The following is a 115,343-nucleotide window of genomic DNA, read 5'->3' as shown; positions in this document are numbered from 1 at the left end:
CTGCAACGCCAGCTCCGCCAGGAGGTACGCCAGGTGGTGGCCGCCGCCGCGCCGGAGCTGGCCCGGACCGGGCTGACCGGGTGGACCATCGGCACCCTGCCGCGCACCGTCGAGCAGGTCCGGGCCGGCTACGCGGTGACCGCCTACCCGGCGCTGGTGGACGAGGGCACGACGGTCGGGGTGAAGGTCTTCGACTCCGAGGCCGAGCAGGCCGCCGCACACTGGGCGGGCACGAGGCGGCTGCTGCGGCTGACCGTGCCGTCACCGGCGCAGTTCCTGCAGGGGCGGCTGAGCAACGAGGCGAAGCTGGCGTTGAGCCGCAACCCGCACGGCGGGGTGCAGCAGCTCATCGCCGACGCCGCCGGGGCCGCCATCGACAAGCTGATCGCCGACGCGGGTGGGCCGGCCTGGGACGCCGACGGCTTCGCCGCGCTGCGCGACCGGGTCCGCGCCGACCTGGTCGACACGGTCGTGGAGGTGATGGGCCGGGTCCGTCAGGTGCTCGCCGCCGCGTACGCGGTGGAACAGCGCCTCGGCGCGACCCGCAACCTGGCGGTGGTGGCCGCCCTGGCCGACCTGCGCCAGCAGCTCACCGGCCTGGTGCACGACGGTTTCATCACCGAGACCGGGTACGCCCGGCTGCCCGACCTGCTGCGCTACCTGACCGCGATGGAACGCCGGCTGGACCGGCTGCCCGCCAACCCGCAGCGGGACAAGTCCCAGCAGGACCGGATCGCCACGGTGCAGCAGGAGTACCGGGACATGGTGGCCGCGCTGCCCCCGGCGCGCCGCGACTCGGCCCCGGTACGGCAGATCCGCTGGATGATCGAGGAGCTGCGGGTGAACGTCTTCGCGCAGGCCCTCGGCACCCCGTATCCGGTGTCCGAGCAGCGCATCTACCGCGCGATGGACGACGCCGAGGGGCGCTGATCAGGGCAGCGGCTCCACGCCCGGCGGCAGGTCGCTGGTGCTGGTGGCCGCGTGCACGTAGTCGAGCAGGATGCGCCGCAGTTCCCGCCCGGCGTGGGTGGGCACGACGTCGCGACGGCGGGCCACCGCGATGGTCCGGCGCACCCCGGGCGGGGCGAGCCGGGTGACCCGGATGCCGGGGCGCCGGCTGACCACGATGCCCGGCACCAGGGCGATGCCCAGTCCGGCCTCGACGAAGCTGAGCACGGCGTCCATCTCGCCGCCGTCGACCGAGAAGGTGGGCTCGAAGCCGGCCTCCCGGCACGCCTGGATGGTGGCGTCGCGCAGGTCGTAGCCCTCGCGGAACATCACCAGCGGTTGGTCGCGCAGGTCGGTGATCCGCAGTTCGCCACTGACCAGGGCGGCGGGCAGCGGCTCCACCGAGGCGACCACCAGGCTCTCCCGCAGGATCGGGTCGACCCGCAGCCCGGGGTCGGCCCCCTGCGCGGGCATGATGATCAGGGCGAGGTCGAGGTCGCCGCGCAGCAGGTCGCGGACGAGGTCCTGCGAGCCGCCCTCCTCGACCCGCAGGTCAACGGCGGGGTGGGCGTCGCGGAACCGGCGCAGCACCGGCGGGGCGAGCGAGGTGGCCAGGCTGGGGGTGGCCCCGAGCCGGACCCGGCCCCGGCGCAGGCCGACCAGTTCCTGCACCTCCCGGGTGGCGGTGTCGACGTCGGCGAGGATGCGTTTGGCCAGCGGCAGCAGCACCTCACCGGCGGCGGTGAGGGCGATGTTGCCGCGTACCCGCTCGAACAGGGGGGCGCCGAGGGTGGTCTCCAGAGCGTGAACTTGCTTACTCAACGACGGCTGGGTTATGCCGACGATGTCGGCGGCTTGGGTGAAATGTCGTACTTCAGCCACCGCGACGAAGTACCTCAGCTGATGGAGCTGCATCTTCATAGCTTACGGCTATCGAGACTGCGAGTTCGATGCATTGGACGACTGATTGCCGGGCTCCTAGCGTCGGTCAGGTGGTAATCACGAAAACTCGGTCGCCCATCCGCTCCAACGTCGGCCTCAAGGCCGTCATGGCGGTGACGGGCATCATGCTCGTGCTGTTCCTCGTCGCCCACATGCTCGGCAACCTCAAGGTGTTCACCGGCGAGACCTCGTTCGACCACTACGCGCACTGGCTGCGCGACATCGGCAAGCCGCTGCTGCCCGGGGTCTGGTTCCTGTGGATCCTGCGCACCGCGCTGGTGGTGGCCGTGATCGGGCACATCTGGGCGGCGACCGTGCTGGCCGTACGGGCGCGCGCCGCCCGCCCGGTGCGCTACGCCCACCGCAAGAAGGTCCAGGGCAGCTACGCCGCGCGCACCATGCGCTGGGGCGGCGTGATCATCCTGCTCTTCGTGATCTACCACATCCTGGACCTGACCACCGGCACCCTCAACCCGGTCGGCGACGCCAGCAACCCGTACGGCAACGTGGTCGCCGACTTCGCCCCGGACCGCTGGTACGTCACGCTGTTCTACACGCTGGCGATCGTCACCGTCGGCTTCCACCTGCGGCACGGGCTGTTCTCCGCGTTGCGCAGCCTCGGCCAGCAGACCCCCCGGGGCGAGCGCCGGGCCCGCACCGCCGCGCTGGTCTTCGCCGTCGTGCTCTGCGCCGGCTACCTGGTGGTCCCGTTCGCCGTACTCACCGGATTGGTGTCCTGACATGGAACTCTTCACCGAGGGCGAGCCGATCGCCGACACGAAGGCTCCCGACGGCCCGGTCGAGAAGCGCTGGGAGACCCGCCGCTTCGAGGCCAAGCTGGTCAACCCGGCGAACCGGCGCAAGCTGACGGTGATCGTGGTGGGCACCGGCCTGGCCGGTGGCTCCGCCGCCGCCACCCTCGCCGAGCAGGGCTACCGGGTGCGCAGCTACTGCTACCAGGACAGCCCGCGCCGCGCCCACTCGATCGCCGCACAGGGCGGCATCAACGCCGCCAAGAACTACCGCAACGACGGCGACTCGGTGCACCGGCTCTTCTACGACACGGTCAAGGGCGGTGACTTCCGCTCCCGCGAGTCGAACGTGCACCGGCTCGCCGAGGTGTCGGTCAACATCATCGACCAGTGCGTCGCCCAGGGTGTCCCGTTCGCCCGCGAGTACGGCGGGCTGCTGGACACCCGCTCCTTCGGCGGCGCGCAGGTGCAGCGCACCTTCTACGCCCGGGGCCAGACGGGCCAGCAGCTGCTGCTCGGCGCGTACCAGGCGCTGGAGCGGCAGATCGGCCTGGGCAACGTGGAGATGCACACCCGGCACGAGATGCTGGAACTGGTCGTCGTGGACGGCCGGGCCCGGGGCATCGTGGTCCGCGACATGGTCACCGGTGAGATCAGCACCGAGATGGCCGACGCGGTGGTGCTCGCCTCCGGCGGCTACGGCAACGTCTTCTACCTCTCCACCAACGCCAAGGGCTGCAACGTCACCGCCTCCTGGCGGGCGCACCGCAAGGGCGCGTACTTCGCCAACCCCTGCTACACCCAGATCCACCCGACCTGCATCCCGGTCTCCGGCGACCACCAGTCGAAGCTGACCCTGATGAGCGAGTCGCTGCGCAACGACGGCCGGGTCTGGGTGCCGAAGGCCAAGGGCGACGACCGCGACCCCCGGCAGATCCCGGAGGACGAGCGGGACTACTACCTGGAGCGGATCTACCCGTCGTTCGGCAACCTGGTCCCCCGGGACATCGCCTCCCGGGCCGCCAAGAACGTCTGCGACGAGGGCCGGGGCGTCGGGCCGACCAAGCTCGGGGTCTACCTCGACTTCGCCGACGCGATCGAACGGCTCGGCCGCAAGGCCATCGAGGCCAAGTACGGCAACCTGTTCGAGATGTACGAGCGGATCACCGGCGAGGACCCGTACCGGGTGCCGATGCGGATCTACCCGGCCGTGCACTACACGATGGGCGGGCTGTGGGTCGACTACGACCTCCAGTCGACCATCCCCGGCCTGTTCGTCATCGGTGAGGCCAACTTCTCCGACCACGGCGCGAACCGGCTCGGCGCGTCGGCCCTGATGCAGGGCCTGGCCGACGGGTACTTCGTGCTGCCCACCACCATCGCCCACTACCTGGCCTCCGGTCCGCTGGACAGGGTCGACGCCAGCCACCCGGCGGCGGTGCAGGCCCGGCGCGAGGTGGAGGACCGGATCGCCCGGCTGTTGGCCGTCAACGGCGACCGGACGGTGGACTCGTTCCACCGGGAGCTGGGCCAGATCATGTGGGAGCACTGCGGGATGGAGCGCTCCGAGGCCGGGCTGCGCAAGGCCATCGACGAGATCCGGGCGCTGCGGGAGCAGTTCTGGCAGCGGGTCCGGGTGCCTGGTGACGGCGAGGGGCTCAACCAGTCGCTGGAGAAGGCCGGCCGGGTGGCCGACTTCTTCGAGCTGGCCGAGCTGATGTGCATCGACGCCCTGCACCGCGAGGAGTCCTGCGGCGGCCACTTCCGGGCCGAGCACCAGACCCCCGACGGTGAGGCGCAGCGCGACGACGACCGGTTCGCCTACGTGGCGGCCTGGGAGTTCACCGCGACCGGTGAGCCGGCCGTGCTGCACAAGGAAGACCTGAAGTTCGAGTACGTCCACCCCACGCAGCGGAGCTACAAGTGAACCTGACCCTGCGCATCTGGCGTCAGTCCGGCCCCCAGGACAAGGGGCGGATGGTGACCTACCCGGTCGACGACGTCTCCCCCGACATGTCGTTCCTGGAGATGCTCGACGTGCTCAACGAACGGCTGATCCTCGCCGGGGAGGAGCCGGTCGCGTTCGACCACGACTGCCGCGAGGGCATCTGCGGTATGTGCGGTCTGATGATCAACGGGGACGCGCACGGCCCGCAGCGCGGCACCACCGCCTGCCAGCTGCACATGCGGCAGTTCTCCGACGGCGAGACGATCGACATCGAGCCGTGGCGGGCCCGGGCCTTCCCGGTGATCAAGGACCTGGTGGTCAACCGGAGCGCCTTCGACAAGATCATCGCGGCCGGGGGCTACATCACCGCGCCGACCGGCAGCGCCCCCGAGGCGCACGCCGCGCCGGTGGCCAAGGCCAACGCCGACGCCGCCTTCGAATCCGCCGCCTGCATCGGCTGCGGGGCGTGCGTCGCGGCCTGCCCCAACGGCTCCGGCATGCTCTTCACCGCCGCCAAGGTCACCCAACTCTCGCTGCTGCCGCAGGGCCAGCCGGAGCGCTACACCCGGGTGATCGGCATGGTCGACGCGCACGACGAGGCCGGCTTCGGCGGCTGCACCAACGCCGGCGAGTGCACCGCGGTCTGCCCCAAGGGCATCCCGCTGAACACCATCGGCCGGCTCAACCGGGACTACCTCACCGCCACCGCCAAGCGCGGCGACACCCCCGGCTCCTGAACACCTGCTCCACCACGACCGCCGCACCCCCGGCTCCGGGGATGCGGCGGTCGCCGTCTCTCCTGCGCCGTCGCCGCCGTCCACCGGGATGCGCGGCGGCGGATCGCCGGGCGGCCCGGCGCGGGTAGGCAGGCACGCCGCCGGTTCAAGCGCCCCTGCCGGGGTAGCAGACCCCTCGACGGCAGCGAGAGGGGACAGCAGCGATGAAGGCACTGACCTGGCACGGCACGCGCGACGTCCGGGTGGACGAGGTCCCGGACCCCCGGATCGAGGCACCGACGGACGCGATCGTCCGGATCACCTCGACCGCGATCTGCGGCTCCGACCTGCACCTGTACGAGGTGCTCGGGCCGTACCTGAAGCCGGGTGACATCCTCGGGCACGAACCGATGGGCATCGTCGAGGAAGTCGGCTCCGGGGTGACCCGGCTCAAGCCCGGCGACCGGGTGGTCGTCCCGTTCAACATCGCCTGCGGACACTGCTGGATGTGCGAGCGGCAGCTCTTCGCCCAGTGCGAGACGACCCAGGTGACCGCCGAGGGCAAGGGCGCGTCGCTGTTCGGCTACACCTCCCTCTACGGCTCCGTCCCCGGCGGGCAGGCCGAGTACCTGCGGGTCCCGCAGGCCCAGTTCGGCCCGATCACCATCCCGCAGACCGGGGCCGACGAGCGCTACCTGTACCTCAGCGACATCCTGCCCACCGCCTGGCAGGCGGTGAAGTACGCCGACACCCCGCCCGGCGGCACCCTGGCCGTGTTCGGGCTCGGCCCGGTCGGGCAGTTCTGCGCCCGGATCGGCCGGCACCTCGGCGCGGGCCGGGTGATCGGGCTGGACCTGGTGCCGGAGCGGCTGGAGATGGCCCGCCGGCACGGCATCGAGACGCTCGACGTCAGCCAGCTCGACGACGTGCCCGGCGCGCTGATCGACCTGGTCGACGGGCGCGGCCCGGACGCGGTGATCGACGCGGTCGGCATGGAGGCGCACGGCTCGACCAGTGGCAAGCTGGCCCAGCACGCCGCCGGGCTGCTGCCGGACAAGCTGGCCGACAAGATGATCGACAAGGTCGGTGTGGACCGGTTGACCGTGCTCAAGGCCGCGCTCAAGGCGGTGCGGCGCGGCGGCACCGTCTCGATCTCCGGGGTTTACGGCGGCGAGGTGGACCCGATGCCGCTGATGGAGATGTTCGACCGGGGCATCCAGCTGCGGATGGGCCAGTGCCACGTACGCCGGTGGACCGACGAGATCCTGCCGCTGCTGTCCGGCGACGACGACCCGTTGGGCGTGGAGGACCTGCGGACCCACCGGATGCCGCTGGTGGACGCGCCGAAGGCGTACGAGATGTTCCAGAAGAAGGAGGACGGCTGCGTCAAGGTCGTACTCGCTCCGTGAGCCGGGTGGTGGTGGTCACCGGGGCCACCAGCGGCATCGGCCGCGCGGCGGCCCTGGAGTTCGCCGGGCGCGGGGACCTGCTGGTCCTCGCCGCCCGCTCCCCCGAAAGCCTGGCCGAGGTACGCCGGGAGTGCCACGACGCCGGCGCCGGGCGGGTACGCACGGTGCCCACCGACGTCACCGACCCCGACGCGCTCGACGCCCTGGCCGACACGGCGGAACGCGAGTTCGGCCGGATCGACGTGTGGGTGCACACCGCGGCGGTGATGGCCTACGGCCGGTTCGAGGAACTGCCGGCGGCGGTCTTCGACCGGGTGGTCCGCACCGACCTGCTCGGCGCGGCCGGCGTCGTCCGGGTGGCGCTGCGCCGGTTCCGGGCGGCCGGCGGGGGCACCCTGATCCTCACCGGCTCGGTCCTCGGGCACGTCACCGCCCCCTACATGAGCGGCTACGTGACCAGCAAGTGGGGCCTTCAGGGACTGGTCCGCACCGTGCAGCAGGAGGCCCGGGAGCTGCCCGGGGTGCACGTCTGCCTGGTCACCCCGGGCAGTGTGGACACCCCGGTCTACCAGCGGGCGGCGAACTACCTGGGCCGGGCCGGCCGGCCCCCGCTGCCGGTCACCACCCCGCAGCGGGTGGCGAGGGCCATCGCGCGTTGCGCCGACCGGCCCCGCCGGGAGGTGTCGGTGGGCCGGGTCAACCTGCTCATGCGGGGTGGCTTCACCCTCCTGCCGGGCGTCTACGACGCGCTCGTCGGGCCGCTGATGCGGCGCGGCGGGCTGACCGGGCAGGCCGTCGCGCCGCACGACGGTGTCGTGTTCGCCCCGGACCCGGCCGGCGCGGCGGTGCGCGGCGGCTGGCTGCCGGAGCTGTCCGCCCTGCTGCGCCGGTCCGCCGTACCGGCGCGCAGGACGGCCGCCGCGCTCGGGACGGGGGTGGCGGTCGCGGCCGGGACGGCGCTGGCGGTCGGGACGGCGCTCGCGGCGGGTGGCGCGGCCCGGCGTCGACGACGCTGAGCGGCACCCCCACCGCCCCCGACCGGTCACCTAGAGTGGTGGCCCGGAGACAAATCCGGGCCACCACTCGACGGGAGAGACGTGACGGTGAACCGCAGGACGGCGCTGGGTCTCGGCACGGCAGCCACGGCGGGAGCGGTGCTCGTCGGCACTGCGGCGTCGGCCGCCGCCCGCCCCGGTAAGTCCGCCACCGCCGGGGCGAGCCCGGAACTCGTCGCCCCACGGATCGCCGCGGCCTTCCAGCGGGAGAAGTCGCTGACCGGCGGCAACTGGCAGGTCCACCTCAGTCTGGAGAACGGCGCCACCCCACTGGTCGCGGTCTCCGAGTCCGCCGACCGGCGGGTCGAGGCGTACAGCGTCAACAAGATCGCGGTGGCCGTCGCGGTGCTCGACCGGATCGACCGGGGGCTGCTCACCCTCGACCAGCGGGTCGAGGTGGCCGCCTCGACCGTGGTGCCCGGCGGCGACGGCATCTTCGTCCTGGACACCGCCTACCCCAGTTCGGTGACCGTCGGGCACGTGCTGGCCAACCTGCTCACCGTCTCCGACGACACCGCGTCGCGGCTGTGCGGCCTGGTCTGCCCGGCCACCGAGATCAACCGCACCCTCGCTGCGAAGGGCTTCCCCAACACCCAGGTGCAGCCGCTGTCCGACCCCCACCGGTTCTATCTCGGCACCAGCACCGCCCGGGAGACGCACGCGCTGCTGCGCGCCCTGGTCGCCGGCACGTTGCTGTCGCCGTCGTCGACCGCCCTCGTGCTCAAACTGCTGCGCTCCCCGGTCGCCTTCACCGACGGCATCCGGCGCACCATGTCCTCGGAGGAGCGGGCCCGGGTGGCCACCAAGGCGGGCTGGTTCGTCGACGCCCGGCACGAGGCCGGTGTGGTCTTCGACACCACCGGGGCGGCCGTGCTGACCTACGTGCTCTTCGCCGACGGCCAGGCCGACCGGGACAACTTCGGTGCCACCCACCCGGTGGTGCAGGCCCGGGCCCGGCTCGGCCGCTTCCTCCTGGACGCCACCACGCAGCTGAGGGGCACCGCCGACGCGCCCCGGCACCGGGTGGCCCGGCAGCGCCCCAGCAACGGCGGCTGACCACCTGGGCCCGCTCCCCCGGGCCCGGGTCGTCCGCCGGCCCGCCGGCCGGCCACCCGAAGCGGGACGGACCGTGGCTCGACGTGGGCGGGAGCCGTCGGCGGTGACTACCGTGTACTGCGGGACACCGGCGAGGGGGACGACACATGGGGAAAGCGGCGGAGCGCACGACCGGGCGGACGATCGGCGGGCAACTGTGGCGGGTGGCGGGGCTGGCCGCGCTCGCGGGCCTGGCATGGACGGCCCGGGACGTGCCGGCGGCCCTGGGCGGCCGGCTGACCGGGGCACGCGCGGAACGGGCCGCCCGCTCCGCGCAGTTCCGCGACGGCACCTTCCACAACCGGGTCGCCACCCGCACCATGCCCGGCGGTGATCCCGACCGTAACCTGCTGCGGGAACTGCTCTTCGGTCCGCAGCGTCGCCGCCCGACCGCACCGGTGCCGTTGCTGCGGCCCACCCCCGCTCCGACCACCGACGTCGCGCGGGAGCTCAACGTCGTCTGGTACGGCCACGCCTCGACCCTGATCGAGATCGAGGGGCACCGGGTGCTGATCGACCCGGTGTGGAGCGACAGGTGCTCGCCGTCGGCGGTGGTGGGGCCGAAGCGGCTGCACGAGCCCCCGGTACGCCTCGACGAACTGCCCACTGTCGACGCGATCCTCATCTCCCACGACCACTACGACCACCTCGACATGGCCACCGTCCGGGAGCTGGTCCGCCGGCAGTCGGCGCCGTTCCTGGTGCCGCTGGGCGTCGGCGCCCACCTCGACCGGTGGGGGGTGCCCGACGACCGGATCATCGAGCTGGACTGGTCGCAGGGGCACCGGGTCGGCGGCCTGGAGATCACCGCGACCGCCGCCCAGCACTTCTCCGGCCGGGGGCTGCGCCGCGACGGCACGCTTTGGAGTTCCTGGGTGGTCGCCGGGGCGCACCGCAAGGTCTTCTACACCGGCGACTCCGGCTACTTCGACGGGTACGCCGAGATCGGCGCGGAGCACGGGCCGTTCGACGTGACGCTGATGCAGATCGGCGCGTACGACCGGGCCTGGCCGGGCATCCACATGTTCCCCGAGGAGGCCGTCGCCGCCCACCTCGACCTGCGTGGCGACCTGCTCGTCCCGGTGCACTGGGCCACCTTCAACCTGGCCCTGCACGACTGGTCCGAGCCGGTCGACCGGCTCTGGGCCGAGGCCAAGGCGCGGGGCGTACGGCTGGCGGTGCCCCGCCCCGGCGAGCGGGTGGTGGTCGACGACCCGTCGGCGGTCGACGGCTGGTGGCAGACGATCGCCTGACCGCAGGCGTCCACCGCCGCCGCTCAGAGCACGAAGGCGTCGGTCCACAGCGCGCCGGAGCGGCCGGACAGCACGTCCAGCATCGCCGCCGCCTGCCCGTCGGTGAGCTGGGCGACGAAGTCGACGATGGCCCGGCCCCGGGCCCGGGAGATCCGGTCCGGGGTACGCGGGTGCAGCTCGGCCTCGGCCAGCTCCACCAGGTCGGGCAGGCGGCGGGGCAGCCGGGACTCCTCCTCGGGGTCGAGCAGCCACTCCCACAGCGACTCGACCAGGGTGCCCAGCAGCCGGGCCTGACCCCGCTGGTGCAGGGCCAGGTCGGGGCGGGCCAGCACGAAGCGGTGGTGGACGAACTTGAGCACCTGCACCTCGTGCCACTGGGCGCGGGCCAGCAGCACGTGGCCGGAGCGTACGTCCGGGGTGGCGGTCACCGTGATCGCGTCGACCAGCCGGGTGGTCCACCGGGCCGAGAACCGGGCCACGTACTGCTCCGCCTCGATCGAGCCGTCGAAGGGCAGCGCCAGCAGCCCGTCCACCAGTTCCTCGCGGACGTGCTCGACGGCGGCGGCGAACGCGTCGTCGTCGGCGATCCAGGCGTCCTTGCGGTGCAGCTGCCGGCGCAGCGCCTCGATCGCCGAGCCGGGTCGGCGGGCCGCGCCGGCCAACGCGGCGTCGGTGACCGCCCGCAGGTGTCCGCCCTCGCGCTGCCAGGCCATCAGCTCGGCGGCCACGGTGCCCTGCTGGAGCACCCCCACCCGGTAGAAGTCCTCCACGTCGTGGATGGCGTACGCGATGTCGTCGGCGGTGTCCATCACCGACGCCTCGACGGTCTGCTGCCACTGCGCGATCCGCCCGGCGAACGGCGCGCGGGCCTGCCGCAGGTCGGCGAGTTCCGTGCCGTACGCGCCGAACTTCAGCGAGCCGCTGTCCGGGTCGTCGGGTGGGGCGGCGGCACCCCGGGGCGCGGGACGCAGGTGCCGGGGGTGCGGGTCGGGGTGGTCCAGCCGGGTCCACGGGTACTTCAGCATCGCCGCCCGCACGGCGGCGGTCAGGTCGAGGCCGGTGGTGGCCGCGCCGCGGATCTCGGTGCTGGTGACGATCCGGTACGACTGGGCGTTGCCCTCGAAGCCGTCGGCCAGCCCGAGCCGCTGCCGGGCCAGCCGGTCGAGCACCCGTTCCCCCAGGTGCCCGAACGGCGGGTGGCCGAGGTCGTGGGCGAGGGCGGCGGCCTCCACCACGTCCGGGTCGCAGCCGCCCAGCTTGTCCAGCAGGTCCCGATGCGCCGGGTCGGCGGTCAGCCGTTCGGCGATCGCGCGGGCCACCTGGGCGACCTTGAGACTGTGGGTGAGCCGGTTGTGCACCAGCAGCCCGGAGCCGACCGGGCTGATCACCTGGGTCACCCCGCCGAGCCGGGCGAAGAACGGTGAGGCGACGATCCGGTCCCGGTCGGCCCGGAACGGGCTCACGGCCAGGTCGCCGAGGGCTCGGGCGCTGCCACCGAAGAGCCGACGGGCACGCGGGTCCGCAGGTTGGTCCATGATCGCCACGCTAGCGCAGCCGACCGCCCGGCCGCGCCGGCTCGCACCGGGCCGCCCGCGGGCCGGGGCCCGGGGGCCGGCAGACGGTGCCCGGCGGTCGGGCAGGTCGCGGCCGGGCAGGCGGCTGCCGGACAGATGGCGACCGGCGACCGGGCAGGCGGCTGCCGGGCGGGCGGCGGTCGCCGGCACGGTCCCGGCGGGGGTGGCGCGGGGCGTCGGGGGTGGGCGGCACAATGCAGCAGGGAACCCGAAACGAAGGCGGATCAACATCGTGACCCAGTCAGTCCATCAGCGGATCGCCGACGAGCTCGGCGTCGCCGAGCGCCAGGTGCGGGCGGCCGTGGAGCTGCTCGACGGCGGCGCGACCGTGCCGTTCATCGCCCGTTACCGCAAGGAGGCCACCGGCCTGCTCGACGACGCCCAGCTGCGCACCCTGGAGGAGCGGCTGCGCTACCTGCGGGAGCTGGACGAGCGGCGGGCCGCGGTGCTGGAGTCGATCCGCAGCCAGGGCAAGCTGGACGAGGCGTTGGAAGCGCAGATCATGGCGGCCGACTCGAAGTCCCGGCTGGAGGACATCTACCTGCCCTACAAGCCCAAGCGGCGGACCCGGGCGCAGATCGCCCGGGAGGCCGGGCTGGAGCCGCTGGCCGACACGCTGCTCGGCGACCCGACCCGGGACCCGAAGGAGACGGCCGCCGGGTTCGTCGACGCCGACCGCGGGGTGGCCGACGCCGCCGCCGCGCTGGAGGGCGCGCGGGCCATCCTGATCGAGCGGTTCGCCGAGGACGCCGACCTGATCGGCGCCCTGCGTGAGCAGATGTGGTCGCGGGGCCGGTTGGTCGCCCGGGTACGCGACGGGCAGCAGGACGCCGGCGCGAAGTTCGCCGACTACTTCGACTTCGCCGAGCCGTACCCGAAGCTGCCCTCGCACCGCATCCTGGCGATGTTCCGGGGCGAGAAGGAGGGCGTGCTCGACCTCACCATGGCCCCCGACGCCGAGGAGGACCCGGACGCCCCGCCCACCGGTCCGACCCGCTACGAGGCGGCCATCGCCGGCCGGTTCGGCATCAGCGACGCGGGCCGGCCCGCCGACCGGTGGCTGGCCGACACGGTGCGCTGGGCGTGGCGGACCCGGATCCTGATCCACCTCGGTGCCGACCTGCGGATGCGGTTGTGGCAGGCGGCCGAGGAGGAGGCGGTCCGGGTCTTCGCCACCAACCTGCGCGACCTGCTGCTCGCCGCCCCGGCCGGCAGCCGCGCCACGATGGGTCTCGACCCGGGTCTGCGGACGGGGGTGAAGGTGGCGGTGGTCGACGCCACCGGCAAGGTGGTCGCCACCGACACGATCTACCCGCACGAGCCGCGTCGGCAGTGGGACGCCTCGGTCGAGACGCTGGCGAAGCTGGCCGGGGCGCACCGGGTGGAGCTGGTCGCGATCGGCAACGGCACCGCCAGCCGGGAGACCGACAAGCTCGCCGCCGACCTGATCAAGCGGTATCCGCAGCTCGGTCTGACCAAGGTGATGGTCTCCGAGGCCGGCGCGTCGGTCTACTCCGCCTCCGCGTACGCCTCGCAGGAACTACCCACGTTGGACGTGTCGCTGCGCGGGGCGGTCTCCATCGCCCGCCGGCTCCAGGACCCGCTGGCCGAGCTGGTCAAGATCGACCCGCGCTCGATCGGCGTCGGGCAGTACCAGCACGACCTGTCCGAGGTGAAGCTGTCCCGCTCGTTGGACGCGGTGGTGGAGGACTGCGTCAACGGCGTCGGGGTGGACGTCAACACCGCCTCCGCCCCGCTGCTGACCCGGGTCTCCGGCATCGGTGCCGGGCTCGCCGAGAACATCGTGCTGCACCGGGACGCCAACGGGCCGTTCCGCACCCGCGCCGAGCTGAAGAAGGTGGCCCGGCTCGGCCCGAAGGCGTTCGAGCAGTGCGCCGGCTTCCTGCGCATCCCCGGCGGTGACGACCCGCTCGACTCGTCCAGCGTGCACCCGGAGGCATACCCGGTGGTGCGTCGCATCCTGGCCAGCACCGGGCAGGACCTGCGCTCGCTGATCGGGAAGTCGGCCCTCCTGCGCGGGCTGCGGGCCACCGACTTCGTCGACGACACCTTCGGCCTGCCCACCGTCACCGACATCCTCGCCGAGCTGGAGAAGCCCGGCCGGGACCCGCGACCGGAGTTCCGCACCGCCACCTTCGTCGAGGGGGTGGAGAAGATCGGCGACCTCACCCCCGGGATGCTGCTGGAGGGCGTGGTCACCAACGTGGCGGCGTTCGGCGCGTTCGTCGACGTGGGCGTGCACCAGGACGGCCTGGTGCACGTCTCGGCGATGTCGCACACCTTCGTCAAGGACCCGCGCGACGTGGTGAAGTCCGGTGACGTGGTCCGGGTCAAGGTGCTCGACGTCGACGTGCCGCGCAAGCGGATCTCGTTGACCCTGCGGCTGGACGACGAGGTGCCGGCGGGCGGTGGCCGGCCGGCCGGCGACGGGCAGCGGCGCGAGCGCGGCACCCCCCAGGGCGGGCGCGGCGACACCCCGGGCGGCCGGCGCGGCGGCGCGGGCGGGTCCGGTGGCGCGGGGAGGTCCGGTGGCGCGGGGAGGTCCGGTGGCGCGGGCGGGTCCGGCGGCCAGCGGGAGCAGCGGGGCGGTTCGCGGGGCGGGCCGCAGCAACGGCAGGGTCGGGGCGGCTCCGCGCCGGCACCCGCCAACGACGCGATGGCCGAGGCGTTGCGCCGGGCCGGCCTGGCCTGACCCGGCCGGCCCCGCCCCGCCCGGGACCGACCGGGCGGGGCGGCAGCCCGCCCGGCACCGCGTCCCGGGCGGGGCGGGTGCGCGCTCGCTGGACCGGTTCGACGGGCGGCGGACCGTGCACCGGGGCCGGGGCCGGGGACGACGGGTGGCGGGCGGCGGGGCGTGCACCAGGGCCGTGGCCGGCGGGTGGCGGGCGGCGGGGCGTCGCCGGGTCGCCGACGGTGGGCGTACCGTCGCGGCATGGACGGTGACGGCGATCCGCAGTGGCGGGAGCGGCGGCAGCGGGCGGTCCGGGCGCACGCGGCGGCCGACGCCCGTCGGCGCGACGGCGAGCACGCGCAGGCCGAGGAGCTGGTGGCCCGGTTCACGGCCGAGGCGGCCCGGCGCGGGCTGCGCACCACCCGCCTGGTGGCCCAGGGCTACGACGGGCGGGGCCGGTACCGGACCGGGCTGACCGGCTGGTACGTCGACCGGGCCGGCCTGCGCGCGGTCGCCGTCGACGGCCGTTTCTACCTGCTCACCGTGCCGTCGGGCGTACGCGCACTGCTGTTCGGCGTCGACGTGCCGCCGGCCCGGCCGCCCCTGGTCGTCGGCCGCGGCGGACGCGACGGCGAGTCGATCCCGCTGGCCGACCTGCTCACCCGCCGGCTCACCGCCGGCGACGACTGGCCCTGAACCCCGGGTCCGCCACCATCTCGTGCAGGGTCCGCTCGACCCGGTCGGCACCCACGGCCACGGAGAACATCCGGTCGTAGTAGGCCCGGCCGGCCTGCCCGAGCAGTTCCAGCTTCTCCCGGCCCAGGTCGCAGACCTCACGCAGGGCGTCGGCGATCGAGTCGGGGTCACCGGGCCGGGCGGTGATCCCCGCGCCGCTGTCCCGGGCCACCGCGGCGGCGTCGCCCTCCGCGGCGACCAGCAGCGCCCGTCCGGCGGCCAGGGTCGCCTGCACCTTGCTCGGCATCGTGTACGCGGACATGCCGCCCCGGCGCAGGCTCACGTAGTGGACGTCCCCGGTGGCCATCAGCGCGGGCATCCGTTCCCGGGGCAACTGTCCGAGGAACCGGACGTTGGACGCACCGACCTCCGTGGCGCGGCGACGTAGCCGATCCTGCGTGGTGCCGGAGCCGGCGATCAGGCACACCAGCCGGGGCTCGTCGGTACGGGCGCAGGCGTCGACCAGCGAGTCGAGCCCCTGCGCCTCGCCGAGCGCGCCCGCGTACACCAGCACCACCTGGTCGGGCCGGAGCCCGAGTTCGGCACGCAGGTCGGCGGCGCGGACACCCAACGTCTCGTCCGCCCACACCGGGACGTGCACGAGCTTGTCCCGGGGCACGCCCCGGTCGGCGAGCAGGTCGGCGGCACCGGGTGCGACGTGGGCGACCCGGGAGGCGCTGCGGTACATCGCCCCGCACCAGGCGGCCATCCCCCGCTCGACGGTCCGCGACACCGGGCCGGTGCCGAGGAAGCCGCTCGCGACCACGCTGTCCGGCCACAGGTCCAGCACGTGCAGCAGCACCGGCACCCGGTGCACGTAGCGGGTGAACCACATCGGCAGGGCGACGCTGATCGGCGAGTTGCCCACCCAGAGGGCGTCCAGTCCGCGCAGCGCCGGGGTGCCGGAGACCAGCGCGGACACCGCGAACGACCCGTAGTTCGCCACCCGGCGCAGCGCGGAACGGTCGTGGCTGGGATAGAGGGCCACCCGGCGGACCCGGGTCGCCCCGACGACCTCGTCGTGGCGGCGGGCCAGCCGGTAGCCGGGGGCCAGCCGGCCGGTCGGGTAGTTCGGGAACCCGGTGAGCACCCGGACCTCGTGGCCCCGTTCGGCGAGGGCGCGGGCGAGCATCCCGGGCAGGGCCGCCGGGCCGGGCTCCGGGTCGTACCACTGGGTGAGCAGACCGATCCGCATCCGCCTCACCCCGCCGCCACACCGGCCACCGGCCGGTCCGACCGTTCGCCGTCGGCCCGCCACAGGGCGCGCAGCGATGCGGCCAGGTCGTACGCCGGGGTCCAGTCGAGCACCCGGCGGGCGCGGTCGACATCGGCGCACATCCAGGGCACGGCGGCCGAGCGGGTGGCGTCGGGCGGGAAGCCGCCGGGGCGGATCTGACCGGTGAACCCGGCCACGTCGGCCAGCAGCCGGACGACGTCGCGGGTGGCCGTCGCCCGTCCGCTGCCCACGTTGACGACCCGTTGCGCGCCGACGGGGGCGCACCGCGTCGCGGCCAGCACCGCCGCCGCCACGTCCCGCACGTCGACCAGGTCCCGGTACGTGTCGTGCAGGCCGAGGGCGATGTCGTCCGCGCCGTCGGCCATCGCGGTACGGATCATCGCGGTCGCCCGGGCCAGCATGTTGCCCGCCGGCATCCCCGGCCCGACCGGGTTGAAGACCCGTAGCACGACCGTGTCGACCCGACCGGCGTCGCCCGCCAGCTCGGCCAGCCTGGTGGCCGCCAGGTGGCTGAGCCCGTACTCGCTCACCGGTACGGCCGGATGGTCCTCCCCGACGGCCAGACCGTGCGGCACGACGCCGTACTCCGCCGCCGAGCCGATCCGGACCAGCCGTGCACCGGGCGCGGCGACGGCCACCGCCTCGATGAGCTTCGCGGTCGCCACGACGTGTGCCTGGACGAAGTCGGGTCCGGAGCCGACGATGCGGCCCGCCGCGCTCACCACCACGTCGGGTCGTTCCCGGGCGACCAGCGCGGTCAGCTCGGGCAGCTCCATCCGGGCCGGGTCGCATCGGGTGCGGGAGGGGGCCCGGACGGTGGTGTGGCCGGCCAGCGTGGCGTGGATGTGCCGGCCGAGGAATCCACCCGCGCCCAGCAGCAGCACCCGGTTCATCGGGGCCGCACGACGTCCCGGTCGTCGGCCGACGACGTGGACGGGTGGCCGGCGGCCGACGACGTGGACGGGTGGCCGGCGGCCGACGACGTGGACGGGTGGCCGGCGGCCGACGACGTGGACGGGTGGCCGGCGGCCGACGCCGTGGACGGGTGGCCGGCGGCGGTCGGCGCGGCGGGCCGGTCGTCGGCGGCCGACGGGGCGTTGCCGGTGAACTCGTGCCAGGTGGCCGCGCCGGGGGCGGAGATGCCCTCCCGGGTGAGCACCACCCTGACGGTGGCCAGCAGGATCCTCAGGTCCAGCAGGAAGGACCGCCTGTCGACGTACTCGATGTCGGAGGCGAACTTCGCCTCCCAGCTCAGAGCGTTGCGTCCACGTACCTGGGCGAGCCCGGTGATGCCCGGCCGCACGTCGTGCCGGCGGGCCTGCTCGGGGGTGTAGAGGGTCAGGTACCGCACCAGGTGCGGGCGGGGGCCGACCACGCTCATCTCGCCGCGCAGCACGTTCCAGAACTCGGGCAGCTCATCGAGGCTGCTCGCCCGCAGCCACCGGCCGACCCGGGTGAGGCGTTGCGCGTCGGTGACCAGCCCGCGCTGCGGGTCGGGGTGGCGCATGGTGCGGAACTTCACCACGTCGAACAGTTCGCCGTGCAGGCCGGGCCGGGTGTGCCGGAACAGCACCGGCCGGCCGTGGGTGACCAGCACCAGCAGGGCCACCAGGGCCAGCAGGGGCGCACCGAGGGTCAGCACGACCAGCGCGCCGAGCACGTCGAGCAGCCGCTTGCATCTGTCGTACGGGCGGCGGGTCGACGGGTCGGTCTCCCGTCCGGTCACCGGGCCGGCGTCACCGGCGCGCGGCTGTGCCGCGGGGGCAGCAACTTTGGACATGGAACAGACCTACCACCTTCCCGGCGACCGTTCCGCAGTTTCACATTTGCCGCACCGGTGGGCCGGCAATGGTGGCCGCGCAGCACCGCGCGAAACGTGAAACGTGATTGTTCCTCCCTTTCCCGGAAGCGCGCACGGTCTCGTTATCGCAACAGTATGGTCACCATTGACGAGATCGTGATCCCCGAGGATGGTCCGACGGGAAAAGGCAGGAGGAGATATGCTTTCCTCGCTTGCGGACAGGCGTTTCCTGGTCACCGGGGGCACTGGTTCGTTCGGCCAGACAATGGTTTCCCGACTGCTCGACGCCGGCGCCGCCGAGGTGCGGGTCCTCAGCCGGGACGAGTCGAAGCAGGACGCGATGCGCCACCGCCTCGGCAACGACCGGGTCCGCTACTACATCGGTGACGTGCGCGATTACGACAGCGTGCTCAAGGCCGCCCGGGGCATGGAGTTCGTCTTCCACGCCGCGGCGCTGAAGCAGGTGCCCTCCTGCGAGTTCTTCCCGCTGGAGGCGGTCCGCACGAACGTGCTCGGCAGCGCCAACGTGGTCGACGCCTGCGAACGCGTCGGGGTGGAGACGCTGGTCCTGCTGAGCACCGACAAGGCCGTCTACCCGGTCAACGCGATGGGCATGACCAAGGCGTTGATGGAAAAGGTGGCGCAGGCGCACTCCCGTAACAACGCGACGGCCCGCACCAGGGTCTGCTGCGTGCGTTACGGCAATGTCATGTACTCGCGCGGATCGGTGATTCCGTTGTTCATCGACCAGATCCTGCGCGGCGGTCTGCCGACGGTCACCGACCCGTCGATGACCCGTTTCCTGATGTCGTTGCCCGAATCGGTGGAACTGGTGGAGCACGCGTTCACCTACGGCCAGCCGGGGGACGTGTTCATCCGCAAGGCCGACGCCTGCACCATCGGCGACCTGGCCACGGCGCTGTGCAACCTGTTCGGGGTGCCGGCGAAGTTCACCGTGCTCGGCATCCGGCACGGCGAGAAGCTCTACGAGACCCTGGCCAGCCGGGAGGAACTCGCGTTCGCCGAGGACCTCGGCGACTTCCTGCGGGTGCCGGTGGACAGCCGCGACCTCAACTACTCCCTCTACTTCGAGGAGGGCGACGTCGAGCACGGCGGGCTGGCCGACTTCCACTCGCACAACGCCCGCCGGCTGTCCGTACCGGAGATCGAGTCGTTGCTGATGACGCTGCCCGAGGTACGCGCGCAGGTCGCCGCGGCCACGGCGGCCGTGGTGACGAGTTGAGCGCGGGCACCGACGCCGCCCGCCCGGACCGGGTGCCCCGCCGCCGCACCGACCACCGGCCGGACCAGCGGGCCGCCGCCCCGGTGCGACGGGTCCTCGTCGTCGGGGTCACCGGCATGCTCGGGCACACCGTGCTGCGCGAGCTCGCCGACGATCCGACGCTCGACGTGCACGGCCTCGCCCGCAGCATCGACGACCGGGCCGGCCACTACCCCCCGCACCTGCTGACCCGCATCGTCCCGGCCGTCGACGTGACCCGGTTCGACGACGTCCGGCGGCTCGTCGACGAGCTGCGGCCCGACGTCGTCGTCAACTGCGTCGGCGTCATCAAGCAGCGGCCGGACGTGCAGGACGCGGTGCCGACGGTCACCCTCAACGCGCTCCTGCCCCACCTGCTGGCCGACGCCTGCGCACAGGTCGGCGGCCGGCTCGTCCACGTCAGCACCGACTGCGTGTTCTCCGGCCGGCGGGGCGGCTACCTCGAGGACGACCTGCCCGACCCGCCCGACCTCTACGGCCGGTCCAAGCTGCTGGGCGAGGCCACCGGCGCGTCGGCGCTCACCCTGCGTACGTCGATCGTCGGGCACGAGCTGACCACCCGCCGCTCCCTGGTCGACTGGTTCCTGTCCCAACAGGGTCAGGTGCGCGGCTTCACCCGGGCGGTCTACAGCGGGGTGACGACCGTGGAGTTCGCCCGGCTGCTGCGCACGGTGGTCCTGCCCCGGACGGAGCTGACCGGCCTCTACCACGTCGCCGCCGAACCGATCACGAAGTACGACCTGCTCCGGCTGGTCGCCGAGGTCTACGGGTGGCCCGGTGAGCTGGTGCCGGACGACGCGTTCGTCTGCGACCGGTCGATGCGCGCGGACGCCCTCGCCCGCGCCACCGGTTACCGTCCGCCGAGCTGGCCGGACATGATCACCGCGCTGCACGCCGCCCGGGAACGCTGGACGTCCGACCCGGCCCGGCCGGGCCTGGCGGGCGTACCGCGCTGACGCAGCAAACGACCATCGCCGGCGCTGCCGGCCCGTCGGAGTCGAAGGACATCACGTGGGGAACCGAGTGGGTCAACTGTGCCTGGTCGTCGGGGCGGTCCTGGCCGTGGTGGTCACCACCGTCGCCAGCGTCACCGTCCCGCTGGTCGCGGTCGGCGCGGTGGCGCTGCTGCTGCTCGCGCTGTTCGCGCTCGCGCAGCAGATGGACGGCTGGCGCTGGCTGCTGGGCCTGACCATGGCGCTGCTGGTCTGCGCCTCGTCCAAGCTGCCGGGCCTGGTGGAGGCCAGCTTCTATCCCCGGTACGCGGCGGTGGCCGCCCTGGTCGTCTGGGCGCTGGGCGCACCGGGCCGGACGGTGGCGCGGGTCGACCCGTGGACCCGGCTGCTCGTCGGCGCGCTCTGGGCGATGGCCGGCCTGGCCACGGTGAGCTTCACCTGGTCGGTGGTGCCGTTGGAGACCCTGCAACGGGGGGTGGCGCTGCTCCTGCTGGCCGCACTCGTGCACGTCCTGGTCCGCCGCCGGTGGCCCGACCGGGCGGTCATGCTGGCCGACCTGCGCATGGTCTACCTGGTGCTCAGCGGGTCCGCCCTGATCAGCCTCGGCGTCGGGCTCACCGACGGCACGCTCGTCGCCGCGCTGTCGCGGACCGACCGGTTCGAGGGCCTCTACAACAACCCCAACATGCTCAGCATCGTCTGCGCCCTGACCACGCCGCTGGGCTGGGCGGTCTACCGGCAGTCCCGCCGTCGGGTGGAACTGCTCGGCATGGTGCCGGCCGTCGCCTGCCTGCTGCTGTCGCAGTCCCGCACCGGCCTGATCGCCGTGCTCGCCGGGGCCTGCTGGGTCGTGCTGCGCAACGGGCTGGGCCGGGTGGTCCGGCTGGGCGCCGGACTGGCCGTGGGGCTACTGGTGGCGTACCTGTTCAATCTGCTGCCGGTCCTGTTCGCCGGCCCCTGGGTACGCCAGCTCGTGCTGCGCTTCACCGACCCCACCGGCGGTGACCTGTCCAACGGCCGCACCGAGATGTGGCAGGCCACGGTGGACCTGTGGTGGCAGAACCGACCCACCCTGGGCTTCGGGTACGCCTCCCGCAACCACCTGTTCGCCCTCGCCAGCCTCGACGAGTCCTTCGGGACCGGGGTGAGCGTGGTGCACAACAGCTACCTGCAACTGCTGCTGGAGTTGGGGCTCGCCGCCGTGGCGCCGCTGGTGCTGCTGCTGCTGGCCGTCGGACGGGTCGCCCTGCGCTCCCCGGTGCGCCGGGCCGACTCCGGGCTGGTCTGGCTCGTCGTCACCGGCCTGCTGATCCAGATCACCGAGTCGGCCATCTTCGGCACCGGGCAGACGTACCCGTACGTGTTCTGGTGCGTGGTCGCCGGGGTGCTGCTGCACCTGCCCGGTGGACGCGCCGACGCCGACGCGGCGCAGGCGGACCCGACGGCGGACCCGACGACGGCGACCCCGCCGTGGGTCGGTGCCCCGGCCGGCGACCTGACCCGCCTGCCGGTCCCGGCCCTGCGCTGAGGTCACGACGGTGGGCGTCCCGACCGGGGACGCCCACCGCGTCGTGTCCACCCGGCTCAGCGCCGGTCGTCGGCCACCAGGAAGGCGCTGACCTCGGCCCGCCAGGCGCGGTGGTCGAACGACCCACGGGCCCGGGAGCGGGCGGCCCGGCTCATCGCCGTCCACTCCTCGTCGCGCAGCCGCAGCGCCCGCTCGATCCCCCACCGCACGTCGTCCGGCCCGTTGCCGTCGAGCACCAGCCCCTCGACGCCGTCGTGCACGTGGGCGGCCAGGTCGCTGGTGTGGTTGAGCAGCACCGGACAGCCGGCGGCGAGGCTCTCCGGCACCTTGGACGGGAAACCGTTGGCCGCGTACCCGCCGGTGGGGCGGACCAGCATCGAGAAGTGCGACTCCGCGAGCAGCGTCAGCACGGTGTCGCGGGGCACCCGACCGAGGAACCGCACCTCGGCGACGATCCCGTCGAGGACCGTGACGTCCAGGTCGGAGTGGGTGGCGGCGGCCTCGCGGGTCACCCCGGCGATGGTGAGGCTGACCCGGCGCTGCTGCTGCGGGGTGAGCCGGGCGATCCCACGCAGGATCACGTCCAGCATGTCCTTGCGGCCGGGGGTGCCGGCGTAGAGCAGCCGCAGCCCGGTGGAGAGCGCGGGTGGCCGGGCCGTCGGGAAGTCGTCGCAGTCCACCTGCGGCGGCACCACCAGCACCGACATCCCGTGCCCGGTGAGGTAACCGGCCAACGTGGTGGAGACCGCGGTGGCCCGGTCGACCAGCCGGGTGGCCAGGAACGTCGACCACCGGTGCCGGACGTAGTACGGGGTGAGCCAGCCGTGGCGGAACTGCCGCCGGTCGTGGCGTTCGCTGGCGTCGACCACCACCGGGCAGCGCAGCGCCAGCCGCAGGACCGCCCAGTTGCCCAGCGTCATCAGTGCCATCGGGAGCAGCACCACGCTCACGTCGCCCCGGCGTACCCCCTGCCGGCGGGCGGCCCGCAGCACGCGGACCGGACGGGCCAGCCGGGCCGGCAGCCGGGTGAGCCGGTGCCGGCCCCGCACCCGCAGGGTGACCAGGTCGACGCCGGCCGGCTCGGGCGGTCGGGCGGGGAAGGCCAGTTCGCAGGGCCAGTCGTTGACGACGAGCGTGCGGGTGCCCTCGGGCGCGGCGGACCGGGCGAGCTGCAACAGCCGGTTGGAGGTGGCGTCGCCGTACGGGAAGGCGTAGGCGCCGACGAGCAGCGGACGTGGTGGGCCGGTCCGCCCGGTCGGTCCGCCGTCGGGCAGGGGTCGCCGACCCGCGACCAGGGTCTGTTCGTTCATCTCTGTCACCGTCCCGAGCCGACCGGTGGCCGGCTGCTCTGTCGTGGCGTGCGGTCCCGCCCGGGGCGGGCCGCCGCCCACCGGTGGTAGATCTCCAGGTGGGTGGTGGCCGCCGTGTCGATGGCGAAGGCGCTCTGGAAGAACCGTTCGGCGGCCACCGCGGGGGCGGTCGACGCGGTGTACGCCGCCGCCCGGCCCACCGCCCGTGCCCACACCTGCGGCGGGGCGTCGACCCCGACGACGGTCACGCCGGGCAGCCGCTCGTCGATGAAACGCACGCCGGGCAGGTCGGCGGCGACCGTGCCGACGCCCAACGCGACGGGCTCCAGCACTCCCCCGGGCAGCCCCTCCAGGCAGGACGGGTGGACGACGACGTCGGCCTGCCGCAGCAGCCCGCCCACGTCGTCGCGGGGGCCCAGCAGGTGCACCCGGTCGCCCAGCCCGACGGCGTCCGCCGCCGCGCGGACCCGCTCGTCGTCGGCCGGGTCACCCGGCCCGACGAGCACCGCGTGCGCGGACACGCCCCGGTCGCGCAGCGCGGCCAGGATCGGCGGGAGCAGCCAGCGGCGTTTCTCGGGTGAGGCCCGGCCCACGGTCACGCAGACCAGGTCGGCCGGTCCCGCGCCGATCAGGGCCCGCAGGTCGTCGGGGCTGGGGCGACGGAGCCGGTCGAGGTCGAGCCCGTTGAGCACCACCCGGCACCGGTGGTCGGCACGCCAGCCCGGGTGGTAACCGAACGTCAGCGAGCTGGGCGAGACACCGAGGATGTCGGTGGCGCAGACCCGCAGCAGCCGCCCGCAGACCCACCGGTAGACCCGGCGGCGCAGGGTGCGAGTCGCGTTGTCGTCGCCCCGGAAGTGCGCGACCCGTCCGGGTACGCCGCGCAGCGCGGCCAGCGCGAGCGGCACCCCCGAGAAGTTGGCGCAGTCGGCGTGCACCACGTCCGGGCGCAGCCGCCCGAGCAGCCGCAGGAACCGCAGCGGGAAGCGCGGGTCGAGGGGGATCGCGGTGACGCTGCCGCCGTGCCGGGCGACCACGTCGGCCAGCGGCCCCGGGCCGACCCGGTCGCTGAGCGTCACCACGTGCAGGTCGACGCCGCCGGCCGCGAGCCGGGGCAGCAGTTCGGCGGTACGCATCTCGGTGCCGCCGAAGTTCAGCTCACCGACGACCCGCAGCACCCGCAGCCGGCCGGTCACGACGGACCGCACCGGGCCAGCGCCCGCCGGTAGCCCACCAGCGCGGCCGGCACCATGGTCGACAGGTACGCGACGCAGGCCGCCGCCGGCAGCCCGGCCAGGCCGAACTGGCGCAGCCCCCAGACCTTGAGCACGGTGGCCAGCACCAGGAACGCCGCCCATCCGACGAACTGCGGCCGGAGCAGGCCGATGCTGTTCTGCACCATGATCAGCGGGGAGGTGACCGCGACCAGCAGCGACCAGCCGGCCAGTCCGACGAGGACGGGTAGCCGGATCGTCGACCGGTCGACGGACCCGAGCCAGAGCGCGATCAACCGGTGGCCGGTCACGACCAGCGTCAACCCGACCGAGCCCACCACCACCCCGTAGAGCAGCACCATGCGCCGGGTGTTGCGGCGCACCCAGTCCACCTCGCCCCGGGCGAGGGCGGCGCCGTTGACCGGCCAGACCGTCATGCCCACCAGCCCGACGAAGACCCACAGCACGCCGAACAGCTTTCCCACGACCGCGTAGTGCGCCGCCGCCGCGAGCCCCAGCACGTTGGCGACCAGCGGGTTGTCCACGTTCAGCGCGATCGACGACATCGTGGTGAGCACGAAGAACCGCACGCCCAGCCGGAGCAGGCCGGCGACGGTGTCGCGGTGCACGAGTCGCGGCCCCGGCCGGTGCGCCTGAGGGCAGGACCAGAAGTAGGTGACGGTGTTGAGCAGGTTGGTCACCGGCACCGCCAGCACCGCACCGGCGACGACCACCAGCGGTGGCCAGCCGGCGGTGATGGCGACGAGCACCACGGCCAGGGCGGCCAGGGCTCCGGCCGACTGCCAGGCGTTGCTCTGCACCATCTGGCCACGGGCGTACTGCACCCGCTGGACCAGCGAGAGCGGGATGTTGACCACGAAGGCGCCGAAGCAGATCAGGACCAGGGTGGGGGTCTGCGCGGCGACGCCCGGGTCACCGACGGCGAACAGCTCCACCCAGGGCACCACCGGCGTCACCACCAGCAGGGCGGTCAGCAGCAGCACCGCGACCACGCCCAGGGTGGCGATCGCGCCGGAGATCTCCCGGGCCTGTTGGCGGGGGTCGTCGGCCAGTTGGCCGAGCCGGGTGAGCAGCCCGTTGCCCAGCCCCAGGTCGGCGAACCAGGCCATTCCGGTGAGCGCGGTGATCGCCATCCACAGGCCGTACCGCTGCTCACCGAGGTACCGGAAGCAGGCGGGGGTCAGCACCAGCGGCGCGGCCAGGCCGATCCCCTTGGCCACCATCGCGGTGGCGATGCCCACCGTGACGGTACGGTCCCGGCCCGGCCCCGACGCCGGGAAACCGACCGGCAGCGCGGCGGTGGCCGTCGTGGCGGTGGCCGTCGTGGCGGTCGCCGTCGTGGCGGTGTCGACGGTCGTGGCGGTCGCCGTCGTGGCTTCGGCCTTGGCGGCTCCGGTCGTCGTGGCGGTGGGGGCCGTGCCGGCGGTGGCCCGGCCCACGGCCCGGGTCACCGGTGGGTGGCGGGGGCGACGGCCAGCCGCTCGGCCAGCCACTCGGCCGTGGCCCGCAGCCCCTGCCGGCGGGCCACCGGGGTGACGTCCGGGAACAACTCCCGCAGGGCGGTGTTGTCGGCGAGCGAGTGCGGAACGTCCCCGGTACGCGGTGCCACGTGCTCCCGGGCGATCGGCCGGCCGAACAGCTCCTCCAACTCGTCGAGGACCTGGAGCAGGCTGGCCCGCGCGCCGAAGGCGAGGTTGACCGGATGCGGGTGGTGCACCCGGCGGCGCAGCGCGTCGAGGATCACCTCGCAGACCGTGCCCACGTAGGTGAAGTCGCGGGACTGGGTGCCGTCGCCGTGCACCTCGACCGGCTCGCCGCGCAGGGCGGCGTGGGTGAACCGGGGGATGACTGCCGCGTACGGGTGGTCGTGGCGCTGCCCGGGGCCGAACACGTTGAAGAACCGGAACGCCAGCGTGGGCAGCCCGAACGACGCCTGGTGGGCCAGCGCGTACGCCTCGGTGGCGAGCTTGCTGGCCGCGTACGGGCTCATGGGCCGGGTCCAGGTCAGCTCCGCCTTGGGCAGTGCCGGGTTCATCCCGTACACCGACGAGGAGGAGGCGACCAGCACGTGCCCCACGTCGTGCCGGCGGGCCGCCTCCAGCACCATCAGCGTGCCGGTGGCGTTCGCGTGGTGGGAGGCGAGCGGGTCGCGCAGCGACCGGGGCACGCTGGGCAGCGCGGCCAGGTGGACCACCGCCTCCCGGCCCGCCATCGCCGCGTCCAGGGCCGCCGGGTCCAGGATCGACCCCTCGACGAGGTCGACGTCCAGCCCGGCGAGGTTGCCGCGCAACCCCACCGAGAAGTCGTCGAGGACGCTGACCTCCTTGACGGCCGGCTCGCCGAGCGCGGCGCGGGCCAGGTTGGCGCCGATGAAACCGGCCCCGCCCGTGATCAGAATGCGCATGAACCACCCCCATGTACGCACATCACCTGTACATCGAGCCGGGACGCGGCACGTTACGGCGGCGGCGCGAAATTCACCCTGCCCACGGCGGGGACGTCGGCCTCCGGGCGGGCCGGCATCCGCCGAACGGCCGACGGTGCTGTCCGGGAGCCGACCGAAAAACGCCGTGAGCTGCGCAAACGCGCACAGTGACTGCATCGTCGTGCGTCGTGGAGGTGGGGGATGCCCGAGCTGATCGTCTACCGGTCCAACGCCCTGATGTCGGTCAGGTCGCGGTTCGACGCCACCCGGGACGTGGTGATGCCGGCCAACCTCGCGTACCCCGAGGGGATGGTCGGCCTGTGGCACTCCGGCCTGCCGCAGGTGAGCCTCGTGCCCTCGACCGCGACCGACGCCCAGGTGTGGCCGGTGATGTCCGCCGTCGGCACCCGCGTCCACGACACCTCCGACGACAACTGCCCGATCAACACCGGCTGGTCCTACGTCGGCGGCAACCACGGCTACAACGTCGGCAACCAGATCGTGGTGGCCAACCACGGCAAGACGACCGCCGACGTGGGGTCGCAGTGGAGCGACGGGACCCGCATCTTCACCCTGCTGGCCGTCACCAACGCCAGCAGCCTGCTGTTCGGCAACCCGTACACCGTGGTGGACGGCATCGCGCAGGGTGCCCGGGTGAAGCCGGCCGGGCCGCTCACCCACGTCTCGGGGGCGACCAACCGGACCACCGTGCCGATCACCGGTCTCACCCCGGACGTGCAGATCCGCCCCGCCACCCACTCGCACACGGTCGCCGTCGAACTCGACGGGCGGCCGGTGCCCGACGGTCGGTCGACGGGCCTGGAACTGGTGATCCGGGAGTCCTACCTCATCCCGTCCTACCAGGGGATGATCGACACGGCGCGGGCGAACGTCGGCACCCCGATCGCCACGATCATGCCCAGGATCCCGTCGCTGTGCCGGATCGCCAACGTCTACCGCTGGTCGCCCGGCGGCGGCCTGCTCGTCACCCAGACGGTGACCGCCCTGACCCGGTTCGCCCTCAACGCGGGCGTCACCCAGTGCGCGCCGCTGACGCCGGTGACGGGCGGGTCCCGCCGGCAGTTCATGCCGAACGTGGGAGTGGCCGGCGGCCTGAACTGGTCGGTCTGGGCCAACATCGACACCCTCGCCGCGCTCACCGACGTCACCCCGGCGGCCCTCGTCGACCGGACGATGCCGGCGGCCGGCATGACCCAGTGGGTGGTCAGCGGCGGCGGCGTGCAGCAGTGGGGTATCGCCGTCGGATTGCTGCCGGTCGCGGACGGGGTGCCGCAGGTCCGCGCCCGCTACACCACCGCCAAGAGCTGGTTCATCAGCTCCAGTCTGAAGAAGAACTACCCGCAACTGGTGTGGGGGCGCACCATGGCCGCCGGGGAGTCGGTGACCGGGACCGCCTACCGCCGCTACCTGGCCCCGCCGTCGACCGCCACCGAACTCGTCGTCTCCACCGGCGACGACGACTTCGTGGTGATCGAACGGGTCGGCACGGTCGCCCAGGCCGAGCTGGCCGCGCCGCAGCTGTTCCACCGGCTGCTGGTCCCGGTGGGCGCGACGAACCTCACCGTGCCCGACCGGGTCACCGTCGCCGGGGTGCCGTACGCCGTGCCGGTCTCCCCCGGGTACGGGACGTGGCGCGCGGACCCCGACGAGGCCCTGCCGCAGCCGCTGCCGGGGGCGTCCGGGGCCCGGGGCGGCTACTTCCTCGTCCGGTCCGGCCCGACGGTGGAGAGCACCTGTACCGGCGCCTACCAGCGGCTGCTGCTGCACCCGTTCTTCCTGGCCGAGCCGACCCCGGTCGACCGGGCGTGCGTGGAGGTGACCCGGGTCGGCACCGGTGTGCTGCGCCACGGCGTGTACGCCCACGACCCGGCCACCGGTCGGCCCGCCCTGCTCGGCCCGGTCGCCGACTTCGGCACCGTGGCCGTCACCACCGTCGGGGTGAAGGAGTCGGTGCTGGGCGCACCCGTCCTGCTGCCGGCCGGCTGGCACTGGTACGGGCAGGTGTGGCAGGTCAGTGGCGGCACCGCGCCCACGGTGCGGGCCGGTGGTGGCGGCTGCGCCACCGTGCTGAACCTGGGTTCGACGGCGGCGGCGATGACCGGCGACCGGTTCGGCTACGAGGTGAGCGCGGTGACCGGCGCGCTGGGGGCGATCACCATCGGTGGGGTGCACGGGTTCCCCCCGCCGCAGGTCGCCTACCGGCGGGCCTGACCCGACGGCCGAGCAGGCGGTCGGGTGATCGGGGCGGGGCGTCGTCGGCGTCAGCCGGTGGGGACGCCGTAGATCCGCTTCATCGCCTCGTGCTTGGCCGGGACGGGCAGGTGCCCGATGCCCAGCGACTTGGCCCGCAGCCGTTCCAGGTACTCGTCGGTGGTGCGCACCGGCCGGGCCGGGACGCCGGCCGCCACGGTGTTGTCCGGGACGTCCCGGGTGACCACCGAACCGGCCCCGATGACGCACCGGTTGCCGATGGTGACACCCGCCAGGATCATCGCGCGCATGCCGATGTAGACGTCGTCGCCGATCGTGATCGGTGCGGTCCAGTCGAGGTCGGGATAGTCCTTGCGGAGGATCAGCGTGCCACCGTCGTGGGTGATGAACTGCACCTCGGAGGTGACGTAGACGTTGTCGCCGATGGTGATCAGCCAGGGTTCCGAGCCGAACATCGCCCGGTTCACCCCGTAGAACCTGACCCGGCCGGTGAGGTTGACCCCCAGGGACCTGACGAACGCCTCGGGGTCGCGGGACGCGGCCAGATGGTCCCGTACGCGCCGGGCCATCGTACGAACACGACTGGGCACTGGCTGTCCTCGATCGCAGGTCAGGTACGGTCACGGGCTGCCGGCACCCGCCAGGTCCGGTCACTGGCACAACGAGCGGGGTACGGCCCCGGTGACGGGTGGCCCCGCCCTCGGCGGTCAGCGGCAGAACTGGCGGGCGTGTTCCAGCACGTTCAGTTCCCGGTGCCGCTGCCGCCAGTGCCGGTAGCGCCGCCCGGCGGTGTGCTTGGCCTCGGCGCGTTCGACGGGTGTCCGGTCGGCGAGCAGGTCGAGGGCCCGGCTGAGGCCGGCCGCCGTCGCCGGCCGGACCACCATCCCGCCGGTGTCGGCGATCAGGTCGCTGAACGGCGTGTTGTCCGAGCAGACGACCGGGCAGCCCGAGGCCAGGCTCTCCAGGATCACGTGGCCGAAGTTCTCGCCGAGGGTGGGGAAGAGGAAGGCGTCGTACCGGCTGAACGTCGGCATGACGTCCGCCGCCACGAGTTCGCCGAGGTAGCGGACCCGGACGTGCCCCGGCATGGCCGCGATGAGCCGTCGGCAGCGCGACCAGTAGTGCGGGTCCTCCACCGGGCCGAAGATGTCGAACTCCACCGGCCGGGTCGTGCCGGCCACCGCCTCCAGGGCGGTGGACAGGTTCTTCATCGGCGAGATCCGGCCGACGAAGACCAACCGCAGCGGGCCGTCGTGCGCGACGACCGGTGGGGGCGGGTCCGCCGGGATGGGGCTCTCGTTGCCGTTCACCATCACCTGCGCCCACGGCAGGTTGGCCCGGATCTGCCGCTCCTCCAGCACGCTGCACGCCTGCCAGCGCACCCGCAGCCTGCGCAGCAGCGGTGCCCACAGCGCCAGGAAGATCCGCTTCTTGGCCGACCTGATCGCCAGGGCGCCGGGCGACAGCTCGCCGCGCGGGGCGACCAGGACGGCCCCGACCCGGACCAGGCGCAACGCCACCGCCAGGATCGCCAGCACCGAGAACAACGACCAGATGCTGTTGACGTAGAGCAGGTCGACCGGACGGGCCCGGACGTGGCGGACCAGCCGGACCCAGTGCCGGGGCGCCCACGGGTTCAGGTAGAAGACGGCGGACCGCCCGTCGCGTCGCAGCAGCGTTCCGGACAGACCGGGGTACGGTGCTGACGAGCCGAGATCCCGGTCCCGGGTGATCAGGGTGACGTCGAGATCCCCCGGCAGGGTGTCCAGGATGAACCGCAGCGAGCGGATCGGGCCGCCGCCCCGGAAGCCCGGCTCGAACACCCCCGCGGTCGCGACCACCCGGTAGGTGCCCACGGACCGTCGTGGCGTGCCGGCGACGTCCAGGGAGGGCAGCCTTGTCAACTTGTTCACCATCGGTCCACCTTCACCGTGCCGCCCGAGAGGCGGCGTCCCGTAGGGATGTCGACACCGCACGGACCGTGGCCGCAGGGCCCGGTCCGAACGGGAGGTCGCAGTCGAGGGGAAGGGTGCGTCCACGGGCCGTGGACTCGACCCGTACCGCCGTTCACGCCGGACACGCACCGGCGGTGCGGTGCGGGCGTGGCGGGCGGAGCGCGACCGGCGCTCCCCGTGGCCGAGGGGGCAACGGTTGACGACCGACGTAGTGATCGTAGGCGCGGGCGGGATGGGCAGGGAGATGTTCGGGGTAATTCGGCTGCTCAACGCCCGCGCGGCAGGCACGCGGCCGTGGCGGGTCCTCGGCTTCGTCGACGACTACCCGACCGGGGAGAACGTGGCCCGGGTACGCCGGCTCGGTGTCCCCTTCCTCGGCCCCACCCGCTGGCTCGCCGGTGGCCCGGCGGGCCTGACGGTGGCGCTGGGCGTCGGGCACCCCCGGCTGCGCCGCGAGACCGACCGGGCCCTCGCCCGGTACGGCCTGCCCGCCGCCACGGTGGTGCACCCGGCTGCCGAGATCGGGCCGGACTGCGTCGTCGGGGAGGGGCTGTTCGCGGCCGGCGGGGCCCGGGTGACGACGAACGTGGTGCTGGGCCGCCAGGTGCACCTCAACCAGAACTGCACCGTGGGGCACGACAGCGTGCTCGGCGACCACGTCTCGGTCAATCCGCTCGCCGCGGTTTCCGGCTACTGCCGGCTGGACGAGGGCGTCATGGTGGGCACCACCGCCGCCGTCCTGCCGGGACTGCGGGTCGGTCGGGACGCCGTGGTGGGCGCGGGCGCGTGCGTCACCCGGGACGTCCCGGCGGGCACGGTGGTCACCGGGGTGCCCGCCCGGCCGGTGCCGGGGTCAGCGGCGGATGCCCGCCCAGTCGTGGTGCCGGCGCACGGTCGACAGGATGAAGTCGACCACCCGGCGTGAGGTGTCCGGGACCCGGTAGTCCGGCGGGCAGTCGACCGGACCGGCCGCCACCTGGTCGACCACCACCCGTACCCCCTCCACCACGCCGGCCGGGTCGAGGCCGGTCATCACGATCGCCCCGGTGTCCAGCGCCTCGGGGCGCTCGATGGACTCCCGCAGGGTCACCGCCGGGAAGCCCAGGATCGCCGCCTCCTCGCTGACGGTGCCGCTGTCGGACAGCGTGCACCGGGCGTGCCGTTGCAGGGTCACGTAGTCGAAGAAGCCGAACGGTTCGTGGAAGGTGATGCCGTCCAGGAGCGTGCCGTCGACGGCGAGCACCTCCAGCCGCTTGCGGGTACGCGGGTGGGTGGAGACCAGCAGCGGCAGCCGCCACTCGTCGCGTACCGCGCACAGGCAGTCGAGCAGCCGGCGGAGCCGGTCCGGGTGGTCGACGTTCTCCTCGCGGTGGGCGCTGACGACGAAGTAGCCGCCCGGTTCGAGGGCGAGCTGCGCCAGGATGGTGGACCGTTCGATCTGTGGCCGGTAGTGGTCGAGCACCTCCCGCATGGGTGAGCCGGTGTGCAGGATGCGGCGGGGGTGCAGGCCCTCGGCGAGCAGGTTGCGCCGGGCGTGCTCGGAGTAGACCAGGTTGAAGTCGGCGACGTGGTCGACCAGCCGCCGGTTGGTCTCCTCCGGCACGTTCAGGTCGAAGCAGCGGTTGCCCGCCTCCATGTGGTAGACGGGCACCTTCATCCGCCGGGCCATCAGCGCCGCGATGGCGCTGTTGGTGTCACCGAGCACCAGCAGCGCGTCCGGCCGCAGCTCGCCGATCGCCTTCTCGGTGCCGACCAGCACCGCGCCGAGCAGGCTGCCGAGCGACCGGGTGTCGGCCCGCAGGAAGCGGTCGGGCGGGCGTACGCCCAGCTCGGTGAAGAAGATGTCGGACAGCGCCGGGTCCCAGTTCTGTCCCGTGTGCACCAACGTGTGCTCCACGGTGCGGTCCAGCGTGTCGATCACCCGGGCCAGGCGGATGATCTCCGGCCTGGTCCCGACGACGGTCATCACCCGGGTCACGGACGCCTCCTCGTGGTTGGTCTCGGTGGTTGCGGGCACCGCCGGCCGGACGGGTCGGCGGTGGTCACGACGTCCGGCCCTGCGGGGGCACCCGGTGCGGCGGTTCGTCGACCGCCTGCCACGCCTGGTCGAGCACGCTGACCCGGGGCCGGCTGAGCCGCCACCGGCGGTAGGCCTCCCCCGCGCTGAGCCGTGCCGCGCGCCGCTGGGCGGGCGGGGCGGTGGCGACCCGGGTGAGCAGTTCGCCCAGCGCCGCCGGGGTCAGCTCGGTGAGCACCTGCCCGCCGCCGTCGTGCAGCACGGACGTCCACGGCGTCCGGTCCGAACAGATCACCGGGCAGTACGCCGCGAGGCTCTCCGCGATGGCGTTGCCGAAGTTCTCGCCCCGGGTCGGCAGGACGGACGCGTCGTACCGGGCGAACGTCGGGCCGACCTGCCCGGGGGGCAGCTCACCCCGGTAGTTGACCACCGACGGGTCCGGCAGGGCCGCCCACAGTTCCTGGCACCGTTGCCAGTACCTCGGGTCCTCGACCGGGCCGTAGACGTCCAGCCGGACCGGGGCCCGGACGTGGGCGAGCGCGGCGAGCACCAGGTCGAGGTTCTTCATCGGGGAGATCCGGCTGATGAAGACCAGCCGGGTGTGGTCGGCGGGCGGCAGTTCGGCCGGGGCGGGGTACGGCTCGGGGCCGGGGGCGATCGCCACCACCCCGATGCGGGCCCGGGGCAGCACCCGGAGGATGTCGGCGACCTCCTGCGGCCCGGTGGCGTGCCACAGCACCCGGGGTCCCCGCAGCATCCACCGCCAGCCGGCCAGGAACACCCGTTTGCGCAGCCGGTGCAGGCCGAGGGCGGCCGCGCCGAACTCGCCCCGGGGGGCCACCAGGATGCGCTCGGCCCGCAGCAGGCCGAGCCGGGCCGCGACGATGGGCAGGATCGAGAAGACCGACCAGACGCTGTTGACGTAGAGCAGGTCGAACCGGGCCGAGCGCAGCGAGCGCCAGAGCGTCCGCCAGTGCGCCGGGTGCCGTGGGCCGAGATAGAAGATGTCCGTGCGGCCCCGGCGTACCCAGGTGCCGGACAGGCCGGGATAGGCAGCGGGGCAGCCGAGGTCGCGGTCGCGGGTCAGCAGGACGGTGGAGACCCCGGCGCTCGCCGTGTCGAGCACGTCGGAGAGGGAACGGACGGGTCCTCCGGCGCGCCAGCCGGGGCTGAAGTAGCCGGCCGTGACGAGGACCCGGAAACTGTTCCCGCCGGCTTCGGCCAACCGTTCGTCGACTTCCGTCGCGGGGCTGGTGTCGCCGGCCATCCTCGCTCCTCGCTGAAGACACGAAACTGAGTGGCTCAACGAGCGGAGACGCTTTTCGTGACTGCGTTGCGCAATTATCGCGAAGCTGTCGAACATTAGCCGTGAAACCCGCAGGCAGCAGGGTGCGAGCCGGTATAAGGAAGTCGACGGAAACACATCTGACCCGCCCCGAGAGGACCCCCATGTCGCGAGTGGCACTCATATCCGGCACCACCGGTCAGGACGGTAGTTATCTGTCCGAGTTCCTCCTCGACAAGGGCTACACGGTGCACGGGATAAAGCGAAGGTCGTCCTCGTTCAACACCGAACGGATCGACCGGGTCGACGTCCATCCCCGCGACGGCGAGGCCCGGCTGTTCCTCCACTACAGCGACCTGTCCGACCCGGCGTCGTTGACCGCGCTGATCCGCGACATCCGGCCGGACGAGATCTACAACCTCGGCGCGCAGAGCCACGTCCGCGTCTCCTTCGACATCCCCGGCTACACCGCCGACGTCACCGGGCTCGGCGCCCTGCGGATGTTGGAGGCGGCCCGGGCGGCCGACGTCGACTGCCGCTTCTACCAGGCGTCCTCGTCGGAGATGTTCGGTTCCGCCCCGCCCCCGCAACGCGAGCAGACCCCGTTCCACCCCCGCAGCCCGTACGCGTGCGCCAAGGTCTACGCCTACTGGACGGCGGTCAACTACCGCGAGTCGTGGGACATGTTCTGCGTCAACGGCATCCTGTTCAACCACGAGAGCCCCCGGCGGGGCGAGAACTTCGTCACCCGCAAGATCACCCGTGCGGTCGCCCGGATCGAGGCCGGCATCCAGGACAAGCTCTACCTGGGCAACCTCGACGCCGTCCGGGACTGGGGCTACGCCCCGGAGTACGTCGAGGCCATGTGGCTGTCCCTGCAACAGGACACCCCCGACGACTACGTGGTGGCCACCGGCGAGGGGCACTCGGTGCGGGAGTTCGTCGAGGCCGCCTTCGACCGGGTCGGGCTCGACTGGCAACGGTACGTCGAGATCGACCCCCGCTACTTCCGCCCGGCCGAGGTCGACGCGCTCATCGGCGACTACACCAAGGCCCGCAGGCGGCTGGGCTGGGCGCCCAAGACCCTCTTCGGTGACCTGGTACGGATCATGGTGGACGCCGACCGGCAACTGTTGGAGGACGAGCGGATGGGGCGCCTGGTGCGGGTGGACCGATGAGGATCACCGTCGAGGCCACCCCCATCCGGCCGGGCCACGCCGCCGGCGTCGAGGCGTTCACCTACGGCCTGCTCACCGGCATGGCCGCCGACACGTCCTGCGAGCTGCGGGTGAACGTCCTGCGGGGCACCCTCGACCGGTGGCGCGGCCGGGTGCCCGCCGACCGGCTCGGCTGGGCCGAGGTCACCCAGCCGCTGCGCTCGGACACCGCCGGCGGGCAGCTGCTGCGCCGGTGGACACCGACCCGGGTCCGCGACTCGGTCGCCGTACGCCGGGCGGTCAACGCGGTCCGGCAGCGTTCGGTGCCCCGGCAGCGCGGCGCGGACGTCACGCTCCACCCGTTCCACAGCGCCCCGATCGGCCCCGGCCCGTCCGTCGTCGTCGTGCACGACCTGCGGCACCTGCGGGCCGCCTTCCACTCCCCCGGCTTCGCCGCGGTGGTCCGGGAGAACGTGGCCCGCGCCGACGCCGTGGTGGTCACCTGGCCGCACCCGTACCGGGAGGCGCTGCGGCTGTTCCCCGAGGCGGCGGAGCGGACCGCGCTCATCCCCACCCCGACGTTCCAACCCGCGCCCGACCGCGCCACCGCGCACCCCGAACCGGGTCTGCTGCTCTACCCGTCGTCCACCGCGACCCACAAGAACCACGCGACGCTGCTGGAGGCGATGGCGCTGCTCCCGCAGTGCCGGCTGGTCTGCCCCGGGCCGCTGGTCGAGCCGGACGCCAGTCGGCTGCTCGCCCGCGCCGCACAGCCCGACCTGCGCGGTCGGGTCTCCTTCCCCGGGTTCGTCACCCTCGACGAGCTGAACGCCCTCTACGCCCGCGCCGACGCGGTGGTGATCCCGTCGCTGTGGGAGGCGGCGAGCGGTGCCATGCTGGAGGCGTTCAGCTGGGGCCTGCCCGTCGCCTGCGCGGACGCCGAACCGCTGCTGGCACAGTTGGAGTTCACCGGGGCCGAGGCGGCCGTCTTCCGGGCCACCGACCCCGCCTCGCTGGCCGAGGCGGTCTACCGGCTGCTGGCCGACCGGGCGCACTACGCCGCCGCCGCCCGGCACGCCGACGGCCGGCTGGCCACCCGCACCTGGACGGCGACCGGCGGCGACTACCTCGACGTGCTGCGCTGGGTGGCCGACGGCCGGCCCGGACCGATGCCGCGCTCGGCGTTCGCCGCCGAGCTGACCGGGGAGGAACCCTCGTGAGCCTGACCGACGACCGCTATCCGGTGGCCCGTCCGAGCCTGACCGACCTGGAGGAACGGTACGTCGTCGAGGCCGTGCGCAGCGGCTGGGTCTCCTCCCAGGGCCCCTTCCTCACCGACTTCGAGGACCGCTTCGCCCGCCGGTGCGCCACCGGCACGGCGGTCGCCACCGCCAACGGCACGGTCGCCCTGCACCTCGTCCTCGCCGCCGCCGGGATCGGTCCGGGTGACGAGGTCATCGTGCCCGCGCTGACCTACGTGGCGACCGCGAACGCCGTCGCGTACTGCGGGGCGCGGGCGGTCTGCGTGGACGTCCTGCCGCAGAGCTGGTGCGTCGACCCGGCCGCGGTCGCCGCGGCGATCGGGCCACGGACCCGGGCGGTCGTCGCCGTCGACCTGTACGGCCACCCCGCCGACTACCCGGCCCTGCGTGCGCTGTGCCACCGGCACGGCCTGCTCCTGGTCGCCGACGCCGCCGAGTCCTTCGGGGCCACGCTCGACGGGGAGCCGACCGGTTCCCTGGCCGACGCCACGACCTTCTCGTTCTTCGGCAACAAGGTGATCACCGCCGGCGAGGGCGGCTGTGTGACCACCTCCGACGCCGCGCTGGCCGAGCGGATGCGGCTGCTGCGCAACCAGGGCATGGACCCGCGGCGGCGGTACTACTTCCCGGTGCTGGGCTACAACTACCGGATGACGAACCTGTCCGCCGCGCTGCTCTGCGCCCAGCTCGACCGGGCCGACGAGATCGTCGCCCGGCGGGACGCGGTGGTCGCCGGCTACGAGGCGCAGCTCGCCGACGAGCCGGCGCTGTCGGCCCAGCCGGTGCTGGCCGGCGTCCGCCGCGCGCCGTGGATGGCCTGTTTCCTGGTCGGGCCCGCCGGGGACGCCACCTCCCGGGACGCGCTGGCGCTGGCGCTGGACCGGCTCGGCGTGGAGACCCGGCCCTTCTTCGTGCCGATCCCCGAGCTGCCCGCCCACCACGATCCGGCGGCGCACTGCCCGGTGACCGCCGACCTGAGCCGGCGGGGCATCAACCTGCCCACGTATCCGGAGCTGACCGAGCCGGGGGTCAAGACGGTGGTGGAACGCGTCCGCGCCGCGCTGGCGGCCGTCGGCTGAGCGGTCGTCCCGGCCGACGCCATCCGGTCCCGCCCCCGATCAGCCCATGGGCGGGACCGGATGGCGTCGACGGTGTGCCGGCGGGTAGGACCGGGCATCCCACCGGTGGGCCGGCGTGTGCCCGGCCACCCGCCGCAGCAGCAGCAGGTAGCTGCCCGCCCAGGCGACCGCGCTGACCAGGGCCAACGCCGCGAGAGCGCCCGCCGCGCCGACCGCCCCACCCAGGACCGCCGCACCGACGACCACCGGCACCCGCAGCCCGCCCAGCAGGACACCGAGCAGGATCGCCCGGCGACTCGCCTGCTCCACCCGCAGCCCGGCGAAGCCGACGGCGGCCGGCACCGCGAACAGGCTCTCCAGCGCCAGCAGCACCAGCAGGCTACGGGCCGGTTCCCAGTTGCCGCCGAGCAGCATCCTGCCCAGCGGGTCGGGCAGCAGGGCGACCGCCGCCGTCATCGGCAGGACACCGACGGCCACCAGCAGCGAGACCCGCACGGCCGCCCGGGACCGGACCGAGCGGGACGCGGTACGGGTGCGGGCCAGGTAGGGCAGGGTCAGCGTGGCCGCGGTGGACAGGAGCAGATTCACCGGCCCCAGCAGGGTCCGCCCGGCGCTCAACGCGCCGACCACCGGGGTGCCCGCGAAGGCGGCCACCGCGCTGAGAGACACCTGCGCCGACCCGGTGGTGAGCAGGAACTGCGTACCGAATCCCAGCGCGACCCGGCGCTGCGCCCGGTCGACGTACCAGCCGGGCCGCAGGACGTAGCCGCGCCGGACCGCGACGACCACGCCCACCACGCCGCCGCCGACCGCCCAGCCGGCCACCACCCACGGCGCGTCGACCAGGCCGAGCAGGCCGGCCAGCGCGGCGCAGCCGGTGACCGCCCCCCAGGTCGCCTCCTGCCACAGCGCGCCCGACGGGACGCCGAGCCCGACGGCGACCGCCTTCGCGTGGTCGTAGAGCACCAGGCCCGGCAGGGCGAGGCCCACCCCGACCAGATAGGGCGACCCGTAGGCCACCCCGGCGGCACCGACCGGGCCACCGCAGAGCACGCCGAGCAGGACGACCCGGCGGGTGGCCGAGGGGACGCCCGTCCCCGCCGCCAGCGTCGCCTCGGTCACCATGCTGCGCGCCAGCCCGGAGCCGAGCACGTAACACGAGAAGGCCAGCGCGAACTCGCCCACCCCGCCGATCGACTCCAGCCGGGTGACGGTGACCGCCACCAACAGGTTGCCCCCGCTGGACAGCCCCCCGACGACCAGCGCGAGCAGGGCGCGGCGGCCGGACCGGGGGCGGTCCGCGGCGGCACCGCGTCCGGTCACCGGAGCCCCGGCCCGGACGCTCACCGGACCCGCCCACCGGCGAGGTCGGCCGGTCGCCCCCGGATCACTCCGGACTGCCCGCCGGGCGGGGGATGCGGCGGGTGGACCGGGCGGCGATGGTGCGGGTCAGCCACAGCAGGAAGAAGACCGTCATCGCCGACACCACGTGTTGCAGGAAACCGATGGTCGAGTCGGGGTAGGTCCCGGACCAGAGCAGCACGTCGGAGCAGACCAGGCAGAACAGGCTCAACCTGGCCGGGCCGGGGCGGCCCCGCCAGCGCAGCAGCAACGCCACGAACCCGGCCCAGAAGGCGTGTACGGCCACCACCCCGACGGGACCGTCGAAGAACCAGATGTTGCCCAGCAGCAGGAAGTTGGAGGCGGACGTCGGCCCGCCGCCGAGGAACTGGTTGATCTGCTGTCCCGTCGACAGGGCCGGCCGGTCCGGGTCGAGAATCCGGGGCACCAGGCCGTAGCGGAGGTGGTCGGTCAGGTCGGGCTGACCCAGGTCGACCGGAACCTCGATGCCGGCGGCGGCCGTCAACTGCCGGTCCAGCCGCAGCCGGTCCGTCGACGTGACCGCGCTGTCCACCGCGATTCCCTGGTCCTCCCGGATGCCGTTGCGGTACTCGAACATCGACGGCCACAACAGCACCAGCACCACCGTGCCGAGCAGGAGGTGCCGCACCCGGAACACGCCGCACACCACCCCGGCGGCAGCCACGAAGAAACCGAAGGCGATCAGGGGGGCGGTGAGGGCGGTCAGCAGGGTGACGACCACCTGGGTCGCGACGAGCGCGCCGAGCCAGCCGTACAGCTTCGGCCGGGACAACCGCCCGCCCAGGTGGCTGGCGACCAGCAGCGCGAAGCCCAGCGCGCCCCAGCCGGAGAAGAGCTTGGTCAGCGCCGCCATCGGCGCGTCCGGCAGCTCACCGTAGATCTGCGCGACGATGCTGCCCCGGCCGAGGTAGGCACCCAGCAGGTCGGCGGCGATGCTGGTCAGCGTCACCAGCCGGGCCACCGGATAGATGTACGGATACCGGGCGGTCGCCTGCCGCATGCCCTGCCGCCACTGCGGATCGGGCCGCCCGAAGAGCAGGCCGACCGTCTCGACGGTGACGCTGCCCAGCAACGCCAGCCCCAGCAGGGACACGATGAAGCCGGTCTGCGGGTTGCCGTAGAACACCGCCATCGGCAGGATCAGCAGCACGTACGGCGCGAGCAGCAGGAACGTGACCGGATAGCAGCGCAGCAGCCCACCGACGAGTTCCCGCCGGCGTGCCGTCCGGTCACCACCGACCGGACGGGTCACGTGGGGGGCGGGCTGGCCGATCGTCGATCCAGGGTCGGGGGCCACCCTGGACCAGGTCATCAGCTGCTTCCCCCTCGTTTTCGGCCGCCCCCTGCGCAACGAGCCAGCGGGGGTGGCGACACGCTCCCGGGGAGAAAACCCCGGGAACGGGCGCGGACGACTGCGCCCCGCCGGTCACCGTGCGGTGACCGGCGGGGCGCGACGACGTCGTCCGGCTGCTAGCCCAGCACCTCGTCGACCAGGGACTTCGCCTCGTCCTGGATGCGGGCCAGGTGCTCCGGACCCTGGAACGACTCGGCATAGATCTTGTAGACGTCCTCGGTGCCCGAGGGGCGGGCGGCGAACCAGCCCGACTCGGTGGTCACCTTGAGCCCGCCGATCGACGCGCCGTTGCCGGGGGCGCTGGTCAGGGTGGCGGTGATCGGCTCGCCGGCCAGCTCGGTGGCGGTGACCTGCTCCGGGGAGAGCCGACCGAGCACCGCCTTCTGCTCCCGGCTGGCCGGGGCGTCGATCCGGGCGTACGCGGGCGCGCCGAAGCGCTCGGTCAGCGCGGCGTAGTGCTCGCTCGGGGTCCGGCCGGTGGTGGCGATGATCTCGGCAGCGAGCAGGCAGAGCAGGATGCCGTCCTTGTCGGTGGTCCAGGTGCTGCCGTCGCGGCGCAGGAACGACGCCCCGGCGCTCTCCTCGCCGCCGAAGCCGACCGTGCCGTCGAGCAGCCCGGGGACGAACCATTTGAAGCCGACCGGCACCTCCAGCAGTGGCCGGCCCAGGTCGGCGGCGATCCGGTCGATCATCGAGGAGGAGACCAGGGTCTTGCCGACGGCCGCCGCCGGACCCCACTGCGACCGGGTACGGAACAGGTGCCCGATCGCCACCGCCAGGTAGTGGTTGGGGTTCATCAGGCCCCCGTCGGGGGTGACGATGCCGTGCCGGTCGGCGTCGGCGTCGTTGCCGGTGGAGACCTGGAACCGGTCCCGGGCGGCGATCAGCGACGCCATCGCGTTGGGCGACGAGCAGTCCATCCTGATCTTGCCGTCGCCGTCGAGGGTCATGAACCGCCAGGTCGGGTCGACCAGCGGGTTGATCACGGTGAGGTCGAGGCGGTGCCGCTGCGCGATCTCGCCCCAGTAGGCGACGCTGGCCCCGCCGAGCGGGTCGGCACCGATCCGCACCCCGGCGTCGCGGATCGCGTCGATGTCGAGCACCGACGGCAGGTCGTCGACGTAGCCGGCGAGGAAGTCGTAGGTGCCGGTGGTGTCGGCGGCGCGCGCCCGCGCGTACGGGATGCGTCTGACCTCCTTGAGCCCGGCGGCCAGGATCGCGTTCGCCCGGTCCTGGATCCACCTCGTGACGTCGGTGTCGGCGGGCCCGCCGTTGGTCGGGTTGTACTTGAAGCCACCGTCGTCGGGCGGGTTGTGCGAGGGGGTGATCACGATGCCGTCGGCGAGCCCGTCGGTGCGCCCCCGGTTGTGGGTGAGCACGGCGTGCGACAGCGCCGGGGTGGGGGTGTAGCCGTCACGGCTGTCCCGCAGCACGGTCACCCCGTTGCCGGCGAGCACCTCCAGCGCGTCGGCCTCGGCGGGGGCGGACAGCGCGTGGGTGTCCCGGGCCAGGAAGAGCGGCCCGGTCAGACCCTGCTTGCGGCGGTAGTCGCAGAGCGCCTGGGTGACGGCGAGGATGTGGTCGGAGTTGAACGCGTTGCGCAGGCTGGACCCCCGGTGGCCGGAGGTGCCGAAGGAGACCTGCTGCGCCGGGTCGTCCGGGTCCGGGTGCTCCGCGTAGTAGGCGGTCACCAGCTGGGGCACGTCGACCAGGTCGGCGGGCTCGGCGGGCTGTCCGGCACGGGGGTGGGCCACTGCGGAAACCTCCTCGGGTGGTACGGGGCGGGTGCGCTGTCTTCCCCGGTGGTGGCCGGGTCACACACCCGGGCTCAGGGCTCGACGCGCTGCCCCTTGCCGATGACGACGACGCCGTTGTCGGAGACCGTGTAGCGCTGCCGGTCCTTCTCCAGGTCGACCCCGATCTCGGCGCCCTCGGGCACGAAGACGTTCTTGTCGAGGATGGCCCGGCGGACCACCGCGTGCCGGCCGATCTCGACGCCCTCCATCAGCACCGCGCCGTCGACCTGCGCCCAGGAGTGCACCTTGACCTTGGGCGAGACCACCGAGTTCTCCACCAGCGAGCCGGAGATCACCGCGCCGGGCGAGATCATCGAGCCGACCGCCCGACCGACCCGCTCGCCCCACTGGTGGACGAACTTCGCCGGCGGGTACGGCGGCTGGTCGGTGTAGATGGGCCAGTCGAAGTTGTAGAGGTTGAACACCGGGTGCACGTTGATCAGATCCATGTGCGCGTCGTAGAACGAGTCGAGCGTCCCCACGTCCCGCCAGTAGCCCCGGTCCCGGTCGGTGCTGCCGGGCACCTCGTTGTCCTTGAAGTCGTAGACGTTGGCCTCGCCCCGCTCGACGAGCATCGGGATGATGCTGCCGCCCATGTCGTGCTTGCTGGTCTTGTCGGCCGCGTCCCGCTCGACGACCTCGCAGAGCGCCCGGGTGGAGAAGACGTAGTTGCCCATCGAGGCGTAGATCTCGTCGGGGGCGTCGGGCAGGCCGACCGCGTCGGTGGGCTTCTCCCGGAACGCCCGGATCCGCTTGCCGTCCTCGCCGACCTCGATCACGCCGAACTGGTCGGCCATCGACAGCGGCTGGCGGATGCCGGCGACGGTGACCGCCGCGCCGGAGGCGATGTGGTCGTCGACCATCTGCCTGGGGTCCATCCGGTAGATGTGGTCGGCGCCGAAGACGATCACGTAATCCGGCTGCTCGTCGTTGATCAGGTTGAAGCTCTGGTAGATCGCGTCGGCGGAGCCGGCGAACCACCACGGGCCCCGGCGCTGCTGGGCCGGCACCGGCGTGACGTAGTTGCCGAGCAGCGTCGACATCCGCCACGTCTTGGTGATGTGCCGGTCCAGCGAGTGGGACTTGTACTGGGTCAGCACGACGATCTTGAGAAAGCCGGCGTTCGCCAGATTGGACAGGACGAAATCGACCATGCGGTACATCCCGCCGAACGGGACGGCCGGCTTGGCCCTATCCGCGGTGAGCGGCATGAGGCGCTTGCCCTCTCCGCCGGCCAGGACGATCGCGAGCACCTTGGCAGCCATGACCCGACGCTATCCATACCGCTGCGACTTCACCACTCGTACGGGCACAGTTCCGCGACCGGTGCGCGGCCGGATTCTGCACTAGGGTGCCGGGCATGACCGACTCCGCCCCGCTGCGCGTGGACCTGCTGACCCGCGAGTACCCGCCGGAGGTGTACGGCGGGGCCGGGGTGCACGTCGAGTACCTGGCCCGGGAGCTGCGCCGGCTCGCCGACGTCCGGGTGCACTGCTTCGGCGCGGCCCGCGACGAGCCGGGCGTCACCGCGTACCCCGAGCCCGCCAGCCTGACCGGCGCGAACGCCGCGCTGCGCACCATGGGCGTCGACCTGGCGATGGCCGCCGGGTGCGCCGGCACCGACGTGGTGCACAGCCACACCTGGTACGCCAACCTGGCCGGGCACACCGCCAAGCTGCTGTACGGGGTGCCGCACGTGGTGACCGCGCACAGCCTGGAGCCGTTGCGCCCGTGGAAGGCCGAGCAGCTCGGCGGCGGCTACGCGCTCTCCTCCTGGTGCGAGCGGACGGCGATGGAGTCCGCCGACGCGATCGTCGCGGTCAGCGCCGGGATGCGCCGGGACGTGCTGACCGCCTACCCGGCGGTGAACCCCGACCGGGTGCGGGTGGTCTACAACGGCATCGACACCGCCCAGTACGCCCCCGACCACGGCACCGACGTGCTGGACCGGCTCGGCATCGACCCGGCCCGCCCCAGCGTGGTCTACGTCGGGCGGATCACCAGGCAGAAGGGCCTGCCGTACCTGCTGCGGGCGGCCCGGGAGCTGCCCACCGACACCCAGCTCGTGCTGCTCGCCGGTGCCCCGGACACCCCGGAGATCGCCGCCGAGGTCCAGGAGCTGGTCACCGAGTTGCGGGCCAACCGGTCCGGGGTGGTCTGGGTGGCCGAGATGCTGCCCAAGCCCGAGGTGATCCAGGTGCTCACCCACGCCACGATCTTCGTCTGCCCCTCGGTCTACGAGCCGATGGGCATCGTCAACCTGGAGGCGATGGCCTGCGAGACGGCGGTGGTGGCGACCGCCACCGGCGGCATCCCGGAGGTGGTCGCCGACGGCGAGACCGGGCTGCTGGTGCCGATCGAGCAGGCCGGCGACGGTTCCGGCAACCCGCTGGACCCGGACCGCTTCGTCGCCGACCTCGGCGCGACGATCAACGGGTTGCTGGCCGACCCGAAGCGCACCGAGGCGTTCGGTCTCGCCGGTCGGCAGCGGGCCGTCGAGCACTTCTCCTGGGACGCCATCGCCATCCAGACCCTGGAGCTGTACCGCTCGCTGCGGGCATAGAAGGGGCAGGTCCGCGGCCGGTGCTCAGGGGGCAGCCGCCGCCACTCGTCGCCGGCCACCAGCCGCTCATGGCGTACCGACGCCGCCGTGACCTCGCCGAGGGCGGCCCCGGTGACCACAGCACCACCGGTCGAGCGCCTGGCCGGTCCGCTACGCCCTCCCCATCCTGGAGCGCGGCTGGATCGTCACCCGACGGCTACCACCCCCAAGAGACCTGTATGCCTGTCAGGCATATTTATGCCTGACAGGCATACAGGTCTCCGACGACAGTGTCGCCAAACGCGGACAGGTTCCATGACCGTCGACGCGCCCTCAGGATCGTCGTCGGAGACGGCACCCCTGCCCGCCGCTCGCACCTACGACGTGCCCGGCTGGCAGAAGGATGCCAGCCGACGCGGCGGCACCGCCGGAGAACGACGGCCAGGACGGACGCCTGCGGTGGGCAGAGCTACGAGCAGGGCCGGACCCAGGCGGTGCTGACCCACCCGTTGGTGTCACCCGAGGCGTTCCACAGCGAGACGTGGTAGCGGCCGTTGGCCTCCTGCGCCGCCCACATCCGGGTGTTGTAGCCGACCGAGTGCGGCCACTTCGTGGTCGACGAGGTGCTGTCCACGAAGACGGACAGGGTGCTGGCGGTGGAGCACTTGCTGTACTGGTAGTAGGCCGCCTGGGCGGCGCCACCGGTCGCCACGGTCGCGCCGAGGCTGGTCAGGGCGGTCGCCGTCAGCAGGGCTACCGTGCGCTTGCCGATCGTGCTCATGGATACCTCCGGGTCGTCGGATGGGTGGGGCGGGGCCGTGCCGTCGTCGGCGTCGGGTCGCTCAGCAGGCGCGGACCCAGGCGGTGCTGACCCACCCGTTGGTGTCGCCCGAGGTGTCCCAGAGCGAGACGTGGTAGCGGCCGTTGGCCTCCTGCGCCGCGTACATCACGTTGTTGTGGCCGATCTGGTGCGGCCACCGCGTCGTCGACGAGGTGCTGTCGACGAAGAAGGAGAGGGAGGCGGCGTTGGAGCACTTGCGGTACTGGTAGTAACCGGCCTGGGCGGCGGTGCCGGGCACCGCGGCCGCGACGAGGCCGGCGACGGCAGCGCCCGCCACGAGGGTAGCCGCGCGTGATTTGAGCCGATTCATCCTACCTCCAGATTGCGACCTGTCGATTGACCCGGCCGACCATACACACGTGGTGATCTCACGGCAACGCCATGTGTCCGGACCTGGGCGGCAGCGCCGGAGCGGGGCGAAGGGGACGCTTGGTTGAGCGCGAGGGGATCTCGCACAGTAGGTTGAGCGGGTGAGCGGACGGTTCCCGATCGAAGACGTCTCCCCTGTCGTCGCCTGCGGTCGCTACCCGGCCAAGGCGGTGGTCGACGAGCTGGTGCCGGTGTCGGCCCGCGCCTACCGGGAGGGGCACGACGCGCTCGGCTGCAACGTGGTCTGGCACGGCCCCGACGGCGCGACCCGCCCGTTCACCCGGATGCGGCCGGGCGAGCCGGGGCAGGACCGCTGGCACGCCACCATCCGGCCGGACGCCGTCGGCGAGTGGTCGTTCACCGTCGAGGCGTTCCAGGACCCGTACCTGACCTGGCACAACGCGGTGACCAAGAAGGTCGCCGCCGGGCAGGGCGCGGCCGAACTGGCCAACGACCTGGCCGAGGGCGTGCGGGTGCTGACCGCCGCCCTGGACCTCGTACCGGCCGACGCGACCGGGCGGGTCACGGCGGCGGTGAAGGCGCTGGGCGACGAGCAGGCCGAGCTGGCCCGCCGGGTCGCCCCGGCCCTCGACCTGGCCGACCTGCTCTGGGCCCACCCGGTGCGGGAACTGGTCACCACCGGCACCCCGCACCTGCTCTGGGTCGACCGCCCCCGGGCGCTCTTCTCCGCCTGGTACGAGTTCTTCCCCCGCTCCGAGGGCGCGATCCCGGCCACCGTCGACGCCCCGGCCCGCTCGGGCACCTTCGTCACCGCGATGGACCGGCTGCCCGGGGTCGCGGCGATGGGCTTCGACGTGCTCTACCTGCCGCCGATCCACCCCATCGGCCGGGTCAACCGCAAGGGCCGCAACAACGCGCTGACCGCCGGCCCCGACGACGTCGGCTCACCGTGGGCGATCGGCGCGGCCGAGGGCGGCCACGACGCCATCCACCCCGACCTGGGTACGCCTGAAGACTTCCGCGACTTCGTCGCCGCCGCCGCCGAGCAGGGGCTGGAGGTGGCGATGGACCTGGCGTTGCAGTGCGCCCCCGACCACCCCTGGGTGACCGAGCACCCGGAGTGGTTCACCACCCGCGCCGACGGCAGCATCGCGTACGCGGAGAACCCGCCGAAGAAGTACCAGGACATCTACCCGGTCAACTTCGACAACGACCCCGAGGGCATCCGGGCCGAGGTGCTGCGGGTGGTGCGCCACTGGATCGGCGAGGGCGTCCGGATCTTCCGGGTGGACAACCCGCACACCAAGCCGTTCGACTTCTGGCACTGGCTGATCGCCGAGGTCAAGCGCACCGACCCGGACGTGCTGTTCCTGGCCGAGGCGTTCACCCGGCCGGCGATCATGCACGGGCTCGGCAAGATCGGCTTCACCCAGTCGTACACCTACTTCACCTGGCGGACGACGGCCGCCGAGATGCGGGAGTACTGCGAGGAGCTGGTCGCCTCGGTCGACTGGATGCGGCCCAACTTCTGGCCCAACACCCCGGACATCCTGCACGAGTCGTTGCAGCACGGCGGACCGCCGATGTTCAAGATCCGGGCGGTGCTCGCCGCGCTGCTCAGCCCGTCCTGGGGGATCTACGCCGGGTTCGAGCTGTTCGAGCACGTCGCCCGCCCCGGGGCCGAGGAATACCTCGACAACGAGAAGTACGAGCTGCGTCCCCGCGACTGGGCCGGCGCGCAGGCACACGGCCGCTCGCTCGCCCCGTTCGTCGCCACCCTCAACCGGGTGCGCCGCAAGCACCCGGCCCTGCACCAGCTGCGCAACCTGGTCTTCCACGACATCGACAACCCGGCACTGCTCTGCTGGTCCAAGCACGACCCGGACACCGGCGACACGGTCATCGTGGTCTGCTCGTTCGACTCGCACACGGTGCAGTGGGGCAACACGACGCTGGACATGCCGGCGCTCGGCTTCGACTGGCACGAACGGTTCACCGTGCACGACGAGCTGACCGGGGCCGGCTACGAGTGGGGCCAGCGCAACGCGGTCCGGCTCGACCCGTACCTGCAACCCGCGCACGTGCTGACGGTCCGCCGCCCGCCGACGCCGCCGGCCGAGATTCCGGCCGGCGCGGAACCGGTCGGGTTGACCGTGACGGAGGTGCCCGCCGAACTCTCCGGCGGCACCGCGCCGACCACCCCCGCCCCGGAGGCCGACCAGCCGACCGGCCCCGCCGCGACCGACCTCCCCGCACCCGGCCCCGCCAGGACCCGCCGCGCCAGGGCCGGCGGCACCAGGACCGGCCGTGCCCCGCACGGCAGCACCCCGACCGACCCCGCCTCGAAGGACGACCGATGGACCAGCTGATCGCCGGCGCGACGCACGACCCGCACGCCCTGCTCGGCGCGCACCCCGCCGACGGGTGGACCACGATCCGCACCCTGCGGCGGGGCGCCGGTGACGTGGCGCTGCTCGTCGGCGACGACCGGCACCCGATGAAGCGGGTGCACGACGTCGGCGTCTTCGAGGCCCGCGTCGAGGGCAGCGTGCTCGACTACCGGGTCGACGTCGACGGGTGGGTCACCGACGACCCGTACCGTCACCCGCCGACCCTCGGCGAGCTGGACCTGCACCTGATCGGCGAGGGCCGGCACGAGCGGCTCTGGGAGGCGCTCGGCGCGCAGGTCCGCGACGGCGGCGTCGCCTTCGCGGTGTGGGCCCCGAACGCCGGTGGGGTGCGCGTGGTCGGCGACTTCACCGGCTGGGGTCCCGACGACGGCTGGCCGATGCGCAGCCTCGGGTCCAGCGGCGTCTGGGAGATCTTCGTGCCCGGCGCACCGGAGGGCGCCCGCTACAAGTACCGCGTCCTCGGTGCCGACGGGCGGTGGCGGGACAAGGCCGACCCGATGGCCGCGTACGCGGAGGTGCCGCCGGCCACCGCCTCGGTGGTGCACCGGTCCCGCTACGAGTGGACCGACGCGCAGTGGCTGCAGCGGCGGGCCCGCCGGCAGCCGCACCGGGAACCGATGAGCGTGTACGAGGTGCACCTCGGCTCGTGGCGGCCCGGCCTCGGCTACCGGGAACTGGCCGACCAGCTCACCGCGTACGTCACCGAGATGGGCTTCACGCACGTGGAGTTCCTGCCGGTGATGGAGCATCCGTTCGGCGGCTCCTGGGGCTACCAGGTCACCGGCTACTTCGCGCCCACCTCCCGGTTCGGCGACCCGGACGACTTCCGGTACCTGGTGGACCGGCTGCACGCCGCCGGCATCGGGGTGCTGCTGGACTGGGTGCCCGCGCACTTCCCCAAGGACGAGTGGGCCCTCGCACGCTTCGACGGCACCCCGCTCTACGAGCACCCCGACCCGCGTCGCGGCGAGCACCCCGACTGGGGCACGTACGTCTTCGACTTCGGCCGCCGCGAGGTCCGCAACTTCCTGGTCGCCAACGCGCTCTACTGGTGCGACGAGTTCCACGTCGACGGCCTGCGGGTCGACGCGGTCGCCTCGATGCTCTACCTGGACTACTCCCGCCCCGACGGGCAGTGGCTGCCCAACCAGCACGGCGGTCGGGAGAACCTGGAGGCGATCGCCTTCATGCAGGAGGTCAACGCCACCGTCTACAAGCACCACGCCGGGGTGGTGATGATCGCCGAGGAGTCCACCGCTTGGCCCGGGGTCACCCGGTCCACCGCCGACGGCGGGCTCGGCTTCGGTTTCAAGTGGAACATGGGCTGGATGCACGACACCCTGCTCTACACCGCGAAGGACCCGATCTACCGGCAGCACCACCACCATCAGCTCACCTTCTCGCTGGCGTACGCCTGGAGCGAGAACTACGTGCTGCCGATCAGCCACGACGAGGTGGTGCACGGCAAGGGGTCGCTGGCCGGCAAGATGCCCGGCGACACCTGGCAGCGGCTGGCCAACGTACGGGCGCTGCTGGCGTACATGTGGGCGCACCCGGGCAAGCAGTTGCTCTTCATGGGCTGCGAGCTGGGCGACGACCGGGAGTGGAGCGAGGAACGCGGCCTCGACTGGTATCTCCTGCACGATCCGGCGCGGGCCGGGGTGCAGCGGCTGGTCGCCGACCTCAACGCCGCCTACCGGGGCACCCCGGCGCTGTGGGCGCAGGACACCGACCCGGCCGGGTTCCGCTGGATCGCCGGTGACGACGTCGCCAACAACACGGTCTCCTTCGTCCGGATCGCCCCGGACGGCGCGACCCTGGTCTGCGTGGCGAACTTCTCGGCGAGCCCGCTGGAGGACTACCGGGTCGGCCTGCCGGCCGCCGGCACCTGGACCGAGGTGATCAACACCGACGCCCACCACTACGGCGGGTCCGGGGTGGGCAACCTCGGCGCGGTACACGCCCAGGACGTCCCCTGGCACGGCCTGCCCGCCTCGGTGTCACTGCGGGTGCCCCCGCTCGGCGTGCTCTGGCTGCGCCGCGACTGAACCGACCGCACGGGACGCCGGTCGGGCCGGTGGTCAGACCAGGCCGGCGTCGCGGAGCAGCTTCCACAGGCCGGCCCCGTCGGGGGCGGAGAGCCACTTCTGCCCCACCGGCCCCGCCGAGGACGGCCGGTCGTTCGGCACGGGCAGGCTACCGGCGAGCACCGACTGGGTCGGGGAGAGCCGGCGGATCGCCACCCCGGCGACGTTCTCCGGGTGGGCGGCGGCGAACTCCCGGTAGATCTCCTGGTCGTGCTGGCCGTCGTCGCCGATCAGCAGCCAGCGCACGTCGGGGAACTCGGTGGCCAGCCGGGCCAGGGTGGCCCGCTTGTGTTCCCGCCCGCTGCGGAACCAGCGGTCGGCCGTCGGCCCCCAGTCGGTGAGCAGCAGCGGGCCGGCCGGGTAGAGGTGCCGGGACAGGAACCGGGTCAGCGTCGGCGCGACGTTCCACGCGCCGGTCGACAGGTAGAACACCGGGCTGCCCGGGTGGGCGGTGACCAGGCGTTCGTAGAGCACCGCCATGCCGGGCACCGCCGTACGGGCGTGCTCGTCGAGGACGAAGGTGTTCCAGGCGGCCAGCATGGGCCGGGGCAGCGCGGTCACCATGACCGTGTCGTCGATGTCGGAGAGGATGCCCAGGCGCACCTCCGGGTCGATCACCCGGACCAGCGCCTCGACCGGTTCGGCGTCGGCGACCCGCAGCCGCACCGATGCCCAGCCGGGCGTGAAGTCGGCCTTGACCACGGTGTCGACGAAGCCGCTGCGGTCGGCCTGGGCGGTGTGCACGCTGCCACCCGCCTCGATGGTGACCTCGACGTGCTTGGCGGGCAGGGTGGCGAAGCTGCGCCAGCCACGGACCTTCTCCAGCCGCCCCTGCCGCCGGTCGGGGCGGCTGAGCAGCACCCGGCACAGCACCCGAGCCCAGCCGGGGGCGCCGTAACCGGCGTACGCGACGATGTTGGGCTGCCACCCGGTGCGCCGCAGCCGGCGCTCCACCAGCTGGTGCAGGGCGTCCTCGATCCGCGCGGCCCGGTGCAGGGTGGGTACGGCCAGCTGGCTCGCGGTGGTGGAGGGCACGGTGCAACCCTGCCACAGGTGTCCGGAAGCGGCCAGGCGAGCGCCCTGGTAGTCGGCCGGCGACACCGGCAACACGCCGGGCCGACGACCAGGGTGGGAGCGGGAGCGGCCCGAGCGCCGTCCGGCCGGGACGCCGACCCCGGCCCGTACGCTGTGCCGGTGCTAATCCTGCTGCCGCCCTCCGAGGGCAAGGCTGACGCCGGCACCGGTCGTCGGCTCGACCTGACCCGGCTCTGCCTGCCCGAGCTGACCCCGGCCCGCGAGGAGGTGCTGGGCGCGCTGATGACGCTCTGTGCCACCGGCGGGTCCGACGCCGCCGCGGACGCCGCCCTGGCCGCCCTCGGGTTGACCGCCGGGCAGCGGGGCGAGCTGGCCCGCAACGCCCGGCTGGACCGGGCCGCCACCGCACCCGCCGGGCAGGTCTACACCGGGGTGCTCTACGAGGCGCTCGGCCTGGCCACCCTGCCGCCCGGGGCGCTGCGGACGGCCCGCCGCACCGTGCTGGTCAGCTCGGGCCTGTGGGGCGCGGTCCGACTCGCCGACCGGATCCCGCCGTACCGGTGCCCGATCGGGGCGCGGTTGCCGGGGGTGGGGGCGCTGTCGGCGTACTGGCGGCGGGTGCTGTCACCGGTGCTGACGGCGGCGGCCGGCAGCGGCCCGGTGCTGGACCTGCGCTCCGCCGCCTACGCGGCGACCTGGACGCCGCCGGCGGAGCTGGCCGGTCGGACGGTCACCGTGCGGGTGCTGCACGAGCGCCGGCCGGGCGAACGCACGGTGGTCAGTCACTTCAACAAGGCCACCAAGGGGCGGTTGGTCCGTGACCTGCTGCTGGCCGGGGCCCGGCCGCGGACCGCGACCGCGTTGATCGGCGCGTTGCGTGACCTGAAGTATCCGGTCGAGGAGCAGCCGGTGAGGGCGGGGCGGCCCCGGCAGATCGACGTGGTGGTGACCGAACTCTAGGAACGCAAGATTTCCTCAAATCCGGTGCCGATGGCTGGAGGCGGGCCGACCGGCAGGCGACCGTTAGGGGAATCCCCCGTCGAGAAGGAGCGGTCCGATGACCTCCGAACCCCGCCTGCTCGACCGGCCACGCCTCCCGTCGTCCCCACCCCCGCTGGACTGGCTGACCCTGGCCGACGCGTTCGAGGTGGCCTGCCTGGTGCGCTGCACCCCGGCACCGACGGCCCGCCCGCACGCCCCCACGCCGCCGCAGCGGGGGGCCGTGGAGTTCAACCGGGAGGACGCCGCGCTGCGGATGCGGCAACTGCTCGCCCGGCTCGACGTCCCCGTCGAGCACGAGGTGGTCACCGGTGGCCTGCGGCGTCGGTACGAGCTGCACCGGTTGCACGTGCCGGCGGATCACCGCGCCGGGTTCACGCTGCTGCGGGAGACGGGCTGGCGGCAGGGACGCCGGGAACTGCTCGGGCCGGCCGTCGGGTCCTCCACCCCGAGGGCCGCCTGGCGGACCCGGCTCGCCTCGGCCGCCTGGCGTTCTGCCCTGCTGGCCGGCGGCCGGCACGTCCGGCGACACATCCTCGGCATCCGGCTGGCCGACCGGGAACTCGCCGCCGTGCTGATCCGCTCGGCGGCGCTGCTGGAGGTGCCGGCGCTGCTGCGCCCGGGGGCCGGCTGCCTGGTGGTGAGCGTCGCGGACGGACCGGACCGGCTGCGGATCATGGAACGGGCCGCGTTGGCGCCCGCCCGGACCCCCACCCTGGTCTGACACCGGCCACCACAGCGCGCACCGATCCGGCGGTCACCGGCGGCCCGAGCTTGCGCCGGAGCCGGTGACGGCGCAGAGTGCACCGCGTGAGCCGTAGCCGGACCGGGCGCGGCCGGCGGTCCGCCTCCGCCGGCGGGGCGCTGCTGATGCTGCTGGTCGTGATCCTCGGCGGGCTGGCCGCCTGCCAGGAATCCCCCGACGAGCCGATCCCGATCCGGATCGCCACCGGCAGCCCGACCGCCGTCTACCACGCCTTCGGCCAGTCGCTGGCCACCGTCCTCAACCGCGAGCTGCCCGGCGTCCGGGCCAGCGTGGTGGTCACCGCCGCCTCCGCCGAGAACGTCCGGCTGGTCGGCTCCGGCGCCGCCGAACTGGGCTTCACCCAGGCCGACGTGCTCGACACCAGCCCGACCGCCCCGCCGAGGGTGCTCGCCGTGGCCCGCGTCTACGACGACCTGCTGCACCTGGTCACCACGGCCGGTGGACCGATCCGTGACCTCGCGGACCTGCGCGGGCGACGGGTCTCGGTGGGGGCCGCCGGCTCCGGCACCGAGGTCACCGTGACCCGGCTGCTGGAGGTGGCCCGGCTCGGCGGGGACCAGGTCCGCCAGGAACACCTCGGGCTGGACGACTCGGTGGCGGCGTTGCGCGCCGGCCGGATCGACGCCTTCTTCTTCTCCGGTGGCCTGCCGGTACGCGGGGTGAAGGCGCTGGCCGACGCCACCTCGATCCGGCTGGTGAACCTCGGCGAGTGGACCGAGCCGCTGCGCCGCGCCTACCGGGAGGTTTACGTCTCCCGGGACGTCCCCCGTTCGGTGTACGGGGTGGACCCGGTCACCACCGTCGCCAACCCCAACTACCTGATCGTCCGGGCGGACCTGCCCGAGCCCCTGGTGCGCGAGGTGACCCGGCTGCTGATGGAACGCCGGTCGGAGCTGGCCGCCGCCCACCCGGCGGCCGGTCGGATGAGTCCCCGCTCGGCGATCGCCACCACGCCGTTGCCGCTGCACCCGGGCGCGGCCGACTGGTACCGGTCCGCCAAACCCTGACCGCTCAGCCCGACCCGGCGGGCAGGGCGGGGGCACCGGCCTCCGACGGAGGGTCGGTGTCGGACGGGCCGGGGAACCACAGCTCGGCGACCAGCCCCCGTGGCTGCCCCGGGTGCATGGTGAGCCGGCCGTCGGAGGCGTCCACCAGCACCGCCACGATCGTCAGGCCGAGGCCGGCGCCCTCGATGTTCTGCGCGTCCGGGGCCCGCCAGAACCGCTCGGTGGCCTGGTCGAGCTGGCCCGAGGTCATCCCCGGCCCGGTGTCGCGCACCTCCAGCGCGGTGCCCCCGTCGGCGTGCCGGACCGCGACGGTCACCTCACCGCCGTCGCCGCTGAACTTGATCGCGTTGTCGATCAGCGCGTCCAACGCCTGGTCGACTGCGGTCGGCACGGTCCGGGCGTAGGCCGGACCGGAGGCCACCAGGCGCAACGTGACCGACCGGTGCCGGGCCAACGGCTCCCACGCGGCGACCCGGGACGCGGCCACCGCCGCCGCGTCCACGGTGACCCGTTCGTTCTGCTCCCGCTCGGCGCGGGCCAGGGTGAGCAGCCCGTCGAGGACCAGCGCCAACCGGTCGGTCTCCTCCAGGGCGAGCCGGTGCTCGGCCCGGCCGTCCTGGTCGACCACGCTCGGCCCCAGCTCCTCCACCCGCAGGCGCAGCGCGGTCAGCGGATTGCGCAACTGGTGGCTGGCGTGCGCGACGAAGGCCCGCTGCCGGTCCATCACGTCGGCGACCACCGCCGCCATGTGGTTGAAGTTGGCCGCCAGCCGGCGCAGCTCCGGCGGCCCCCACCGGTCCTGCACCCGGGCGCCCCGGTCCCCCTCGGCGATCTCATGGGTCACCGCGTCCAGCTCGGTCACCGGGCGCAAGACCCAGCCGGCCAGCCCGAACGCGGTGGAGACGCAGGCCAGCACGGCGAGCAGTCCGATCCCGGCGAGCAGCAGCCACCACGCGGTCACCGTGCGGCGCACCTTCGCCACCGGCGTGGCGGTGACCACCGCGCCGAGCACCTCACCGCCGTCGTTGATCGGCACCGCCACCACCAGCGGACCGTCCACCCACGGCCACACCGAGTCCGGCCCGTTGAACTGCTGCCCGGCCAGGGCGGTGTCCAGGGCCGCCCGGGTGTCCCGGCCGGTGCGCCAACTCGTCGACACCACCAGCGCCCGGCCGTCCCGGTCGACGACGGCGGCCCCGATGCCGTAGAGCTGGTCGTAGCTGACGAGTTCACCGGTCAGCGGTCCGGACCCGCCGCCGCGCAGCGCCGGCCCGGCCAGCGAGGCGAACCGGGTGGCATCGGCGAGCCGGTCGGCGCGGACCCGGTCGGTCTCCCGGGACGCCAGGGTCGCCGCGAGCGGCGTCTCCAACGCCAGGAGCACCAGCACCATCAGCAGCAGGTAGCTGATCACCAGTCGACGCCGCACCGGCTGCCCCTCACTCGCCCCGGAGCCGGTAGCCGACCCCGCGAACGGTCTCCACCAGCCGGGGGTCGCCGAGCTTGCCGCGCAGCGAACCGACGTGCACCTCGACGGTGTGCCGGTCGGCCCAGGTGGTGCCCCAGACGTCGAGCAGGATGCGGTCCCGGGGCACCGCCGTGCCGGGCTGACGGGCCAGCGAGAGCAGGATGTCGAACTCCTTACGGGTCAGCGCCACCGGCTGACCGGCGACGGCGACCGTCCGGGCGGCCACGTCGATCCGGACCGACCCGACCTCGATCAGGTCCCGGGCCGGCGCGGCGTGCGCCGCCCGCCGCAGCACCGCCTCGATCCGGGCCTGCAGCTCCACCATCGAGAACGGCTTCACCACGTAGTCGTCGGCACCGAGCCGCAGGCCGAGCACCCGGTCGCGTTCCTCGCCCCGGGCGGTGACCGCGATGATGCCGAGCTGGCTGCTGCGCCGCCGCAACTCCCGGCACACCTCCGTGCCGTCCCCGTCGGGCAGGGTGAGATCGAGCAGGACCAGGTCGCAGGGGGCGGCGGAGAGCGCGGCGGCGACGGTGGCGGCGTGCTCGACCTCGTATCCGCGTCGGGTCAGCGCCGAGGCGAGGGCGGCGGCCACCCGTCGGTCGTCCTCGACCAGCAGGATGCGCACCGGTGGCCCCCATTCGTCGTACGGATGTCGAGCGAATGGTGGCAGAAGCACCGGCGTGGGGGAAACGGTGGGCGGCCCCGCGCAGGACGACGGCGTGCCGCCGCCACCGCCGGGGGAAACGACGCGGGACCCGGGGCGTCGTCGCCCGGGTCCCGCAGAGTGGTCGGTCAGCGGCAGAGCCGGGCGATCTCCTCCTGGAACCGGTCCATCGGGTTGGCCTCGGCCGGGCCGAGCAGGTAGGTCTTCAGCTCCCGCCGGGCATCGGTCATCGGGTCGTCGCCGGCCCGGGTCACCGCGACGATCTTCTCCAGCTCGCCGCAGTCCCGGGAGAGCAGGTACGCCCCCCGGGAGGTGGGGAACTCGCGCCGGAACTCGTCCTCCGGCAGCCCGCTCGGGTTGGCCACCACGTACGGCCGCTGGCTCTGCACGAAGTCGGACACCACGCTGGAGATGTCGCTGATCAGCAGGTCGGTCTGGTTGAAGCAGTCGAACAGGGCGGGGACCCGGCCGGTGACCACCCGGTGCCCGGGGCCGTCGAGCGAACCGGAGTCGGGGTCACCGCCGGCGGCCCGGATCAGCGACACCAGCCGCTCGTGCACCGCCCGGGCCTCCTTGGAACGGGAGCCGGTCAGTGGGTGCGGCTTGTAGACCAGGCGCACCTGCGGCGAGGCGAGCACCCCCCGGACGATCCGCTCCCCCATCAGCACCAGCGAGGTGTGGTAGGGGTCGTCGTCGAGCCAGCCCTCCCAGGTGGGGGCGTACAGGACGGTGAACGGCCGGTCCGGGGCGGTCCCGCCGAAGGTGTGCACCCCGGCGAGCTGCGGCCGGCCGATCTCCACGATGTCCTCGTCGCGGACGCCGACCGCGGCCCGCGCGTACCGCTCCCGGCCGGCCAGGCCGGCGACCCACACCTCGTCGTACACCTTGCTGTACGGGTTGACGCTGGCCTGCTTGTCGCTGTCGCCGTGGCCGACGAACACGTGCTTCATGCCCGGCTCGCGCAGCATGTGGATGTTCGCGCCGACGTTGGCCGCGTAGAGGGCGGCCCGCACGGTGCCCAGTTCGAGGTTCATGAAGTCCGGGCCGGTCGGCACGCAGATCACCGGCAGTCGGGTGTCGGCCAGCTCGAAGAACGCCTCCCTGCTGCGCATCAGCACGACCGCCCGCTGGTGCAGCGCCTCGGTCGGGGCCAGCCACATGTTCGCCTGGTAGACGTCCTTGGCGGGGCCGGCGAAGTAGAGCGCGACCTCGGGGCGGTAGGCGTCGATCCAGCGCTGGAGCACCGGCAGCACCGGGCTCTTGCCGGTGCCCCTCCCCCGCAGCCAGGTCACCGCGACGACCGCGCCGACCAGGGCGGCGAGCCCGGCGGCCAGCGCGGCGACCACCAGCATGACGGTGACGTCGGTACGGGCCGCCGCGACCACGGCGGCCGGGATCAGCAGCACGTTGAGCACCGCGAGCGGGACGCCGGCCAGGGCGGCGACCCACCCGGGCGGGCGGGGGGCCGACCGGATCGGCCCCAGCTCGATGTTGCGGACCAGCGCGGAGACCGGGTTCCGCCGGTCGATCATGGTGTTCAGGGCGCCCGAGAAGACGGCGGTCACCCAGACCGCCGCCGGCAGCACCAGCAGCCAGGTCAGCTCGACCCCGGTGAGCGGGACCGTGGCGGCGACCAGCAGCACGCTGGCCAGGTCGCGGCTGAGCTGCCGGTAGCCCCGGTTGAGGCCGACCTTCTCCAGCAGCACCTCCGAGGGAGGCGACCACCGGGTGACGGCGAACTCGCCGACGACGGCCGCCAACCCGGCCACGGCGAACAGGGCCACCCATCCGAAGCCGCCCGCGACGAGCATGACCAGGTAGGACAGCACCAGCAGCGCGCCTCGGGCGGCGGTGCCGGTGCGTTCCAGTAACGAGCCGAACAAGGGGGACGCTCCCTACGAGATCGATGACGGGCGGGGCCCGGCGGCCGGCGGCCTCGTCGTACGACGGGCGTGACCGCACCACCGCGGCCGACCGGAGGTCGGCCTGCGGGTGACTGCGACTTTAACGCGAGAGGACGTCCCGGCCTCGCTCGGGTATCCAGGTCCATTTCGGTCAGACGAGTCGATACCCGGCGGACAGCACGGAGCGACCGCCGCTCAGCCCGCCCGCCCGTAGCAGGTCGTCGCGCCCGGCCCACGCCGCGAGGCGAACTCGGTGAAGCCCAGCTCGACGGCCGTCTCCCGGGCGTACCGGTTGCCGTTGTAGACGCAGATGGTGCCCACGCCGAGTCGCTCCACGGCGGCGGCGACCTGCACCCGCTCGGGTTTCTCTCGCCCGTCGGCGAAGTGGGCCAGCAGCAGCCGGTCCTTGGCGAAATCGGAGTTCAGGTCGTATTCGACCAGGTAGAAGTCGCGGGGCAGGACGACCCGGACCCGGCTGGTGACGATCAGTGAGGTTCGCATGATCGTCGAGGGGGCGAGCACCAGGCCGTCCGGCCGGTCCTGCCCGGCGATCCAGAACGCGATCTGCTGCCGCTGCTGGGGCAGCTTCCAGGTGGGGCGGGTGTGCGTCTCCACCCAGCTGTCCGGTGACCACATCGGGGTGGCCCAGACGGCGAACGAGGTGACCATCGCGGCGGCGACCAGCCCGCCGACCGCGCCGCGCAGCAGCCGCGACGGCGACGGGACGCGCACCGTGCAGAGCAGACCGATCAGGGTCGGCAGGGCGAGCAGCCACGGCACCCGCCAGAGCACCACGGAGATGCCGGTCAGCGCGCCGAGCGTCTCCAGCACGCCGGGCACCAGCAGCACGCTCATCACCAGGGCGGCGCCGGCGGCCAGCAGCGCCGGGGTGCGGCGGCGGGCCAGCAGCGGCCCGCACCACAGCGCCAGGCCGCTGATCACCCCGACGATCCCGACCAGCAGCGTGCGCCGGTAGGTGTACTCGGCGTCGAAGAAGGCGTCGTCCGCGCCGGCGGCGTCCATGCCGCCCAGCACGAGCCGGGACACCACGATCGCCCCCACCGGGTACGCCACGGCGGCGAGCCCGCCGACCACCGCGTCCCGCCACCGGCCGACCAGCAGCATGGCCAGCCCGGCCGCGCCGACCAGCATCGGCAGGATGATCGCCGAGGTGGTGGTGAGCCCGGCCGCGGTGACCGAGAGGGCGAACACGAGCAGCAGCGAACGGCGGGACCGGGTGTCGAACCACTCGGTGAGGTAGAGCCACATCAGCGGGATGACCGCCGAGACGAACATCCCCTTGCCCTCGTAGAGGCGGGGCAGGTGGAAGGTGCCGAGCGCGGCGTCCGAACCGGCCACCAGGTAGAGGTAGGTCACCGCGACACTGAACGCGAGCACCGGCCGGCGCGGGGCCCACCGGTGGGTGAGCCGCCACAGCGCCAGGACGGCCAGCACCGCCATCACCGGCAGCGCGAGGTACCAGGTGGCGGACGCCCCGTGGATGCCGAGCACGTGCGCGAGCGCGCCGTCGAACACCTCGATCGACGGGGTGGGCGGCAGCGAGCCCATCGCCGGGGCGACGTTCTCGGTGAACAGGAAGTCGTTGGTGGGCACCAGGTCACGCTCGGCCACCCAGACCGTCTTGCCGACGTAGTAGACGTCGTCCGGGGTGTTGCGGGCCAGGTAGAGCGAGGAGATCGCCGTCCCGACCGAGATCAGCAGCGCGAACCCGGACTGGCCGGCGGTGGGGACGGGCGGCGCGGGTGGGTCCGCGTCGTCGGCCCGCCACGCCCGCCGGGTGAGCAGCATGACCCCGATGCCAGCGACCGCGCCGGCGGCGGCCGGGACCCACCAGGAGAGCACGTCGCCGGCCGGGGTGCCGGCGAGGCCTGCGGTGACGGCGGCGACCACCCCGGCGGCGACCACGGGCAGCAGCCAGCGGCGCGGCTGGCCCGTCCCGCCCGCCGGGACGGGGTCGGAAGCCGCGGGTGCCCCGGCGGCGTCGGGAGCCGCACCCGCCGGGGCGGGGACGCGGGCCCGGCGCAGGGCGCGCACCCCGACCAGGGCGGTGACCAGGGCGCAGCCGACCAGCCAGATCAGGAACGTCACCGACGGGCGCAGCCCGAACAGGAAGGACGCGTGGTAAAGCACCGTCCACAGCGCGAAGCCCAGCACGGCCGCGTCGGTGATGACGGCCGGGGCGGCGGCGAGCGCCGACCGCAACCGGTGCACGGGCCGCGGTCGTCCGGCGGCCGGCCCGGTGGGGGGTGGTGCGACGGGCGGAGACGCGACGGCAACGGGGTCGGCGTTCGGCACGGGTCGTCCTTGTCGTCGTGCGGGCACGGTACGCGAGAGTCGTGCGGCCGGCGGGCGGCGGACGGTCGCCCGGCTCCGGTCCGGAAAGCAGGGTAACCGCAACCACCGCCGGTCGATGGCCGTTGGGCGGCGTGGCGGTGTCCCGGAGGTGGCCGGATGGGGGCCGGTCAACCGGACACCGGTGCCTCCCGCTGGCGGGGCACCGTGCCGTTCGCGGTCAACCCGGCCGCCACCGACTCCACCAGCAGATCCAGGTAGCTCGGAGTGAGCGGGGTCCGCGCGATGGCCAGCCGCCAGTACAGCGGGCCGACGATCAGGTCGACGGCCGCGTCGGCGTCGGTGTCGGTGGGCAGTTCGCCGCGTTGCACCGCCAGGCCGATCAACCGGCCGCCGATCTCCTGCTGCTTGGCCCGCAGGAGCTGCTGGAGGGTGGCGTCGATGGTCGGGTTGCGGGCCGCCTCGGCGAGCAGGTCGGGGATGATCTGCGAGGCCAGCGGGTGGCTGAGCGCGTGGGCGATCACCTGGAACAGCAGCGTCAGGTCGCCGCGTAGGCTGCCGGTGTCCAGCGCCGGCAGTTTGTTGCCGGCGGCGGCCACCACGGTCTCGATCACCAGGTCGAGCTTCGAGTTCCACCGCCGGTAGATCGCGGTCTTGCTCACCCCGGCCCGGCGGGCCACCGCCTCGATGGAGAGCCGCCCGTATCCGACCGCGGCGAGTTCCTGCATCAGGGCACGGCGGATGGCTCTGGTGATGTCGCCCCGCAGCACTGCGGCACCGGCCGGCGTACGCCTCTTGTCGCTGGTCATCGGGGACTCTTCGCACCTGTCACGGGGGCCAATGTAGCGCAACGACGGTACGGTTGCGTCCCGACGTGTTTTGGACTACCGTCCACGCAGCGACGAGGCTGCCCCGGCACCGCGCCGACCCACGGATCCCCATCGTCGCGCGCATCCCGTTGGTACGAAAGATCGGAGCGCCCTTCCCATGGCCACCACCGCGCTGGTCGACCCCGAAACGGGCCTGACCCAGGCGCAGCTGGCCGCTCGGCACGGACTACGGGTCGCCGGCGAGCGCCCCTCCCTGACCGAGTACAGCCGCAGACTGTGGGCCTACCGGCACTTCACCGCCGCGTACGCCAACGCCAAACTGGTCGCTTCGTACAGCAACGCCAAGCTGGGCCAGATCTGGCAGGTGCTCACCCCGCTGACCAACGCCGCCGTCTACTACCTGATCTTCGGCGTGGTGCTCGGGCAGAACACCATCCCGAACTTCATCGCGTACCTGACCACCGGGTTGTTCATCTTCAACTTCACCCAGAGCGCGGTGCTGGCCGGCACCCAGTCGATCAGCGGCAACCTGGGGCTGATCCGGGCGCTGCACTTCCCCCGGGCCTGCCTGCCGCTGGCCGCCACGCTCACCCAGTTCCAGCAGCTGCTGGCCTCGATGATCGTGCTGCTCGGCATCGTCCTGGTGACCGGCGAGCCGATCACCCTGGCCTGGCTGATGCTGCCCCCGGCGCTGCTGCTGCAGGCGCTGTTCAACGCCGGGATCGTGATGGTGGTCGCCCGGATGGGCTCCAAGGCCAGCGACCTCAAGCAGGTCATGCCGTTCATCCTGCGCACCTGGATGTACGGCTCCGGCGTGCTCTACAGCGTCAAGCTGTTCGACCGGCTGCCCGAGTGGGCCGCGACGATCATCCAGTTCAACCCGATCCTGGTCTACATCGAGCTGGCCCGGTACGCCCTGCTGGAGCAGGCGCCGCTGCTCAACGAGTCGGTGACCCAACTCTGGCTGGTGGCGGTCGGCTGGGCGGTGCTGGGCGGCATCGCCGGGTACGTCTACTTCTGGCGCGGCGAACAGGAGTACGGCCGTGGATGACCGGTACGAGACGTCCAACGACGTCACCGTGACACTGCCCCGGATCGTCGAGCGGATCCCCACCGTGGTGGTCGACGACGCGCACGTGATCTACCGGGTGCACAAGGGCGCCGGGGGCGGGACCACACCGGTGGCCGCGCTACGCCGGCTGGTCAAGCGCTCCTCCGCGCCCAACATCCAGGAGGTGCACGCGGTCAAGGGGGTGTCGTTCACCGCCTACCGGGGTGAGGCGATCGGCCTGATCGGCAGCAACGGCTCCGGCAAGTCGACCCTGCTGCGCACCATCGCCGGGCTGCTCCCGGTCAACCGGGGCGCGGTCTACACCCAGGGCCAGCCCTCCCTGCTCGGGGTGAACGCCGCCCTGCTCAACGACCTCTCGGGTGAGCGCAACGTCACGCTGGGCTGCCTGGCGATGGGCATGCAGCCCGACGACGTGGCCCGGATGACCCCGGAGATCATCGAGTTCTCCGGGATCAACCAGCGCGGTGACTTCGCCAGCCTGCCGATGCGGACGTACTCCTCGGGCATGGCGGCCCGGCTGCGGTTCTCCATCGCCGCCGCCAAGAAGCACGACGTGCTGCTGATCGACGAGGCGCTCGCCACCGGCGACAAGGGCTTCCGCAAGCGCAGCGAGCAGCGGGTGCGGGAACTGCGCGAGGGGGCCGGCACGGTCTTCCTGGTCAGCCACCAGCTCTCCTCGGTGCGGGACACCTGCGAACGGACGATCTGGTTGGAGTCGGGGCTGATCCGGATGGACGGGCCCACCGACGAGGTGATCCGGGCGTACGAGGCATTCGCCAACGGCAAGTAGTATTCCGGGCGCGCGTGCCGCATCGATCCGACGCCCGACGGACCGCGTCGTCCCGTTGGGGCGGCGCGGTCCGCGCGTTAAGGTTCATCCCGTCGCCACGCTGGCGCAATCTTCCGTTCAGGGTGACCCCCGGGACGCGTGCAGACATCCCCCGAGAGTGAGGATCGGCAATGACGCAGGACCACACCACTGGCCCGGACGCCACACCGGAGACCCCGGCGCCGTGGCGGCCCTCCCGGACGGTGGCGGTGGTGCTGGCCGGAGGCACCGGGACCAGGCTGGGCCTGGGCATCCCGAAGCAGTTGCTGAAGATCGCCGGCAAGCCGATCATCGAGCACACCCTGGCCGTCTTCGAGGCCGCCCCGGAGATCGACGAGATCATCGTGCTGATGGCCACCGGGCACGTCGCCGAGGCGCAGCAGATCGTCGACAAGGCCGGCTTCCGCAAGGTCAGCAAGGTGATCGAGGGCGGCGAGACCCGCAACGCCACCACCCGGATCGCGCTGGACGCGGTCGGCGACGGTGACGTCAACATCCTCTTCCACGACGCGGTCCGCCCGCTGGTCAGCGCCCGGATCGTCCGCGAGTGCGTGAACGCGCTGTGGAGCTACTCGGCCGTCGACGTGGCCATCCCGTCGGCCGACACGATCATCCAGGTCGACGAGGACGAGTGCATCACCGACATCCCGGTCCGGTCCCGGCTGCGCCGGGGGCAGACCCCGCAGGCGTTCCGCTCGGGCACCATCCGGGAGGCGTACCGGCGGGCCGAGGGCGACCCGGACTTCGCCGCCACCGACGACTGCGGCGTGGTGCTGCGCTACCTGCCCGGCACCCCGATCAAGGTGATCGACGGCTCGGACGAGAACATCAAGGTCACCCACCCGGTCGACGTGCACCTCGCCGACAAGCTGTTCCAGCTCGCCGCCGCCCAGGCCCCCCGGCTGTCGCACCGCAGCTACACCGAGGAGCTGGCCGGGCGCACGATCGTCATCTTCGGCGGCAGCTACGGCATCGGGCACGACCTCGCCGAGTTGGCCCGCGGCTACGGCGCGCAGGTCTTCCCGTTCAGCCGCTCCAGCACTGGCACCCACGTCGAGCAGACCGGCGACGTCGAGGCCGCGCTGAAGACCGCCTTCGAGGCCACCGGCCGGATCGACCACGTGGTGGTCACCGCCGGCATCCTGGAGAAGGGCGCGCTGGCCGAGATGGACGAGGAGACCATGGACCGGGTGCTCCAGGTCAACTTCGTCGGGCCGGTGATCGCCGCCCGGCAGTCGCTGCCGTACCTGCAGCAGACCAAGGGGCAGCTGCTGCTCTACACGTCCAGCTCGTACACCCGGGGCCGGGCCCAGTACGCGCTCTACTCGTCGACGAAGGCGGCGCTGGTCAACCTGACCCAGGCGCTGTCCGACGAGTGGGCCGAGTACGGCGTCCGGGTCAACTGCATCAACCCGGAGCGCACCGCCACCCCGATGCGCACCAAGGCGTTCGGCGAGGAGCCGGAGCACACCCTGCTGGCCGCCGAGACGGTCGCCCAGTCCTCGCTCGACGTGCTGATCTCCGACCTCACCGGCCAGGTGATCGACGTCCGGCGGGCCCCCGGCGAGGCGGCCCCGGTGCCCGCCCAGCCGACCGCGGCCGAGCAGGACCGGCTGCCCAGCGGCGTCGACGCCGGCTGACCCGACCCCCGGAGACGTACGACATGCGTGGTGACCTGGTCAGGAAACTGATCGCACGGTGCCTGACCACCGGCCTGGCCGTCCTCGCCTTCCTGGTGGTGGCGCTCACCGGCGCGACCGGCTGGGGCCTGGCCCTGGCGGTGGCCGCGCTGGCCGCCGCCGGCTACGAACGCCGGGTCCGCCCCGACGCCGACATCGTCGCCGAGACGGTGCTGCTGGCCGCCGGCATCCTGGTCGGCCACGCCCGCCGGCTCGACGACGGGTTCGACCCGGTGCTGGCGCTCACCGCGCTGGTGCTGCTGGGCCTGGTGCTGCTGGTGGGGCCGCTGCGCGACGCCGGCAACCTGGAGATCCGGGCGGCGAACCTGCCGGTGCGGGCGTGGACCCCGCTGGTCGCCGCCCGCCTCGACGGCATCCTGCTGGGGCTGCTCGCGGTGGTGGCGGTGGCCGCCGCGTTCGCGCTGCCCGCCGTGGTCGCGTTGGCCGTCGTGCTGGTGGTCGCGGCCGGCTGCGGCGCGGTCGGCCTGGACCTGGCCCGGCGGCGGTTCCGGCCGTCCGGCGGGGGCGGCCCGGTGACCCGGGCGCTGCGCGCGCACCAGCCGGAGTTCCTGCTCTACTTCTCCGCCCCGCCCGGCTCGGAGTACCAGGTCACCATGTGGCTGCCCTACCTGGAGCGGCTCGGCCGGCCGTTCCTGGTGCTGCTGCGGGAGCCGGAGTTCCTGCCCACGATCGCCGCCGCGACGAGCGCCCCGGTGGTCTACTGCCCCACCCTCAAGGCGATGGACGAGGCGCTGGTGCCCAGCCTGCGGGTGGCGTTCTACGTCAACCACGGGGCGAAGAACAGCCACTGCATCCGGTTCACCCAGCTCACCCACGTGCAACTGCACCACGGCGACAGCGACAAGGCCCCCAGCGCCAACCCGGTCTCGGCCATCTTCGACAAGATCTTCGTGGCCGGTCCGGCGGCGATCGAGCGGTACGCGCGGGCCGGCGTGGAGATCCCCGCCGAGAAGTTCGTCGTGGTCGGCCGCCCCCAGGTCGAAGCCATCGAGGTACGCGGGGAGGCCCGCCCGTCGGCCGCCCCGACCGTGCTCTACACCCCCACCTGGACCGGCCACCACGCCGACGCCAACTACTGCTCGTTGCCGGTGGCCGAGCCACTGCTGCGCCGGCTGCTCGACCGGGGGGCCACGGTGATCCTGCGGGCCCACCCGTACACCGGGCAGAACCCGGCCTCGGCCCGGCAGCTGGCCCGGCTCACCGAGCTGCTCGCCGCCGACCGGACCCGTACGGGCCGGCAGCACCTGTGGGGTGCGGCGGCCAGCCGCGAGCTGAGCCTGACCGACTGCGTCAACCGCTCCGACGCGCTGGTCTCCGACGTCTCCGGGGTCATCTCCGACTACCTCTACTCGGGCAAGCCGTACGCGGTGACCGACCTGGGCGTCGACGGCGACGAGTTCCTGGACCGGTTCCCGCTGGCCCGCTCCGGTTACGTGCTGCGCCGGGACATGGCCAACCTCGACGAGGTGCTGACCGGCCTGCTGGACACCGACCCGCTGGCGGCGGCCCGGTGGGACACCCGCCGCCGCTACCTGGGCGACTTCCCCGCCGACGGGTACGCCGACGGTTTCCTCGACGCCGCCCGCCGGGAGTTGGAGCCGGGCTGGACCCCGCCGACGCCCCGGACCGCCCCGGTCCTCTCCCCCCGGGCCTGAGCCGGCGGTGCCCGACGCCTATCGGGGCGGTGTCGCGGTATCCGAGTCCGCTGACATCGCTGTATCGGCCCCATGACGAGCACCGCCCCGGCCACCCGTGGTCGGGGCGGCCGGGGCGGGTGGGGTGGGTCGGTCAGGCGGAGTAGCCCCGGGTGGCGATCCAGTTCGCCAGGGTGGTCACGCTGACCCAGTAGGCCGGCAGCGACGGGTCGGCCGAGTCGGCGATCCGCACGGTGCGGCCGTTGTCCCGGTAGCCCACGGCGGCGACGTAGTGGCCGCCGGGGAAGGAGTGCCAGCCGCCGTCGAGGTCGGTGGCGTCCCCGGCCACGTTCGCGACCACGGCCCGCCGGTCGGTGACCGCCGCGACCACGTCGGCCCGCAGCCGCTCGATCTGCGCGTCACTCGGGGTCCCGGCGAACATCCGGGTCCGGTACGGGTCCCCCTTGACCACGGCGTTGAGTACCCGGGTGGTGTCCTCGGCCGAGTTGGTGCCCATCTCGGTGGTGCCCAACTGGGCGGCGAGGGCGTCCTGGCCGCGCTCGATGCCGGCGGCGCTGAGCGCGTTGCGTACCGCCGCCGGGCCGCAGTAGTAGTAGGTGATCTGGGCCTGGTAGTCGTAGCGCAGGACCTTCGACGACGGGGGCTTCGGGGTCGCCCTGCGGGTCAGGTCCGGGTCGGCGGTGGCGCGGGCCTTGGCCCGGGTGACCCGCGGCGACGGGGTGGGGCTCGCCGACGGGCTGGTCGAGGGGGTGGCCGACGGGCCGGCCGGGGCGGGGACGGCGACCCGGGCCTGGGCGCGGCTGGCGACGTCGTCGAGGCGGGGGGCGGTCTCGGCAACGGCGGTGGCGTGCTGGTCGGTCGGGGCGTCGTCGACCCCGGCGGCCAGGGCGGTGCCGCCGGCGGCCAGGACGAGGACCGCCGCCGAGCCGACGACCATCCGGTACGGGCGCTGGGCGCCCAGCCGGCGGAGCTGACGCTTCATGTGGTGCTTCACGGGGTGTTCCTCCACGGGGCGAGGCGGCCGGGCACGCCGGACCGGCACGCGGCGGGTACGCCACGCGCGGATCGGGTGTTCGGACGCTCGTTCGGCAGGGACCGCCCGACGGGAGCCGGACGGATCGGCGGGTCGCCCGACCGGGGTCGGGCGGCGGGGTGGACGGCCGGGTCAGCGCGTCAGGCGCGACGGTCCGGCGGCACCCCGGCACCGAGGTGGAGGAACCACCGAGGGGTGGGGTCATGCTGCACGAGGATGAAACTCCTTCCGCTGCCGCCGACCGGGTTAGCTGACGGATTCGGGCGGGAAGATCGCCCTACCCCGGGCCGTGGCCCGGAGATTCACCCCAGGTGGTGCGTGTGGGTCCCCGGTTCGTGCCGTGCACGATTGAGCGGGTCGGCGCGGCGTCGCCTCCTGCGATCGGAAACCGCACCGGACCGCAGCGACACTACTGGCCGCCCTTCCCTCCCGCCAAGCCCCGTGACCTGCGTAAACATCGCCGGGTCGGCCGATTTGCGGGGCAGTCGGGCAGCGGGGGTGCGGGCCGGGGACGAATGGCCGTCGGGGCTCGACAGGGCCGTGACCGGACAGCCGACCCGCAACCTCCGATGATCATCGGAGTCGATGTGACCGGGTGTGACGGGGTGTCCGGTTCCGCCGGGACGTGACCGCACCCACACCGGCCTGGATAACAATTCGGTCCCCGGGACCCCCGGTCCCCCGGTCTCCCCGGTCCCCCGGTCCCCCGGTCCGCGCGGCCCCGGGCAGGACCACCGCCCGCAACGGGACCGCAGGGGCGGGGGCACGGCATCCGCAACGGGGCCGAGGTCGTGGGGTCAACGCGGCACGGACACCGCCATCTGCGCGTCGTTGTGTCGATCACCCCGGGCCGGACCGGACCGGACCGGGCCAGGCCAGGCCGGACCGGGCCAGGCCAGGCCGGACCGGGCCAGGCCAGGCCAGGCCGGACCGGGCCAGGCCAGGCCAGGCCGGACCGGGCCAGGCCAGGCCAGGCCGGACCGGGCCAGGCCAGGCCGGACCGGGCCAGGCCAGGCCGGACCGGGCCAGGCCAGGCCGGACCGGACCTCGTCCGGTCCGGGAGCGGTGGTCCCGGGGCGGTCAGCCGACCCGGGCCGGGTGCCAGCGGGTGGCTTGCGTGAGGCGGGTCGCCGCCGACGTCGCGGTACGGGGCCGCGGGACCCGGCCCGGCCGCACCCGCTGCGTCGCCGCGTACGCCTCGGCGGCCAGGGAACGGGCGGCCTCGGCGGCCAGCTCGGCGTCCCGCCACGCGACGCTCTCCCGCCAGGCCGCCGCCCGGTACGCCGCACGCCGGTCCTCCCGGACCGCCCGGGCCAGCATCACCTCGTGCTCGACGGGGTGCCGGCGCGGGTCCCAGCCGTCGCGGTGCGCGAAGACGTCCCGCAGCCGCTCCACCGACAACTCGCCCCGCCAGTGCGCCGCCACCGCCTCCTGGTGCAGCCACCGCTCCCGGCCCGCGTACTCGGCGGGTGTCCGGGGGGTACGCGGGCTGGGCAGCGCCCCCGCGCCGAGGAACCGGCGGGCGGCCGTCTCGGCCTCGTCGTACGCCTGCCAGGCCCGTTCCAGGGTGTCCTGGGCGGCCAGCCAGGCGGTCCGGTGCCGGCGGGCGGTCTGGGCGGCCCCGGCGGCGGCGACGGCCACCTCCTCGGCGTAACGCCGCAGGTCGGCGACCGGGGGCGGGGCGTCCGGCGGCGGCGCGACGGGGGTCACCTCGGTCGCCTGGTCCCGCTCGGGGCGGGCGACCAGGACGGCGAGGCCGGTCAGCGCGAGGACGAGCAGCAGGGACCAGATCGCGGTGGCGGTCGGCACCCCGATCAGGAACTGGGACAGCACGGTGTTCACGGGTCGACACCTCGCGGGCGGATGTGGCGGGTCGGGGCCGTACCGGGGCGGGACCGTTGCGGGCAACGTCCGCCCGGGGTGGTACGGGGACGAGGTCGTGGTGGTGGCGGGCGGCCCCCGCTGGGGCGGGTTCAGCCTGCCGGGGGTGCCCGGGGCCCGGCGGTGGCGGGCACCCGACCGCCAGGTGTCACCAGGGTGGCGGCCGGAAGCTCCCGTGCCGGACCGGCCGGTGCGGCGGTCACGCCGGCGTCGACCCGCTCGGTCGCCAGCACGTCGGCCCGCTCGGTCGCCCGGCCGTCGGAGCGGACGCCGTCGCCCCGGCCGAACGGGGTGTCGAAGGCGACGGCGGCGGGGAAGGAGTGCGCCGCGTCGGCCGACAGGGCGCCCGGGACCGGGTCGAACAGTGCGGGGCCGACCGGGGCGGGGCCGGCGGCGGCGAACGCGAGTGCGACGGCGAGGCCGGCGAGCAGCCGGGACATCCCGCGCGCGACCCACCACAGGGGACTGGTGGGCGCGACCGGGAACACGTGACCACGCTACCGAAGGGGTCACCGACCCGCAGCACCGCCGGGCGTGTCGCCGCGCCGAGCAGGCGGAGGAGCAGGTCACCCGGGGCCTGGGCCCGCACAGCCGGTTGGTGTCCATGATGGGGCGACGCATCGCGGCCGACGGAACACGTCCACGCCGACGCCCGGCCGGAGCAGGGGGCACCGGGAGGATGTGGTCCGATCCCGCCATCCCGGTGCCGGAACAGGGCGGTGTCCCGACTGCGGCGCGTCCTCGCCGGCGGCGGGAACGGAGGGAACCGGGCCGGGTGGGCGGGTCAGCGCGGGTCGCGCGGCCCGGCGTACTCGACGGGACGGCCGTCGCGCGGCCCGTCACCGGCCCCCCTCGGCCCCGGCACGACGCCGTCGCCGCGAGCGGAGGCAGCGCCGGGAGCAGCCGGGGTGTCGGAGGCGGCAACGCCAGGAGCAGCCGGGGTGTCAGAGGCGGCAACGCCGGGAGCAGCCGGGGTGTCAGAGGCGGCAACGCCGTCATCGGCGGCGGAGGTGACGGGAGCGGAGGTGGCGGCCGGCTTGCGGCGGCGGGGGGCGAGGCGGCGCATCATCGGCGTCTCGACGAAGCGGTGCAGCGCGGCGGCCAGCGCCAGGTTCGCCACCAGGAAGCCGAGCACGGCCAGCGGCCCCGACCAGCCGGACAGCCCGACGCCCCAGTGCCCGGTGAGCCGCAGGACGGTCATCATCACCAGCACGTGCACCAGGTAGAAGGCGAACGACACCTCACCGAGCCAGATCAGGCTGCGGTGCCGCCACGGTGACCAGCGGCCCTGCACGTCCGCGCGGGCCGCCGCCGGGATGACCAGGATGTACGCCACCGACAGCAGCGCCGCCCACATCTCGGCCGGGACCCAGTGCGCCGCCACCCAGACGGCCACGAACAGCAGGCTGGCCAGGGGCAGCCCCGGGCCCCGCCAGTGACCACGGCGCAGCAGCTCGGCAGCGGCGACACCCAGCCAGAACTCGGTGGAGCGGACCAGCGGGAAGACCTGGGTGAACCACCAGTTGGTGCCCTCGGGCAGCAGTTGCTGGCCGGGCCAGAGTGCCAGGATCACCAGCGGCACCGCCACCACCACGGCCCAGAGCGCGCCGGAGCGGGCCCGCCGGATCGCCGGCAGCGCCAGCGGCAGGCAGAGGTAGAAGAACAGCTCGCAGGACAGCGACCAGCTCACGTTGTTGATGCTGTAGAAGTAGCCGGGGGTCGGGTCCCACGCCTGGACGAGGAAGAGGTTCTCCAGGGCGGCACGCGGCACCACCGGGTCGGCGAACCACCACATCACCAGTAGCGCCGCCGCCCAGGTCAGCACGTGGTTGGGATAGATCTTGGCGAGCCGGCGACGCCAGAAGTCCCGCCGCCGGTCGCCGTCGCGGGCCGACCAGACCAGCACGAAGCCACTGAGGATGAAGAAGAACTGCACCCCGGACAGGCCCAGGGTGAACAGCCAGTCGACCACCGCCTTGGCGTCGGGCTGGGCGACGATCCGCATGGTGCCGACGTGGTAGCCGAAGACCAGCATGGCGGCGATCCACCGCAGCCCGGTCAGCGACGGGAGCCGGTTCAGCGCCGGGGACGCGGGGGTGGGCACGCTGGTCACCCGGGGCACCCTACCGGCAGGCCCCGTCCCCGGCGACGGAACGGGGTGGTGCGGATGTGCGGAAGGTGTACGAAATCCCTCCACTGCCCTAACATCGCGGGACCTGTCGGTGTCGGCGCACCCGTGGGTCAGGTCGGCGGCCCGTCGGAGGCTCCCGGCAACGAGGAACGGAGCGAAGTGGTGCACCAGCGGATCCTGATGCGGGCGAAGAAGGACCCGTTCGACGTACGCGGCCCGGAGGAGGCGTACGAGGGGAACTGGATCGGGGAGAACAACGGCAACCTCGTCTTCAGTCACGCCGCCCACAAGCTGCTACGCACCTCCACCGCGCGGATCACGTCGACCGAGTTCAAGGTCGACCTGCGCGACGCCGACCGGATCAACGAGCAGTACGACGTGTACGTCATCCCGCTGGCCAACGCGTTCCGGCGCAGCTACGCCCACCGCATCGAGCTGATGACGAAGCTGGTCGAGCGGCTGCGGATCCCGGTGGTGGTGTTCGGGGTGGGCGTACAGACCGACGTGCACGGCGACCGGGAGTACCTGCGTCCGATCGACGACGTGGTCAGCCGGTTCGTCCGGGCGGCGCTGGAGCGGGGGCCGAGCATCGGCGTACGCGGGGAGATCACCGCGCAGTACCTGAACACGCTGGGCTTCTCCGCCGTCGACGTGATCGGCTGCCCGTCGATGTTCCTGCACGGCGACCAGCTCCGGGTGGAGAAGTCCGCACCGGCCCTGAGTACCGACGCCCGGGTGGCGCTGACCGTCTCCCCGTACGTCAAGTCGATGGCGAAGATCATCGCCTCGCACCAGGCCCGCTACCCGAACCTGCGCTACCTCCCGCAGGATCTCAAGACGCTGGGCACCCTGCTCTACGGCGACGCGCCGCAGGACCGGGGCAAGACCAGCGCCATCCCGGTCCACACCTCGCACCCGCTGTTCACGCAGGACAAGGTGCGGATGTTCCTCGACCCGTGGACCTGGATGGACTACCTCGCCGGTTTCGACTTCGCCTTCGGCACCCGCATCCACGGCACCATCACCGCGCTGGTCGCCGGCACGCCCGGCTACCTGTTCGCGCACGACTCGCGCACCCTGGAACTGGCCCGTTACTTCGACATCCCGCACCGGCTGATGCCTGACGTGCCGGCCGACGTCGACGCCGCCCAGCTCTACGCCGAGGCCGACTACACCGGCCTGAACACCGGGCACCGGGCCCGCTACGAGGTGATGCGCGCCTTCCTCGCCCGGCACGACCTGGGCAACGCGTTCGACGACGGCGACGGCGCGGCCCGCTTCGACGCGCAGGTCCGCGAGACGGTGTTCCCGCCGGCGGTCCGGCCCGCCTCGGCCAGTTCACCCGAGGAACTGCTGGCCCGCATCCAGTGGCTGCGCGACCGCAACGCGGCGCTCGGCGACGAGGTGCGGGAACTGCGTGAGCAGCGGCTGCGGGCCCGGGTGCGACGCGCGGTCCCCGCACCGGTGCGGCGGATCATGGGTCGTTAACCCACCGCTCGGCCGCTGTTCAGCAGCTCCATCTCCACCGGATACGTCACGTTCCGTGGCCGTCCATACCCGTGCACCAGGGTGGCGGGGTGGTCAACCAGCCCGCGCCCACCCCGCTGCTCAGCGTCGTCGTCCCCGTCCACGGGGTGGAGGCGTACCTGCACCAGTGCCTCGACTCGGTGCGCACGGACGTGCCGGCCGACGCGGCGGGCGCGGTCGAGATCGTGGCGGTGGACGACGCCTCGCCGGACCGGTGCGGGGAGCTGCTGCGTGCGTACGCGGCCGAGCATCCGGGCGTCCGCGTGGTGCACCTGACCCGCAACGTCGGGTTGGGTCCGGCCCGCAACGCCGGCCTGGACGTGGCGACCGGCGCGTACGTCTGGTTCGTCGACAGCGACGACTGGCTGCCCCCGGGCACGGTCCCGGCGGTGCTGGACCGGCTCCGGGCGCACCGCCCCGACGTGCTGATGCTCGACCACCTGCGGGTACGCGACGACGGCCGTCGTGAGGTGGACGCGAGCAGTCACCTGCTGCGCGGTGTCCCCGGGGTGGTCCGCCTCGCCGACCGTCCCGGGCTGCTGCGGGTGCAGCACACCGCGTGGAACAAGGTGGTCCGCCGGGCCTACCTGCACGCCTTGGAGCTGCGTTTCCACCCCGGCTGGTACGAGGACATCCCGTTCAGCAACCCGCTGCTGATCGGCGCGGAGCGGATCTCCGTGCTGGACCGGGTCTGCTACCTGTACCGGCAGGGCCGGCAGGGTGCGATCACCTCCACCCGCAGCGGTCGCCACTTCGACGCCTTCGACCAGTACGACAGGCTGTTCGACTGGGTCGCCCGACGGTATCCGGACGAGCGGCTGCGCGGTGAGCTGTTCACCCTGATGGTCAACCACATGCTGGTGGTGGTCGGCAACGACGGTCGGTTGCACCCGCACCTGCGCCGGGAGTTCTTCCGCCGGGTCGCCGCGCACTACCGCCGGCACCTGCCGCCGGGCGGCTACCCCCGGCCGGGCGGGGTGACCGGGCTCAAGCACCGGCTGGTCGGCCGGGACGCCTACCTCCCGTACGCGGTGCTGCGCCAGGCGCACCGGCTGGCGGGGTGGCTGCGCCGCCCGGCCGCCACGCCGCAACCGGTGCCGCCGGCCGTCGGGCCGGCCCCCGACTGCACCGCCGACCGCGACGCGCTGGCGGGTCGCGGCAGCCGGTGACCGGCCGGCCCGCCGTCGGGGGCGGCGGCCGGGGTACGAGCAACGAGCACAGGGAACAGGGGTCTGGGGATGACGACAGTGAAGATCGGGCCGCACCTGGTGGGGGCCGGGGAGCAGCCGTTCGTGGTGGCGGAGATGTCCGGCAACCACAACGGCGACCTGGGCCGGGCGCTGGCGATCGTGGACGCGGTGGCGGCCAGCGGGGCGCACGCGCTGAAGTTGCAGACGTACCGGCCGGACACCATCACCATCGACGTGGACACCCAGGCGTTCCGGATCTCCGGCGGGCACGAGCTGTGGGGCGGGCAGAACCTCTACCGGCTCTACGAGCGGGCCCACACCCCGTACGAGTGGCACGGGCCGATCTTCGAGCGGGCCCGGGAGCGGGGGCTGACCGTGTTCTCGTCCCCGTTCGACCCGTCGGCGGTGGAGCTGTTGGAGGGGCTGGACGTCCCGGCGTACAAGATCGCCTCGTCGGAGCTGGTCGACCTGCCGCTGATCCGGCTGGTCGCGGGCACCGGCAAGCCGCTGGTCATCTCCACCGGCATGGCCACGCTCGCCGAGATCGACGCCGCGGTGCGCACCGCCCGCGACGGCGGGGCCGGCGGCATCGTGCTGTTGGCCTGCACCGCCGCCTACCCGGCCCCGCCGGCCGACAGCAACCTGCGCCGGATTCCGGTGCTGGCCGACGCGTTCGGGGTGCCGGTCGGCCTGTCCGACCACACCCCCGGCATCGGGGTGCCGGTGGCCTCGGTGGCGCTGGGCGCCTGCTTCATCGAGAAGCACGTCACCCTCGACCGGGGCGACGGCGGGGTGGACTCCGACTTCTCGCTGCACCCCGACGAGCTGGCCGCCCTGGTGGTGGAGTCGGCGCGGGCGCACGCGGCGCTCGGCGGCACCGCCGTCGGGCCGACCCCGGCCGAGCGGGAGGGGTTGCGGTTCCGCCGTTCCCTGTTCGTGGTGGCCGACGTCCGGGCCGGCGACGAGGTGACCGCCGCGAACGTCCGCTCGATCCGCCCGGCCGGCGGCCTGCCCCCGGTGGAGATCGACCGGGTCCTCGGCCGCACCTTCACCACCGACGTCCCCCGGGGCACCCCGCTGAGCTGGGACCTCGTCTGACCCCGCCCGCCTCCGCCCCGCGCCACCGCGCGGGGCGGGGCGCGTTCAGGGGGCGAAGGCGATCGTGACCACCAGGTCGGCCAGGCGCAGGGTGCGCCAGACCGCGCGGGTGTGCGGGGGTACGGCCAGCCCGTGCCGCCGCCACCAGGCGGCCACCGGCACCTCGGCCAGCTTGCACAGGCTCTCCGCCCGGGTCCAGCGGGCCCAGAAGTCGGCCGGGCCGAAGCGCGCGGCCAACGCGGGCGGGACCTCGGCGGTGGCCCGTTCGGCGTCGATCGCCACCCGCCAGCCGGGGGCGGCCGGCCCGTACCAGCCGACGCAGCGCCCGTCGTCGAGGTGGCTGCGGGTCACCGCGTACCGCAGCTCGTCGGGGGTGCCGACGCGCAGGTGCCGTTCGGCGGCACCGAGCAGCGCGGGCACCGGCCGCAGTCCGGTGTCCCCGGCCGGCCGGGGCGGGTGGGCCAGCGGCGGCCCGGCCACCCGCAGGCCCCCCGACCCGGCCCCGAGGTCAGATCGAGGCGGCACCGTCGACCACGATCACCTGGCCGTTGATGTTGGTGTGCGCGCACAACAACATCCGCACCACCGGGACCACCTCGGCCGGTTCGGTCAGGTGGCCGGTGGGGGTGCGACGGACGATCTGGTCGAGCTGGGTGCTGCCCAGCACGGCGGACATCTCCGAGGCGAAGAAGCCCGGTGCGACGGCGTTGACCAGCATCCGCCCGCCCAGTTCGCGGGCCAGCGAGCGGGTGGCCGCGTCCATGCCGCCCTTGGTGGCCGAGTACGCGACCAGACCGGGGAAGCCGCGCTGGGCGCAGATCGAGGTGACGTTGACGATGCGTCCGCGCCGCCCCTGCCCGAGCATCCGCCGGGCCACCAGGCGGGTGAGCTGCAACGGCGCGGTCAGGTTGGTCTCGACGATCCGGGCGATGTCGGCGGTGGCGGTGTGCGTGTGCATCGAGTCCTGCCCGACGGCGGCGTTGTTGACCAGGCCGTCGACCGGGCCGAACCGTGCCTCGACCTCGCGGAGGAACCGCTGGGCCGCCGCGAGGTCGGTGACGTCCACCGCCCCGACGTGCACCCGGTCGGGGTACGCGTCGGCCAGCTTCTCCAGCTCGGGGGTGACGGTACGGGCGAACGCGGCCACGGTGAGGCCGGCGTCGAGCAGGTCGGTGACGATGGCCAGGCCCAGCCCCCGGGACCCGCCGGAGACGAGGACCACGGTGCTGGCGGGAACGGGCGGCGAGTCAGACATCGCTCTTCAGGGTCTCCTTGACGGGGATCTCGGTCAGCAGGCGGATGCGGCGGGGCACCGCGTACTCGGGGAGCCGGTCGGCGCACCAGCGCACCAGCGCGCCCTCGTCCGGCTGCCCGGCGTCGCCCGGCGCGGTGGTGGGGACGACCTCGGCGACCACCATCCGGCCGAGCACCGGCGCGCGGCGGCCGGTGACCCGGGCCCAGGCGACCCCGGGGTGGGCGGTGAGCACGGTGCGGACCATCCCGGCGGAGACCTTGCTGCCGCCGACGTTGATCTCGTCGGAGTCCAGCCGGCCGGTGATCACCACCCGGTCGTCGACCACCTGGGCCCGGTCACCGGTGCGGACCGGCCCGTCGAGGCCGACCCCGTGGTGCGGGGAGGTGATCACCAGTTCGTCGTCGCGCAGGGAGAGGGTGGGACGGCCCGGGGTGACCCGGTCGAGCCAGCCGACCGGGAACCCGGCCCGCCCGTCGTGCACCACGATCGACGCGCCGACCTCGGAGGAGGCGTAGATCCAGGAGATCCGGGCGGTCGGGAAGAGCTCCCGCAGGCGGTCCAGGACGGCCTGGTCGACCGGTTCGCCGCCGAGGGTGAGCTGGCGCAGCGGCACCCGGGCCAGCGCCTGCGGGTCGCGGTGCAGGGTACGCCGCCAGAAGGTGGGGGTGCCGGAGACGGCGTCGACGGCGTGCGCGGCGGCGACCGCCGGCCAGTCGTCCAACTCGTCGGGGTCGACCACCACCAGGTGCTGGCCGGGCTGGGTCAGCGACAGGGTGACCACCTGCCACCAGGCGTAGCTGCCGGGGGCGTACGGGCAGAGCCAGGTCCGTTCCGGCTGCGCCGACCGCACGGTGGTCAACGAGTCGAGGCTGTGCCCGACCCGCTTGGGCCGCCCGGTCGACCCGGAGGTGAGCAGCCAGAGCCGACCCGCCTCGGGTGCCCGCGAGACGGCCGGCGGCACGGTCTGCGGCACCCCGGCGGTGAGCACGGTGACGGCGAACCCGGCGGTGCGCAGCTCGTCGCGCATCGTCGCGTCGACCCGGGTGGGGGCGGCGAGCAGCAGTTCGGTGCCGTCGACGGCGTGCCGCCGGGCGACGGCGAGCGCGTCGGCGGCCCCGGCGGCGAGGACCACCCCGGGCGACGGCAGCGCCGGGGCGGGCAGGTCCCGCCACCTCCGGGCCACCCCTGCGACGACGACCCGGTTGTCCAGCCCGGCCGGCGAGGTCGCGACGGTCACTGCCGCTGGAGTTCGGCGAGGAAGTCGAGGACGTCGCCGACGGTGGCGATCCGGCGCAGGCCGGGGGCGTCGAAGTTCAGCTCCTCGCCGGTGGCGTCCTCGACCCGCAGGGCCAGTTCCGAGAAGTCCAGCGACCGGAAGCCGATCTCCCGCAGGTCGGTGGAGTCGTCGTCGGGCAGCACCCGGCCCTGGTTGCGCACCACCTGCGCCATGAGGTCGCGAATCTGCGCGCGACTCAATTCGTTCATGCGCCGGAGTGTACAGCCCGACAATTGTCCGACCCCTTTACCCGGGTAGGGTCCGCAGGGGTCCACCAGATGAATACAAAGGGGTACGGGTGCTGCGCGAGGCCACGACGGAAGACGTTAACCTGATGTTGTCCTGGCGTAATCAGGAAACCAACCGGCAGGTCAGCAAGACCAGTCACGAGATCACCGCCGCCGAGCACGCGGCGTGGTGGTCGCGGGTGCTCACCGACCCGACCCGGCGGGTGCTGATCTACCTGCACGACGACCGGCCGGCCGGTGTGGTGACCTTCTTCGACCTGCGCCCGGACGGGCCGCAACGCACCGCTTCCTGGGGTTTCTACCTGGACGCCGACGGGTTGGCCGAGCGGGGGGCGACGCTGCCCGCCTGGCTGGGCGTGATGCGGGCGGCGGTGGACCACGCCTTCGACGTGCTCGCGCTGGACCGGCTCGACGGCGAGGTACTGGCCGACAACACGGTCGTACGGCAGATGAACCGACGGTTCCGGTTCGTCGAGGGAACCGGTCGACGCGAGACGCACGACGGCCGGGAAATCACCGTCGTCCCTATTTCCCTGAGCCGGGAGAACCGTCGCCGTCGCTGATTTCGGCGATTGTCCGGTGACCATTAACCGGCCCGCCATCCTGCGTTAACCGAATTGCGTCGCCGAGCCCGGCGGGCCGGTTCCGGGCGGCGCGACCCTCGGCTCAGGCACGTCGCCAGGCGGCCCAGTGCTGCTGCGGGTTGCCGCCGAGGCGGACGAAGCCGTACCGGGTGCCGTCCCAGTCGTCCGGCCCGCCGGGTGCCCACCTGACGAACACCACGTCGGCGTCGGCCGGCGGGGCGTCCCCGAACCACCGCACGTCGGCCCAGGTGACCTGGTGGCTGAGGTTGAACCGGAGCACCCACTGCACCCCGAGCGACGCCCAGACCCGGTCGCCGGGGCGTACCCCGAGGTCGGAAGCCCGGGGGGTGGGTGCGGTCGCCGCGACCACCGGCCGGACCAACCGGTCGGTGATCACCTGCATGGTGCCGAGGTTCACCGCCACCAGCGCGGCGAGCACCGGCACCCGCCACCGGGGCAGCCGCAGGGCGGCGACCAGCAGCAGGCAGCCGGCGATCCCGACGGCCGCCCCGGTGAACGGCCGGAACTCCCGCCAGCCACCGGTGAGCGCCATCAGGTCCGGTGCGCCGAACCCGCCGTAGCGCAGCTCGTGCCCCCGGCTGGCGACCCAGGCCAGCCGGGCGGCGATCAGGGTCGCGCCGGCCAGCAGCAGGCCCACCGCGACCGCCGCCCGCCGCCACCGCTGCCGGGGCGTCGCCGTCACCAGCATCCCCACCCCGAGCAGCAGCCAGAACGGGGCGAGCATCTGCACGTACCGGCCGTAGATGGCGTCCAGCGGTTTGCCGGTGACGCCGGCCAGGATCACCGACGCGCCGGCCGCCACCCCCACGCTGGTCACCAGCGCCACCCCGACCGTCCACCGGGTCGCCCCGTCCCCGTCGGCCGGGCCGGCGGCGGGCGGCGGGGACACGGCGGGGGCGTGCCCCGTCGTCGCGGCGGGGGCGGGACGGCCAAGCAGGAGGCGGACGGCACCGGCCCAGGCGACACCGGCCGCCCCGAAGGTGATGACCACCAGGTACCAGAGCTGGGTGCCGACCGCCGCGCCGACCCGCAGCAGCCCCGGCCCGGAGGCGACCGCCCGGACGGTGCCGCTGCCGGGCGGGTCACCCAGCAGGTAGACCCGGTCGCCGAGCAGCCGGATGACCGCCTCGTTGAGCAGTGCCAGCGCCAGCACCGGCAGCACCGCGGCCAGCACCTGCGCCGGACCGGTCCGTCGCCGCAGGAACAGCAGCAGCACCAGGCCGGCGTGCACGCCCACGATCACCAGGCCCCGGGAGTGCAGCAGGTGGAACGTCCCGACCAGGGTGCCGGCCCCGGCGGCGACCAGCGGGCCGGGCCGGCGCACCCAGTGGTGCACGGCCAGCAGCCAGGCCAGCACCAGCGGCGCGAGCACCGCGTCGATCATCGCCACCCCGGCGTAGAACACCGTCGCCGGCAGGGTGGCCGCGACGGTCGCGGCGGCCAGGGCGACCGCCGGGCGTACCGGCACCAGCCGGCGCAGCAGCAGGTACGCAAGCGGCAGCACCGTCGCGTTCACCGCCGCGTTGATCAACTGCACCAGTCGGTAACTGTCGGTGAAGTCCCGCTCCCCGAGGAACGCCGGGGAGATCAGCAGCGGGTAGCCGACCCGACGCAACGGCCCGTTCTCGCTGCTGAAGCCGCCCGGCCCGCCGGCCAGCGCGCGGGCGGTGTGCAGGTAGCTGTCCTCGTCGGTGTGGGCGATGGGCAGCGGCACGTGCCGGGACAGCCACATCCGCCAGCCGACGCCCAGCAGCCAGCCCACCACCAGCAGCGCCGGCACCAGTCGCCGGCGTCGGCGAGCCGGCTGCCCGGCCGGGTCGGCGACCCGGTGTCCCACCTCGGTGACGGCCACCATGCGTCGTCTCCTGCCTCGTCGGGGTACCCCCGTCGGCCGGCCCGGGACGCACGACGGTCCCGGCCCGCAGGCCGGGCCGGTGGGGCGGTGCCCGGCCGTGGGTGTCGGATGCGCCTCCGGGGGGGGTGCCCACCGGGCCGCGCCGGGCCACTGTAGTCAGCGGCGTACCCGCTGGTCAGCCGGCAGCGGCCGGGTCGGCAAGTGTTCGCCCGCCGGGGGGCCGGCATTCACACGACCAGCGTGGGCGGTTAACCCGGGGGCGTCGGTGCGTTAACCCGACCTGGTTAGCGTCCGTCCGGTCGCCTGGCCCGGAGCCTGCGGCGCAACCACGAGCTGGGGAGCACCACATTGAGTGAGTTGAACGGGTCGTCCATTCTGGTCACCGGCGGGACGGGGTCCTTCGGGAAGACGTTCCTCCGGCACGTCCTCGACGTGGCCGACCCGGCCCGGGTGGTGGTGTTCTCCCGCGACGAACTCAAGCAGTACGAGCTGCGCCAGCAACTCGGCGACGACCCCCGGCTGCGCTGGTTCATCGGGGACATCCGGGACCGGCACCGGCTCACCCGGGCCATGCACGGGGTGGACCACGTGGTGCACGCCGCCGCCCTCAAGCAGGTGGACACCGCCGAGTACAACCCGTCGGAGTTCATCGCCACCAACATCACCGGCTCGCAGCACGTGGTCGACGCGGCCATCGAGGCCGGCGTCCGGAAGGTCATCGCGCTCTCCACCGACAAGGCGTCCAGCCCGATCAACCTGTACGGCGCGACCAAGCTCGTCGGCGACAAGCTCTTCGTCTCGGCCAACCACTACGCCGCCCAGCACCCCACCCGGTTCGCCGTGGTCCGCTACGGCAACGTGGTCGGCAGCCGGGGCTCGGTGGTGCCGCTGTTCCGCCGGCTCGCCGCCGAGGGCAAGAGCCTGCCGATCACCGACAAGCGGATGACCAGGTTCTGGATCACCCTGGACCAGGCCGTGCAGTTCGTGCTGGACAGCTTCGACCAGATGCAGGGCGGTGAGTTGTTCGTACCGCGCATCCCCAGCATGCGCATCCTCGACCTGGTCGAGGCGGTCGCCCCGGACGCCACCACCCACGAGATCGGCATCCGGCCCGGCGAGAAGCTGCACGAGGAGATGATCGCCCCGGACGACAGCCGCCGGACGCTGCGCGCGAAGGACCGGTTCATCGTCCAGCCGACGATCGCCACCTGGGGTTACCGGCCGCCTGTCGACTGCGAGCCGGTGCCGGACGGCTTCGCCTACCAGTCCGACGGCAACGACGAGTGGTTGAGCGTCCCGCAGCTGCGCGACATGCTCGGCATCACGGCGTGACGGCGATGCTCCCGTACGGCCGGCAGTCGGTGACCGACGACGACGTCGCCGCCGTGGTCGCCACCCTGCGCAGCGACTGGCTCACCACCGGCCCGCAGGTCGACGCGTTCGAGGCCGACCTCGCCGGCTGGACCGGCGGGGCCGGCTGCGCGGCGGTCGCCAACGGCACCGCCGCCCTGCACGTCGCCTACGCGGCGGCCGGGGTGGGCCCCGGCGACGAGGTGGTGGTGCCGCCGATGACGTTCGTGGCGACCGCCAGCAGCGCGGTCGCCCTCGGCGCGCGGATCGTCTTCGCCGACGTCGAGGAGGGGACGTTCACCCTGGACCCGGCGGCGGCCGCCGCCGCGACCACCGCCCGGACGAAGGTCGTCGCCGCCGTCGACTACGCCGGCCACCCGGCCGACTACGACGCCCTGCGCACCGCCCTGACCGGCTCGGACGCGCTGCTGCTGGCCGACGCGGCGCACTCCATCGGGGCCACCTACCGGGGCCGGCCGGTCGGGTCGCTGGCCGACCTGACCACCTTCTCGTTCTTCCCCACCAAGAACCTCACCACCGCCGAGGGCGGCGCGGTCGCCACCGCCGACCCGGAGCTGCTGACGCGGGCCCGCCGGTTCCGCAACATCGGGCTGGTCCGGGACCGCGCCGATCTGCGCGCCCCGGACGAGGGCGGCTGGCACCAGGAGGTGCACGAATTCGGGCTGAACTACCGGCTGCCGGACGTGCTCTGCGCGCTGGGCCGCAGCCAACTGCGCCGGCTCGGCGACTTCCTCGCCGCCCGCGCCCGGCTGGTGGCCCGCTACGACGAGGCGCTGGCCGACCTGGACGGGGTGCTCACCCCGACCCGCCGGTCCTGGGCCGCCCCCGCCTGGCACCTCTACCCGGTCCGGGTCCTCGACGGCCGCCGCCGCGAGGTGTACGACCGGATGCGCGCCGCCGGCATCGGCGTGCAGGTCAACTACCTGCCGGTGCACTGGCACCCGGCCTTCGCCGACCTGGGCTACCGGCGCGGGTCCTGCCCGGTGGCCGAGGCGTTCTACGCCCAGCAGCTCTCGCTGCCGCTGTACCCGGGTCTCACCGACACCGACCAGGACCGGGTGATCGACGCGCTCGGCGCGGCGCTGCGCGGCGTCACCGCGCCCACCGCCGCCTGACCGGGGGAACCGATGCACCACGCGAACCACTTCTACGGCCACGCCCACGTGCTGGCCCGCTACTGCGGGCTGGGCGACGGCCACCCGCCCCGGATCAACGGGTACGTCCAGCACGGCTGGAACATCGGCGACGGCCTCGCCCCCGGCCACCCGTACGCCGAGCGCACCCCCAGCCTGCTCTGGTCGGAGCAGACGCGGCGACGGGCCTGGTCGGTGGGGCGGCGCAACGTGGTGGTCACCGGCGCGCCCTTCGCGTACCTGCTCGACCTGCGCCGCGACGACCCGCCGCCGGCCGCCCGGGAGGGCACCATCTGGTACCCGTTCCACGGCTGGGAGGGTCAGCACGTCAAGGGCGACCACCGGGAGCTGATCGCCCGGATCAGGGACACCGAACCCGGCCCGGTCACCGTCTGCCTCTACTGGCACGAGTACGGCATGCGCCGGGTCCGCCGGCTCTACGAGAACGCCGGCTTCCGGGTGATCTGCCACGGCTACCGGGGCCACTGGTGGCGCGACACCGACCCGCTGTTCCTCGACAAGCAGCTCACCGAGCTGCGCCGGCACGCCCGGGTGGCGTCCAACCGGCTGACCAGCGCCATCTTCTACGGCATCGCCGCCGGATGCGAACCGGCCGTCTACGGCGACCCGATGATCCTGGCCAAGGAGGACCCCACCTTCGGCGGCACCGCCCGCATCCGGCGGCAGTGGCCGCAGCTGCACGGCGAGTCGGTGGACCTGCCGACCGCCGTCGGGATCGCCCGTGCCGAACTGGGCACCGACCACCGTTGCACCCCGGCCGAGCTGCGTGAACTGCTCGGCTGGGCGCATCCCGCAGGAGGAACGAGTTGACCACTGGAACCACCGCCCCCGTCGTCCTGCCCGGCGGGGAGATGCTGGCCTGGTCCGACCTGCCGGAGCAGCGGCTGGCCGACGGTGGGCCGCTGGGCGCGCTGGCCGCCCGGGTCGTCCCGGCCGGGGCGCGGGTGCTGCTGGCCGGGCCGCACGACCCGGCGCTGCTCGACCGCCTCGCCCACGCCGAGGTGACCTGCCTGCTGCGCAGCCACCCGGACGCGGTGGCCCTGGCCGGCCGGGCCGCCCGGGTGGTCGTCGGCGGCCCGGCCGGACTCGACCCGGCCGACACGTTCGACGTGGTGGTGGCCGGGGCCGGACTGGACGCCGTCGAGTCGGTCGAGGGGGCCCGGCTGGGCTGGACGGGGGTGCTGGCCCGGCTGGCCGCCGCCCTGCGCCCCGGCGGCACGCTGCTGCTGCGCCTGGACAACCCGCTGGGGGTGACCCGGCTGGTCTCCCCCACCCCCTGGTACGCCGACCGGGGCGACGCGGCGTGGAGCATCGGCGGGGTGCTCGACGCCGGCCGCCCGGCCAACCGGGAGCAGCTACGCGCCCGGCTCGCCGAGGTGGGACTGACCGCCGACGCCGGCTACGCCGCGTACCCCGGTCCGGGTGCCCCGACGGCCCTGGTCGCCACCGACGCGCTGGAGCAGCGGCCCACCTCGGGGCTGCTCGACGCGGTGCTGCACGGGGCGTGTGCCGGTGGGTCCGCCGCCGGCCCGGTGCTCCAGGACCCGGCCCGGCTGGCGGTCGACGCACTGCATGCCGGGCTCGGTGCGGCACTGGCCCCCGGCTGGCTGACGCTGGCCCGCCGCCCCGGCCCCGCTGCGCCCGTCGACCCGGCGCTTCCGGTGGTGCTGGTGCAGACCGGCCCGCCCGGGGTGGGGGTGGTCGAGGTGGCCGACCGACCGGACGGCTGGCACTGGGCGGTCACCGGCGGCGGGGCCGACCGGACCCGACCGGCGCCCTTCGCCAGCCGGGAGGCCGCCCACCGGGACCCGACCGCGCTCACCGGCCCGGTGCCGCCGGGACGGCTGCTGCGCACCGTGCTGCTCGACGGCTGCCTGCGCCGTGACCTGGACACCCTGCGCCGACTGCTGGGCGGCTACGCGGGGTGGCTCGCCGGACGGGCCGGCCCGGACGGGCGGCTCACCGGGGCGGTCGCGCTCGCCGACCCGGACACCGTGGTCGTCGACGGCGACACCTTCGCGGTGCTCGACCCGAGCTGGCAGGCCAGCGAGCCGCTGACCCTCGAGGTGGCGCTGGCCCGGGGGCTGTGGCGGTTCGCGGTCACCCTGCTCACCGGCGGCTACGCCCACCCCTGGCCGTCCACCCTGGACGTCGCCGGGTTGACCGTGGTCCTCGGCGGCGTCGCCGGGCACGACCTGGACCGGGCCACCGTCGACGCGGCCGTGCAGACCGAGGCGGCGGTCGCCGCCGCCCTACGCGGCCTGGACGCCGACGGGCGGGGGATGCTCGCCGCCGAACTGCGGGCGGTCACCCCCACCGACCCGCCCGCCGGGCCGCGCAGCTACCAGCAGATGCGGGAAGCCTGGGTACGCCAGCGGGAGGAGCTGACCCGGCTGGCAGCCCTGCTGAAGTGGACCGAGGAGCTGCTCACCTCGCGGGAACGGGCGTTGCGTCGCGCCGACGCCACGATCAACCTGCTCAGCGGCTCGCTCAGCTACCGGGTGGGCCGGCTCGCCATCACCCCGGCCCGACTGGCGAAGCGGGGTGCGCGGGCGGCCAAGCGGCGGGCCCGCGAGGCGCTCGGCCCGAAGCCGCCGCAGGAGCAGCAGTGACCGCCCCGGCCACCCCGCCGCCGGAACGGCCCGGCGGCGGGATGGCGACGGGCCGGCCCGGTCGCGCCGACCCCGTCGGAGCCGACGCGGTCACACCGGCCGGCTCCGACCTGCGGATCGTCGGCATCGTGCAGGCCCGGATGGGTTCGTCGCGGCTACCCGGCAAGGTGCTGCGCCCGCTGGCCGGACGCAGCGTGCTCGGCCGGGTGGTCCGGGCCGCCCGGGACAGCGGGGTCCTCGCCGACCTGGTGGTCGCCACCAGCGTCGACGCCGTCGACGACGCGGTGGTCGCCGAGTGCGCACGGCTCGACGTGCCCGTGCACCGGGGGCCGGTGGACGACGTGCTGAGCCGGTTCGTCGGCGCGCTCGACGCCCACCCCGGCGACGCCGTCATGCGGTTCACCGCCGACTGCCCGCTGCTCGACCCGGAGATCGTCACCCTGGTGGCGTCGGTCTACCGGGCCGTCCCCGGGCTCGACTACGCCAGCACCTCGATCGCCCGTACCCTGCCCCGGGGGCTGGACGTGGAGATCATCCGGGCGGACGCGCTACGCACCCTGGACCGGCTCGCCGTCGACCACCACCGGGTGCACGTCACCTCCTTCGCGTACGCCCATCCGGAGCTGTTCCGGGTGCTCGGGGTGACCCTCACCCCGGACCGGTCGACGCTGCGGCTCACCCTCGACACCGACCAGGACTGGGCGCTGGTCAGCGCGGTCGTCGACCACTTCGGCGACGTCAGCGTGCCGCTGGCGAAACTCGCCGACTGGCTCGACGGGCGGCCCGACCTGCGTACCCTCAACTCCTCGGTACGCCAGAAACGGCTGGAGGAGTCCTGAACCCACCACGGATCGGGCTGCGCTGCGACGCCGGCCCGCACACCGGCGTCGGGCACCTGGTGCGGTGCCTGGCCCTCGGCGAGGAGTTCCTGGCCCGGGGCGCCCGGGTCGAACTGTTCGGCACGGTGGACCGGGTCGGCTGGGCCGCCGCCCACCTGGCCGCCTGCGGCATCCCGGTCCACCCCGGCCCCGACACCCCCGCCGGGCTGGTCGAGGCGGCCCGTACGCACGCCCTCGACGCGTTCGTGCTCGACTCGTACGAGCTGGACCCGGCGGGCGCGGGAGCGCTGCGGGCGGCCGGCGTGCTCACCCTCTGCCTCGTCGACGGCGACACCCGGGGTCAGGACGCCGACCTCTACCTGGACCAGAACTACGGCGCGGACACCCCCGGGGGGCAGCCCACCGCCGACGTACCCGACGACGGGCGGCTGCTGGCCGGCGTCCGGTACGCGCTGCTGCGCGACGCGGTGACCGCCGCCCGGCCGGCCGCCCCGCCGCCGGCCACCCCGGCACCCCGCCCCCGGGTGCTCGCCTTCTTCGGCGGCACCGACGCGGTCGGCGCGGCCCCGGTGCTGACCCGGGTGCTGCTCGGCACCGGCCACCCGATGGCGGTGACCGTGGTCGTCGCCCGCCCCGGGATCGAGGCCGAACTGTCGCGGGTCGGCACCGGGCGGGGGCAGTCGCTGCACCTCGTCGCGCCGACCGACGCCCTGCCCACGCTGATCGGCGCGGCCGACCTGGTGGTCAGCGCCGCCGGCACCTCCACCTGGGAACTGTGCTGTCTCGGTGTACCCGCCGCCCTGGTCTGCGTGGTCGACAACCAGCGCGACGCGTACCGGCGGGTGGTGGCGCACGGGCTCGCCGCCGGCCTCGGCGAGCTGCCGGAACTGGCCGCACCGGGGTTGGCCGGGCGGGCCGCACGGGCGGACGCGGCCCGCACCCTACGCACCCTGCTGGCCTCCCCCCGACGGCGGGCTGCCCTCGCCGCCCGCGCCTGGACCACCGTCGACGGGCGCGGCCGGCAACGGGTCGCCGACGCGGTCCTCACCCGGATCGCCGATCGTACGGGTGTACTAAAGCACTGATAGGGTGCCGGGTATGCCGCAGGCCGCCTACCAACCGTCGATGCTCGACCTCACCGACACCGGCCCGACGCTGACCCCGCTGGCCGGGCTGCGCCGCCGGACGCTCACCCGGGGCGCCTGGGTCGACCACCTGCCCGGCTGGGTGCACGGCTCCGACGCGGTCCTCGACACCCTGCGCACCGGCGTCCCCTGGCGGGCCGAACGCCGCACCATGTACGACACGCAGGTCGACGTCCCCCGCCTGCTCTGCTGGTACGGCCCCGACCGCCCGCTGCCGCACCCGCTGCTCACCGCCGCCCGCACGGCACTGAGCCGGCACTACGCCGCCGAGCTGGGCGAGCCGTTCGTCACCGCCGGCATGTGCCTCTACCGCGACGGGCGGGACAGCGTCGCCTGGCACGGCGACACCCTCGGCCGTTCCGCGCACACCGACACGATGGTGGCGATCGTGTCCTTCGGCGCGCCCCGCCCGCTGCTGCTGCGCCCCCGGGGCGGCGGCGACACCCTGCGCTTCCCGCTCGGCCACGGCGACCTGGTGGTGATGGGCGGGTCCTGCCAGCGAACCTGGGAACATGCCGTGCCCAAGACCACCCGCCCGGTCGGCCCCCGGGTCAGCGTCCAGTTCCGCCCCGTCGACGTCGCCTGACGCCGACGGGGCGGCCGGCCGCCAGCCCCTGCGGCGGCCGGGCCGGGCTCAGTCGCGTTCGATGAGGTGCCCGACGACGGTCGGGCCGAGCATGACGGCGAAACCGGACCCGTCCCGGCGCGGATCGGCCGGCGGCAGCTCCACCGGGTCACCGGTCGCCGTCGCGCCCACCGGCCGCGCCCCGATCCAGGCCACCACCAGATCCGTCTCACCCTTGAGGAACCGCTGCGCGCGCACCCCGCCGGTCGCCCTGCCCTTCGCCGGGTACGACGCGAACGGCGTCACCTTGACCGTCGCCCCCGTCGAGGTGACCACCATCGGCTCCCCGTGCGCGGCGTCGTCGGTGCGGACCGCGCCGAAGAACACCACCCGGGCGCCCGCCGGCAGGCTGACCCCGGCCATCCCCCCACCCTTGAGCCCCTGCGGGCGGACCACGGACGCCGCGAACCGCAGCAGGGACGCCTCACTGGTCACGAACGCCAACGTCTCGCTGCCGTCGTCGAGCCAGGTGGCCCCCACCACCTCGTCGCCCGACCGCAGCGAGATCACCTCGAACTCGTCCGACCGCACCGGCCACTCCGGCGTGCACACCTTCACCACGCCCTGCCGGGTGCCCACCGCCAGGCCCGGGGAGCCCTGCGCGGTCGGACCTAGCGGGGCCAGCCCGATCACCGTCTCCCCCGCCGCCAGCGGGACCAGCTCGGCGGCGGCCATCCCGCCCCGCAACGACACCGTGCCGGCCTGCTCGGGCAGCACCGGCAGCGGCAACACGTCGACCTTGAAGGCCCGGCCGGCGCTGGTGACCAGGAGCACCCGCCCCCGGGCCGTGGTGTGCACGACCGCGCGTACCGTGTCGTGCTTGACCCGGCCGTTGCGTCGACGCCCCTCGGACGCCTCCTCCGACTCGGCCGCCGTCCGGGCGACCAGCCCGGTCGCCGAGAGGATCACCTGACACGGGTCGTCGGCCACCTCCAGCGGCCCGGCCGGCACCGACGCCGCCAGCACCTCCTTGAGGTCCCCGTCGACCAGGGTGGTCCGCCGCGCCCCGGAGAACTGCTTCACCACGGCGGCCAACTCGTCGGAGACGACCTTGCGGAGCACCTTCGGGTCGTCGAGGATCTTCGACAGCGCGGCGATCTCCCCGCGCAGCTTCTCCTGCTCGGCCTCCAGCTCGATCCGGTCGTACTTCGTCAACCGGCGCAGCGGGGTGTCCAGGATGTAGGTGGCCTGGATCTCGGAGAGCTTGAACTTCTGCATCAGGCCGTCCTTGGCGGCCTGGGCGTCCTCGCTGGCCCGGATCAGCTTGACCACCCGGTCGATGTCGAGCAGGGCGATCAGCAGGCCGTCGACCAGGTGCAGCCGCTCCTGGCGCTTGCGCCGCCGGTACGCGCTGCGCCGGGTCACCACCTCGTAGCGGTGGGCCAGGAACACCTCCAGCAGCGCCTTCAACCCGAGGGTGCGCGGCTGCCCGTCGACCAGCACCAGGTTGTTGATGCCGAAGGACTGCTCCAGCGGGGTCAGCCGGTAGAGGTCGGCCAGCAGCGCCTGCGGGTTGACCCCGACCTTGCACTCGACGACCAGCCGGGTGCCGCTCTCCCGGTCGGTGAGGTCCTTGACGTCGGCGATGCCGGTGAGCCGCTTGGTCTTGTTCACCTCGTTGGTGATCGCCGCGATGACCTTCTCCGCGCCGACGCCGTACGGCAGCTCGACCACGGTGATCGCCTGCCGGCCCCGGCTGCCCTCCAGCGGGCCGATCTCCACCCGGCCGCGCATCCGCACCACGCCACGCCCGGTCTCGTACGCCCGGCGCACCTCGTCCAGCCCGAGCAGCAGGCCACCGGTGGGCAGGTCGGGGCCGGGGACGAACTCCATCAGCTTGTCCAGGTCGGCGTCCGGGTGGTTGATCAGCCAGCGGGCGGCGGAGACCACCTCGCCCAGGTGGTGCGGGATCATGTTGGTCGCCATCCCGACCGCGATCCCGGACGCGCCGTTGACCAGCAGGTTGGGGAATGCGGCGGGCAGCACGGTCGGCTGGGTCAGCGAGCCGTCGTAGTTGGGCTCGACGTCGACGGTGTCCTCGCCCAGCTCACCGACGAGCAGCATCGCCTCCCGGGAGAGCCGGGCCTCGGTGTAGCGCGCGGCGGCCGGTCCGTCGTCCGGGGAACCGAAGTTGCCGTGCCCATCGATGAGGGGCGCGTTGAGCGAGAAGTCCTGGGCGAGCCGGACCATCGCGTCGTAGATCGCCGTGTCGCCGTGCGGGTGGTACTTGCCCATCACGTCGCCGACGATCCGGGCCGACTTGACGTGCCCCCGGTCGGGGCGGTGGCCCTGTTCGTGCATGGACCACAGGATGCGGCGGTGCACCGGCTTGAGGCCGTCGCGGGCATCGGGCAGGGCGCGGGAGTGGATGACCGAGAAGGCGTACTCCAGGTAGGAGTCGGACACCTCGGTGACCAGCGGGTTGTCGAAGACCCGCGCGCCGGCCTGGTCGAAGGCGGACAGGTCCACCTTGGCGCGGTCGTCCTTACGGCGTGCCATCGTTCAGCTCTCTTCCGGGGATACGGCGGCCACGGTGCTCATGCGTCGATCGCGTCGCGGTCGACCCGGTCGGAGGAGTCGATCAGCCAGTTGCGGCGCGGCTCGACCTTCTCGCCCATCAGCAGTTCGAGGATGCGCTCGGCGGCGTCGACGTCGTCGAGGGTGATCCGGCGGACCGCCCGGGTGGCCGGGTTCATCGTGGTCTCCCACAACTCGTCGGCGTCCATCTCACCGAGGCCCTTGAAGCGCGGGATCGGGGTGACGATCTGCCTGCCGGCCTTCTCCAGCTTGCGGACCGTCGCCTCCATCTCGGCCTGGGTGTAGGTGTAGGTGGTCTGCGGGCTGCGCCCCTTCGTGGTGATCTTGTGCAGGGGCGGCATCGCGGCGTAGAGCCGGCCGGCCTCGATCAGCGGTCGCATGTAGCGGGCGAACAGGGTGATCAGCAGGGTCCGGATGTGCGCGCCGTCCACGTCGGCGTCCGCCATGATCAGCACCCGGCCGTAGCGCAACGAGGACAGGTCGAAGGTGCGTCCCGAGCCGGCCCCGAGCACCTGCACGATCGCGGCGCACTCGGCGTTGTCGAGCACCTGCTGGAGGTTGGCCTTCTGCACGTTGAGGATCTTGCCGCGAATCGGCAGCAGCGCCTGGTACTCCGAGGTACGAGCGACCCGTGCACTGTTGTGGACGAAGACCCCCGCTTCGAGGGCGAAATTGTGGTAGCCGTCGACGGTCAGGTCGTAGACATCCGCTGTCTCGTCGAGCGGCTCGACCGACACGACACGGTGGTTCACCAGATCGACCGCCTCCCGGAGGCGGGCGTAGTCGCCGTCGTAGAACGCCAGGAGTCGATCGAACCGGAGTCCCGTGCGTGCGGACCTCAGACGGTCGGCTTCGTACGCCGCAGCAAGCTCCGTATCCGGCAGCACCAGCAGCGGGGCGAGCCGCTTGAGCGCGGCCCGCCGCCTGCCCTCCTGTTGGCGACCGACCCGCTCACTCTTCGGCACGTTGGCCACATAGGCGGCCCGACCGGCCTGTGCCTTGGCAAGGTGACCGGTGCCCGGGTCCGCCAACCGCTGCTTCATCAAGCGTGAGTGACGGGCCCCGAACTCGGGGTTCTCTTCGTGCCAGGCCCGCACCGCGTTGCGCTGGCGCTCCCGCTCGGCGGGGTCGCTGAACTGTTCGACGGTCTTTCGCGACCGCCAGGCCCGCAGCTCGGGGTTGTCCCACTGCCGCACCGAACGCGCCCGCCAGGCGGAACGACGAGCAGGGTCCGCGAAGTAGTTCCGGACGCGCTCCGCAGCGGCCTCACGGTGCTCGGGCTGTGACCAGTACTGGGCCTGCCGGTCCCTCATCCGGTCGGCGTAAGCGGCCTTTTCCTCGTCACCGAGCGCGGTGTACCAGTCCTGGAATCCTTTTTCCAGCTTGGCTCGGAATTCGGGCGACTCGTTGAGCGCGAACAGCCGGGCGAGACACGCCTCCCGGAATGCGGGGTCGCGCCACTGTGCGCTGAGCATGGCCGACTTGAACTCCCGGCCCCCGTTGGCGAACCACTCCCGCCAGCCCGCGTGGACGTGCTCACCCATCATCGCGGCGTGCAGTGCCGAGTGGTCGGCCCAGGTCATCCGTCGGATGTTTCGCGGATCATTATTGCGCTTATTGATGTCGATGTGGTGACGGACGTTGCCGTTGGTGGCGCTGTCACGACCATGACGAAGGTTCCAGGCGTCGGCGAGGTAGTGGGTGTAGACCCACTCCTCCCGGTCGTTCATCCAGATCCGTTCGTAGCCGTGCAGGTTGTGCCCCTCGGTCTTACTGGAAACGCTCCTGTACAGGGGCATGAGTGACTCACCGGGGGCCAGGGCATCGGCCCGCCGGTAGGAACCGTCACGCAGCCGGAAGAGGTGATCTGGAGTACAACGCACCGACGCGCCGTTGTCGAGCCGCACCCGGACCAGCCGGGCAGCTCGCTTGGTGAGGCGGGGCTCCACCAGGGGAGCGACCACCACGCGCCCCGCCTTGTTGGTGGTGTAACCGAAATGGGTCACTCCGCGCTGCCAGTCCGCTGCCAGATCGGCGAAGGACCGGGCTTCGCCTGAGGCGAGCGCAACCATGGTGTCGCCGGTAAAACACCCCAGGGCGCTGTCCCCCTCCACGATGAACAGCTCGCTGCGGTCCACCCCGGTCGCGCGGCAGTCGACCAGCTTGGCGGGCATCGACGCGCCCTCCAGGGCGGTCTTGCGCCGGGCGGCGTCCTTCTGCTGCTTCTGGGTCAGCCGGACCCGGGCCGCGTCGACGATCTTCTGGAGCACCGTGCGCGCCTCGGCCTTGCTGCGCCGGTCCTCCAGCCATGCCTTGACGTGCTGCTCGACCAGGGTCTGGAGCACCTTGGTGATGCCGGCGGTGGAGAGCTCGTCCTTCGTCTGCGAGGTGAACTGCGGCTCGGGGATGCGCACGTGCACCACCGCCGTCATCCCCTCCAGGACGTCGTCCAGGGTGGGCGGGTCCTCCTTGGGCTTGAGCAGGCCCCGGGTGTTGCGGACGGCGTCGGCCAGGGTCCGGGTCAGCGCCCGCTCGAAGCCCTTACGGTGGGTGCCGCCGTGGGCGTTGCGGATGGTGTTGGTGAAGCACTCGACGGTGCGCTCGTAGCCGGTGCCCCAGCGGAAGGCGATCTCGACCTCGGCCCGGCGCTGCACGTTGGACTGCATCACGCCGTTGGCGTCGGCGGCGTTCTCCCGGTACGTCCCCTCGCCGGTGACCAGCAGGGTGCCGGAGACCGGCCGGTCACCGGCCGGCGCCAGGAACTCGACCATGTCGGTGAGCCCGTTGGGGTAGTGGAAGCGCTCCTCGACCGGCTCCTCGGCGGTCTCGTCGCGCAGCCGGTAGTCGACCCCGGGGACCAGGAAGGCGGTGTTGCGCAGCTTCATCCGGACGGCCTCGACGTCGAGGCGCGCGCCGGTCTCGAAGTAGCGGGCGTCGTGCCAGTAGCGGATCGAGGTGCCGGTGCGCTGGCCCCGCTTCATCGACCCGACGACCTGCAGGCCGGGGCCGGGGGTGAACGGGGCGTCCGGGCCGTCGCCGGCGAAGACGCCGGGGACGCCGTGCCGGAAGGACATCGCGTGCACCTTGCCGCCGCGCCGGACGGTCACGTCGAAGCGGCGGGACAGCGCGTTGACGGCGGAGGCGCCCACGCCGTGCAGGCCGCCGGAGGTCTTGTAGCCGGAGCCGCCGAACTTGCCGCCGGCGTGCAGCCGGGTGAGCACCAGCTCGACCCCGGAGATGCCGGACTTGGCGTGCACGTCGGTGGGGATGCCCCGGCCGTCGTCGTCGACCTGCACCGAGCCGTCGGCGTGCAGGATCACCTCGACCGTGGTGGCGTGACCGGCGACACCCTCGTCGGTGGAGTTGTCGAGGATCTCGTTGACGAGGTGACCCACGCCACGACTGTCGGTCGAGCCGATGTACATGCCGGGACGCTTGCGGACGGCGTCCAGGCCCTCCAGGTGGGTGAGGTCGTCTGCCCCGTAGAGGGTCTCAGGCTGTGCGGTCAACTGGTCGTACTCCCCGGTCTCGGCGGTGTGGTGCCGCTCACCGTCTCGATCTCCACGCGCGGCGTGCCGCAGCGAGCGTAGCCGTACGCCCCGACAGCGCCGTGCAGCCCCACGTCGGACGGCGGGTGCGCGTCCGCCGGGGGCAACGCCGCCGGGGGTCGGGGCCTTCCCGGGCGGGGTGCCCGCCGGCCGGAAACGACCGTTTCCGCCATGGGACGATCGTGTTAAGAGGCATTGACGTCCATCTCGCCAAGTGATCTGATCCGGCCCGGAAGGATCTTTCACATTTCCATGGACAGATGGGGGACGTCATGTCCAGGTTCCACCGTAGCGCCCTCGCGGCGCTGCTCACCGTCGCCACGGCCGCCCTGCCGGTCGCCGTCGGCTCCGCCGCACCGGCCGCCGCCGCGCTGCCCACCGCCGCCGTCGCCCTCGGCGACAGCTTCATCAGCGGCGAGGGTGCCGGGGCGTACTCGGCGGTGACCGACGTCAACGGGGTCGCCCAGCCGTTCCCGGGCTGGTCGGCACCGAACAACAACGCCTACTTCTGCCACCGATCACCCAACGCCTCGCTGTTCAAGGCGGACCTGCCCGGCATCTCCGCCCGGTTCAACCTGGCCTGCTCCGGCGGCCAGCCGTACGACATCGCCAACGCGTCGGCCAGCCGGGCCAAGGGCCGTCAGGTCGCCGCCCAGCTCGACCAGTTGCGCGCGGTCGGGCAGACCCACGACATCGACCTGGTGCTGGTCGGCCTCGGCTCGAACAACAGCTCGTTCACCTTCGGCACCGTCGCCGAGAAGTGCGCGAACCGGTTCATCGCCGACGCCTGGACCGGGTGGTGGGAATTCTGGGCGTACCTGGGCGGGCCGGTGGAGCAGAAGCCCTGCTCGGACGCCGACCTGGCCACCTCCGCCCAGGTCGCCGCCGCGACGGCGGAGACCACGGCGGCGGTCCGGCAGATCCTGACCACGCTGGACCAGATCGACGCCGACGGCCAGCACCGGATCGTCTTCCAGGACTACACCAACCCGCTGCCGCCGGAGCTGGCCTCGACCTACTGGGAGGAGGACAGCCGGGACGACACCCGGGACAAGTTCCGTGACCTGGGAGCCGAGCGGTACGCCGCCGGTTGCCCGATCCACCGGGCCAGTCTCGCCCCCGGCCAGCGCTTCTCGCAGGGCCTGGGCACCCTGGTCAGCTCGGTCCGCAACACGCTGTCCGCCGAGTTCCCCGCCGCCGACCTGGTCTACCTCAACGTGCAGCGGGCCTTCGACGGCGCCCGGCTGTGCGAGTCGGCGGGCAGCCCCGGCAACGCGCTGGCCACCCCGATCCGGCTCCAGGACGGCACCTCGGGGGTCTTCGTGACCAGCCTGTCCGGCTACGACAAGCTGGACATCCAGCGGATCGCCAACACCTGCGGGACGTACTTCCAGACCTGCCAGGAGTCCTGGCACCCGAGCGCGGCCGGGCACCAGGTGCTGGGCCGGTGCCTGACCGGCGCGGCGTCGACCGGCGCCCGTGCGGTCTCCTGCGTCCGCTCGCCGGACGGGACGGTCCAGGTCAGCTGAACCGGCGGCCGGTGGGGTGACCGTCCGGGTCGCCCCGCCGGCCGACCGGTCCGGGCCCGCCGGTCCCGGTCAGCTCTCCGCCGGGGTACGGGCCCCCGGGCCGGGCGCGGGGGTGAGCAGCAGGGCCGCCGCCGGGCCGTCGGCCAGTTCCGCCAGGGGCATCTCGTCGAGTACGGCGAGGAAGGCGGCCTGGGCGCGGCGGAGCTGGACCCGCAGGCGGCAGCCGGCACGCAGGGCGCAGCCGGTCTCCTCGCAGGAGACCACCTCCCCCTCCCCCTCGAAGGCGCGCACGACGCGGCCGACGGTGATCCGTTCGGCTCCCTCGGCGAACGCCACCCCGCCGGAGCGGCCCCGGACGGTGAACAGCACCCCGATGCGCTGGAGCCGCTGGACCACCTTGGCCACGTGGCTGCGGGGCAGGTCCAGCCGTTCGGCCAACTCGTCGACGGTGGTGCGGGTCGACGCGGGGGCGGTGAGCATGGCGATCCGCAGGGCCATGTCCGTCGACAGGTTGAGCTTCACGATCCGACCCTAGCCAGCGCCCCTGGTGGCGGACAGGGGCCGGGCGGCGGTGACCGGCGCGCCGACAGGCCCGGGACTTTCGACCCTAAGAGGACTTTCGAATTCCTGTTTGAGTGGTCTCCGGTACCCATCTGGAGGAGGAGCCGTGCTCTCGGAGTCGTCAGCCGCCGTCGTCACCGCCACCCTGCCCGTGGTCCGGGCCCACGCCGACCGGATCACCGGCCGGTTCTACGCCCGGATGTTCGCCGCCCATCCGGAACTGCTGAACCTGTTCAACCGGGGCAACCAGGCGACCGGCCGGCAGCAGGCGGCGCTGGCCGCGTCGGTCGTCGCGTACGCCGGGCACCTCACCGGCGAGGACGCGACCGGATGGACGGCGGTGCTGGAGCGCATCGCGCACAAGCACGCCTCGCTGGGCATCGCCGCCGGCCAGTACCCGCTGGTGGGCAGGCACCTGATGGCCGCCATCGGCGAGGTGCTGGGGGCGGCGGTCACCCCGCAGGTCGCCGCCGCCTGGGACGAGGTGTACTGGCTGATGGCCTGCGAGCTGGTGGCCCGGGAGGCCCGGCTGTACGCGGCCACCGGGCTGCCCCACGGCGGGGTGGTCTGGCGCGACTGGCGGGTCACCGGGGTCACGCCGCAGGCCACCGACGTCGTCTCGGTCACCCTCGTCCCGGTCGACGGCGGTCCGGTGCCGGGCTTCGTCCCCGGCCAGTACGTCTCGGTCGCGGTGGACCTCGACGGCGGACGCGGCCGGCAGATCCGGCAGTACAGCCTCTCCGGCCGTCCCGACGACGACCACTGGCGGATCACCGTCAAGCGGGTACGCGGCACGGCGGGCGCCCCGGACGGGCTGGTCTCCGGTTTCCTGCACGACCACGTCGGCCCCGGCGACGTGCTGCGGCTGAGCCCACCCTTCGGCGAGGTGAGCGCGGTGGCGGGCCAGGGGCCGCTGTTGCTGGTCAGTGCCGGGATCGGGCTCACCCCGGCGATGTCGGCGCTGGCCCACCTGGCGGCGACCGCGCCGGACCGGCCGGTGGTGCTGGCCCACGCCGACCGGGACGGTGCCGCCCACGCCCACCGGGCCGACCTGGTCGAGCTGCACACCCGGCTGCCCCGGCTGCGGCTGCGGCTGTGGTACGAGGAGATCTCCGGCGACGACGGCCCGACGCTGCCGGCCGAGGTGAGCCGGGGCCGGATCGACCCGGAGCTGATCCCGCTCTCCCCCGACGCGCACGTGCACCTGTGCGGTCCGTTGCCGTTCATGAACCGGGTCCGCGGCGGCCTGCTGCGCCGGGGGGTGCCGGTGGAGCGGATCGCCTACGAGGTGTTCGGGCCGGGGATGCTGCCCGAGGTGGGCTGAGCACGGCCGGTCGCGGGGCACGCAGGGCGTTCGGACGGGCACGCAAAGTTGATGTTTACCGCCTCCGCGCTGGGCAACTGGTTCGGCATACCGGGCGGCGCGTGACGTCCGGGCACCGACGCCGCGAGGGCGGCCGGGTGCCTGTCACGCGCCCGGTGCGCGGGACCGGGTGATGACGCCGGCCGGAAGCCCCCGCACCGGATTCCGCCTCGCCGGTGACCGGATCACGGAGGAGGAAGCATGCGCATCGCGATGGTCTCGGGGCACGCCAGCCCGCTCGCCGTCCCCGGCGGACAGGATGCCGTGGGGCTGCACCTCCACGTCGCCGAGCAGGCGGCGGCGCTGGCCGCCGAGGGCCACGAGGTGCGGGTCTACACCCGGCGGGACGACGCCACGCTGCCCGACACGGTGCCGACCGACGCGGGGTACCAGGTGTGGCACGTGCCCGCCGGTCCCGCCCGGCCGGTGCCGGCCGACGAACTCCTGCCCCACGTGGGCGAGTTCGGTCGCTGGCTGGCCGCGCACTGGCAGCAGGCCGGCTGGCGGCCGGACGTGACGCACGCCCACTTCTGGCTGAGCGGTCTGGCGGCCGTGCACGCCGGCCGGCGTACCGACACGCCTGTGGTGTTGACGTACCACGACCTGGGCAGCAGCACGTACCGACGCCGCCCGGGGGGCCGGGAGCCGGTCGGCCGGGGGAGGATCGGCTACGAGCGGGCGCTCGGGCGGGCCGTCGACCGGGTCGTCGTCCAGTCGCACGACGAACTGGGGGAACTGGTCCGGCTCGGGGTGCCCCGGGCGAAGCTGGCGCTGGTGCCCTCGGGGGTGGACGAGCGGCTGTTCGCCCCGACCGGGCCGACCGTACCGCGCGATCCGGACCGGCCCCGACTGCTCACCGTGGGGCCGCTGCACGACCGCCGGGGCGTGCAGGACGTCGTGCGGGCGCTGCCCGGGGTGCCCGGGGCCGAGTACGTGGTGGTCGGCGGACCGCCGGCCGGGTCGCTGGCGACCGACGACGTCGCCCGCCGGTTGACCGCGCTCGCCGGGTCCTGTGGTGTCGCCGACCGGGTCCGGCTGGTCGGCGCGGTGCCCCGCGAGGAGTTGGCGGCCTGGTACCGCTCGGCCGACGTCCTGGTCGCCGCCCCGTGGTACGAGCCGTTCGGCCGTAGCCCGCTGGAGGCGATGGCGTGCGGCGTCCCGGTGGTCGGCACGGCGGTCGGCGGGATCACCGACAGTGTGGTCGACGGGCTGACCGGGGATCTGGTGCCGCCGCGCGACCCCCGGGCGCTGGGTGCCGCGGTCCGCCGGCTGCTCGCCGACCGGGTCCGCCGCTTCGCGTACGCCACGGCGGCGTTGGACCGGGTGCGGGTGCGCTACTCCTTCCGGCACTGGGCCGAGCAGCTCGGCGGCGTCTACGCCGCGGTCAGCGGGGTCGGCCGGCTCGCTCCGGCGGCGGCCTGACCGGCCGCGACGGCCCACCCGGGCGGGGCGCGGGCCACTTATTACCGGCCGGTAGGATGGGCTGGTGAGCGGGGACGCGGAGTACACGCAGGAGTTCGTCGACGTCGACGGGGCCCGGATCGGCATCCAGGTCTATCCGGAGCCCGCCGGCACCTCCGCCGCGCCGGTGGTGCTGATCTGCCCGGCGATGGGGGTACGCGCCCGCTACTACCGCCCGTTCGCCGCCGCGCTGCGCGCCGCCGGCCTGGCCGTGGTCGTCGCCGACCTGCGCGGCACCGGGGCCAGCACGCCCCCGCCGTCGCGGGCCTGCCGGTACGGCTACCGCGAACTGGCCGCCGACGTCGGCGCGGTCCTCGACGCGCTCAAGTCCCGGCGGGACGGCCGGCCGACGCTGCTGCTCGGGCACTCCCTCGGTGGGCAGGCGGCCCTGCTGCACCTCGCCCTGCACGGTGTCGACCAGGTCGACGGCCTGGCCCTGCTCGCCGTCGGTATGCCGTACTGGCGCGGCTACCCGGGCCTGCGCCGGTATGGCGTGCTGCCGTACAGCCAGGGGATCGCGGCGGTCGCCGGGACGCTCGGGGTCTGGCCGGGCTGGGGGTTCGGCGGCCGGCAGGCGCGCGGGGTGATCCGGGACTGGGCGCGCACCGCCCGCACCGGCCGCTTCCCCACCCTCGACGGGGTGGACGGCGACGCGGCGGTGGGCCGGCTGACCCTACCGGTGCTCGCGGTCAGCGTCGACGACGACCAGTACACCCCGCACCCGATCGTCGACCACCTCTGCACCAAGCTCACCGCCGCGCCGGTCATCCGGCACCGGTACACGGCAGCCGAGGCCGGGGCCCCGTTGGACCACTTCCGCTGGGTCCGGGCCGGCCTGCCGCTGAGCCGCCGGGTGGCCGACTTCGCGGCCGGTCTGCCCCGCCGCTGACCCCGGTGTCCGGTCCCGCACCGGTCCGCCGCCACCCGGGCGCGTAGCCCCCGTCGGGACGGGTATGCCGCTGCGCCCGAACACGGTGGAGGGGGATCAGATGTCGGAACGACACACCGCACTGCGCTCGATGCACGATCTCGGCCTGGCGGCCTGGTTCGGTGGCTCCCTGATGGGGGCGCTGGGCGTGAACGGAGCGGCGGCACGGATCAGCGACTCGACCCAACGGCTTCCGGTGGCCTCGGCCGGCTGGTCGCGGTGGACGCCGGTCAACGCGGCGGCGATCGGCGCGCACCTGGCCGGCGCGGTGGGTGAGCTGGCCACCGAGAGCCCCCGGATGATGGCCCAGTCCGGGGTGGGCCGGATGAGCGCGGTGAAGACGGCGCTGACCGTCGGCGCGCTCGCGGTCACCGGGTACAGCCGGTTGGTGGGTATGAAGTTGCAGAACGCCGGTAACCCGCCGGTGTCGGGGACCACCGAGCCCAACTACCAGACACCCGCCGAGGTGGCGCACCGGCAGCGGCAGATGAAGGTCCTGCAGTGGACCATTCCCGCGTTGACCGGGGCGTTGGTGGTGGTCACCGCGTACATGGGTGAGCAGCAGAAGCCGGGCCAGGTGTTCCGGGGGATGCTCGGGCGCGCCGGTGGTCTGATGGGCGCGCCGATGACGATGGGCCGGCTGGCCGCGACGGGGGCCCGGCGGCGGATGGCGATGGCCGGCTGACCGGCGGGCCCGGGACCGGCCGGTACGGGGGTCGCCGTCAACGCGGACGGCGGGCCCCGTACCGGCGCGGTCAGTGGCCCGTACCGGCGCGGTCAGTGGCCGACGGCTGCCGTCGTGGGAGCGACCCCGAGCAGTTCGGCCAGCCGGGCGGCGTCGCGTTGGGCCTGCCCCGCGCAGCAGTTGTTGAACAGCACGTGCAGCTCCCCGGACCGGTCGGCCAGGTCGGTGAGCAGGTCGGCCCAACGGCGTAGTTCGTCGTCGGCGTAGGCGTACCGGAACCGGTCCTCCTTGCTGCCGTGTTCCCAGTGGGCGCTGTGGCCGTGCATCCGTACCAGCACCGGCTCGGCGGTACCGATCATGATCGGGGGCACCGAGGACGGGTGCCCCTGCGGCATGTCGACGCAGACCAGGCTGAGGTCGTGGTCGCGCAGGAAGGTCACCGTCTCGGCCGCCGCCGCACCGTCGAACCAGGACCCGTGGCGCAGTTCCACGGCGACCCGCCAGGGCCGGCACCGGTCGGCCAGTTCCGCGATCCGCCGTCGGGCACCCTCCCCCCGCACCAGCCACGGCGGGAACTGCAACAGCACCGCGCCGAGCCGGTCAGCCGCCGCGAGCGGTGCCAGCGCCGCCCGGAACCGGGTCCACAACTCGTCGTACGTCGCCTCGGGCAGGTCGCGGCGGCGGACCCGGGACGGGCCGGTGGCCGGTCGCAGGTCCCTCGGCAGCACCTGCACCGGTGTCGGGTGTCCGGTGAAGAGGCTGAACGCCTTGACGTCGAAGGTGAAGCCCGGCGGGGTGGCCGCCGCCCAGCCGCCGGTGGTCTCCGGCACCGGAATGGCGTAGTACGAGGTGTCCACCTCGACCAGCCCGAACCGCCCGGCGTACCAGCCCAGCCGCTGGGCCGGGGTCCGCACCGACCGGGGATACCAGCCGGCGCGCAGCAGCGTCTGATCCGCCCAGGACGACGTTCCCACCCTGATCGTTCCCATGTGGTCCAGTCCACCGTCCGGCGGCCGGATCGGCAACCGCAGGGGCGGACGCGGTCGGACGCGCGGTGTGGCGGGCGGGAAGTGTCGGGGGGTGGCCCTAGCGTGACCCTCGACGACATCGACCACGGAGGGTGGCGGATGACCACTTCGGAGCGGGTGCTCACCGGCGAGAAGGCCGACCTGTTGCAGTCCCTCGGCCAGCACCGCGGCTTTCTGCGGCACACCGTGCGCGGGTTGACCGACGAGCAGGCGGCGGCCCGCAGCACCGTCAGCGAGCTGTGCCTGGGCGGCCTGATCAAACACGTGACCCTGGTGGAGCACCGGTGGGCGCGGTTCATGGCCGGCGGGGCCGAGGCGATGGAGAGCGAGCCGGTCGACTGGGCCGGCATGTTCCGGATGACCGACGACGACACCCTGACCGACCTGCTCGCCCGGTACGCCGAGACGGCGGCCCGCACCGACGAGCTGGTCGCCACCCTCGACCTGGACACGGTCCACCCGTTGCCGGAGGCGCCCTGGTTCGAGCCGGGGGCGAGCTGGTCGGTGCGCCGCACGGTGCTGCACGTGATCGCCGAGACCGCCCAGCACTGCGGGCATGCCGACATCATCCGCGAGTCCATCGACGGCGCGAAGACGATGGGCTGAGCCCGGCCGGTCACCGTGGGCGGTCGACGACGAAACGGGTCAGGCCGAGCAGGAACCGGCCGTCCTCGGTGCCGGCCCGGTCGCCGAGCACGGCACGTCCCTCGGCCAGCGCCGCGTCGGCCAGTTCCCGGGCGCTGCGTCGGGCCACCTCCACACTGTCGTACGCCGTCAGCCGGCGGTGCAGCCAGCGCACGTCGGCCGCCGTCCGGTGGGCGCGGGGGGTGCCGAGGAAGGCCACCGTCCGTTCCCGTTCCCCGGCGGTGCAGCGGGCGAGGAAGTCGATGAGGATCAGGGTGCGCTTGCCCTCCCACAGGTCACCGGCGATCTCCTTGCCGTAGGCGGCGTACTCCCCCACCAGGTTCAGCACGTCGTCGGTGATCTGGAAGGCCGCGCCGAGGTACCAGCCGTAGCGGTCCAGCCGGTCGGTGCGCAGCCGACCGCCGCCGGCCGCCAGCACCCCGGTGCGGCACGGGTAGATGCAGGTGTACCAGGAGGTCTTCTTCAGGCACATCCGGTAGTAGTCGTCGGGGGTGAGGTCGCAGGCGTTGTCCCTGATCCAGCCGATCTCGATGGCCTGGCCCTCCAGCGAGTGGCGCAGCATCAGCCGGGTCTGTTCGACCAGTTGCCAGGCAGTGCCGGAGCCGAGGCCGTCCCGGTTGGCCAGCAGCCGGTCCAGGGCGAGCAGGTTGGTCATGTTGCCGACGTTGAGCGCCACGCCGACGCCGTACGCGGCGGGCAGGGTCGGTGCGCCGCGCCGCTGCTCGCTGCCGTCCTGGATGTCGTCGTGGATGAGGAAGGCGTTGTGGAACAACTCGACGGTGGTGGCCACGTTGACCGCCGCCTCGTCCGGTTCGTCGCCGTCTCCGGCGAGCCGGCACGCGGCCAGACAGAGCGCCGCCCGCAGCCCCTTGCCGGAGCGGCGGGGATAGTCGGCGACCAGGTCGTAGAGGTAGCGGGGGCCGCCGGTGGGCAGCTGGGCCAGCAGGGTCGCCATGGTCCGCGCCCGGTAGCGGTCCAGCACCTCCTCGACCCGGTCGTCGATACCCGGTGCGGTCATCGGCTCAGGACACCGGGCCGGGCCCGCCGTCGGCCCCCGGGGTTCCCGGGTCCCGGTCGACGCGGACCGGGCCGGTCGGTTCGGGGCCCTGGCCCGACACCCGGTCGATCAGCCCGTTGGCCAGTTCCGGGGTGAGCCGGGCCAGGTCGAGCAGGCTGTCCAGCACGTCGTGGGCGTCGGCGGCGTAGCGGCGGGTCAGCTCGCCCCGCTCGCCGGTGACCGGCAGTTGGGCGACCACCATGTCGATCAGCGCGTGGGTGTCCCTGCGGACCCGCCCGGCCACCTCGTCGAAGGCCGCCGGGTCGACCCGCCGGTCGGCGGTGAGTTTCTCCTGGAGCCGGCGGGCGCTGTCGATGCCGGCGGACAGCTCCTCCTGGAGCACCGACGCCGCGCGGGTGACGGCGGCCGACATCTCGTCGCCGAGCTGATCGAAGCGTTCGTCACGGTGGGTGTCACGTTCGGGCATGGCCCAACCTCCCTCGATGCGACCTGTCCAGCGGATTTTTACACCAGCGCATACCGACCGGTCACGTACTGTAGGGATGCCGACCCGGTTTTCGTCCCCGCCGCCCGGCTCGGGTGTGACCGGGGCCACGTCCGGCCCCGTCGGCGTGACGTCCCACCCCGCGCCGACGCTGAGGGACACGAGATGACCCGATACCGCCTGGATCAGGAAACCGCTGAGCGGCTGCTCAGCGGGGCGGTCGACGGGTCGACCGGCCCGGTCCGGCCGCTGGTGACGCTGCTGACCGCGGTGCGCCCCGCAGCGGCCCGGGACGAACTGCCCGGGGAGTCGGCGGCGATGTCGGCGTACCGGGCTGCACGGGCCACCCGGGCCACCCCGGTCCCCGACCGGGCGGCCGCGGACCCGGCCGGAGACACGGGCAGTCCGGTGGACGGCAACCACCCCGGGCCGGATCACCCGCCGGGGCTCGGCCGCCCACCCACGACCGGTGACCGGGAGGACCGACGGCCGCCGACCCACGACCCATGACCGGTAGGGCCGACGCCCCACGACCGACGCCCCACGACCGACGACCGAAGGGCCGAAGGGCCGTCGGCCGCCGACCGCTGGCGCGTGACCTGCGGACGGTGGCCCGACCACGGCCGGGGCGGCGACAACGGGGCTGGTAGCTTGCGCCGATGACTCTGCGGCGTCGACGCCTGGCGGTGGCCTTCCGGCTGGCGATCGTGATCGGTGTGCTGGCCGGGATCGTGCTCACCGCCCTCGGCCCGGCCACCGTCACCGGGCTGCTGCCGTACTTCACCATCCAGAGCAACCTGGCGGTCGGGCTCTTCGCCGGCTACGCCGCCTGGCAGGCCGCGCGACGTCGACCCGAACCGCCGTCGGCGCTCAAGGGCGCGGTGACCCTCTACGTCACCATCACCGGCGTGGTCTACCACCTGGTGCTGGCGAACCCGGCCAGCCCGTTCGCGATGACCCAACCCGACCGGGCGCTGGGCGAGGCGCTGGGCAACCAGCTCCTGCACACCGTCGTGCCGCTGCTCGCCGTCGCCGACTGGACGCTGTTCGACCCGCGCGGCCGGCTACGCCCCCGGTACGCCCTCTGGTGGCTGGCGTTCCCGCTGGCGTACCTGGGGTTCGCCCTGGTACGCGGGCTGATCGTGCACCGCTACCCGTACCCGTTCATCGACGCCGGACAGCTCGGCTACGACGGCGTCGCGGTCAGCGCGGTCTTCTTCGCCGTCGCCTTCTGGCTGCTCGGCCTGCTCTTCGTCGGCGTCGACCGGACCCTGTCCCGGTGGGTCACCCACCCACCCGCCGACCCGGACGCCCCGGCGCGACCGGCACCCCCGGCCGGGCGGTCAGCGCAGCCGGGGACGACGCCCCGGGCGGACGGCTGACCGGTCCCGGCCGTACGCGTCGGCCCGGCCCCACCGGCCGGGCACGTCCAGCAGCTCGATCCGGCCGAAACCGTCGGGCAGGGCCGGGTTCACCAGCAGGTTGTCCCCGCAGGGCCGCAGCCCGAGCAGGGTGCCCAGCAGCATCAGCAGGGCCCCGGCGGACCACGACTGCGGTCGGCCGGCCATCGGCAGCTGCACCGGGTAGCCGGTGACCGCGCGGGGATACCCGGCGATCACCTCCGGCACCGATCCCCCGACCAGGTCCGCCATCGCGAAGATGCCGTCGGCGACCCGGGCGGCCTCCTCGTCGTGGTGGTACCGCCGCAGCCCGGCCGCGACGAGGGCGTTGTCCGACGGCCACACCGCACCCAGGTGCGCGCCGACCGGGTTGTACGCCAACTGCCCGTCGGCGAACGTGCGGACCCCGAAGCCGGAGAAGAGCTGCGGCCCCACCAGATGGGCGGCGAGGGCGGCGGACCGGTCCTCGGCGACGATCCCGCTCCACAGCAGGTGCCCGAGCTGGGACGTCAACGCCACCACCGGGGTGCCGTCCGGCTCCAGGGCCGACGCGTAGTGCTCCTGGCGGGGCAACCAGAAGTCCCGGTTGAACCGTTCCTTCAGCGCGTCGGCCTGCCGCTCCAGCAGGTCGGCGTACTCGGGCTCGCCCCAGAACTCCCGGGCCAGGCGGGCTCCGCGCCGCTTCGCGTCGTAGGCGTAGCCCTGGAGTTCGCAGGTGGCCCTGGGCCCGGCGGGGGCCCGGCCATCGGCGTCCACGATCGCGTCCGGCGAGTTGCGCCAGCCCTGGTTCACCAGCCCGTTGCGGGTGTTGCGTCGCTGGTAGCGCAGGTAGCCGTCGCCGGTCAGGTCGCCGTAGCCGTCGATCCAGTCCAGCGCCATCCGGGCCGGGTGGCGCAGCTGCCGGACCAGCGCGGCGTCGCCGGACCAGCGCTCGTACTCGTCGAGCAGGATCACGAACAGCGGGGTGGTGTCGGCCGCGCCGTAGTACAGCCCGGTCGGCTGCTCGTCGAAGGCGGCCGACTCGCCGTACCGCAGTTCGCCGAGGATCTTGCCGGGTTCCTCCTCGTGCTGGTCGTCGAGCCGACCACCCTGGAGCAGGGCGAGCATGCGCAGCGTGTTCGGGGCCAGCTCGGGGGTGAACGGCAGGGTCATCAGGCAGGTGACCAGGGCGTCCCGGCCATAGAGCGCCATCGCCCAGGGCAGACCCCCCACCGGCACCCGTCCCGGGTACGCCAGCGGGACGTAGCGCAGCGCGGCCAGGTCCGTCAGCGCCTGCTCGTACGTCGCCGGCAGCCGTTCCCGCTCGCTGATCAGCTGCGGTGCCCGGTCGAGCCAGTCGACCAGGTCGTGCCGCATGTCGTGGCGCACCCGCATCCGGTGCGACTCCAGGCTCTCCCGCAGGTCGTGCCCGCCCTCACCCCGGATGGACATGCCGACGTGCAGGTCGGTGACCCACGTCCCGTGCGCCGGCACGGTGATCCGGTAGGTGAAGCCCCCCTCGTCGACGTCGGCCGGGGCGGTGCTGGAGACCGTCGCCTCCCGGGCTAACCGCTCCCGTTCGTAGCGCAGCCGCAGCACCGCGTCGGACGGGGAGGCGACCGTGGTGACCCGCCGGGGCGTCGGGCTGCGGATCTCCGAGGTGTCGGCGAAGTCCGCGCCGACCTCCATCCGCACCACGAAATCGGCGGGCTCGGCGGAGTGGTTGAGCACGGTGAGCTGCTCGGTGAAGCTGTCGTCGATGGACCGGTGCCGGATCACCGACACGTCCGCGTCGACGTAGTGGCTGGCCGTGCCGGGGACCAGGAAGAACCGGGTCTCGAAGTAGGTCATGTCGTCGCGGGACAGGGCGTGCAGCCGCTGCCCGTCGATGGTGAGCACCCAGCGGCACAGGAACCGGGTGTCGAAGGAGAACAGTCCCACCGGCGTCCTCGGGTCCACCTCCATGTCGCCGTGCGCGTCGCTGACGGCGAAGGCGTTGCCGGCGACGACGTGGACCCGTTCCTCCCTCACCGGTGGCCGTCCCGTTCCCGGGCGATCTGCCGGGGGTGCCGGGCGTCGGGCGGGCCGGGGAAGATCCGCCGCAGCATCATCAGCAGCCGCATGTTGCCCCGTACCGACAGGTCGTTGCGCAGCAGCGCGGTGGCGAGGTGGGTCCGGCCCGACGCCAACCGGTCGAAGACCTCCCGGTCGGCGCGGACGACCAGGTCGGCCTCGTCGGCGGAGCGAGTGACCTCGACGCGTTGGTCGCGGATGGTCAGCCGCCAGTGCGCGGTGTGCCCGTCCCCGGCGGCGTCCAGGCGCAGCGTGCCGCTGGTCGTCTCCGGGAGGTCGGGCCGCCGACCCCCGTCCCACCGCTGCAGGAAATCCGCCATCGACGTCCCCACGGCTGCCCTCCCCCACGGCGTGTCACGTGCCTGGTCAGCGTGCCGGTCGAGGGGGTGAGGCCGGCTCACCCGGACCGGACGAGATCGGGGACGGGATCGGGTGGGACCGGTCGCGGACGGTCAGGACCGCAGCAGGCCCCGCAGGTAGGCGGCCTGGCCGACGTGCTGGAGATCGTCGGCGGCGATGCTGACCAGCCGGACCCCGAGGGTCACCGGCGGGTCCCAACTCTCGTCGACAACCCGGTCCAGGTCCACCGGACGCAACCCGGCCAGGAACGTCCGGGTCCGCTCCGCCACCGCCCGGTGGTAGTCGACGAGCACCTGCGCGCTGTCCGGCCGGACCGTGGCGACCTGCTCCGGGGTGTGGCCGTAGCCGGTGTCGGCCGGGTCGGCGGGGAGCCCGAACCGGGCCGCCCGGTCACCGGCGACCCACACCTGGTCGACCCCGAGCAGCTCGGCGACCTGCTGGTCCTGGATCCGGGTGAGGTGCCAGACCAGCCAGCCGACCGGGTTGGCACCCGGACCGGGCCGCCGGCACAGCTGTTCGGGGCTGAGCCCGTCCACCGCCGCGTCCACCAGGTCGGACAGGTGGTCGTAGATTCCGGTCAGCAGGGCGTCGACGTTCACCGGGGCCTCCTCGTAGCGGCGTACCCGGTCGGGATACCGCAGCCGGGGCCCGGCAAACCGCCGCGCCGGACGATCCGGTGACCCCCGCGGGCGTACCCCCGGGGTCAGCGCGCCGGTTCGGGGCGGGTGATGGCCCAGCTGCCGCCGTGCCGGTCGTGCAGCAGCACCTCGCGCGGCGTGCCGTTGGCGGCGCTGACCTGCGCGCCGGCCGCGCGGGCGCGGCGCAGCACCGCGTCGGCGTCGGCGGCGGTGACGGTGAGCACCGGCAACCCGCCGGCGGTCCCGGGCGGGTCGGTCCACTCGCTGACCGTGAACCGGTGACCGTCGACGACGAGGTCGGCGGCGAGCACCCGCCCGTCGGGGAGGCACTCCTGGCAACATGGGACCGCACCGAAGACCCGGGTGTAGAACGCGATGGCGTCGGACGCGTCGGTGACCGTGAGGTGCGGCGCGGCTGGTGGGTGCTCGGATGTCATGACGTCGGTGCCACCTTCCCGGTCGACCGGTGACGGAACCGTCGCATGTGACGGTAGGCGGCCCGGCCGCGGCACCGGCACCCTTACCCGACCCCTGAACCGTCCCGACGGCAGGTCGTGGCCGCCGCGCCGGGACCCCGGTGGCGGAGCGTGGTGGGGGGTGGTGACGGGCCGGTCGCCGCACTAGCGTCGGCGGCACGGGGCCGCACCGTGCCCCCGTGCGATCGACCGGAGGGGCGTGGACCGTGTCGCTGCTGGCCGCGATGTCATCGTCGGTGGACGACCGTCCGGATCTGCTCCGGGTGGGTGAGGTGTGCCTGTCCCGGTCCCGGCTGCTCGGCCTGGCCACCGCCGTCGCCGACGACCTGCGCGGCCTGGACCGGGTCGCGGTCGTGACCACCCCGACGATCGAGACCGTGGTGGGCGTGGTGGGCGCGTTGCTGGCGGGTACGGCGGTGGTGCCCGTGCCGCCGGACGCCGGGCCCCGGGAGCGGGAGCACATCCTGCGCGACTCGGCGGTCGGGGCCCTGCTCGCCCCGGCGGGCACGGCCCCGCAGGACTCCCCGGCGGCGGACGCGTTGCCGGTCGTCCCGGTCGACCTGCGACGGGTGTCGGCGACCACCCATCCGGAGCCCGGAGCGGAGCGGACCGCCCTGATCCTCTACACCAGCGGCACCACCGGCGCGCCCAAGGGGGCGCTGCTGTCCCGGGGGGCGATCGCCACCTGCCTGGACGGGTTGGCCGAGGCGTGGGCGTGGACGCCTGACGACCTGCTGGTGCACGGCCTGCCGCTGTTCCACGTGCACGGTCTGGTGCTCGGGGTCCTCGGCCCGTTGCGGGTCGGCGGCCGGCTGCACCACGTCGGCCGGCCGCAGCCCGAGCGGTACGCGGCGGCCGGCGGGACGCTCTACTTCGGCGTACCGACGATCTGGTCGCGGATCGCCGCCGCGCCGGCCTCCGCACGGGCCCTGCGCGACGCGCGGCTGCTGGTGTCGGGCAGCGCGGCGCTGCCCACGACGGTCTTCGACGACCTCACCGGGTTGACCGGGCACCGGGTCGTCGAGCGGTACGGCATGACGGAGACCCTGATCACGGTGAGCGCCCGCGCCGACGGCCCGCGCCGTCCGGGCGCGGTCGGGGTGCCGCTGCCCGGGGTACGCACCCGGATCGTCGACGAGCAGGGCCGGGACCTGCCCACCGACGGTACGGCGATGGGCGAACTGCTGGTCACCGGCCCGACCCTGTTCGACGGCTACCTGAACCGGCCGGACGCCGACGCGGCGAGCCGTACCGCCGACGGCTGGTTCCGCACCGGGGACGTCGCCACGGTCGGTCCGGACGGTTGGCACCGCATCGTCGGCCGGGCGAGCACCGACCTGATCAAGAGCGGCGGGTACCGGATCGGGGCCGGTGAGGTGGAGGAGGCGCTGCTGGCCCACCCGGCGGTGCGCGAGGCGGCCGTGGTGGGCCTGCCGCACCCGGACCTGGGGCAGCAGGTCACCGCGTACGTGGTCGGCGACGGGGTGACCGGGCCGGAGCTGGTGGACTTCGTCGCCCGGCACCTGTCGGTGCACAAGCGGCCCCGGGAGGTCCGGCTGGTCGACGCCCTGCCCCGCAACGCGCTGGGCAAGGTGCAGAAGAAGCGCCTCGTCGAGGGGTGAGCCGTCAGACCTGCACGGGCGTCGACTGCACCCGCCGCAGCCACGAGTCGGGGCGGGGGCGGGTACGCCACTCCCGGGGGTAGCCGACGGAGACCTCCTCGAACCGCACCCCGTCGTGCCAGGTCACCCGGGGGATGTGCAGGTGCCCGTAGATCACCGCGGTGGCGTGGAAGCGGCGGTGCCAGTCGGCGGTGAGTTCGGTGCCGCACCACTGGGCGAACTCGGGGTAGCGCAGGATGTCGGTGGGCATCCGGACCAGCGGGTAGTGGTTGACCAGGATCTTCGGCACCGCCGGGTCGCTGCCGGCGAGCCGGCTCTCGGTCAGTGCCACCCGGGCCCGGCACCAGGCGTCCCGGCTCGGGTGCGGGTCGGGGTGCAGGAAGACCTCGTCGGCGCAGACCACCCCGGCGGCGTGGGCGCGGGCCAGCGCCTGTTCCTTGCTGGTGACGCCGGGCTCGCGGAACGAGTAGTCGTAGCCGACGAACAGCGGCGCGACCAGCAGCGGGCCGCCGGGCCCGGTCCAGACCGGGTAGTCGTCCTCGGGGGTGGCCACCCCCAGGTCGCGGCACTGCCGCACGAGGGCCTGGTAGCGGGCCTCGCCGCGCAGCCGGACCGGGTCCTGCGAGTGGGTCCACAGCTCGTGGTTGCCGGGCGCCCAGATCACCTTGGCGAACCGCTCGGCGAGCAGTGCCAGCGCCCAGGTGACGTCGGCGAAGAGTTCGGCGACGTCCCCGGCGACGATCAGCCAGTCGCCGGCCGCGCGGGGCCACAGGCTCTCCACGATCTTCCGGTTCTCCGGGTACGCCACGTGCAGGTCGCTGACGGCGTAGATGCCGGCGTTCATCGGGTGTGGTCCCCTCGTTCGTCCGGTGCGCACGGCGGGGCGCGGCTCCGGGTCGGCTGGTGCGGTCCGGCTCGGGTTCAGTGCGGTACGGCGACGACGGTCAGGGTCAGCCCGGCGTCGTGCAGGTAGCGACCGTCGAAGTCCCGAACGCGGCCGGGGACGAGGACGTGGCCGGTGAAGGTACGTCCGGCCGGGTGCAGGACGATCCGGGCCTCGTCGAAGCCGAGGAAGACCCCGGTGATCGGGAACCATGCCTTGTAGAGGGACTCCTTGGCGCTGAACAGCAGCCGGTCCCAGTGCGGTCCGGGGGCGTCGGTGGTCAGCCGGCCCACCATGGCGCGTTCCTCGGGCAGGGCGATCGCGTCGAGCACACCGTCGGGCAGTGCCTCGTCGGGTTCGGCGTCGATGCCGATGGAGCGGACGTCCGCCGCGCGGGCGACCACGGCGGCCCGGTAGCCGGCGCAGTGGGTGAGGCTGCCGACCACACCGGACGGCCAGACGGGTGCCCCCCGGTCGCCGGTGAGCACCGGGGCGGGCGGTACGCCGAGGGCGCGCAGGGCCCGGCGGGCGCAGGTACGGGCGGTGGTGAACTCCCGCAGCCGCTTGTCGACGGCGCGGGCCACCAGCGCGGCCTCCTCGGGGTGCAGGGGCTCGGTGTCGGTGTCGTCGAACGCCTCGACGGCGACGACACCCGGTGGCGTGATCCGGTCGATCATGCGTCGGCCAGTGGCCGGATGGTCCAGGTGTCGCCTGTGTGCAGGAGGGTGGTGAGTTGTTGTTCGGGGGTGTCGGTGGTGGTGTTTCGGGCGGTGGTGATCTGGTGTTGGACGGTGGTGTCGTAGGTGGGGCGTTGGGTTTGGCGGAGGATGCCGATGGGGGTGTTGCGGAGGTCGGGTTGGGGGAGGCGGGACAGGGCGAAGGCGTAGGCGGGGTCGGTGATGGTGGCGTCGTGGATGACGATGTCTTCGGGTGGGGTGGTGGCGGTGTCGCGGATGTCGAGGCCGAAGCCGTGGGGTGGGTGTACGACGCAGTGTTGCTGGTCGCGGCCGAAGGTGATGGGTTGGCCGTGTTCGAGGCGGATCAGGTAGTCGTCGCGGGTGTCGGGTTGTTTGAGTTGGTCGAAGGCGCCGTCGTTGAAGATGTTGCAGTTTTGGTAGATCTCGACGAAGGCGGTGCCGTGGTGTTCGGCGGCGGCGCGTAGGACGGTTTGGAGGTGTTTGCGGTCGGAGTCGATGGTGCGGGCGACGAAGGTGGCTTCGGCGCCGAGGGCGAGGGACAGGGGGTTGAAGGGGGCGTCGGCGGATCCGGCGGGGGTGGATTTGGTGATTTTGCCGGTTTCGCTGGTGGGGGAGTACTGGCCTTTGGTGAGGCCGTAGATGCGGTTGTTGAACAGCAGGATCTTGAGGTTGACGTTGCGGCGTAGGGCGTGGATGAGGTGGTTACCGCCGATGGACAGGGCGTCGCCGTCGCCGGTGACGACCCAGACGGACAGGTCGGGGCGGGTGACGGACAGTCCGGTGGCGATGGCGGGGGCGCGGCCGTGGATGGAGTGCATCCCGTAGGTGTTCATGTAGTAGGGGAAGCGGGATGAGCAGCCGATGCCGGAGATGAACACGGTGTTGGCGCGGGGGATGTTCAACTCGGGCATGAACTGTTGGACGGCGGCGAGGATGGCGTAGTCGCCGCAGCCGGGGCACCAGCGGACTTCCTGGTCGGATTTGAAGTCTTTCCCGGTGAGTTTCAGGGCGACGGGTTCAGGCATTTTTGCAGACCTCTTCCAGCATCGTCTCCAGTTCGGCGGCGGTGAAGGGTAGGCCGCGGACCTGGTTGTAGGTGATCGCGTCGATCAGGTATCGGGCGCGGATGACCTGGGCGAGTTGGCCGAGGTTCATCTCGGGGATGACGACCCGGTCGTAGGCGGAAAGGACGTCGCCGAGGTTGCCGGGCAGGGGGTTGAGGTGGCGTAGGTGGGCCTGGGCGATGGGTTGGCCGCGGTGGCGCAGGGTGCGGCAGGCGGCGCCGATCGGGCCGTAGGTGGAGCCCCAGCCGAGCACGAGGGTCCGGGCGGTGCCGTCGGGGTCGTCGACGTCGAGGTCGGGCACGTCGATGGCCTGGATGCGGGCGGCGCGGGTGCGGACCATGTAGTCGTGGTTGGCCGGGTCGTAGGAGATGTCGCCGGTCTTGTCGGCTTTCTCCAGGCCACCGATGCGGTGTTCCAGACCGGGGGTGCCCGGCACGGCCCAGGGACGGGCCAGGGTGCCCGGGTCACGCAGGTAGGGCAGGAACGTGACGCCGTCGTCGCCGTTGGGGGCGGTGGCGAAGTCCACGCGCAGGTCGGGCAGGGCGTCGACGTCGGGTAGCAGCCACGGTTCGGAGCCGTTGGCGACGTAGTTGTCCGACAACAGGATCACCGGGGTGCGGTAGGTCAGGGCGATCCGGGCGGCTTCGAGCGCGGCGTGGAAACAGTCCGACGGTGACTTCGCCGCGATCACCGCGACCGGGGCCTCACCGTGACGGCCGTGCAACGCCATGTTCAGGTCGGCCTGTTCGGTCTTCGTGGGCAGACCCGTCGACGGACCGGCACGCTGCACGTCCACGATCACCAACGGCAACTCCAGGGCGACGGCCAGGGAGATCGTCTCGGACTTCAACGCCACACCCGGACCGCTGGTCGTGGTCACCCCCAACGCGCCGCCGTAGGAGGCGCCCAACGCCGCGCCGACCGCGGCGATCTCGTCCTCGGCCTGCATCGTGACCACACCGAGCCGCTTGTGTTTCGACAACTCGTGCAGGATGTCCGACGCCGGGGTGATCGGATACGCGCCGAGGAACACCGGCAGACCCGACCGCACCCCCGCCGCGACCAACCCCAACGACAAAGCGGCGTTACCGGTGATGTTGCGGTAGGTACCCGGCACCATCTTCGCCGGTTTCACCTCGTACCGCACCGAGAACGAATCGGTGGTCTCGCCGTAGTTCCAGCCCGCCTTGAACGCCGCGATGTTCGCCGCGACCAGATCCGGCCGCTTGACGAACTTCCGCTCCAGGAACCGCAACGTCGACTCGTACGGACGCGAGTACATCCACGACAACAACCCCAACGCGAACATGTTCTTCGCCCGCTCGGCGTCCTTCTTCGACACCGACAACTCCGCCAACGCCCCGACCGTCATCGACGTCAACGCCACCGGATGCACCACGAAACCGTCCAGCGTGCCGTCCTCCAACGGGCTGACGGCATAGCCGACCTTCACCAGGTTCCGGCGCGTGAACTCATCAGTGTTCACGATGATGTCCGCACCCCGACGCAGATCACCCAGATTCGCCTTCAACGCCGCCGGATTCATCGCGACCAACACATTCGGCGCGTCCCCCGGCGTCAGAATGTCATAATCCGCGAAATGCACCTGGAAACTCGACACCCCCGGCAGAGTTCCCGCAGGCGCCCGAATCTC

The 115,343-nt window shown here is 73.5% G+C and carries 95 protein-coding genes, 3 pseudogenes and 1 riboswitch (2 of these 99 only partly in view); of the genes and pseudogenes, 48 read left to right on the top strand and 50 right to left on the bottom strand.

The window, feature by feature from the left end; all coding sequences use genetic code 11:
- A protein-coding gene (gene hrpA, locus ACN261_RS18970; RefSeq protein WP_425851353.1) for an ATP-dependent RNA helicase HrpA crosses the window boundary here: on the top strand, positions 1-930 show its final stretch. Its footprint begins 3,126 nt before the window's first position; the window shows 930 of its 4,056 coding nt (coding positions 3,127-4,056); its start codon lies off the left edge, out of view; the stop codon is at positions 928-930.
- Here the strand turns inward: hrpA and ACN261_RS18965 are convergent, their stop codons facing one another.
- Positions 931-1,869 carry a LysR family transcriptional regulator gene (locus ACN261_RS18965; RefSeq protein ID WP_421486676.1) on the bottom strand — a complete coding sequence of 313 codons (939 nt, stop codon included), beginning with the start codon at positions 1,867-1,869 and terminating at the stop codon, positions 931-933.
- A 77-nt stretch (positions 1,870-1,946) separates the two neighbouring features.
- Here ACN261_RS18965 and ACN261_RS18960 point away from each other — a divergent pair, with 77 nt between their 5' ends.
- The 7 genes from ACN261_RS18960 to ACN261_RS18930 all read left to right on the top strand — a co-directional run bounded on the left by ACN261_RS18960 (position 1,947) and on the right by ACN261_RS18930 (position 10,118).
- Positions 1,947-2,630: a succinate dehydrogenase cytochrome b subunit gene (locus ACN261_RS18960; RefSeq protein ID WP_364317426.1), complete on the top strand. Its 684-nt coding sequence runs from the start codon at positions 1,947-1,949 to the stop codon at positions 2,628-2,630.
- A 1-nt stretch (position 2,631) separates the two neighbouring features.
- Positions 2,632-4,569 (top strand): fumarate reductase/succinate dehydrogenase flavoprotein subunit, encoded by a 1,938-nt coding sequence (locus tag ACN261_RS18955; protein ID WP_421486675.1) that lies wholly within the window; start codon positions 2,632-2,634, stop codon positions 4,567-4,569.
- Positions 4,566-5,327: a succinate dehydrogenase/fumarate reductase iron-sulfur subunit gene (locus ACN261_RS18950; protein ID WP_145918780.1), complete on the top strand. Its 762-nt coding sequence runs from the start codon at positions 4,566-4,568 to the stop codon at positions 5,325-5,327. Before ACN261_RS18955 ends, ACN261_RS18950 begins: the two co-directional genes overlap by 4 nt.
- A gap of 203 nt (positions 5,328-5,530) precedes the next feature.
- Positions 5,531-6,715 (top strand): zinc-dependent alcohol dehydrogenase, encoded by a 1,185-nt coding sequence (locus ACN261_RS18945; RefSeq protein ID WP_421486674.1) that lies wholly within the window; start codon positions 5,531-5,533, stop codon positions 6,713-6,715.
- The gene (locus ACN261_RS18940; RefSeq protein WP_425851349.1) at positions 6,712-7,731 is read left to right on the top strand and encodes an SDR family NAD(P)-dependent oxidoreductase; all 1,020 of its coding nucleotides are present in this window, start codon (positions 6,712-6,714) and stop codon (positions 7,729-7,731) included. Before ACN261_RS18945 ends, ACN261_RS18940 begins: the two co-directional genes overlap by 4 nt.
- Before the next feature lie 87 nt (positions 7,732-7,818).
- Positions 7,819-8,826, top strand: a complete 1,008-nt coding sequence (locus ACN261_RS18935) for a serine hydrolase (protein WP_425851348.1) — start codon at positions 7,819-7,821, stop codon at positions 8,824-8,826.
- A 146-nt stretch (positions 8,827-8,972) separates the two neighbouring features.
- Complete coding sequence (locus ACN261_RS18930) at positions 8,973-10,118, top strand: MBL fold metallo-hydrolase (RefSeq protein WP_425851347.1); 1,146 nt, start codon at positions 8,973-8,975, stop codon at positions 10,116-10,118.
- 23 nt (positions 10,119-10,141) lie between these two features.
- Here the strand turns inward: ACN261_RS18930 and ACN261_RS18925 are convergent, their stop codons facing one another.
- A complete protein-coding gene (locus ACN261_RS18925; protein WP_425851345.1) occupies positions 10,142-11,653 on the bottom strand; it encodes a deoxyguanosinetriphosphate triphosphohydrolase family protein in 1,512 nt (503 codons plus the stop codon).
- 271 nt (positions 11,654-11,924) lie between these two features.
- Here ACN261_RS18925 and ACN261_RS18920 point away from each other — a divergent pair, with 271 nt between their 5' ends.
- Both ACN261_RS18920 and ACN261_RS18915 read left to right on the top strand, forming a co-directional pair.
- A complete protein-coding gene (locus tag ACN261_RS18920; RefSeq protein WP_425851343.1) occupies positions 11,925-14,405 on the top strand; it encodes a Tex family protein in 2,481 nt (826 codons plus the stop codon).
- Between the two features lie 240 nt (positions 14,406-14,645).
- Positions 14,646-15,080, top strand: a complete 435-nt coding sequence (locus ACN261_RS18915; RefSeq protein WP_421486669.1) for a hypothetical protein — start codon at positions 14,646-14,648, stop codon at positions 15,078-15,080.
- On the opposite strand, the gene ACN261_RS18910 is transcribed toward ACN261_RS18915, so the two are convergent.
- From ACN261_RS18910 to ACN261_RS18900, 3 genes are read right to left on the bottom strand one after another with little or no spacing between them, the layout of a single operon-like run.
- Entirely contained in the window at positions 15,055-16,314 is a 1,260-nt protein-coding gene (locus tag ACN261_RS18910; protein WP_425851341.1) for a glycosyltransferase family 4 protein, read from the bottom strand. The genes ACN261_RS18915 and ACN261_RS18910 overlap by 26 nt on opposite strands.
- Before the next feature lie 5 nt (positions 16,315-16,319).
- Positions 16,320-17,249: an NAD-dependent epimerase/dehydratase family protein gene (locus ACN261_RS18905; RefSeq protein WP_425851339.1), complete on the bottom strand. Its 930-nt coding sequence runs from the start codon at positions 17,247-17,249 to the stop codon at positions 16,320-16,322.
- A complete protein-coding gene (locus tag ACN261_RS18900) occupies positions 17,246-18,136 on the bottom strand; it encodes a sugar transferase (protein WP_425851338.1) in 891 nt (296 codons plus the stop codon). The genes ACN261_RS18905 and ACN261_RS18900 overlap by 4 nt, the downstream gene beginning before the upstream one ends.
- 190 nt (positions 18,137-18,326) lie before the next feature.
- Here ACN261_RS18900 and ACN261_RS18895 point away from each other — a divergent pair, with 190 nt between their 5' ends.
- From ACN261_RS18895 to ACN261_RS18885, 3 genes are read left to right on the top strand one after another with little or no spacing between them, the layout of a single operon-like run.
- Positions 18,327-19,400: a polysaccharide biosynthesis protein gene (locus tag ACN261_RS18895; RefSeq protein WP_363656629.1), complete on the top strand. Its 1,074-nt coding sequence runs from the start codon at positions 18,327-18,329 to the stop codon at positions 19,398-19,400.
- Positions 19,397-20,395: a dTDP-4-dehydrorhamnose reductase family protein gene (locus ACN261_RS18890; RefSeq protein ID WP_425851336.1), complete on the top strand. Its 999-nt coding sequence runs from the start codon at positions 19,397-19,399 to the stop codon at positions 20,393-20,395. Before ACN261_RS18895 ends, ACN261_RS18890 begins: the two co-directional genes overlap by 4 nt.
- Positions 20,396-20,450: 55 nt before the next feature.
- Positions 20,451-21,920, top strand: coding sequence for an O-antigen ligase family protein (locus tag ACN261_RS18885; protein ID WP_425851334.1), 1,470 nt, complete (start codon positions 20,451-20,453; stop codon positions 21,918-21,920).
- Positions 21,921-21,976: 56 nt separating this feature from the next.
- Here ACN261_RS18885 and ACN261_RS18880 read toward each other — a convergent pair whose 3' ends face one another.
- From ACN261_RS18880 to ACN261_RS18865, 4 genes are read right to left on the bottom strand one after another with little or no spacing between them, the layout of a single operon-like run.
- On the bottom strand, positions 21,977-23,230 hold the full coding sequence (locus ACN261_RS18880; RefSeq protein ID WP_421486663.1) for a glycosyltransferase: 1,254 nt from the start codon (positions 23,228-23,230) through the stop codon (positions 21,977-21,979).
- Positions 23,231-23,235: 5 nt separating this feature from the next.
- Positions 23,236-24,438, bottom strand: coding sequence for a glycosyltransferase (locus ACN261_RS18875; protein ID WP_421486662.1), 1,203 nt, complete (start codon positions 24,436-24,438; stop codon positions 23,236-23,238).
- Entirely contained in the window at positions 24,423-25,916 is a 1,494-nt protein-coding gene (locus ACN261_RS18870) for a lipopolysaccharide biosynthesis protein (protein WP_425851332.1), read from the bottom strand. The genes ACN261_RS18875 and ACN261_RS18870 overlap by 16 nt, the downstream gene beginning before the upstream one ends.
- Entirely contained in the window at positions 25,913-26,869 is a 957-nt protein-coding gene (locus tag ACN261_RS18865) for an NAD-dependent epimerase/dehydratase family protein (protein WP_421486660.1), read from the bottom strand. The genes ACN261_RS18870 and ACN261_RS18865 overlap by 4 nt, the downstream gene beginning before the upstream one ends.
- Positions 26,870-27,091: 222 nt before the next feature.
- Here ACN261_RS18865 and ACN261_RS18860 point away from each other — a divergent pair, with 222 nt between their 5' ends.
- Positions 27,092-29,122, top strand: a complete 2,031-nt coding sequence (locus ACN261_RS18860) for a hypothetical protein (protein ID WP_425851330.1) — start codon at positions 27,092-27,094, stop codon at positions 29,120-29,122.
- A gap of 50 nt (positions 29,123-29,172) precedes the next feature.
- Here the strand turns inward: ACN261_RS18860 and ACN261_RS18855 are convergent, their stop codons facing one another.
- Together ACN261_RS18855 and ACN261_RS18850 are read right to left on the bottom strand one after the other, a co-directional pair.
- Positions 29,173-29,712, bottom strand: a complete 540-nt coding sequence (locus ACN261_RS18855; protein ID WP_364315399.1) for an acyltransferase — start codon at positions 29,710-29,712, stop codon at positions 29,173-29,175.
- A 117-nt stretch (positions 29,713-29,829) separates the two neighbouring features.
- The gene (locus ACN261_RS18850) at positions 29,830-31,035 is read right to left on the bottom strand and encodes a glycosyltransferase family 4 protein (protein WP_425851328.1); all 1,206 of its coding nucleotides are present in this window, start codon (positions 31,033-31,035) and stop codon (positions 29,830-29,832) included.
- 181 nt (positions 31,036-31,216) lie between these two features.
- On the opposite strand from ACN261_RS18850, the gene ACN261_RS18845 reads away from it, so the two are divergent.
- Positions 31,217-32,002 carry an acetyltransferase gene (locus ACN261_RS18845; RefSeq protein ID WP_425851326.1) on the top strand — a complete coding sequence of 262 codons (786 nt, stop codon included), beginning with the start codon at positions 31,217-31,219 and terminating at the stop codon, positions 32,000-32,002.
- On the opposite strand, the gene wecB is transcribed toward ACN261_RS18845, so the two are convergent.
- Entirely contained in the window at positions 31,931-33,055 is a 1,125-nt protein-coding gene (gene wecB / locus ACN261_RS18840; RefSeq protein ID WP_425851324.1) for a non-hydrolyzing UDP-N-acetylglucosamine 2-epimerase, read from the bottom strand. The two genes, ACN261_RS18845 and wecB, sit on opposite strands and share 72 nt — an antisense overlap.
- Before the next feature lie 64 nt (positions 33,056-33,119).
- A complete protein-coding gene (locus ACN261_RS18835) occupies positions 33,120-34,361 on the bottom strand; it encodes a glycosyltransferase family 4 protein (protein WP_425851322.1) in 1,242 nt (413 codons plus the stop codon).
- Between the two features lie 182 nt (positions 34,362-34,543).
- On the opposite strand from ACN261_RS18835, the gene gmd reads away from it, so the two are divergent.
- Genes gmd through ACN261_RS18820 form a run of 3 tightly spaced genes read left to right on the top strand, consistent with a single transcriptional unit; the run spans position 34,544 to position 37,877 of the window.
- The gene (gene gmd, locus ACN261_RS18830; RefSeq protein ID WP_425851320.1) at positions 34,544-35,557 is read left to right on the top strand and encodes a GDP-mannose 4,6-dehydratase; all 1,014 of its coding nucleotides are present in this window, start codon (positions 34,544-34,546) and stop codon (positions 35,555-35,557) included.
- Complete coding sequence (locus tag ACN261_RS18825) at positions 35,554-36,756, top strand: glycosyltransferase (protein WP_425851318.1); 1,203 nt, start codon at positions 35,554-35,556, stop codon at positions 36,754-36,756. The genes gmd and ACN261_RS18825 overlap by 4 nt, the downstream gene beginning before the upstream one ends.
- Positions 36,753-37,877 (top strand): DegT/DnrJ/EryC1/StrS family aminotransferase, encoded by a 1,125-nt coding sequence (locus tag ACN261_RS18820; protein ID WP_425851316.1) that lies wholly within the window; start codon positions 36,753-36,755, stop codon positions 37,875-37,877. Before ACN261_RS18825 ends, ACN261_RS18820 begins: the two co-directional genes overlap by 4 nt.
- Before the next feature lie 39 nt (positions 37,878-37,916).
- On the opposite strand, the gene ACN261_RS18815 is transcribed toward ACN261_RS18820, so the two are convergent.
- The 4 genes from ACN261_RS18815 to glgC all read right to left on the bottom strand — a co-directional run bounded on the left by ACN261_RS18815 (position 37,917) and on the right by glgC (position 43,675).
- Positions 37,917-39,200 carry a hypothetical protein gene (locus ACN261_RS18815; protein WP_425851314.1) on the bottom strand — a complete coding sequence of 428 codons (1,284 nt, stop codon included), beginning with the start codon at positions 39,198-39,200 and terminating at the stop codon, positions 37,917-37,919.
- 64 nt (positions 39,201-39,264) lie between these two features.
- Positions 39,265-40,572, bottom strand: a complete 1,308-nt coding sequence (locus ACN261_RS18810; protein ID WP_425851312.1) for a hypothetical protein — start codon at positions 40,570-40,572, stop codon at positions 39,265-39,267.
- A 158-nt stretch (positions 40,573-40,730) separates the two neighbouring features.
- The gene (gene pgm, locus ACN261_RS18805) at positions 40,731-42,368 is read right to left on the bottom strand and encodes a phosphoglucomutase (alpha-D-glucose-1,6-bisphosphate-dependent) (RefSeq protein WP_425851311.1); all 1,638 of its coding nucleotides are present in this window, start codon (positions 42,366-42,368) and stop codon (positions 40,731-40,733) included.
- Positions 42,369-42,442: 74 nt separating this feature from the next.
- Positions 42,443-43,675 (bottom strand): glucose-1-phosphate adenylyltransferase, encoded by a 1,233-nt coding sequence (glgC, locus tag ACN261_RS18800; protein WP_421486649.1) that lies wholly within the window; start codon positions 43,673-43,675, stop codon positions 42,443-42,445.
- Positions 43,676-43,770: 95 nt separating this feature from the next.
- On the opposite strand from glgC, the gene glgA reads away from it, so the two are divergent.
- The gene (gene glgA / locus ACN261_RS18795) at positions 43,771-44,973 is read left to right on the top strand and encodes a glycogen synthase (RefSeq protein WP_421486648.1); all 1,203 of its coding nucleotides are present in this window, start codon (positions 43,771-43,773) and stop codon (positions 44,971-44,973) included.
- 448 nt (positions 44,974-45,421) lie between these two features.
- Here the strand turns inward: glgA and ACN261_RS18790 are convergent, their stop codons facing one another.
- Entirely contained in the window at positions 45,422-45,733 is a 312-nt protein-coding gene (locus tag ACN261_RS18790) for a hypothetical protein (RefSeq protein WP_421486647.1), read from the bottom strand.
- 61 nt (positions 45,734-45,794) lie between these two features.
- On the bottom strand, positions 45,795-46,070 hold the full coding sequence (locus tag ACN261_RS18785) for a hypothetical protein (protein WP_425851308.1): 276 nt from the start codon (positions 46,068-46,070) through the stop codon (positions 45,795-45,797).
- Positions 46,071-46,263: 193 nt separating this feature from the next.
- On the opposite strand from ACN261_RS18785, the gene ACN261_RS18780 reads away from it, so the two are divergent.
- Both ACN261_RS18780 and glgB read left to right on the top strand, forming a co-directional pair.
- A complete protein-coding gene (locus ACN261_RS18780) occupies positions 46,264-48,492 on the top strand; it encodes a maltotransferase domain-containing protein (RefSeq protein WP_425851306.1) in 2,229 nt (742 codons plus the stop codon).
- Positions 48,480-50,582 carry a 1,4-alpha-glucan branching protein GlgB gene (gene glgB / locus ACN261_RS18775; RefSeq protein ID WP_425851304.1) on the top strand — a complete coding sequence of 701 codons (2,103 nt, stop codon included), beginning with the start codon at positions 48,480-48,482 and terminating at the stop codon, positions 50,580-50,582. Before ACN261_RS18780 ends, glgB begins: the two co-directional genes overlap by 13 nt.
- Positions 50,583-50,615: 33 nt before the next feature.
- Here glgB and ACN261_RS18770 read toward each other — a convergent pair whose 3' ends face one another.
- On the bottom strand, positions 50,616-51,656 hold the full coding sequence (locus ACN261_RS18770; protein WP_357932909.1) for an App1 family protein: 1,041 nt from the start codon (positions 51,654-51,656) through the stop codon (positions 50,616-50,618).
- A 159-nt stretch (positions 51,657-51,815) separates the two neighbouring features.
- On the opposite strand from ACN261_RS18770, the gene yaaA reads away from it, so the two are divergent.
- From yaaA to ACN261_RS18755, 3 genes are all read left to right on the top strand, one after another.
- The gene (gene yaaA, locus ACN261_RS18765) at positions 51,816-52,616 is read left to right on the top strand and encodes a peroxide stress protein YaaA (protein WP_425851301.1); all 801 of its coding nucleotides are present in this window, start codon (positions 51,816-51,818) and stop codon (positions 52,614-52,616) included.
- A gap of 97 nt (positions 52,617-52,713) precedes the next feature.
- Positions 52,714-53,379: a hypothetical protein gene (locus ACN261_RS18760; RefSeq protein ID WP_425851300.1), complete on the top strand. Its 666-nt coding sequence runs from the start codon at positions 52,714-52,716 to the stop codon at positions 53,377-53,379.
- A gap of 86 nt (positions 53,380-53,465) precedes the next feature.
- Entirely contained in the window at positions 53,466-54,428 is a 963-nt protein-coding gene (locus ACN261_RS18755) for a TAXI family TRAP transporter solute-binding subunit (protein WP_421486640.1), read from the top strand.
- 4 nt (positions 54,429-54,432) lie between these two features.
- On the opposite strand, the gene ACN261_RS18750 is transcribed toward ACN261_RS18755, so the two are convergent.
- The 5 genes from ACN261_RS18750 to ACN261_RS18730 all read right to left on the bottom strand — a co-directional run bounded on the left by ACN261_RS18750 (position 54,433) and on the right by ACN261_RS18730 (position 61,586).
- Positions 54,433-55,854 (bottom strand): ATP-binding protein, encoded by a 1,422-nt coding sequence (locus ACN261_RS18750; protein ID WP_425851297.1) that lies wholly within the window; start codon positions 55,852-55,854, stop codon positions 54,433-54,435.
- A gap of 10 nt (positions 55,855-55,864) precedes the next feature.
- Positions 55,865-56,521 (bottom strand): response regulator transcription factor, encoded by a 657-nt coding sequence (locus ACN261_RS18745; protein WP_204927976.1) that lies wholly within the window; start codon positions 56,519-56,521, stop codon positions 55,865-55,867.
- A 167-nt stretch (positions 56,522-56,688) separates the two neighbouring features.
- Positions 56,689-58,443 (bottom strand): CDP-glycerol glycerophosphotransferase family protein, encoded by a 1,755-nt coding sequence (locus ACN261_RS18740; RefSeq protein ID WP_425851295.1) that lies wholly within the window; start codon positions 58,441-58,443, stop codon positions 56,689-56,691.
- Between the two features lie 216 nt (positions 58,444-58,659).
- Complete coding sequence (locus ACN261_RS18735) at positions 58,660-60,696, bottom strand: DUF6077 domain-containing protein (RefSeq protein WP_425851293.1); 2,037 nt, start codon at positions 60,694-60,696, stop codon at positions 58,660-58,662.
- A gap of 251 nt (positions 60,697-60,947) precedes the next feature.
- Entirely contained in the window at positions 60,948-61,586 is a 639-nt protein-coding gene (locus tag ACN261_RS18730; protein WP_421486636.1) for a TetR/AcrR family transcriptional regulator, read from the bottom strand.
- Positions 61,587-61,764: 178 nt separating this feature from the next.
- On the opposite strand from ACN261_RS18730, the gene ACN261_RS18725 reads away from it, so the two are divergent.
- The 4 genes from ACN261_RS18725 (at position 61,765) to ACN261_RS18710 (ending at position 66,863) form a co-directional block, all read left to right on the top strand.
- Complete coding sequence (locus ACN261_RS18725; protein ID WP_421486635.1) at positions 61,765-62,658, top strand: ABC transporter permease; 894 nt, start codon at positions 61,765-61,767, stop codon at positions 62,656-62,658.
- Positions 62,651-63,469, top strand: a complete 819-nt coding sequence (locus tag ACN261_RS18720) for an ABC transporter ATP-binding protein (protein WP_088645414.1) — start codon at positions 62,651-62,653, stop codon at positions 63,467-63,469. The genes ACN261_RS18725 and ACN261_RS18720 overlap by 8 nt, the downstream gene beginning before the upstream one ends.
- 170 nt (positions 63,470-63,639) lie before the next feature.
- On the top strand, positions 63,640-65,148 hold the full coding sequence (locus ACN261_RS18715; protein WP_425851290.1) for a D-ribitol-5-phosphate cytidylyltransferase: 1,509 nt from the start codon (positions 63,640-63,642) through the stop codon (positions 65,146-65,148).
- 23 nt (positions 65,149-65,171) lie between these two features.
- Positions 65,172-66,863 (top strand): CDP-glycerol glycerophosphotransferase family protein, encoded by a 1,692-nt coding sequence (locus tag ACN261_RS18710; protein ID WP_425851289.1) that lies wholly within the window; start codon positions 65,172-65,174, stop codon positions 66,861-66,863.
- Positions 66,864-66,996: 133 nt separating this feature from the next.
- Here ACN261_RS18710 and ACN261_RS18705 read toward each other — a convergent pair whose 3' ends face one another.
- The 4 genes from ACN261_RS18705 to ACN261_RS18690 all read right to left on the bottom strand — a co-directional run bounded on the left by ACN261_RS18705 (position 66,997) and on the right by ACN261_RS18690 (position 71,890).
- A complete protein-coding gene (locus tag ACN261_RS18705) occupies positions 66,997-67,845 on the bottom strand; it encodes a C39 family peptidase (protein ID WP_425853624.1) in 849 nt (282 codons plus the stop codon).
- 271 nt (positions 67,846-68,116) lie between these two features.
- Positions 68,117-68,261: riboswitch (cyclic di-AMP (ydaO/yuaA leader) on the bottom strand.
- Between the two features lie 715 nt (positions 68,262-68,976).
- Positions 68,977-69,738, bottom strand: coding sequence for a hypothetical protein (locus ACN261_RS18700; protein WP_425851287.1), 762 nt, complete (start codon positions 69,736-69,738; stop codon positions 68,977-68,979).
- Positions 69,739-69,869: 131 nt separating this feature from the next.
- Positions 69,870-70,265 carry a hypothetical protein gene (locus ACN261_RS18695; protein WP_425851285.1) on the bottom strand — a complete coding sequence of 132 codons (396 nt, stop codon included), beginning with the start codon at positions 70,263-70,265 and terminating at the stop codon, positions 69,870-69,872.
- Positions 70,266-70,561: 296 nt separating this feature from the next.
- Positions 70,562-71,890, bottom strand: coding sequence for an acyltransferase family protein (locus ACN261_RS18690; RefSeq protein WP_425851283.1), 1,329 nt, complete (start codon positions 71,888-71,890; stop codon positions 70,562-70,564).
- Between the two features lie 180 nt (positions 71,891-72,070).
- Between ACN261_RS18690 and ACN261_RS18685 the strand changes: the two genes are divergently transcribed.
- The 3 genes from ACN261_RS18685 (at position 72,071) to pseI (ending at position 75,723) form a co-directional block, all read left to right on the top strand.
- Positions 72,071-73,396, top strand: coding sequence for a polysaccharide pyruvyl transferase family protein (locus tag ACN261_RS18685; RefSeq protein WP_425851281.1), 1,326 nt, complete (start codon positions 72,071-72,073; stop codon positions 73,394-73,396).
- 89 nt (positions 73,397-73,485) lie between these two features.
- Positions 73,486-74,604, top strand: coding sequence for a glycosyltransferase family 2 protein (locus ACN261_RS18680; protein WP_421486629.1), 1,119 nt, complete (start codon positions 73,486-73,488; stop codon positions 74,602-74,604).
- A gap of 69 nt (positions 74,605-74,673) precedes the next feature.
- Positions 74,674-75,723, top strand: a complete 1,050-nt coding sequence (pseI, locus tag ACN261_RS18675; protein ID WP_425851279.1) for a pseudaminic acid synthase — start codon at positions 74,674-74,676, stop codon at positions 75,721-75,723.
- A gap of 45 nt (positions 75,724-75,768) precedes the next feature.
- Here pseI and ACN261_RS18670 read toward each other — a convergent pair whose 3' ends face one another.
- From ACN261_RS18670 to ACN261_RS18655, 4 genes are read right to left on the bottom strand one after another with little or no spacing between them, the layout of a single operon-like run.
- Positions 75,769-76,248 (bottom strand): hypothetical protein, encoded by a 480-nt coding sequence (locus tag ACN261_RS18670; RefSeq protein ID WP_425851277.1) that lies wholly within the window; start codon positions 76,246-76,248, stop codon positions 75,769-75,771.
- Entirely contained in the window at positions 76,232-76,978 is a 747-nt protein-coding gene (locus tag ACN261_RS18665; RefSeq protein ID WP_421486626.1) for an SDR family NAD(P)-dependent oxidoreductase, read from the bottom strand. Before ACN261_RS18665 ends, ACN261_RS18670 begins: the two co-directional genes overlap by 17 nt.
- Complete coding sequence (locus ACN261_RS18660; protein WP_425851275.1) at positions 76,971-78,215, bottom strand: AMP-binding protein; 1,245 nt, start codon at positions 78,213-78,215, stop codon at positions 76,971-76,973. Before ACN261_RS18660 ends, ACN261_RS18665 begins: the two co-directional genes overlap by 8 nt.
- Positions 78,212-78,463: an acyl carrier protein gene (locus ACN261_RS18655; RefSeq protein WP_169733084.1), complete on the bottom strand. Its 252-nt coding sequence runs from the start codon at positions 78,461-78,463 to the stop codon at positions 78,212-78,214. Before ACN261_RS18655 ends, ACN261_RS18660 begins: the two co-directional genes overlap by 4 nt.
- A gap of 89 nt (positions 78,464-78,552) precedes the next feature.
- Between ACN261_RS18655 and ACN261_RS18650 the strand changes: the two genes are divergently transcribed.
- Positions 78,553-79,065, top strand: coding sequence for a GNAT family N-acetyltransferase (locus tag ACN261_RS18650; protein WP_421486624.1), 513 nt, complete (start codon positions 78,553-78,555; stop codon positions 79,063-79,065).
- A 103-nt stretch (positions 79,066-79,168) separates the two neighbouring features.
- Here ACN261_RS18650 and ACN261_RS18645 read toward each other — a convergent pair whose 3' ends face one another.
- Positions 79,169-80,962 (bottom strand): hypothetical protein, encoded by a 1,794-nt coding sequence (locus tag ACN261_RS18645; RefSeq protein WP_425851272.1) that lies wholly within the window; start codon positions 80,960-80,962, stop codon positions 79,169-79,171.
- Between the two features lie 348 nt (positions 80,963-81,310).
- Between ACN261_RS18645 and pseB the strand changes: the two genes are divergently transcribed.
- The 7 genes from pseB (at position 81,311) to ACN261_RS18610 (ending at position 88,669) form a co-directional block, all read left to right on the top strand.
- The gene (gene pseB / locus ACN261_RS18640; RefSeq protein WP_363656547.1) at positions 81,311-82,294 is read left to right on the top strand and encodes a UDP-N-acetylglucosamine 4,6-dehydratase (inverting); all 984 of its coding nucleotides are present in this window, start codon (positions 81,311-81,313) and stop codon (positions 82,292-82,294) included.
- On the top strand, positions 82,291-83,448 hold the full coding sequence (locus tag ACN261_RS18635; protein ID WP_425851269.1) for a DegT/DnrJ/EryC1/StrS family aminotransferase: 1,158 nt from the start codon (positions 82,291-82,293) through the stop codon (positions 83,446-83,448). The genes pseB and ACN261_RS18635 overlap by 4 nt, the downstream gene beginning before the upstream one ends.
- Positions 83,449-83,460: 12 nt before the next feature.
- On the top strand, positions 83,461-84,297 hold the full coding sequence (locus ACN261_RS18630) for a hypothetical protein (RefSeq protein WP_425851267.1): 837 nt from the start codon (positions 83,461-83,463) through the stop codon (positions 84,295-84,297).
- A complete protein-coding gene (locus ACN261_RS18625) occupies positions 84,294-86,099 on the top strand; it encodes a class I SAM-dependent methyltransferase (RefSeq protein WP_425851265.1) in 1,806 nt (601 codons plus the stop codon). Before ACN261_RS18630 ends, ACN261_RS18625 begins: the two co-directional genes overlap by 4 nt.
- Positions 86,100-86,209: 110 nt before the next feature.
- A complete protein-coding gene (locus ACN261_RS18620) occupies positions 86,210-86,938 on the top strand; it encodes a cytidylyltransferase domain-containing protein (protein WP_421487049.1) in 729 nt (242 codons plus the stop codon).
- Positions 86,935-88,023, top strand: a complete 1,089-nt coding sequence (locus ACN261_RS18615) for a PseG/SpsG family protein (RefSeq protein WP_421487048.1) — start codon at positions 86,935-86,937, stop codon at positions 88,021-88,023. Before ACN261_RS18620 ends, ACN261_RS18615 begins: the two co-directional genes overlap by 4 nt.
- Positions 88,024-88,036: 13 nt before the next feature.
- Entirely contained in the window at positions 88,037-88,669 is a 633-nt protein-coding gene (locus ACN261_RS18610) for an alpha-ketoglutarate-dependent dioxygenase AlkB (RefSeq protein WP_425851263.1), read from the top strand.
- A 48-nt stretch (positions 88,670-88,717) separates the two neighbouring features.
- Here ACN261_RS18610 and ACN261_RS18605 read toward each other — a convergent pair whose 3' ends face one another.
- The 4 genes and pseudogenes from ACN261_RS18605 to ACN261_RS18590 form a co-directional block, all read right to left on the bottom strand.
- Positions 88,718-91,207, bottom strand: a complete 2,490-nt coding sequence (locus ACN261_RS18605; RefSeq protein ID WP_421486619.1) for a DNA gyrase/topoisomerase IV subunit A — start codon at positions 91,205-91,207, stop codon at positions 88,718-88,720.
- Between the two features lie 38 nt (positions 91,208-91,245).
- Positions 91,246-91,884, bottom strand: a pseudogene (locus ACN261_RS18600) (toprim domain-containing protein); the annotation flags it as partial.
- A 6-nt stretch (positions 91,885-91,890) separates the two neighbouring features.
- A pseudogene (locus ACN261_RS18595) lies at positions 91,891-93,360 on the bottom strand (ATP-binding protein); the annotation flags it as partial.
- Positions 93,337-94,755: pseudogene (locus tag ACN261_RS18590) on the bottom strand (ATP-binding protein); the annotation flags it as partial. The pseudogenes ACN261_RS18590 and ACN261_RS18595, both read right to left, overlap by 24 nt.
- Positions 94,756-95,066: 311 nt before the next feature.
- Here ACN261_RS18590 and ACN261_RS18585 point away from each other — a divergent pair.
- Entirely contained in the window at positions 95,067-96,323 is a 1,257-nt protein-coding gene (locus ACN261_RS18585) for a hypothetical protein (RefSeq protein ID WP_425851261.1), read from the top strand.
- A 69-nt stretch (positions 96,324-96,392) separates the two neighbouring features.
- On the opposite strand, the gene ACN261_RS18580 is transcribed toward ACN261_RS18585, so the two are convergent.
- Positions 96,393-96,845, bottom strand: coding sequence for an RrF2 family transcriptional regulator (locus ACN261_RS18580; protein WP_421486616.1), 453 nt, complete (start codon positions 96,843-96,845; stop codon positions 96,393-96,395).
- 145 nt (positions 96,846-96,990) lie between these two features.
- On the opposite strand from ACN261_RS18580, the gene ACN261_RS18575 reads away from it, so the two are divergent.
- The 4 genes from ACN261_RS18575 to ACN261_RS18560 all read left to right on the top strand — a co-directional run bounded on the left by ACN261_RS18575 (position 96,991) and on the right by ACN261_RS18560 (position 101,321).
- Entirely contained in the window at positions 96,991-98,208 is a 1,218-nt protein-coding gene (locus ACN261_RS18575; RefSeq protein ID WP_425851259.1) for a globin domain-containing protein, read from the top strand.
- A gap of 240 nt (positions 98,209-98,448) precedes the next feature.
- Positions 98,449-99,669: a glycosyltransferase gene (locus tag ACN261_RS18570; RefSeq protein WP_425851257.1), complete on the top strand. Its 1,221-nt coding sequence runs from the start codon at positions 98,449-98,451 to the stop codon at positions 99,667-99,669.
- Positions 99,670-99,733: 64 nt separating this feature from the next.
- Positions 99,734-100,597 (top strand): alpha/beta fold hydrolase, encoded by an 864-nt coding sequence (locus ACN261_RS18565; protein WP_425851256.1) that lies wholly within the window; start codon positions 99,734-99,736, stop codon positions 100,595-100,597.
- Positions 100,598-100,697: 100 nt separating this feature from the next.
- Positions 100,698-101,321 carry a hypothetical protein gene (locus ACN261_RS18560; RefSeq protein ID WP_088647384.1) on the top strand — a complete coding sequence of 208 codons (624 nt, stop codon included), beginning with the start codon at positions 100,698-100,700 and terminating at the stop codon, positions 101,319-101,321.
- A 92-nt stretch (positions 101,322-101,413) separates the two neighbouring features.
- Here the strand turns inward: ACN261_RS18560 and ACN261_RS18555 are convergent, their stop codons facing one another.
- On the bottom strand, positions 101,414-102,310 hold the full coding sequence (locus ACN261_RS18555; protein WP_425851255.1) for a DUF72 domain-containing protein: 897 nt from the start codon (positions 102,308-102,310) through the stop codon (positions 101,414-101,416).
- Positions 102,311-102,448: 138 nt separating this feature from the next.
- Here ACN261_RS18555 and ACN261_RS18550 point away from each other — a divergent pair, with 138 nt between their 5' ends.
- Positions 102,449-102,955 carry a DinB family protein gene (locus ACN261_RS18550; protein ID WP_421486611.1) on the top strand — a complete coding sequence of 169 codons (507 nt, stop codon included), beginning with the start codon at positions 102,449-102,451 and terminating at the stop codon, positions 102,953-102,955.
- A 10-nt stretch (positions 102,956-102,965) separates the two neighbouring features.
- Here ACN261_RS18550 and ACN261_RS18545 read toward each other — a convergent pair whose 3' ends face one another.
- Complete coding sequence (locus ACN261_RS18545) at positions 102,966-104,012, bottom strand: polyprenyl synthetase family protein (protein WP_425851253.1); 1,047 nt, start codon at positions 104,010-104,012, stop codon at positions 102,966-102,968.
- Between the two features lie 4 nt (positions 104,013-104,016).
- Positions 104,017-104,478, bottom strand: a complete 462-nt coding sequence (locus ACN261_RS18540; RefSeq protein WP_421486609.1) for a hypothetical protein — start codon at positions 104,476-104,478, stop codon at positions 104,017-104,019.
- A gap of 183 nt (positions 104,479-104,661) precedes the next feature.
- Here ACN261_RS18540 and ACN261_RS18535 point away from each other — a divergent pair, with 183 nt between their 5' ends.
- Together ACN261_RS18535 and ACN261_RS18530 are read left to right on the top strand one after the other, a co-directional pair.
- Positions 104,662-105,006, top strand: coding sequence for a hypothetical protein (locus ACN261_RS18535; protein ID WP_421486608.1), 345 nt, complete (start codon positions 104,662-104,664; stop codon positions 105,004-105,006).
- A gap of 149 nt (positions 105,007-105,155) precedes the next feature.
- Positions 105,156-105,878 carry a Pr6Pr family membrane protein gene (locus tag ACN261_RS18530; RefSeq protein WP_421486607.1) on the top strand — a complete coding sequence of 241 codons (723 nt, stop codon included), beginning with the start codon at positions 105,156-105,158 and terminating at the stop codon, positions 105,876-105,878.
- Here the strand turns inward: ACN261_RS18530 and ACN261_RS18525 are convergent.
- The 4 genes from ACN261_RS18525 to ACN261_RS18510 all read right to left on the bottom strand — a co-directional run bounded on the left by ACN261_RS18525 (position 105,840) and on the right by ACN261_RS18510 (position 109,383).
- Positions 105,840-107,906: a glycogen debranching N-terminal domain-containing protein gene (locus ACN261_RS18525; protein WP_425851250.1), complete on the bottom strand. Its 2,067-nt coding sequence runs from the start codon at positions 107,904-107,906 to the stop codon at positions 105,840-105,842. The two genes, ACN261_RS18530 and ACN261_RS18525, sit on opposite strands and share 39 nt — an antisense overlap.
- The gene (locus ACN261_RS18520) at positions 107,903-108,268 is read right to left on the bottom strand and encodes an SCP2 sterol-binding domain-containing protein (RefSeq protein WP_425851248.1); all 366 of its coding nucleotides are present in this window, start codon (positions 108,266-108,268) and stop codon (positions 107,903-107,905) included. The genes ACN261_RS18525 and ACN261_RS18520 overlap by 4 nt, the downstream gene beginning before the upstream one ends.
- Before the next feature lie 132 nt (positions 108,269-108,400).
- Complete coding sequence (locus ACN261_RS18515) at positions 108,401-108,907, bottom strand: mycothiol transferase (RefSeq protein ID WP_421486605.1); 507 nt, start codon at positions 108,905-108,907, stop codon at positions 108,401-108,403.
- Between the two features lie 104 nt (positions 108,908-109,011).
- Positions 109,012-109,383 carry a VOC family protein gene (locus ACN261_RS18510; protein ID WP_425851246.1) on the bottom strand — a complete coding sequence of 124 codons (372 nt, stop codon included), beginning with the start codon at positions 109,381-109,383 and terminating at the stop codon, positions 109,012-109,014.
- Between the two features lie 263 nt (positions 109,384-109,646).
- Here ACN261_RS18510 and ACN261_RS18505 point away from each other — a divergent pair, with 263 nt between their 5' ends.
- Positions 109,647-111,044, top strand: coding sequence for an acyl-CoA synthetase (locus ACN261_RS18505; protein ID WP_421487046.1), 1,398 nt, complete (start codon positions 109,647-109,649; stop codon positions 111,042-111,044).
- 4 nt (positions 111,045-111,048) lie between these two features.
- On the opposite strand, the gene ACN261_RS18500 is transcribed toward ACN261_RS18505, so the two are convergent.
- From ACN261_RS18500 to ACN261_RS18485, 4 genes are all read right to left on the bottom strand, one after another.
- On the bottom strand, positions 111,049-111,888 hold the full coding sequence (locus ACN261_RS18500; RefSeq protein WP_421486603.1) for a metallophosphoesterase family protein: 840 nt from the start codon (positions 111,886-111,888) through the stop codon (positions 111,049-111,051).
- A 77-nt stretch (positions 111,889-111,965) separates the two neighbouring features.
- Positions 111,966-112,604, bottom strand: a complete 639-nt coding sequence (locus tag ACN261_RS18495; protein WP_421486602.1) for a 4'-phosphopantetheinyl transferase family protein — start codon at positions 112,602-112,604, stop codon at positions 111,966-111,968.
- A complete protein-coding gene (locus tag ACN261_RS18490) occupies positions 112,601-113,650 on the bottom strand; it encodes a 2-oxoacid:ferredoxin oxidoreductase subunit beta (RefSeq protein WP_425851243.1) in 1,050 nt (349 codons plus the stop codon). The genes ACN261_RS18495 and ACN261_RS18490 overlap by 4 nt, the downstream gene beginning before the upstream one ends.
- On the bottom strand, positions 113,643-115,343 hold the 3' portion of the coding sequence (locus tag ACN261_RS18485) for a 2-oxoacid:acceptor oxidoreductase subunit alpha (RefSeq protein WP_421486600.1). Its footprint extends 201 nt past the window's final position; 1,701 of the gene's 1,902 nt are visible here — the last part of the coding sequence; its start codon lies beyond the right edge, outside the window; its stop codon occupies positions 113,643-113,645. Before ACN261_RS18485 ends, ACN261_RS18490 begins: the two co-directional genes overlap by 8 nt.

This window comes from Micromonospora sp. WMMD723 (assembly GCF_049863385.1).
GTDB lineage: Bacteria > Actinomycetota > Actinomycetes > Mycobacteriales > Micromonosporaceae > Micromonospora > Micromonospora wenchangensis.
This window is presented reverse-complemented; position numbering and strand designations above follow the sequence as displayed.

What these genes read in the sequence shown, in the direction of transcription:
- ACN261_RS18910 (WP_425851341.1), bottom strand. Translation starts at nt 16,314, where the DNA reads ATGCGGATCGGTCTGCTCACCCAGTGGTACGACCCGGAGCCCGGCCCG.
- ACN261_RS18790 (WP_421486647.1), bottom strand. Translation starts at nt 45,733, where the DNA reads ATGAGCACGATCGGCAAGCGCACGGTAGCCCTGCTGACGGCGACCGCC.
- ACN261_RS18555 (WP_425851255.1), bottom strand. Translation starts at nt 102,310, where the DNA reads ATGGGAACGATCAGGGTGGGAACGTCGTCCTGGGCGGATCAGACGCTG.
- ACN261_RS18495 (WP_421486602.1), bottom strand. Translation starts at nt 112,604, where the DNA reads ATGATCGACCGGATCACGCCACCGGGTGTCGTCGCCGTCGAGGCGTTC.
- ACN261_RS18535 (WP_421486608.1), top strand. Translation starts at nt 104,662, where the DNA reads ATGACCCGATACCGCCTGGATCAGGAAACCGCTGAGCGGCTGCTCAGC.
- ACN261_RS18835 (WP_425851322.1), bottom strand. Translation starts at nt 34,361, where the DNA reads ATGGCCGGCGACACCAGCCCCGCGACGGAAGTCGACGAACGGTTGGCC.
- ACN261_RS18630 (WP_425851267.1), top strand. Translation starts at nt 83,461, where the DNA reads ATGCACCACGCGAACCACTTCTACGGCCACGCCCACGTGCTGGCCCGC.
- ACN261_RS18895 (WP_363656629.1), top strand. Translation starts at nt 18,327, where the DNA reads ATGGTCCGACGGGAAAAGGCAGGAGGAGATATGCTTTCCTCGCTTGCG.
- ACN261_RS18965 (WP_421486676.1), bottom strand. Translation starts at nt 1,869, where the DNA reads ATGAAGATGCAGCTCCATCAGCTGAGGTACTTCGTCGCGGTGGCTGAA.
- ACN261_RS18825 (WP_425851318.1), top strand. Translation starts at nt 35,554, where the DNA reads ATGAGGATCACCGTCGAGGCCACCCCCATCCGGCCGGGCCACGCCGCC.
- ACN261_RS18925 (WP_425851345.1), bottom strand. Translation starts at nt 11,653, where the DNA reads ATGGACCAACCTGCGGACCCGCGTGCCCGTCGGCTCTTCGGTGGCAGC.
- ACN261_RS18490 (WP_425851243.1), bottom strand. Translation starts at nt 113,650, where the DNA reads ATGCCTGAACCCGTCGCCCTGAAACTCACCGGGAAAGACTTCAAATCC.
- ACN261_RS18915 (WP_421486669.1), top strand. Translation starts at nt 14,646, where the DNA reads ATGGACGGTGACGGCGATCCGCAGTGGCGGGAGCGGCGGCAGCGGGCG.
- glgB (WP_425851304.1), top strand. Translation starts at nt 48,480, where the DNA reads ATGGACCAGCTGATCGCCGGCGCGACGCACGACCCGCACGCCCTGCTC.
- glgA (WP_421486648.1), top strand. Translation starts at nt 43,771, where the DNA reads ATGACCGACTCCGCCCCGCTGCGCGTGGACCTGCTGACCCGCGAGTAC.
- ACN261_RS18560 (WP_088647384.1), top strand. Translation starts at nt 100,698, where the DNA reads ATGTCGGAACGACACACCGCACTGCGCTCGATGCACGATCTCGGCCTG.
- ACN261_RS18730 (WP_421486636.1), bottom strand. Translation starts at nt 61,586, where the DNA reads ATGACCAGCGACAAGAGGCGTACGCCGGCCGGTGCCGCAGTGCTGCGG.
- ACN261_RS18610 (WP_425851263.1), top strand. Translation starts at nt 88,037, where the DNA reads ATGCCGCAGGCCGCCTACCAACCGTCGATGCTCGACCTCACCGACACC.
- ACN261_RS18715 (WP_425851290.1), top strand. Translation starts at nt 63,640, where the DNA reads ATGACGCAGGACCACACCACTGGCCCGGACGCCACACCGGAGACCCCG.
- ACN261_RS18655 (WP_169733084.1), bottom strand. Translation starts at nt 78,463, where the DNA reads ATGAACGAATTGAGTCGCGCGCAGATTCGCGACCTCATGGCGCAGGTG.
- pseI (WP_425851279.1), top strand. Translation starts at nt 74,674, where the DNA reads ATGACGACAGTGAAGATCGGGCCGCACCTGGTGGGGGCCGGGGAGCAG.
- ACN261_RS18725 (WP_421486635.1), top strand. Translation starts at nt 61,765, where the DNA reads ATGGCCACCACCGCGCTGGTCGACCCCGAAACGGGCCTGACCCAGGCG.
- glgC (WP_421486649.1), bottom strand. Translation starts at nt 43,675, where the DNA reads ATGGCTGCCAAGGTGCTCGCGATCGTCCTGGCCGGCGGAGAGGGCAAG.
- ACN261_RS18900 (WP_425851338.1), bottom strand. Translation starts at nt 18,136, where the DNA reads ATGTCCAAAGTTGCTGCCCCCGCGGCACAGCCGCGCGCCGGTGACGCC.
- ACN261_RS18905 (WP_425851339.1), bottom strand. Translation starts at nt 17,249, where the DNA reads ATGAACCGGGTGCTGCTGCTGGGCGCGGGTGGATTCCTCGGCCGGCAC.
- ACN261_RS18520 (WP_425851248.1), bottom strand. Translation starts at nt 108,268, where the DNA reads ATGGCGGATTTCCTGCAGCGGTGGGACGGGGGTCGGCGGCCCGACCTC.
- ACN261_RS18645 (WP_425851272.1), bottom strand. Translation starts at nt 80,962, where the DNA reads ATGGTGGCCGTCACCGAGGTGGGACACCGGGTCGCCGACCCGGCCGGG.
- ACN261_RS18710 (WP_425851289.1), top strand. Translation starts at nt 65,172, where the DNA reads ATGCGTGGTGACCTGGTCAGGAAACTGATCGCACGGTGCCTGACCACC.
- ACN261_RS18665 (WP_421486626.1), bottom strand. Translation starts at nt 76,978, where the DNA reads ATGTCTGACTCGCCGCCCGTTCCCGCCAGCACCGTGGTCCTCGTCTCC.
- ACN261_RS18510 (WP_425851246.1), bottom strand. Translation starts at nt 109,383, where the DNA reads ATGACATCCGAGCACCCACCAGCCGCGCCGCACCTCACGGTCACCGAC.
- ACN261_RS18585 (WP_425851261.1), top strand. Translation starts at nt 95,067, where the DNA reads ATGTCCAGGTTCCACCGTAGCGCCCTCGCGGCGCTGCTCACCGTCGCC.
- ACN261_RS18760 (WP_425851300.1), top strand. Translation starts at nt 52,714, where the DNA reads ATGACCTCCGAACCCCGCCTGCTCGACCGGCCACGCCTCCCGTCGTCC.
- ACN261_RS18865 (WP_421486660.1), bottom strand. Translation starts at nt 26,869, where the DNA reads ATGCGCATTCTGATCACGGGCGGGGCCGGTTTCATCGGCGCCAACCTG.
- ACN261_RS18705 (WP_425853624.1), bottom strand. Translation starts at nt 67,845, where the DNA reads ATGAAGCGTCAGCTCCGCCGGCTGGGCGCCCAGCGCCCGTACCGGATG.
- ACN261_RS18605 (WP_421486619.1), bottom strand. Translation starts at nt 91,207, where the DNA reads ATGGCACGCCGTAAGGACGACCGCGCCAAGGTGGACCTGTCCGCCTTC.
- gmd (WP_425851320.1), top strand. Translation starts at nt 34,544, where the DNA reads ATGTCGCGAGTGGCACTCATATCCGGCACCACCGGTCAGGACGGTAGT.
- ACN261_RS18530 (WP_421486607.1), top strand. Translation starts at nt 105,156, where the DNA reads ATGACTCTGCGGCGTCGACGCCTGGCGGTGGCCTTCCGGCTGGCGATC.
- ACN261_RS18500 (WP_421486603.1), bottom strand. Translation starts at nt 111,888, where the DNA reads ATGAACGCCGGCATCTACGCCGTCAGCGACCTGCACGTGGCGTACCCG.
- ACN261_RS18545 (WP_425851253.1), bottom strand. Translation starts at nt 104,012, where the DNA reads ATGACCGCACCGGGTATCGACGACCGGGTCGAGGAGGTGCTGGACCGC.
- ACN261_RS18880 (WP_421486663.1), bottom strand. Translation starts at nt 23,230, where the DNA reads ATGAACGAACAGACCCTGGTCGCGGGTCGGCGACCCCTGCCCGACGGC.
- ACN261_RS18945 (WP_421486674.1), top strand. Translation starts at nt 5,531, where the DNA reads ATGAAGGCACTGACCTGGCACGGCACGCGCGACGTCCGGGTGGACGAG.
- ACN261_RS18570 (WP_425851257.1), top strand. Translation starts at nt 98,449, where the DNA reads ATGCGCATCGCGATGGTCTCGGGGCACGCCAGCCCGCTCGCCGTCCCC.
- ACN261_RS18540 (WP_421486609.1), bottom strand. Translation starts at nt 104,478, where the DNA reads ATGCCCGAACGTGACACCCACCGTGACGAACGCTTCGATCAGCTCGGC.
- ACN261_RS18550 (WP_421486611.1), top strand. Translation starts at nt 102,449, where the DNA reads ATGACCACTTCGGAGCGGGTGCTCACCGGCGAGAAGGCCGACCTGTTG.
- ACN261_RS18860 (WP_425851330.1), top strand. Translation starts at nt 27,092, where the DNA reads ATGCCCGAGCTGATCGTCTACCGGTCCAACGCCCTGATGTCGGTCAGG.
- ACN261_RS18505 (WP_421487046.1), top strand. Translation starts at nt 109,647, where the DNA reads ATGTCATCGTCGGTGGACGACCGTCCGGATCTGCTCCGGGTGGGTGAG.
- ACN261_RS18930 (WP_425851347.1), top strand. Translation starts at nt 8,973, where the DNA reads ATGGGGAAAGCGGCGGAGCGCACGACCGGGCGGACGATCGGCGGGCAA.
- ACN261_RS18810 (WP_425851312.1), bottom strand. Translation starts at nt 40,572, where the DNA reads ATGACCTGGTCCAGGGTGGCCCCCGACCCTGGATCGACGATCGGCCAG.
- ACN261_RS18955 (WP_421486675.1), top strand. Translation starts at nt 2,632, where the DNA reads ATGGAACTCTTCACCGAGGGCGAGCCGATCGCCGACACGAAGGCTCCC.